This is a genomic window from Mesorhizobium sp. Root102 (assembly GCF_001425625.1).
Classification (GTDB): Bacteria; Pseudomonadota; Alphaproteobacteria; order Rhizobiales; family Rhizobiaceae; genus Mesorhizobium.
The window spans coordinates 1-112,408 of sequence record NZ_LMCP01000034.1; the positions used below are offsets into that span (position 1 = coordinate 1).

The 112,408-nt window shown below is 63.4% G+C and carries 114 protein-coding genes and 3 pseudogenes (1 of these 117 cut by a window edge); 73 read left to right on the forward strand and 44 right to left on the reverse strand.

All coding sequences use genetic code 11. The features are described from left to right. Positions 1-274 precede the first annotated feature (274 nt). Genes ASD12_RS22105 through ASD12_RS22115 form a run of 3 tightly spaced genes read left to right on the forward strand, consistent with a single transcriptional unit; the run spans position 275 to position 2,601 of the window. Positions 275-1,021: an OmpA family protein gene (locus ASD12_RS22105; RefSeq protein WP_056591045.1), complete on the forward strand. Its 747-nt coding sequence runs from the start codon at positions 275-277 to the stop codon at positions 1,019-1,021. Between the two features lie 11 nt (positions 1,022-1,032). Next, complete coding sequence (locus ASD12_RS22110) at positions 1,033-1,527, forward strand: Rab family GTPase (RefSeq protein WP_056591051.1); 495 nt, start codon at positions 1,033-1,035, stop codon at positions 1,525-1,527. Positions 1,528-1,530: 3 nt separating this feature from the next. Further along, complete coding sequence (locus tag ASD12_RS22115; protein ID WP_056591056.1) at positions 1,531-2,601, forward strand: adenylate/guanylate cyclase domain-containing protein; 1,071 nt, start codon at positions 1,531-1,533, stop codon at positions 2,599-2,601. Between the two features lie 609 nt (positions 2,602-3,210). Here the strand turns inward: ASD12_RS22115 and ASD12_RS22120 are convergent. From ASD12_RS22120 to ASD12_RS22130, 3 genes are read right to left on the reverse strand one after another with little or no spacing between them, the layout of a single operon-like run. After that, positions 3,211-4,041, reverse strand: coding sequence for an alpha/beta hydrolase (locus ASD12_RS22120; protein WP_348271731.1), 831 nt, complete (start codon positions 4,039-4,041; stop codon positions 3,211-3,213). A 43-nt stretch (positions 4,042-4,084) separates the two neighbouring features. Beyond that, complete coding sequence (locus ASD12_RS22125; RefSeq protein WP_056591063.1) at positions 4,085-5,572, reverse strand: NAD-dependent succinate-semialdehyde dehydrogenase; 1,488 nt, start codon at positions 5,570-5,572, stop codon at positions 4,085-4,087. A gap of 19 nt (positions 5,573-5,591) precedes the next feature. Beyond that, positions 5,592-6,821 carry an iron-containing alcohol dehydrogenase gene (locus ASD12_RS22130; protein ID WP_056591065.1) on the reverse strand — a complete coding sequence of 410 codons (1,230 nt, stop codon included), beginning with the start codon at positions 6,819-6,821 and terminating at the stop codon, positions 5,592-5,594. A 174-nt stretch (positions 6,822-6,995) separates the two neighbouring features. Here ASD12_RS22130 and ASD12_RS22135 point away from each other — a divergent pair, with 174 nt between their 5' ends. Both ASD12_RS22135 and ASD12_RS22140 read left to right on the forward strand, forming a co-directional pair. Then, positions 6,996-7,694, forward strand: coding sequence for a GntR family transcriptional regulator (locus ASD12_RS22135; RefSeq protein ID WP_056591068.1), 699 nt, complete (start codon positions 6,996-6,998; stop codon positions 7,692-7,694). Positions 7,695-7,859: 165 nt separating this feature from the next. Then, positions 7,860-8,453, forward strand: coding sequence for a DJ-1/PfpI family protein (locus ASD12_RS22140; RefSeq protein ID WP_056591072.1), 594 nt, complete (start codon positions 7,860-7,862; stop codon positions 8,451-8,453). Positions 8,454-8,590: 137 nt separating this feature from the next. Here ASD12_RS22140 and ASD12_RS22145 read toward each other — a convergent pair whose 3' ends face one another. Next, complete coding sequence (locus tag ASD12_RS22145; protein ID WP_056591078.1) at positions 8,591-9,505, reverse strand: GntR family transcriptional regulator; 915 nt, start codon at positions 9,503-9,505, stop codon at positions 8,591-8,593. A gap of 167 nt (positions 9,506-9,672) precedes the next feature. Here ASD12_RS22145 and ASD12_RS22150 point away from each other — a divergent pair, with 167 nt between their 5' ends. From ASD12_RS22150 to ASD12_RS22240, 19 genes and pseudogenes are all read left to right on the forward strand, one after another. Further along, entirely contained in the window at positions 9,673-10,725 is a 1,053-nt protein-coding gene (locus ASD12_RS22150) for an ABC transporter permease (protein ID WP_244482942.1), read from the forward strand. After that, positions 10,722-11,507 carry an ATP-binding cassette domain-containing protein gene (locus ASD12_RS22155; RefSeq protein ID WP_056591081.1) on the forward strand — a complete coding sequence of 262 codons (786 nt, stop codon included), beginning with the start codon at positions 10,722-10,724 and terminating at the stop codon, positions 11,505-11,507. Before ASD12_RS22150 ends, ASD12_RS22155 begins: the two co-directional genes overlap by 4 nt. Positions 11,508-11,601: 94 nt before the next feature. Next, the gene (locus ASD12_RS22160; RefSeq protein WP_056591084.1) at positions 11,602-12,516 is read left to right on the forward strand and encodes a sugar ABC transporter substrate-binding protein; all 915 of its coding nucleotides are present in this window, start codon (positions 11,602-11,604) and stop codon (positions 12,514-12,516) included. A 104-nt stretch (positions 12,517-12,620) separates the two neighbouring features. After that, positions 12,621-13,643, forward strand: coding sequence for a zinc-binding alcohol dehydrogenase family protein (locus ASD12_RS22165; protein WP_056592134.1), 1,023 nt, complete (start codon positions 12,621-12,623; stop codon positions 13,641-13,643). Further along, a pseudogene (locus ASD12_RS22170) lies at positions 13,644-13,967 on the forward strand (branched-chain amino acid ABC transporter permease); the annotation flags it as partial. Positions 13,968-14,160: 193 nt separating this feature from the next. Next, complete coding sequence (locus ASD12_RS35475) at positions 14,161-14,652, forward strand: hypothetical protein (protein WP_156398639.1); 492 nt, start codon at positions 14,161-14,163, stop codon at positions 14,650-14,652. A 493-nt stretch (positions 14,653-15,145) separates the two neighbouring features. Next, positions 15,146-15,826, forward strand: coding sequence for a transposase (locus ASD12_RS22180; protein ID WP_056591090.1), 681 nt, complete (start codon positions 15,146-15,148; stop codon positions 15,824-15,826). Positions 15,827-16,196: 370 nt separating this feature from the next. Further along, positions 16,197-17,942 (forward strand): type I secretion system permease/ATPase, encoded by a 1,746-nt coding sequence (locus ASD12_RS22185; RefSeq protein WP_056592140.1) that lies wholly within the window; start codon positions 16,197-16,199, stop codon positions 17,940-17,942. Next, the gene (locus ASD12_RS22190; RefSeq protein ID WP_056591093.1) at positions 17,942-19,246 is read left to right on the forward strand and encodes an HlyD family type I secretion periplasmic adaptor subunit; all 1,305 of its coding nucleotides are present in this window, start codon (positions 17,942-17,944) and stop codon (positions 19,244-19,246) included. Before ASD12_RS22185 ends, ASD12_RS22190 begins: the two co-directional genes overlap by 1 nt. 30 nt (positions 19,247-19,276) lie before the next feature. Further along, on the forward strand, positions 19,277-19,630 hold the full coding sequence (locus tag ASD12_RS22195; protein WP_056591095.1) for a hypothetical protein: 354 nt from the start codon (positions 19,277-19,279) through the stop codon (positions 19,628-19,630). A gap of 204 nt (positions 19,631-19,834) precedes the next feature. Next, positions 19,835-20,437, forward strand: coding sequence for an ANTAR domain-containing response regulator (locus ASD12_RS22200; protein ID WP_056591097.1), 603 nt, complete (start codon positions 19,835-19,837; stop codon positions 20,435-20,437). 2 nt (positions 20,438-20,439) lie between these two features. Further along, positions 20,440-21,684: a CmpA/NrtA family ABC transporter substrate-binding protein gene (locus tag ASD12_RS22205; RefSeq protein WP_056591102.1), complete on the forward strand. Its 1,245-nt coding sequence runs from the start codon at positions 20,440-20,442 to the stop codon at positions 21,682-21,684. Between the two features lie 209 nt (positions 21,685-21,893). Further along, a pseudogene (locus ASD12_RS22210) lies at positions 21,894-22,304 on the forward strand (ATP-binding cassette domain-containing protein); the annotation flags it as partial. Between the two features lie 398 nt (positions 22,305-22,702). Beyond that, positions 22,703-22,894, forward strand: a complete 192-nt coding sequence (locus tag ASD12_RS22215) for a hypothetical protein (protein ID WP_056591105.1) — start codon at positions 22,703-22,705, stop codon at positions 22,892-22,894. A 52-nt stretch (positions 22,895-22,946) separates the two neighbouring features. Then, entirely contained in the window at positions 22,947-24,248 is a 1,302-nt protein-coding gene (locus tag ASD12_RS22220; protein WP_056591108.1) for a nitrate/nitrite transporter, read from the forward strand. Positions 24,249-24,267: 19 nt separating this feature from the next. Further along, the gene (nirB, locus tag ASD12_RS22225) at positions 24,268-26,718 is read left to right on the forward strand and encodes a nitrite reductase large subunit NirB (protein WP_056592143.1); all 2,451 of its coding nucleotides are present in this window, start codon (positions 24,268-24,270) and stop codon (positions 26,716-26,718) included. 64 nt (positions 26,719-26,782) lie between these two features. After that, positions 26,783-27,112 (forward strand): nitrite reductase small subunit NirD, encoded by a 330-nt coding sequence (nirD, locus tag ASD12_RS22230; RefSeq protein WP_056591111.1) that lies wholly within the window; start codon positions 26,783-26,785, stop codon positions 27,110-27,112. A 3-nt stretch (positions 27,113-27,115) separates the two neighbouring features. Further along, positions 27,116-29,788 (forward strand): nitrate reductase, encoded by a 2,673-nt coding sequence (locus tag ASD12_RS22235; RefSeq protein WP_056591118.1) that lies wholly within the window; start codon positions 27,116-27,118, stop codon positions 29,786-29,788. Positions 29,789-29,884: 96 nt separating this feature from the next. Beyond that, a complete protein-coding gene (locus tag ASD12_RS22240) occupies positions 29,885-30,151 on the forward strand; it encodes a BrnA antitoxin family protein (RefSeq protein ID WP_056591121.1) in 267 nt (88 codons plus the stop codon). A gap of 17 nt (positions 30,152-30,168) precedes the next feature. On the opposite strand, the gene ASD12_RS22245 is transcribed toward ASD12_RS22240, so the two are convergent. The 9 genes from ASD12_RS22245 to ASD12_RS22285 all read right to left on the reverse strand — a co-directional run bounded on the left by ASD12_RS22245 (position 30,169) and on the right by ASD12_RS22285 (position 38,552). Beyond that, the gene (locus ASD12_RS22245; RefSeq protein ID WP_056591123.1) at positions 30,169-30,525 is read right to left on the reverse strand and encodes a cupin domain-containing protein; all 357 of its coding nucleotides are present in this window, start codon (positions 30,523-30,525) and stop codon (positions 30,169-30,171) included. A 57-nt stretch (positions 30,526-30,582) separates the two neighbouring features. Further along, positions 30,583-31,965, reverse strand: coding sequence for an FAD-binding oxidoreductase (locus tag ASD12_RS22250; protein WP_056591126.1), 1,383 nt, complete (start codon positions 31,963-31,965; stop codon positions 30,583-30,585). 28 nt (positions 31,966-31,993) lie between these two features. Beyond that, entirely contained in the window at positions 31,994-33,112 is a 1,119-nt protein-coding gene (locus ASD12_RS22255) for an ABC transporter ATP-binding protein (RefSeq protein ID WP_056591129.1), read from the reverse strand. 1 nt (position 33,113) lies between these two features. Continuing rightward, on the reverse strand, positions 33,114-33,902 hold the full coding sequence (locus tag ASD12_RS22260) for an ABC transporter permease (protein ID WP_056591135.1): 789 nt from the start codon (positions 33,900-33,902) through the stop codon (positions 33,114-33,116). Further along, positions 33,899-34,807 (reverse strand): ABC transporter permease, encoded by a 909-nt coding sequence (locus ASD12_RS22265; protein ID WP_082525613.1) that lies wholly within the window; start codon positions 34,805-34,807, stop codon positions 33,899-33,901. The genes ASD12_RS22260 and ASD12_RS22265 overlap by 4 nt, the downstream gene beginning before the upstream one ends. A 24-nt stretch (positions 34,808-34,831) precedes the next feature. Continuing rightward, a complete protein-coding gene (locus tag ASD12_RS22270; RefSeq protein WP_056591137.1) occupies positions 34,832-35,911 on the reverse strand; it encodes an extracellular solute-binding protein in 1,080 nt (359 codons plus the stop codon). A gap of 3 nt (positions 35,912-35,914) precedes the next feature. Continuing rightward, positions 35,915-36,607, reverse strand: coding sequence for an XRE family transcriptional regulator (locus ASD12_RS22275; RefSeq protein WP_056591143.1), 693 nt, complete (start codon positions 36,605-36,607; stop codon positions 35,915-35,917). 142 nt (positions 36,608-36,749) lie between these two features. Continuing rightward, positions 36,750-37,844, reverse strand: coding sequence for an ROK family transcriptional regulator (locus ASD12_RS22280; RefSeq protein ID WP_056591147.1), 1,095 nt, complete (start codon positions 37,842-37,844; stop codon positions 36,750-36,752). Positions 37,845-37,901: 57 nt separating this feature from the next. Further along, entirely contained in the window at positions 37,902-38,552 is a 651-nt protein-coding gene (locus ASD12_RS22285; RefSeq protein ID WP_056591150.1) for an SGNH/GDSL hydrolase family protein, read from the reverse strand. 322 nt (positions 38,553-38,874) lie between these two features. Between ASD12_RS22285 and ASD12_RS22290 the strand changes: the two genes are divergently transcribed. From ASD12_RS22290 to ASD12_RS22310, 5 genes are all read left to right on the forward strand, one after another. Continuing rightward, positions 38,875-39,954, forward strand: coding sequence for a substrate-binding domain-containing protein (locus ASD12_RS22290; RefSeq protein WP_056591153.1), 1,080 nt, complete (start codon positions 38,875-38,877; stop codon positions 39,952-39,954). Between the two features lie 81 nt (positions 39,955-40,035). Beyond that, positions 40,036-41,547: a sugar ABC transporter ATP-binding protein gene (locus tag ASD12_RS22295; protein ID WP_056591156.1), complete on the forward strand. Its 1,512-nt coding sequence runs from the start codon at positions 40,036-40,038 to the stop codon at positions 41,545-41,547. Positions 41,548-41,556: 9 nt separating this feature from the next. After that, on the forward strand, positions 41,557-42,519 hold the full coding sequence (locus ASD12_RS22300) for an ABC transporter permease (RefSeq protein WP_056591162.1): 963 nt from the start codon (positions 41,557-41,559) through the stop codon (positions 42,517-42,519). A gap of 3 nt (positions 42,520-42,522) precedes the next feature. Continuing rightward, positions 42,523-43,476, forward strand: coding sequence for an ABC transporter permease (locus tag ASD12_RS22305; protein ID WP_056591165.1), 954 nt, complete (start codon positions 42,523-42,525; stop codon positions 43,474-43,476). Between the two features lie 94 nt (positions 43,477-43,570). Continuing rightward, positions 43,571-44,254 carry an SGNH/GDSL hydrolase family protein gene (locus tag ASD12_RS22310; protein WP_056591168.1) on the forward strand — a complete coding sequence of 228 codons (684 nt, stop codon included), beginning with the start codon at positions 43,571-43,573 and terminating at the stop codon, positions 44,252-44,254. 139 nt (positions 44,255-44,393) lie between these two features. Here the strand turns inward: ASD12_RS22310 and ASD12_RS22315 are convergent, their stop codons facing one another. Continuing rightward, positions 44,394-44,651, reverse strand: a complete 258-nt coding sequence (locus ASD12_RS22315; RefSeq protein ID WP_056591170.1) for a hypothetical protein — start codon at positions 44,649-44,651, stop codon at positions 44,394-44,396. 234 nt (positions 44,652-44,885) lie between these two features. Between ASD12_RS22315 and ASD12_RS22320 the strand changes: the two genes are divergently transcribed. Further along, positions 44,886-45,857: an SDR family oxidoreductase gene (locus ASD12_RS22320; RefSeq protein ID WP_056591173.1), complete on the forward strand. Its 972-nt coding sequence runs from the start codon at positions 44,886-44,888 to the stop codon at positions 45,855-45,857. 49 nt (positions 45,858-45,906) lie between these two features. Here ASD12_RS22320 and ASD12_RS22325 read toward each other — a convergent pair whose 3' ends face one another. Beyond that, positions 45,907-47,010, reverse strand: a complete 1,104-nt coding sequence (locus tag ASD12_RS22325; protein ID WP_056591178.1) for a histidinol-phosphate transaminase — start codon at positions 47,008-47,010, stop codon at positions 45,907-45,909. A gap of 227 nt (positions 47,011-47,237) precedes the next feature. Between ASD12_RS22325 and ASD12_RS22330 the strand changes: the two genes are divergently transcribed. The 8 genes from ASD12_RS22330 to ASD12_RS22365 all read left to right on the forward strand — a co-directional run bounded on the left by ASD12_RS22330 (position 47,238) and on the right by ASD12_RS22365 (position 55,693). Further along, positions 47,238-48,011: a 3-oxoacyl-ACP reductase family protein gene (locus tag ASD12_RS22330; protein WP_056591181.1), complete on the forward strand. Its 774-nt coding sequence runs from the start codon at positions 47,238-47,240 to the stop codon at positions 48,009-48,011. A 206-nt stretch (positions 48,012-48,217) separates the two neighbouring features. After that, a complete protein-coding gene (hisD, locus tag ASD12_RS22335) occupies positions 48,218-49,540 on the forward strand; it encodes a histidinol dehydrogenase (protein ID WP_056591187.1) in 1,323 nt (440 codons plus the stop codon). A 15-nt stretch (positions 49,541-49,555) separates the two neighbouring features. Further along, on the forward strand, positions 49,556-50,581 hold the full coding sequence (locus ASD12_RS22340) for a zinc-binding dehydrogenase (RefSeq protein WP_056591189.1): 1,026 nt from the start codon (positions 49,556-49,558) through the stop codon (positions 50,579-50,581). A gap of 34 nt (positions 50,582-50,615) precedes the next feature. Beyond that, positions 50,616-51,347: a histidine utilization repressor gene (gene hutC, locus ASD12_RS22345; RefSeq protein ID WP_056591192.1), complete on the forward strand. Its 732-nt coding sequence runs from the start codon at positions 50,616-50,618 to the stop codon at positions 51,345-51,347. 109 nt (positions 51,348-51,456) lie between these two features. After that, positions 51,457-52,749 (forward strand): hypothetical protein, encoded by a 1,293-nt coding sequence (locus tag ASD12_RS22350; RefSeq protein WP_056591195.1) that lies wholly within the window; start codon positions 51,457-51,459, stop codon positions 52,747-52,749. Positions 52,750-53,000: 251 nt separating this feature from the next. Continuing rightward, the gene (locus ASD12_RS22355) at positions 53,001-54,008 is read left to right on the forward strand and encodes an ABC transporter substrate-binding protein (protein WP_082525640.1); all 1,008 of its coding nucleotides are present in this window, start codon (positions 53,001-53,003) and stop codon (positions 54,006-54,008) included. A gap of 124 nt (positions 54,009-54,132) precedes the next feature. Further along, the gene (locus tag ASD12_RS22360; protein WP_056591203.1) at positions 54,133-54,900 is read left to right on the forward strand and encodes an ABC transporter permease; all 768 of its coding nucleotides are present in this window, start codon (positions 54,133-54,135) and stop codon (positions 54,898-54,900) included. Between the two features lie 10 nt (positions 54,901-54,910). Next, positions 54,911-55,693: an ABC transporter ATP-binding protein gene (locus ASD12_RS22365; RefSeq protein ID WP_056591207.1), complete on the forward strand. Its 783-nt coding sequence runs from the start codon at positions 54,911-54,913 to the stop codon at positions 55,691-55,693. Between the two features lie 36 nt (positions 55,694-55,729). Here the strand turns inward: ASD12_RS22365 and ASD12_RS22370 are convergent. Continuing rightward, positions 55,730-57,620: pseudogene (locus tag ASD12_RS22370) on the reverse strand (ABC transporter ATP-binding protein). Between the two features lie 48 nt (positions 57,621-57,668). Next, positions 57,669-59,570, reverse strand: coding sequence for an ABC transporter ATP-binding protein (locus ASD12_RS22375; RefSeq protein WP_056591210.1), 1,902 nt, complete (start codon positions 59,568-59,570; stop codon positions 57,669-57,671). A gap of 188 nt (positions 59,571-59,758) precedes the next feature. Here ASD12_RS22375 and ASD12_RS22380 point away from each other — a divergent pair, with 188 nt between their 5' ends. From ASD12_RS22380 to ASD12_RS22390, 3 genes are all read left to right on the forward strand, one after another. Then, positions 59,759-60,781: an LLM class flavin-dependent oxidoreductase gene (locus ASD12_RS22380; protein ID WP_056591213.1), complete on the forward strand. Its 1,023-nt coding sequence runs from the start codon at positions 59,759-59,761 to the stop codon at positions 60,779-60,781. Positions 60,782-60,819: 38 nt separating this feature from the next. Beyond that, a complete protein-coding gene (locus tag ASD12_RS22385) occupies positions 60,820-61,464 on the forward strand; it encodes a ThuA domain-containing protein (protein WP_056591216.1) in 645 nt (214 codons plus the stop codon). Between the two features lie 85 nt (positions 61,465-61,549). Further along, entirely contained in the window at positions 61,550-62,983 is a 1,434-nt protein-coding gene (locus ASD12_RS22390) for an aldehyde dehydrogenase family protein (protein ID WP_280139597.1), read from the forward strand. A gap of 85 nt (positions 62,984-63,068) precedes the next feature. Here the strand turns inward: ASD12_RS22390 and ASD12_RS22395 are convergent, their stop codons facing one another. Then, positions 63,069-65,090, reverse strand: coding sequence for an amidase (locus tag ASD12_RS22395; protein WP_056591221.1), 2,022 nt, complete (start codon positions 65,088-65,090; stop codon positions 63,069-63,071). A gap of 145 nt (positions 65,091-65,235) precedes the next feature. Here ASD12_RS22395 and ASD12_RS22400 point away from each other — a divergent pair, with 145 nt between their 5' ends. Then, a complete protein-coding gene (locus ASD12_RS22400; protein WP_056592146.1) occupies positions 65,236-65,511 on the forward strand; it encodes a hypothetical protein in 276 nt (91 codons plus the stop codon). A gap of 8 nt (positions 65,512-65,519) precedes the next feature. Here the strand turns inward: ASD12_RS22400 and ASD12_RS22405 are convergent, their stop codons facing one another. The 4 genes from ASD12_RS22405 to ASD12_RS22420 form a co-directional block, all read right to left on the reverse strand. Continuing rightward, positions 65,520-66,611, reverse strand: coding sequence for a Gfo/Idh/MocA family oxidoreductase (locus ASD12_RS22405; RefSeq protein WP_056591223.1), 1,092 nt, complete (start codon positions 66,609-66,611; stop codon positions 65,520-65,522). 63 nt (positions 66,612-66,674) lie between these two features. Continuing rightward, complete coding sequence (locus ASD12_RS22410) at positions 66,675-67,439, reverse strand: ATP-binding cassette domain-containing protein (RefSeq protein WP_056591227.1); 765 nt, start codon at positions 67,437-67,439, stop codon at positions 66,675-66,677. Further along, positions 67,436-68,437: an ABC transporter permease gene (locus tag ASD12_RS22415; RefSeq protein ID WP_056591230.1), complete on the reverse strand. Its 1,002-nt coding sequence runs from the start codon at positions 68,435-68,437 to the stop codon at positions 67,436-67,438. The genes ASD12_RS22410 and ASD12_RS22415 overlap by 4 nt, the downstream gene beginning before the upstream one ends. Continuing rightward, positions 68,434-69,438 carry a substrate-binding domain-containing protein gene (locus ASD12_RS22420; protein ID WP_056591233.1) on the reverse strand — a complete coding sequence of 335 codons (1,005 nt, stop codon included), beginning with the start codon at positions 69,436-69,438 and terminating at the stop codon, positions 68,434-68,436. The genes ASD12_RS22415 and ASD12_RS22420 overlap by 4 nt, the downstream gene beginning before the upstream one ends. A gap of 260 nt (positions 69,439-69,698) precedes the next feature. On the opposite strand from ASD12_RS22420, the gene ASD12_RS34670 reads away from it, so the two are divergent. Together ASD12_RS34670 and ASD12_RS22430 are read left to right on the forward strand one after the other, a co-directional pair. Further along, the gene (locus tag ASD12_RS34670) at positions 69,699-70,055 is read left to right on the forward strand and encodes a hypothetical protein (RefSeq protein ID WP_162252276.1); all 357 of its coding nucleotides are present in this window, start codon (positions 69,699-69,701) and stop codon (positions 70,053-70,055) included. 120 nt (positions 70,056-70,175) lie between these two features. Beyond that, the gene (locus ASD12_RS22430) at positions 70,176-70,373 is read left to right on the forward strand and encodes a hypothetical protein (RefSeq protein ID WP_056591239.1); all 198 of its coding nucleotides are present in this window, start codon (positions 70,176-70,178) and stop codon (positions 70,371-70,373) included. A 118-nt stretch (positions 70,374-70,491) separates the two neighbouring features. On the opposite strand, the gene ASD12_RS35080 is transcribed toward ASD12_RS22430, so the two are convergent. From ASD12_RS35080 to ASD12_RS22470, 8 genes are all read right to left on the reverse strand, one after another. Then, positions 70,492-70,701: a hypothetical protein gene (locus ASD12_RS35080; RefSeq protein WP_056591242.1), complete on the reverse strand. Its 210-nt coding sequence runs from the start codon at positions 70,699-70,701 to the stop codon at positions 70,492-70,494. A gap of 208 nt (positions 70,702-70,909) precedes the next feature. Further along, the gene (locus tag ASD12_RS22440) at positions 70,910-71,545 is read right to left on the reverse strand and encodes an outer membrane lipoprotein carrier protein LolA (protein WP_056591245.1); all 636 of its coding nucleotides are present in this window, start codon (positions 71,543-71,545) and stop codon (positions 70,910-70,912) included. Positions 71,546-71,601: 56 nt separating this feature from the next. Continuing rightward, the gene (locus tag ASD12_RS22445; RefSeq protein ID WP_056591248.1) at positions 71,602-71,865 is read right to left on the reverse strand and encodes a YMGG-like glycine zipper-containing protein; all 264 of its coding nucleotides are present in this window, start codon (positions 71,863-71,865) and stop codon (positions 71,602-71,604) included. A gap of 83 nt (positions 71,866-71,948) precedes the next feature. Then, the gene (locus ASD12_RS22450; RefSeq protein ID WP_056591251.1) at positions 71,949-72,431 is read right to left on the reverse strand and encodes a VOC family protein; all 483 of its coding nucleotides are present in this window, start codon (positions 72,429-72,431) and stop codon (positions 71,949-71,951) included. A gap of 184 nt (positions 72,432-72,615) precedes the next feature. Further along, entirely contained in the window at positions 72,616-73,764 is a 1,149-nt protein-coding gene (locus tag ASD12_RS22455) for an amidohydrolase (RefSeq protein WP_056592149.1), read from the reverse strand. 274 nt (positions 73,765-74,038) lie between these two features. Further along, positions 74,039-74,482, reverse strand: a complete 444-nt coding sequence (locus ASD12_RS22460) for an SRPBCC family protein (RefSeq protein WP_056591254.1) — start codon at positions 74,480-74,482, stop codon at positions 74,039-74,041. A gap of 291 nt (positions 74,483-74,773) precedes the next feature. Continuing rightward, positions 74,774-75,169 carry a response regulator gene (locus ASD12_RS22465; RefSeq protein ID WP_056591257.1) on the reverse strand — a complete coding sequence of 132 codons (396 nt, stop codon included), beginning with the start codon at positions 75,167-75,169 and terminating at the stop codon, positions 74,774-74,776. A gap of 8 nt (positions 75,170-75,177) precedes the next feature. Next, complete coding sequence (locus tag ASD12_RS22470) at positions 75,178-77,448, reverse strand: PAS domain-containing protein (RefSeq protein ID WP_056591260.1); 2,271 nt, start codon at positions 77,446-77,448, stop codon at positions 75,178-75,180. 338 nt (positions 77,449-77,786) lie between these two features. Between ASD12_RS22470 and ASD12_RS34915 the strand changes: the two genes are divergently transcribed. Further along, positions 77,787-77,930 carry a hypothetical protein gene (locus ASD12_RS34915; protein WP_082525616.1) on the forward strand — a complete coding sequence of 48 codons (144 nt, stop codon included), beginning with the start codon at positions 77,787-77,789 and terminating at the stop codon, positions 77,928-77,930. 34 nt (positions 77,931-77,964) lie between these two features. Here the strand turns inward: ASD12_RS34915 and ASD12_RS22475 are convergent, their stop codons facing one another. The 3 genes from ASD12_RS22475 to ASD12_RS22485 all read right to left on the reverse strand — a co-directional run bounded on the left by ASD12_RS22475 (position 77,965) and on the right by ASD12_RS22485 (position 81,453). Beyond that, the gene (locus ASD12_RS22475; protein ID WP_056591263.1) at positions 77,965-79,251 is read right to left on the reverse strand and encodes a DUF763 domain-containing protein; all 1,287 of its coding nucleotides are present in this window, start codon (positions 79,249-79,251) and stop codon (positions 77,965-77,967) included. A 180-nt stretch (positions 79,252-79,431) separates the two neighbouring features. Continuing rightward, entirely contained in the window at positions 79,432-80,124 is a 693-nt protein-coding gene (locus tag ASD12_RS22480) for a DUF2270 domain-containing protein (RefSeq protein ID WP_056591266.1), read from the reverse strand. 111 nt (positions 80,125-80,235) lie between these two features. Next, on the reverse strand, positions 80,236-81,453 hold the full coding sequence (locus tag ASD12_RS22485; RefSeq protein WP_056592152.1) for an MFS transporter: 1,218 nt from the start codon (positions 81,451-81,453) through the stop codon (positions 80,236-80,238). 112 nt (positions 81,454-81,565) lie between these two features. Between ASD12_RS22485 and ASD12_RS22490 the strand changes: the two genes are divergently transcribed. Together ASD12_RS22490 and ASD12_RS22495 are read left to right on the forward strand one after the other, a co-directional pair. Beyond that, a complete protein-coding gene (locus tag ASD12_RS22490; RefSeq protein ID WP_056591268.1) occupies positions 81,566-82,474 on the forward strand; it encodes a LysR family transcriptional regulator in 909 nt (302 codons plus the stop codon). Between the two features lie 141 nt (positions 82,475-82,615). After that, positions 82,616-83,338 carry a gamma-glutamylcyclotransferase gene (locus ASD12_RS22495; RefSeq protein WP_056591271.1) on the forward strand — a complete coding sequence of 241 codons (723 nt, stop codon included), beginning with the start codon at positions 82,616-82,618 and terminating at the stop codon, positions 83,336-83,338. On the opposite strand, the gene ASD12_RS22500 is transcribed toward ASD12_RS22495, so the two are convergent. The 5 genes from ASD12_RS22500 to ASD12_RS22520 all read right to left on the reverse strand — a co-directional run bounded on the left by ASD12_RS22500 (position 83,325) and on the right by ASD12_RS22520 (position 89,602). Next, complete coding sequence (locus ASD12_RS22500) at positions 83,325-85,277, reverse strand: glycoside hydrolase family 127 protein (RefSeq protein ID WP_056591274.1); 1,953 nt, start codon at positions 85,275-85,277, stop codon at positions 83,325-83,327. The genes ASD12_RS22495 and ASD12_RS22500 overlap by 14 nt on opposite strands. 22 nt (positions 85,278-85,299) lie before the next feature. After that, positions 85,300-86,157: a carbohydrate ABC transporter permease gene (locus tag ASD12_RS22505; RefSeq protein WP_056591276.1), complete on the reverse strand. Its 858-nt coding sequence runs from the start codon at positions 86,155-86,157 to the stop codon at positions 85,300-85,302. Next, positions 86,157-87,077, reverse strand: coding sequence for a sugar ABC transporter permease (locus ASD12_RS22510; protein ID WP_056591279.1), 921 nt, complete (start codon positions 87,075-87,077; stop codon positions 86,157-86,159). The genes ASD12_RS22505 and ASD12_RS22510 overlap by 1 nt, the downstream gene beginning before the upstream one ends. Before the next feature lie 170 nt (positions 87,078-87,247). Beyond that, positions 87,248-88,495 (reverse strand): sugar ABC transporter substrate-binding protein, encoded by a 1,248-nt coding sequence (locus ASD12_RS22515; RefSeq protein ID WP_056591285.1) that lies wholly within the window; start codon positions 88,493-88,495, stop codon positions 87,248-87,250. Positions 88,496-88,558: 63 nt separating this feature from the next. Further along, a complete protein-coding gene (locus tag ASD12_RS22520) occupies positions 88,559-89,602 on the reverse strand; it encodes a LacI family DNA-binding transcriptional regulator (protein WP_056591289.1) in 1,044 nt (347 codons plus the stop codon). Positions 89,603-89,870: 268 nt separating this feature from the next. Between ASD12_RS22520 and ASD12_RS22525 the strand changes: the two genes are divergently transcribed. From ASD12_RS22525 to ASD12_RS22540, 4 genes are all read left to right on the forward strand, one after another. Next, positions 89,871-90,947 (forward strand): sensor domain-containing diguanylate cyclase, encoded by a 1,077-nt coding sequence (locus tag ASD12_RS22525; RefSeq protein ID WP_056591292.1) that lies wholly within the window; start codon positions 89,871-89,873, stop codon positions 90,945-90,947. A gap of 172 nt (positions 90,948-91,119) precedes the next feature. After that, positions 91,120-91,326 (forward strand): hypothetical protein, encoded by a 207-nt coding sequence (locus tag ASD12_RS22530; protein ID WP_056591295.1) that lies wholly within the window; start codon positions 91,120-91,122, stop codon positions 91,324-91,326. A gap of 5 nt (positions 91,327-91,331) precedes the next feature. Further along, positions 91,332-91,523 carry a hypothetical protein gene (locus tag ASD12_RS22535; RefSeq protein ID WP_056591298.1) on the forward strand — a complete coding sequence of 64 codons (192 nt, stop codon included), beginning with the start codon at positions 91,332-91,334 and terminating at the stop codon, positions 91,521-91,523. 52 nt (positions 91,524-91,575) lie between these two features. Continuing rightward, entirely contained in the window at positions 91,576-91,797 is a 222-nt protein-coding gene (locus ASD12_RS22540) for a DUF6500 family protein (protein WP_056591300.1), read from the forward strand. 50 nt (positions 91,798-91,847) lie between these two features. Here ASD12_RS22540 and ASD12_RS22545 read toward each other — a convergent pair whose 3' ends face one another. Further along, positions 91,848-92,114: a DUF1488 domain-containing protein gene (locus ASD12_RS22545; protein ID WP_056591303.1), complete on the reverse strand. Its 267-nt coding sequence runs from the start codon at positions 92,112-92,114 to the stop codon at positions 91,848-91,850. After that, positions 92,111-92,365, reverse strand: a complete 255-nt coding sequence (locus tag ASD12_RS22550; RefSeq protein ID WP_056591321.1) for a hypothetical protein — start codon at positions 92,363-92,365, stop codon at positions 92,111-92,113. Before ASD12_RS22550 ends, ASD12_RS22545 begins: the two co-directional genes overlap by 4 nt. 249 nt (positions 92,366-92,614) lie before the next feature. Here ASD12_RS22550 and ASD12_RS22555 point away from each other — a divergent pair, with 249 nt between their 5' ends. The 5 genes from ASD12_RS22555 to ASD12_RS22570 all read left to right on the forward strand — a co-directional run bounded on the left by ASD12_RS22555 (position 92,615) and on the right by ASD12_RS22570 (position 96,262). Continuing rightward, complete coding sequence (locus ASD12_RS22555) at positions 92,615-92,944, forward strand: co-chaperone GroES (RefSeq protein ID WP_056591324.1); 330 nt, start codon at positions 92,615-92,617, stop codon at positions 92,942-92,944. Positions 92,945-93,044: 100 nt separating this feature from the next. Further along, positions 93,045-94,676 carry a chaperonin GroEL gene (groL, locus tag ASD12_RS22560; RefSeq protein WP_056591328.1) on the forward strand — a complete coding sequence of 544 codons (1,632 nt, stop codon included), beginning with the start codon at positions 93,045-93,047 and terminating at the stop codon, positions 94,674-94,676. 141 nt (positions 94,677-94,817) lie between these two features. Further along, entirely contained in the window at positions 94,818-94,976 is a 159-nt protein-coding gene (locus tag ASD12_RS34920; protein WP_164482308.1) for a hypothetical protein, read from the forward strand. A gap of 291 nt (positions 94,977-95,267) precedes the next feature. Further along, on the forward strand, positions 95,268-95,582 hold the full coding sequence (locus tag ASD12_RS22565; RefSeq protein WP_056591331.1) for a GYD domain-containing protein: 315 nt from the start codon (positions 95,268-95,270) through the stop codon (positions 95,580-95,582). A 182-nt stretch (positions 95,583-95,764) separates the two neighbouring features. Continuing rightward, positions 95,765-96,262: a GAF domain-containing protein gene (locus ASD12_RS22570; RefSeq protein ID WP_056591334.1), complete on the forward strand. Its 498-nt coding sequence runs from the start codon at positions 95,765-95,767 to the stop codon at positions 96,260-96,262. Positions 96,263-96,327: 65 nt separating this feature from the next. Here the strand turns inward: ASD12_RS22570 and ASD12_RS22575 are convergent, their stop codons facing one another. The 4 genes from ASD12_RS22575 to ASD12_RS22590 all read right to left on the reverse strand — a co-directional run bounded on the left by ASD12_RS22575 (position 96,328) and on the right by ASD12_RS22590 (position 100,275). Continuing rightward, positions 96,328-97,383, reverse strand: a complete 1,056-nt coding sequence (locus tag ASD12_RS22575; RefSeq protein WP_056591337.1) for a YeiH family protein — start codon at positions 97,381-97,383, stop codon at positions 96,328-96,330. A gap of 236 nt (positions 97,384-97,619) precedes the next feature. Beyond that, positions 97,620-98,006 (reverse strand): ester cyclase, encoded by a 387-nt coding sequence (locus ASD12_RS22580; protein ID WP_056591340.1) that lies wholly within the window; start codon positions 98,004-98,006, stop codon positions 97,620-97,622. 158 nt (positions 98,007-98,164) lie between these two features. Beyond that, positions 98,165-99,154 carry a carbon-nitrogen hydrolase family protein gene (locus ASD12_RS22585; protein WP_056591344.1) on the reverse strand — a complete coding sequence of 330 codons (990 nt, stop codon included), beginning with the start codon at positions 99,152-99,154 and terminating at the stop codon, positions 98,165-98,167. 221 nt (positions 99,155-99,375) lie between these two features. Further along, positions 99,376-100,275, reverse strand: coding sequence for a LysR family transcriptional regulator (locus ASD12_RS22590; RefSeq protein ID WP_056591347.1), 900 nt, complete (start codon positions 100,273-100,275; stop codon positions 99,376-99,378). Between the two features lie 154 nt (positions 100,276-100,429). Between ASD12_RS22590 and ASD12_RS22595 the strand changes: the two genes are divergently transcribed. From ASD12_RS22595 to arsK, 17 genes are all read left to right on the forward strand, one after another. Next, on the forward strand, positions 100,430-100,825 hold the full coding sequence (locus tag ASD12_RS22595; protein WP_056591350.1) for a cupin domain-containing protein: 396 nt from the start codon (positions 100,430-100,432) through the stop codon (positions 100,823-100,825). Between the two features lie 16 nt (positions 100,826-100,841). After that, complete coding sequence (locus ASD12_RS22600) at positions 100,842-101,825, forward strand: aldo/keto reductase (protein WP_056592155.1); 984 nt, start codon at positions 100,842-100,844, stop codon at positions 101,823-101,825. A 54-nt stretch (positions 101,826-101,879) separates the two neighbouring features. Continuing rightward, a complete protein-coding gene (locus ASD12_RS35480) occupies positions 101,880-102,212 on the forward strand; it encodes a hypothetical protein (protein WP_244482944.1) in 333 nt (110 codons plus the stop codon). After that, positions 102,209-102,442 carry a flavodoxin gene (locus tag ASD12_RS35485; RefSeq protein WP_244482945.1) on the forward strand — a complete coding sequence of 78 codons (234 nt, stop codon included), beginning with the start codon at positions 102,209-102,211 and terminating at the stop codon, positions 102,440-102,442. Before ASD12_RS35480 ends, ASD12_RS35485 begins: the two co-directional genes overlap by 4 nt. Positions 102,443-102,505: 63 nt before the next feature. Further along, entirely contained in the window at positions 102,506-103,246 is a 741-nt protein-coding gene (locus ASD12_RS22610; protein ID WP_056592159.1) for an SDR family oxidoreductase, read from the forward strand. A gap of 211 nt (positions 103,247-103,457) precedes the next feature. Then, a complete protein-coding gene (locus tag ASD12_RS22615; RefSeq protein ID WP_056591353.1) occupies positions 103,458-103,922 on the forward strand; it encodes a GNAT family N-acetyltransferase in 465 nt (154 codons plus the stop codon). A gap of 15 nt (positions 103,923-103,937) precedes the next feature. Beyond that, positions 103,938-104,321, forward strand: a complete 384-nt coding sequence (locus ASD12_RS22620) for an ACT domain-containing protein (protein WP_056591356.1) — start codon at positions 103,938-103,940, stop codon at positions 104,319-104,321. 157 nt (positions 104,322-104,478) lie between these two features. Then, complete coding sequence (locus ASD12_RS22625; protein ID WP_056591360.1) at positions 104,479-105,912, forward strand: aldehyde dehydrogenase family protein; 1,434 nt, start codon at positions 104,479-104,481, stop codon at positions 105,910-105,912. Positions 105,913-106,085: 173 nt separating this feature from the next. Further along, positions 106,086-106,496 carry an MbcA/ParS/Xre antitoxin family protein gene (locus tag ASD12_RS22630; RefSeq protein ID WP_056591363.1) on the forward strand — a complete coding sequence of 137 codons (411 nt, stop codon included), beginning with the start codon at positions 106,086-106,088 and terminating at the stop codon, positions 106,494-106,496. Beyond that, positions 106,490-107,188 (forward strand): RES family NAD+ phosphorylase, encoded by a 699-nt coding sequence (locus ASD12_RS22635; protein WP_056591367.1) that lies wholly within the window; start codon positions 106,490-106,492, stop codon positions 107,186-107,188. The genes ASD12_RS22630 and ASD12_RS22635 overlap by 7 nt, the downstream gene beginning before the upstream one ends. A gap of 74 nt (positions 107,189-107,262) precedes the next feature. Next, the gene (locus ASD12_RS22640; protein ID WP_056591369.1) at positions 107,263-107,595 is read left to right on the forward strand and encodes a helix-turn-helix domain-containing protein; all 333 of its coding nucleotides are present in this window, start codon (positions 107,263-107,265) and stop codon (positions 107,593-107,595) included. A gap of 16 nt (positions 107,596-107,611) precedes the next feature. After that, the gene (locus ASD12_RS22645) at positions 107,612-108,118 is read left to right on the forward strand and encodes an arsenate reductase ArsC (protein ID WP_056591374.1); all 507 of its coding nucleotides are present in this window, start codon (positions 107,612-107,614) and stop codon (positions 108,116-108,118) included. 61 nt (positions 108,119-108,179) lie between these two features. After that, entirely contained in the window at positions 108,180-109,244 is a 1,065-nt protein-coding gene (gene arsB / locus ASD12_RS22650; RefSeq protein WP_162252279.1) for an ACR3 family arsenite efflux transporter, read from the forward strand. Next, entirely contained in the window at positions 109,241-109,663 is a 423-nt protein-coding gene (gene arsC / locus ASD12_RS22655; protein ID WP_056591379.1) for an arsenate reductase (glutaredoxin), read from the forward strand. The genes arsB and arsC overlap by 4 nt, the downstream gene beginning before the upstream one ends. 63 nt (positions 109,664-109,726) lie before the next feature. Continuing rightward, on the forward strand, positions 109,727-110,047 hold the full coding sequence (locus ASD12_RS22660; RefSeq protein ID WP_056591381.1) for a metalloregulator ArsR/SmtB family transcription factor: 321 nt from the start codon (positions 109,727-109,729) through the stop codon (positions 110,045-110,047). 44 nt (positions 110,048-110,091) lie between these two features. After that, entirely contained in the window at positions 110,092-111,522 is a 1,431-nt protein-coding gene (locus ASD12_RS22665; protein WP_082525617.1) for an NAD(P)-binding domain-containing protein, read from the forward strand. Continuing rightward, on the forward strand, positions 111,515-112,408 hold the 5' portion of the coding sequence (arsK, locus tag ASD12_RS22670) for an arsenite efflux MFS transporter ArsK (RefSeq protein WP_056591386.1). Its footprint extends 348 nt past the window's final position; only the first 894 of its 1,242 coding nucleotides appear in the window; its start codon is at positions 111,515-111,517; the stop codon falls past the right edge of the window. Before ASD12_RS22665 ends, arsK begins: the two co-directional genes overlap by 8 nt.

The following is a 112,408-nucleotide window of genomic DNA, read 5'->3' on the forward strand; positions in this document are numbered from 1 at the left end:
GCCGAGGGCGAGGCTCCCGACACCTGGATAGATCGGGCGCGCGCAGCGGCCCGACAGCTTTCGGCAGGCGGACCGGAATTCGACATCTCCAAGGTTCGTGATGTGAGCCCCGAAGCACGCGCGGCGGAGCACTGGCAGTATTATGTGTCGCGACTTGAGGCTCAACCGGGAATCGTCGTCGCCCAACAAACGGCGAGGGGCGGACATTTCTACATTTCCGGCCTGAGAGACCCGCTTGCCGCCGACCCGCAAGCTCTGCTGTCCGGAACGGAGGTTGATCCTGCCCGCGTTCATTCACAGTGGCAATTCTATCAGTGGCCAATTCTATATTGCCGGCCTGAGAGACCCGCTTGCCGCCGACCCGCAAGCTCTGCTGTCCGGAACGGAGGTTGATCCTGCCCGCGTTCATTCACAGTGGCAATTCTATCAGAGCCTTGATCCGAAGTTCGTGGTGAAGCGACTGACGGCGTCGCTGACCCCGCCGAAATCGGTCCGGCTTTCGATCGTCCAGGGTCGCATCATTGTCGTGGGTGAGGCTCCTGCCACCTGGATCAACCGGGCGCAGGCCGCCGCCGAACAACTTTCGGCGGACGGAGTGGTTCTGGATGTCTCGCAGTTGCGTGAGCTGGACCTTGCGGAACTCAATCATTTGAGAGAGGCCATCCAGACGACCGATATTTTCTTCTCTTCCGGCAAAGTTGTGCCAGGACCAGAGCAGATGCCGGTTCTCGACAGGTTGGCGGATCAAATAAAGGAATTCGCCCAAAATGCCCGCAAGTCAGGCGTAACAGCACGGTTCATGTTGACCGGACATTCGGACGCCACGGGCCGTGAGACGGCCAACGCGTCGATCAGTGCCGCCCGCGCCGAGACAGTTCGTGCGCTTCTCAACAAACGCGGCGTCGCTCTGGAACTGTTGCTGGTTCGGGGCGCGGGCACTTTTGAGCCGCTGGTGCCAGAAAATAGTCAAACTGGGAGTTCCACGAATCGTCGGGTTTCGACTACGGTAAACCTGGACTAGTGGAGCCCAAGATGTTGCAAAAAAAGATCTGCATGCTGGGCGGCTTCGCTGTCGGAAAGACGAGCCTGGTTCGCAGGTTTGTGCAAAGCATCTTTTCAGAAACCTACTTGACCACGGTGGGCGTGAAAATCGACAAGAAGAATGTCGCACTTCCGGACAAAACCGTGGATCTGATTTTGTGGGACTTGGCCGGCGAAGACGATATCGGCTCATTCCGCGTCAGCTATGTTCGAGGTGCAACCGGGCTTGTGCTTGTCGTCGATGGAACCCGCGCTGCTACTCTTGCCGTGGCGCTCACGCTGCGCGAACGGGCCGAGGCCGAATTCGGCGCTATGCCGTTCGTATTGCTGATCAACAAATCCGATCTGGCCGATCGGTGGGCAATATCGGATAGTGAGATTAACGAACTGAGGCAACGTGGATGGCAAATCTATCTAACAAGTGCGCTCTCGGGTGAGCATGTTGATGATGCGTTCCGTCAACTTGCTTTAATGGTGACCAAATAGACCATGCATGGATTGCCAAGAGAAGTCAGAAGTTGGATTTTCGATTTCTTCTACAATGGACACTCTGTCGCATATCTGAAAATCGACGCCCAGCTTTGCATAGCTGCTAAGGGTGGGAATGTTGAACATTACGGACTCTCATCGCTTCGCATTGGCAAAGCTGTTGCCGAGCAGCTTGAATTTATGGAAGGTTTGCTGCCTTGCCCGGAGCTTCCGTTTCACATTGCCATGGTCGAACTGCCCAGCGGGCGTGTCGCGGACCTTCATTTTTTTGCTGACAATGCCTGCGTGTGGCTGATTTTTCTTGACGCCACTGCCGAACGCGACAATAGGCAGCGGCTTCAACAGAAGGCTTATGAAATGACACTCTTGCAAGAGAGGGAGCGTCAACTCAACGAGAAATTACAATCGACGAACGAGGCGTTGAGGAAGAGCCAGGAGGGATTGGCGCGTGAATACCAGCGCGCCGAAACCCTGCTCCTCAACATTCTTCCGGCTTCGATCGCCGAGCGGTTAAAAGCGCAAAAAAAAATTGCTGACAACCACGCAGAGGTGAGTGTTCTTTTTGCCGACATCGTCGGTTTTACGGAACGAGCGCGGAGCGTCGGAGCCGTGACGACGCTCGCTATATTAAATTACTTCTTCAAGGCGGCGGATCGGCTCTCGGATCGATACGGCTGCGAAAAGATTAAGACAATCGGCGATTGTGTGATGGTGGTCGCTGGCCTGCCCACCGCGCGATCGGATCATGCAAAGGCCCTCGCGCGATATGCACTTGAGCTGCGCAAGGCGGTTAAGCGCGAACGCTTCGCAGGAGAACCGCTAAGACTCAGAATTGGAATTCACTCAGGACCAATCGTCGCGGGCGTCATAGGCAAGAGGCGGTTCGCCTATGACCTGTGGGGCGACACCGTTAATCTCGCCTCACGTATTCAAACGTCCGCGGAGCCCGATGAAATCCGTATTTCGGATGCGACGCGCCAACTGCTTGGACCAAATTTTGCTTGCGACCCACTCGAGGAAACGGAATTGCGTGGTACAGGTCGTGTCCGAATGTGGCGGCTCCCGGCCTGATTTGCCGCTTGGCAGTGCCGACCCTGGAGCGCACTGCATCTGAATCTCGTCAAACATCATCGTTTCGAATGTCCGCAGCGGTGCGCGAAACAGTCGACCACCGAGCGAGGGCCCAAAGGTCTGTCCTGGGTCAACTCCGGGAATCACCTCCTGAGATTTAATGTCGCTATCGTCCTTCCCTGCACCACAAGCGGACCTACTGCTTTCGTGAAGATCCTATCGGGATGGAAGGCGGCCAGCGCTCTGCGATGGCTGGGGCGTCGCCCGGAGGGACCGAGTTGGATGCGGGCAGGCCGCTTCGTGGCGCCTCCGCGCGATGTTGCCGGGACAGTGGGCGGCTGGGCGCGGTCCTGTCGACGTCAGCAATTATCATGGATACGCGCGGACCCATTGCCGAAGGCTGGGCGCCTGCGGCTGAACGCTGGTTTATGCCATGCCGGATCATGGGGTGTTCTCCCGGTTTGCTGCCGTTTGTCGATGCCGGCTCGCAAGCCCGGTCGATTTGCTTGATTCGGTGCCGGTGCCTGCCGAGTTCCACTGCCTCTTTGATCCGCAGTGGAATCCACATTCTCACCTCCCTGTTGTTGACCGCCCGAGCATCCCCCCACTCTATAGTACTGACTTTGTCTCCGGATTGAATGCAGCGGCTCCGATATCCTGGATAAGCCTCGCCAAGCGATCCGCAGCGTGGGATCCACTCTTTCCAAGGTCGCGAACGCTGCTCATGTGATCGGCACCGGCGATGACGGTTCGAGAGACACGCAGCCCCTGCGTTCTCAGATGGTCGGCGAATGCCTCGGCCTGGCTAAGAAAAGGCGACGTTTCCTCGCCTCCGACGGCGATCTCAACCTTCACTGACGGATCGAAGTTATGTGTCAGTGGAGAGAACAGGCGGGCTTCTTCATCTGTGATCGCGATCTCGGCCGCAAGGAATGAGGTCTGCAGTGGCTTCAATTCGTACAACCCACCAAGGAGCAGCGCGCCTCTGATGTGCGACGACCGGCTCGGATCATTGAACAGCATGGTGGCGAGTTGGGCACCAGCGGAGTGCCCGCTGACGGTCAGCCGGCCGGGATCGCCCCCATAGTCCGCGATGTGGTCGAGTGCCCACTGCTTGGCACGACGGACCTGGTCGATGATCGTGGCCATCCTCACGGCAGGCATCAGAGCATAGTCGACAATGACCGCGATCGCTCCGGCGCGCGTCACCGTGTCGGCGACGTAGGAATAATCGCGTTTGGAGAACATTCTCCAGTAGCCGCCGTGGATGAACATGTGAACCGGCAGGCGGTCGCGGTCGCGGTCGCCTTCCGGAAAGAACACGTCGACGGTTTCGGTGGGTTCGGAACCGTAGGCGACGTTCGCAAGCATGGGGATCTTCGCCCTGGTTTCCGCGCTGCGGCGGACAATCTCGGCGACGATCTCATCGAACTCGGCCACGTGATCGCGAATGCGGAATGGATCTTTTTGCATGGATGTCCGCTCAGATGGTCACGGCGATGTACTTCGCCTCCATGAACTCGGCAACGCCGTGCTTCTGACCACCTTCTCGGCCCAGCCCGCTCTGCTTGACCCCGCCGAACGGCGCTGCAGGATCCGACATCAGGCCGCGGTTCAGGGCGATCATGCCTGACTCGATCTTCGATGCCACTCGCATTCCCCTCGCCAGATCACGCGTATAAATGTAGGCGGCGAGACCGTACTCGGTGTCATTGGCATTGGCGATGGCTTCCGCCTCGTCGTCGAAGCGCATGATGGGAGCCACCGGACCGAAGATTTCCTCGTGTGCCATGATAGCGTCGGCCGGCACGTCGCGAAGCACCGTCGGCGGGTAAAAGTAACCCTTGCCTTCGGCAATCGCCCCGCCGCACTGAATCCTGGCCCCCCGGGCGACCGCGTCCTTGACGAGCCGGTCGATCTTGTCCACGGCCTTCCTGGTGATCATCGGACCGCACTCGGTCTGCGGATGGGTTCCGATGCCAACATTGAGAGCAGCCATGCGTTTGCTCAACCCCTCCGTGAAGGCATCATGGATGCCGGCCTGGACGTAAAGCCGATTGGCGGCCGTGCAGGCTTCGCCGGCGTTGCGCATCTTGGCAACCATCGCACCGTCGAGCGCTGCTTCCAGGTCGGCGTCGTCAAAGACGATGAACGGTGCGTTGCCGCCAAGCTCCATGGAGCAGGAGATGACATGTTTTGCGGCCTCGGCCAGGAGCATGCGGCCGACACCGGTCGAGCCGGTGAATGACAGCTTTCGCACGCGTGGATCGGCCAGCATGGCCGCCGTCACCGGCCCTGGGGTGGAGGTCGTCAGCACGTTGACGACGCCAGGCGGCACGCCGGCTTCCTCGTAGAGCGCCGCAAGCGCATAGGCCGTCAGCGGCGTCTCGCTGGCGGGCTTCAAGATCACGGTGCAGCCGGCCGCGAGCGCCGGCGCGATCTTGCGTGTCGCCATGGCGGCCGGGAAATTCCATGGTGTGATGAGCACGCAAACACCAATCGGCTGGTAGTCGACAATGATCCTGTTGGCGCCGGAAGGCGCCAGGCCGAACTCGCCGCTGATGCGGACGGCTTCCTCGGCATTCCAGCGGAAGAACTCGGCGGCATAGGCGATCTCGCCCCGCGCATCGCGCAGCGCCTTGCCGTTCTCCAGCGAGATCAGCGCGGCGAGGGCCTCTGCTCGCTCACCCATCAGTTCGAAGCAACGCCTGAGAATCTCCGAACGCTTGCGTGGTGGCGTCTCTCGCCAACCCGCCGCCGCCTTGGCGGCTGCATCGATCGCGGCAGCGGCGTCGGCGAGTGTGGCGTCGGGCACCGCCGCAATGACGGCTTCGGTCGAAGGATCGACCACTTCAATCACGCGGCCGTCGGACGAGGGTCGCCAGTGTCCGCCGATGTAGAGACCGTGAGAGACCGTGGCGTAGTCGAACATATCTTGATCCTCGTCGGATATGTCTGCGGCAATATTCATTGGATGAGCTCCTGGTCGATCACATCATGGTGGCGGACATGTCGCCGTCATAAGCAGCCCTGACCAGCCGTCGCATCGCGGCGAAGTCGAAGGGACGGGGATTGTTCTTGATCAACCGATCGATGCCGAGCGCCTGCTCGGCCGTCCAGTCGATCTTGTCCTCTGGGAGACCCAGTTCGGCCAATGTCGCTGTGATGCCGAGTGCGCCAAACAGCCGGCTCACCTCCCGGATGGTGGCGTGCGCCAATGCATCGGCATCGCCGCCGCCCTGATGGGAAAAGCCGAGAGCGGTGCCGACTTCGGCAATCTCCGCAGCTGCGGCAGGAAGGTTGTAGCTCATCACATATGGCAGCATAGTGGCGACGCCCAGACCATGCGGAGTGTGGGTAAGCGCGCCGACGGGATACTGCACCGCATGGGCGGCCGCCGTTCCCGCCGTGCCGAAGGCGCAACCGGCGGCCAGTGCTCCCATCATCACGTCGGCGCGCGCCGTCTCGTCCGATCCGTCGCGATAGGCCTTTTCCAGACTTCGGCCCAGCAGCTTGATAGCCAGAAGCGCGAAGTGGTCGGTCAGAGCACTCTTGCCGACGAAGACGTGCTGTTGCGGCAAATTGGGATCGGCGCCGCGTTTGGCCGCTGTGAAAGCCTCGATTGCGTGCGTCAGCGCGTCAGCGCCGGCGATCGCCGTCAGGGACGGTGGACAGGTCGCCGTCAGATCCGGATCGCAAAGCGCCACGGCGGCGATGAGATGAGGACTCGCGATGCCCACTTTCAGCGTCCGATCCGGGTCGGAGATCACGGCCACGGGGGTTACCTCGGAGCCTGTCCCGGCGGTTGTCGGCACTGCGATCACGGGAAGGGTGGGGCCCGGTACTTTGAACTCGCCATAGTAATTCTCGAGCTTGCCACCATGGCTGAGCAGAAGCGCGGCGCATTTTGCCATGTCGAGGCAACTGCCGCCGCCGATTCCGATCACCATGTCCGGCTTGAAATCCTTCGCCTCCGCTATGCAGGCGGCGACGCTGTCGCGGGGCACATCCGGCAGCGTTAGGTCGTAGACCAGCGTGACTATCGCCGCGTTGTGCAAGCCAGCAAGAATTTCTGCGAACTGCGATGTCGCCGCGAAACGCTCATCCGTACAGACGAATGCGCGGCGCCCATATCTGACGGCAACGGCAGGCAGCACATGGCGCTGGCCTTTGCCGAACAGGATCTCGCGCGGCAGGCGCGCTGCTGCAAACAAGCTCATGCACAGGATCCTTCGAAGACGGATTGGGAGCCAAGAGAATTGACTGCGTTCCAGAAACCGGCCTCGACGCTCCGGATCATTATCATTCGATATCCCCTATTAAATCGTATAGGATATACTATTGAATCGGGCGGAGCATCGTGTTAGTGGATGCTTCTGTCAAGGGGCAAAACAATGCAGAACACGGACCTGACGGTTGACAATGAAGCCCGCGCGACCGGCCGCATCCAGCGCGCCAACAGTCTTGCTGGCGACGTGTACGAGGCAATCTTCGCGCAACTGATGTCTTTGAGAATTGCTCCGGGATCGCGCATCACCGTCGACAATCTCGTCAAGGAATTCAACGTCTCGCATACCCCCATTCGGGAAGCGCTTGGCCGGCTGGAGGGTGAGGGCCTGGTGTTGAAGACCCACCTGATCGGCTATCGGGCCGCCCCGCAAATCACCCGTCGGCGCTTTGACGAGCTTTACGAGCTGCGCCTTCTGCTTGAGCCTGCTGCCGCGGCCAAGGCCACCGCCACACTGGACGACGAGCGCCTTGCCGTGCTGCAGGAGGCGGCTGGCGTCATGGCCCGGCGGGTGGGGAAAGACGAACGCCTGCGCTATTCGAACTTTGCCCGTCAGGATGCGATCTTCCACGACAAGATCGTCGAATTCGCCCAGAACGAGCTCATTCGCGAGACACTGAATCACCAGCATACCCACTTCCATATCTTCCGCTTGATGTATCACTCGCGGGTGACCGAAGAGGCGCTCGACGAGCACGAGGCTATTCTCGCAGCCTTCTCCGCGGGCGATTCCGACGCCGCCGAAAAGGCCATGCGTGCGCACATCGAGAATTCGCGCGACCGGCTCCTGCCTGCGTTCGAGTAGCATTGCGATGTCGCCTGTCCGCAGCACCGTCAAGCTCGACGCGCCGCTTATCGCCCAGGCCAACGCCAAGGAGATTTTCCCCACTCCCCGTTCTGACCCGATTTCGATCCCCAGGAGGCGAGGCGCGAAGTGCACCTCGCTTTGTCACAAGCCGAGAGGAAGACCATGCCAGGCAAAAAGATACTTATGTTGACCGGTGAATTCACCGAGGAATACGAAATCTTCGTCTACCAGCAGGCGATGGAGGCGGTCGGCCACACGGTTCATGTCGTGTGCCCAGACAAAAGCGCCGGAGACCTGATCAAGACTTCGCTGCACGACTTCGAGGGCGATCAGACCTACACCGAAAAGCCCGGCCACAACGCGCTGATCAACAAGACCTTTTCCGACGCCGAGAAGCAGCTGAGCCAATACGACGCTGTTTACTGCGCCGGCGGTCGTGGCCCTGAATACATCCGCACCGACAAGCGCGTGCAGGCGATGGTGCGTCATTTTCACGAGGCCAAAAAGCCGATCTTCACGATCTGCCACGGCGTCCAGATTCTAATTGCGGTCGACGGCGTCGTCCGTGGCAAGAAGGTGGCGGCGCTCGCGGCATGCGAGCCGGAGGTGACGCTTGCTGGCGGCACCTACATCGATCTGTCCCCCACCGACGCCTATGTGGATGGGACGATGGTTTCGGCCAAAGGTTGGACGGCGCTTGCGGCGTTCATCCGCGAATGCCTCAAGGTGCTGGGAACCGAAATCCGCCACGCGTAGCCCTTGGCGCCGACGCATCCCCAACGGATGCGTCGGTTTCGTCGTTCTCGAGCGGGGCTTGTCATCGCCAAATTGGCTTCAGAGTGAAACTGCCTGCTTTGCTCCTGATTGTGCGCCATAGTCAGGAGCAAGCCCTTTCACTGTGCAACAATGTTCGTTTCATCCAATCCAATAAGCGAACGCATCAGCGTTTCCCTTGCAGAGGCCAGATGCGTGCGGCAGGCCACCTCGATCCGAGCGGCGTTGCGGCTCTCGAGCGCATCGATATAGGCGATGTGTTCATGCAGCGCGGCAAGGTTGCGCTGCTTTTCGTCCTGCTTGTTCCACTGATAATGGTAGTGAAAAATGAAGGTGATGATGTCGTAGAAATCATCGATGAAGCGGTTTGGTGACGCCTCGTTTATGAGCCGGTGAAACCGGTTGTCCAGGCCGGAGAAGTCGTGAAAGCGGCTTTCAACTCGTTCCAGCAGGTCGGCATGCGCCATCTTGAGCGCGGCGAGCTTCGACCATAGGGGAGAACTGTCAGGTTGCTGTGAAAACAGTTGTGCTGAACGCAGTTCGAACATCATCCGGATCTCGAACAATTCAAGTGCGAAGTCTTCGGTGAAGCCTTTGAAAAGCCAGCCTGTATTCGGTCTTTTTTCAATCAGTCCGAACCGGCTGAAGCGGATCAGGAACTCGCGAATTCCGTTCGTCGCAACATTGAATTGCCGCGCTAGCTCAAGCTCGTTGATGCTGGTTCCGGGCCTGGTGTCACCCCGCAGCATCCACTCCATGAATTGTTGTTCGACATGCTTGGCGCGAGTCGTTGTCTCGACGTCCGGATAGTAGTCGTTGTCGTCGACTGCGCGGCCTGTCGCCTTGAAGCCATCTCGCTCAGTAACGAGGTCGCGGTGAACAAGTTCTCGTAGAACCTTTCTGACGGTCGTGCGGCTGACGCACATTCGCCGTCTGAGCTCATTTTCCGAGGGAAGTTCACCGACCAGTTGTCCATCGCGCAGCATACTAGCGGCGCGGTTGAACGCCTTCTTGTAGACGGTATCGGTTCGCATTGGACCTCTCCCAAACAATACCTTGTTCTTTCTAACATGAACTTTATCCATAAAAAACAACTTGACCCAACCGTGCCAGTTGTTTTTTATCGATAAGAAGAGGACCTGAACACGATCTGAGTTTTTGACGACGCGGCTTGCATCAAGCCTCGGCGGGGAGGGGAGCTTTGCCTGAAACGGGAGACACCGGCACCACTGTCGGCGAGGCCGCATTGCCATCACCCAGGAAGCAAGAAGCCGTTCCCGGTCTTGCGCTTGGCCTTGTCCTGCTGAGCGCTGGTCCGGTCGTCATCCTGGCGTTGCTGATCGTCGTTCTCAGCTTTCTGTCCCCCTATTTCCTGACAGGGCGCAACCTCAGCAACATCCTCGCCCAGACCGCCGTCATCTCCGTTGTGGCGATGGGGCAGCATCTGGTCATCCTGACACGCGGTATCGATCTCTCCGTCGGCTCCAACGTCGCGCTGGCTTCCGTCGTCGGCGCGCTGAGCTTTCATGCCGGCGCCCCCGCCTTCGCTGTGATCGCGGTGATGATCGCCTCCGGTGCGGCGGTCGGCGCCATCAACGGGCTTTTCTACGTTTTCGGCCGGTTGCCGCATCCTTTCATCATCACACTGGCCACGTTGAGCATCGCCAAGGGATTGGCGCTCCGGCTGGCCGATGGGCGCGCCATCCCTGGAATGCCAGATACCATCGATGCGCTTGGCCGCGAGGCGGTCTGGGGTTTGCCTGGATCGGTTTTCGTGGTCGCGGGCGTTGCCGCGGTCCTTTTCATCATGGCCAAAACGATGGTGTGGGGGCGCTGGATCTATGCCGTTGGCGGCCGACCGGATGCCGCCGTGCGCATGGGCATTCCCGTGTCCTGGGTCCTGGTTTCGGTCTATGTGATCTCTGGGCTGTGCGCCGGCATCGGCGCGGTCATCCTTGCCGGCCGTACCGACGCCGGTTCGCCCTTGTTCGGCAATCAGCTGGAACTGGATACGATCGCGGCGGTGATCATCGGCGGCGCCAGTTTTCTTGGCGGCCGCGGCCATCTTGGCCATGCCTTGATCGGCGCGCTCATGATTGGCGTTATCCGCAACGCGCTCAACCTGCTCAATGTCAACGTTTTTTTTCAACTGATCGTCATCGGCGTGGTCATCGTCATAGCGGTCGAGTCCGACGTGCTGCGCAACTATCTCGAAGGGCGTGTGCGTGTCATGCAAGCCGGGAGGCAGTCATGAGCGCCGTTGCAGTCAATGCCGATCACACTGTCACCGCCGACCATCCCGTGCTGGCGGTCCGCGGTGCCACCAAACGTTTCGGTTCGGTTCTGGCCCTGGATGATGTCAGCATCGAGGTGCGGCGAGGCGAGATCGTCGGCCTGCTCGGCGACAATGGCGCGGGCAAATCGACGCTGACCAAATGCATCAGCGGCGTGCACCAACTCGATGCCGGCGCGATTCTCCTGGACGGTGCGCCAACGCAGATACGCTCCCCTGCGGATGCGCGCTTCGCCGGCATCGAGACCGTCTATCAGGATCTCGCGTTGTTCGACAATCTGACGCCGGGACAGAATTTCTTTGCCGGTCGTGAGCTGGCTGGCCCGCAATGGCTTCCGCGCGGCCTGCGATTTCTTCAACAGCGCAAGATGGACGCCGAAACCCGCGTTCTGCTGGCAAATCTCAAGGTGACGCTGCCGCGGCTGGATGCCGTGGTCGCCATGATGTCGGGCGGACAAAGGCAGGCAATCGCCGTGGCGCGCTCGACTGTGTTTGCCCGCAAGGTCGTGATGCTCGATGAACCGACCGCCGCACTTGGCCTGCGTGAATCGCGGCAAGTGCTCAACCTGGTTGCCGCCCTGCGTGACCAGGGCAACGCCGTCATCCTGATAACCCACAACATGGAACATGTCGTCGAACTTGCCGATCGCGCCGTGGTGCTTCGCCAGGGCCGCAAGGTTGGTGAACTTGTGCCGACCAAGGACAATAAGCAGGAGCTGGTTTCCATGATCGTTGGAGCCTGATCCGTTCGAGATTTGGGGACCGTTCCGGTCCGCAAATGCCTGAAGCGACTTCCGCCGGAAGACGCCTCAATTCCAAGGGAGGAATGGAATGCCAATGAACCTAAAACTGTTCGCTGGGCTGGCGATCGCCGTTGCGTTTGCGATGCCGGCTTCGGCCGCCGACAAGATCAAGGTCGGTCTGATTACGAAATTCCCGGTGCCGTTCTACTCGACCATGGAGGATGCCGCCAAGAAATACGCGGCCGCTCATCCCGAGATCGAACTCGTCACCGGCCAGGGCCAGGCGGCTACCGACATCGAAGGCCAGATCGCCCTGATCGAGTCCATGATCACGCAAGGCGTCAAGGGTCTGGCGATCACTCCGGTCGATCCGACCGTTGCGCCGGCGCTCGACAAGGCGGTCGCTGCCGGCGTCAAGGTGGTTCTCGTCGACAACAGCATTCCTGACTGGAAAGGTCAGACAGCACTGGTTTCGACCAACAATCTCAACGGCGGCAAGATCGCCGGAGAGTACCTGAAGACCGTGCTCAAGAGCGGCGACAAGATCGGAATCCTGCAAGGCGTTCCCGGAGTGCCGGCTCTGGACGACCGCGTCACCGGCATGATGGAGGGCCTCGGCGAGGTCAAGGTCGAGGTCGTCGGCAAGGGTGCAACCAACTGCACGCTCGAACTTGGCACGTCAGTGACCGAAGACATCCTGACCGCCAATCCCGATCTCAAGGCGATCTACGCTGCCTGCGGCCCGCCAATCCCGGGCGCCGTCAAGTCGATCAGCAATGCCGGCATTGCCAACGACAAGATCATCCTGGTCGGCTTCGACGCCTGCTGCGGTGAGATCGAAGCGATCAAGTCGGGCGCGGAAGATGCCAGCGTTGCACAATTTCCGGCAAAAATGGGCGAGCTTGGCATCGACACCGTCGTCAAGGCGATCCGCGGGGAGACGGTCGAGGCCAATGTGGATACCGGCGCCGGCCTCGTGACGCTGCAGAACGTCAAGGACTTCGAGTGAGCCATCGATGGTCCGGCGGAGTACTCCGCCGGACCATTTTTCCATTGTCGGGCCAATACAACTTCCGTTAGCGAAGGGTTGAAATTACATCCATGGACCCCACCATCAAAGTCGTCCGATGCGCCGAGCCCGGCAAGCTGGTGTTAGAGGAGCAGCAGGCGCCAGGCAGTCCCCCGGAAGGCTGGGCCCTGGTCAATGTCGCCTATGTCGGAATATGCGGAACCGATTACCACATCTTCGAAGGCAGGCATCCTTATCTCGCCTATCCGCGCGTCATGGGCCATGAGTTTTCGGGAACGATCGCGGCAATCAACGCGCCTGCGGGCCTGTCGGTCGGACAGCAGGTCCTCATCAATCCTTATCTAGCCTGCGGAAATTGTTCGGCCTGTCGCCATGGCAAGCCGAACTGCTGCATCGCGATAGAAGTGCTTGGCGTGCACCGTGACGGTGCCATGAGTGAGCAGATTCTCGTGCCGGCGCAGAATCTCATATCGGCGGTCGGCCTGTCACCTGTCGAGGCGGCTACGGTCGAATTTCTGGCCATCGGTGCTCATGCGGTCCGCAGATCCATGGCCGGGCCGGGCAATCGAACCTTGGTCATCGGCGCCGGCCCGATCGGCCTTGGTGTCGCGCTTTTCGCCCGCATAGCGCGACAGAACGTGACCGTGATGGACGTCAATGCCGAGCGGCTGGCTTTTGCAGCAAAGCAAGGCTTCCTGGTGATCGACGGCTCAAAGGGATCGATCATTGAGACGATAGCGGAGCGAACCGCCAAAACAGGTTTCGATGTCGTCTTCGATGCAACCGGAAACAGCCGTTCGATGCAGTCTGCCTTTGCCTATGTTGCCCACGGCGGCGTCATGGTGATGGTCAGCGTCGTACAGGACGACATAACCTTCTCCGATCCAGAGTTTCACAAGCGGGAAATGATGCTGATCGGCAGTCGCAACGCGACGCAGGCCGACTTTCAGCACGTGATTGCCTCGATCCGTGATGGAAAAATACCAACCGACCAACTCGTCACCCACCGCACCACCCTGCGTGACAGCCCACGCGATATCGCGATCTGGGCGCTGCAGAAATCCGGTCTGATCAAGGCCGTCATCGACGTGGCCGCATCTGGCTGACTTTCCTTTGCCTCGGCGATCGTGACGATCATTGCGCTCAACGGCCATTTTTACCACACCGCCCTCGGCCGTGCCTTCCGCGCCACCTCGGACGCCGCCGTGACGGCGGGGCTGATGGGGATAGAGCCGAAGCGGATTTTCGCCATCGCCACCGGGATCGCCATGGTCGTGGTGACGCTGGCGGCGCTCTATCTCGGCATGCGGGCGAACTTCGACCCCTCGATCGGGCCGGCGCGGCTGATCTATGCCTTCGAGGCGGTGATCATCGGCGGCCTCGGCAGCCTATGGGGGACGCTTGCCGGCGGGATCATCATCGGCGTGGCGTTCTGTTACGAACGCATAGAGCGCAATGAGCCGTTCCTGGAAGAAGCCGTGATTTGAGATCGGCGAGCCGCCGACAAGCTCGGTGCGCGGATGTAAAGTGCTATACGCAATGCATAGGGCGGTGGTGTAGAATGATGTGGAACTCGGCGGGTCTGCTGCCCACCGACAGCTTGTGAACGAGGTGGAGAATTTGATGCGGAACACGATGCTGGGCTTCGCGGCACTTGCCCTGGCCGCGTGCCAATCGGTCCCCGAAGCGCCGCAATCAGCCGTTCTCGAACCTGCGTCGGATCCTGCTACTGTTCCTCCTCAACCGGTCCCTCCTGGCTCCGCAATCATGGATCAATCCGTGACGATCACGCCCCCTGCGAAGGGCGTTCCAACAAAGTACGCCGCATTTTCGGGCATGTGGGTTGGGCGATTGGAGGGGACGGATGAAGCCAAGGTCGCTATGCAGACGATCTCTCCGAACGGCAAAGTGACGGTCACCTTTGCGTGGGGAATGCTGGGCGACAACAATCCGGGAGAGGCCGCCGGAGCAGGAAAAATTGCAGGGACTACGTTGAAGCTTGGGCGCCTCCCGAATGGTGCGGACGTCAGTTTTATGATGCTGCCCGACGGAACCCTGGCCGGAACCGTTATGCTTGCCGGCCAGACCTACACGGGCGTATTCATCAGGCAATGACCAAAAGCATCCAACCGGTCACATTGTGGAATTACGGTGACAGTGCACGTTTTGCCATGTTCGCCGGCTGCCGTTTTGTGCACCGTACTTGCTGTCCAAATCGCACGCGTTCTTCGCTTGCCAGCAGCTCATCGCCAAGGTCTTCAAGGTGAGATTACTACAAATGCCGATGTGATGCGGATATTGGCGAAGGCGCGCGGGGCCGATTAATCACAGCTTTTGTTGTCTTGAGGGCCTGCAACCGTTCGCCAGGTTCCGGTCGCCACAGCCAGTCAGGTGGAGTTGCCCTACAGCCGTGGAGATGAATATCCGGCAAACCGTCGCCTTTGGGGTTGCCAATGGCCGTGCTGACACGAAGCCGCATAAATACTTGGCTCCGTTGGGAGTTGCCTGGCTCCATCGTGTCAAAATGACTCCTATCCATACATCAATTACGGTGACAGTGCACTTTTTGCCATATTCGTCCGACCGCCATTATGCGTAGATTGCCCCCATGGCTCGCCTCGCTCGCATTGTCGTTCCCGGTCTGCCGCATCACGTAACCCAGCGGGGTAACGGGCGCGCCAAACTGTTTTTCACGCCGCAAGACTATGCGCTCTACAAAAACCTCCTGGTCGAGCATTGCCGCGTCGCCGATGTCGGCATCTGGGCGTGGTGCCTGATGCCGAACCACGTACACCTCATCCTGACGCCGGCCGATCCGGATGGGCTGCGGCGCGCGCTCGCCAAGGTGCACCGCGCCTATGCGGGGACCATTCACGCGCGGCAAAAGAAAACCGGGCATTTCTGGCAGGGTCGCTTCGGCACTGTTGCCATGGACGAGGATCATCTCTTGTCGGCAGTGCGTTATGTGGGGCTGAACCCTGTACGCGCGAGGTTGGTCAAGCAGGCCGCAGACTGGCCCTGGTCAAGCGCTCGGGCGCATCTGACGGATGAACCCGACGGCGTTACGGATCTGGGGCCGATGAAGGACCGGTTGCCGTCGTCGACTGGGCTGTTCGATCTGCTCGAGACGGATGTCGCGGCTTTCGACGCATTGCGTAAGGCCGAGAGCATCGGTCGCCCGGTGGGCAGTGAGGCATTTCTGGATCGGATTGCCGGGCAACTTGGAAAAGCCGTAAGGCCGGGAAAGCGAGGCAGGCGGCGAAAAGAAAATAGTGCACTGTCACCGTAATTCGCGCTGACGCTAAGCCGCATGAATACTTGGTTCTGTTGAGAGTTTTCTGGCTCCATCGTGCCGAAATAAATCCTATCCATACATGTACAATATATAAAATTGTAAATTAGATTCTTCTTATGAATAGGCGAGGATTAGCTTGTCCGTTTCTTCGCGGGCTCTTAACAGGCCGTCACGGGTGTGTTACCAATTTTTGCTTCCGGGGGTAGCGCGGGCGATCATCGCCCTCAAACCCAGAAAAGCGGCGGAGAGTTTCATGTCGGGCGCCACGCTTGGCATTGCCGATCCTAGGCGTGCCGACGTTGGGCAGGTTGCGACTTCCAGTTCATCGCCGCCTGATGCCTGAACTGGAATGCAATTGAACGCGATGCCGCAGTCCCGTCCATCAGAGCCGCCGGGAACGACCCTCGCGGCGGTTCTGGCTTCGTTTCGCCGCGCCTTTTCCGGCATCGCGCTGATGAGCGGCGTGGTCAACATCCTGGCGTTGACCGGCTCGTTCTTCATGCTGCAGGTCTATGATCGCGTCATTCCCGGCCGCAGCGTGCCGACGCTCGTCGGGCTTGTGGTGTTTGCCGGCACGCTGTTCGTTTTTCAGGGCGTGCTCGAACTCATCCGGTCGCGTCTGCTCGTGCGCATCGGCATGGCACTCGACGCGCGCATGAGCGGCCAGGTCTATGCCGCCCTTATGCGCCTGCCTTTGCGCACCAAACTGGCGGGCGATGGCTTGCAGTCCCTGCGCGATCTCGATCAGGTCCGTTCCTTTCTGTCGAGCGTCGGCCCAACGGCCCTTTTCGACCTGCCGTGGATGCCGCTTTACCTCGGCATATGTTTCCTCTTCCATTTCTGGATCGGCATGACGGCTCTGGCCGGCGCGGTCATCCTGTTCGGCCTGACCTTGTTTGCCGAGGCCCGCACACGCGAGCCCGCCAAAAGAGCCAACAGCCAGGCGGCTGCCCGCAACACGCTGGCGGAAGCGACGCGCCGCAACGTCGAGGTGCTGCAGGCGATGGGCTTTGGTTCGCGCATCGCCGAGCGCTGGTCTGATATCAACGCCGACTATCTCAGCACCAATGCGAAAGCCAGCGATCTGGCCGGCACGCTGGGAACGGTCTCGAAGATCCTGCGCATGATGCTGCAGTCGGGCATACTGGCGATCGGCGCCTGGCTCGTCATCCACCAGGAGGCGACAGGCGGCATCATGATCGCCAGCTCGATCATGATGGGCCGGGCGCTGGCGCCGATAGAATTGGCGATCGCGCACTGGAAAGGTTTCGTCAATGCCCGCCAGGCCTGGGCCCGGCTGACTCAGTTGTTGGCCCTGCTTCCCGAAACCGCAACCAGTGTCGACCTGCCGGCGCCGACATCTGCTCTTGCGGTCGAAGCCATCAGCGTCACGCCGCCGGGGGAACGCCGCGTTGTCGTCCAGGATGCCAGTTTTGCGCTTGAGAAGGGCGCCGGGCTCGGCATCGTCGGTCCGAGCGCCTCGGGCAAGTCGTCGCTGGTCCGCGCGATTGCCGGGATATGGCTTCCCATGCGTGGCACCGTGAGGCTGGACGGAGCAACGCTCGACCAGTGGTCGCTGGAAGAACTCGGCAGTCATGTCGGCTATCTGCCGCAGGATGTACAGCTGTTCGACGGCACCATCGCCGAAAACATCGCGCGTTTCGAACCTCAGGCGGCTTCGGACAAGATACTGGCAGCGGCCCGGGCGGCGGGCGTTCACGACCTCGTCGTGCATTTGGCGGAGGGCTACGAAACGCGGATCGGCGAGGCCGGGTCGGCGCTATCGGCAGGCCAGCGGCAAAGGGTGGCGCTGGCGCGGGCTCTTTATGGCGATCCTTTCCTGGTCATTCTCGACGAGCCGAATTCCAACCTCGATGCCGAAGGCGAGGCCGCGTTGACGGAAGCGATCCAGGGGGTTCGCGCGCGCGGCGGCATCGCCGTGGTCGTGGCGCACCGCCCGAGCGCGCTCGCAAGCCTCGACCAGGTTCTGGTGATGGCCAACGGCCGCGTCCAGGCGTTTGGCCCGAAGAATGAAGTCTTGAACAAGGTCACACGGCCGGCCGGCGTTCCCTTGAAGGTCGTGCCCGCACCTGAAGAGAATGTATCCTGATGACCGTGACCCCCACCATCGATCGGACCATTCGGCGCTATCTGCTTGGCGGCGTGGCCGCCTGCATCCTTCTCGTCGGCGGCGCCGGCAGTCTGGCGGCGGTCACGGAGCTTTCCGGCGCCGTGATCGCGTCGGGAAAGATGGTCGTCGATTCCAGCGTCAAGAAGGTTCAGCATCCCACCGGTGGCGTGGTCGGCGATATTCTGGCGCGCGAAGGCGATGCCGTGAAATCCGGTCAGGTCCTGATCCGTCTCGACGAAACCGTCACCCGCGCCAACCTCGCCATCGTCACCAAGGGACTTGACGAATTCGAGGCTCGGCTGGCCCGTCTCGAAGCCGAACGGGATGACCACAATGACATCGCCTTCCCAACCGCGCTGACCTCGCGGCGGGATGACACCGCCGTTGCGCGCGCCATGGCTGGCGAACAGTCGCTGTTCGAGTTTCGCCGGCAGGCTCGCACCGGGCAGAAGGCTCAGTTGGAGGAACGCATCGCGCAGCTTGCCGAAGAGGCCTCGGGGCTCACCGAACAACGGGAGGCCAAGAGCCAGGAAATAAAACTGATCGGCACCGAACTCGACAGCATCCGCAGACTCTGGCTCAAGAAGCTTGTCTCGATCGACCGCATGACGGCGCTGGAGCGTGACGCGGTTCGACTCGATGGCGAACACGGGCAACTGACCGCATCGATTGCGCAAGCGAAAGGCCGGATCGCCGAGACCCGGTTGCAGATCATCCAGGTCGACCAGGATCTGCGCAGCGAGGTTGCAGCCGAGCTTCGCGATGTCCAGGGGAAAATATCCGAGTTCGTCGAACGCAAGGTGTCAGCCGAAGACCAGCTCAAACGCATCGATATTCGCAGTCCGCAGGATGGCGTGGTTCACCAGCTTGCCGTTCATACGGTCGGCGGCGTCATTTCGCCGGGTGAGGTGATCATGCTCGTGGTGCCGGTTGCCGACGATCTGACCGTCGAGGCCCGCATCGCGCCGCAGGACATCGATCAGCTCTCGCTCGGTCAGGACGTGACACTGAAGCTCTCGGCGTTCAATCAGCGCGTGACACCGGAACTGAATGGCAGCGTCAGCGAAATCTCCGCCGATCTCAGCGTCGACGAGCGAAGCGGCGCGGCCTTTTACACGGTTCGCGTCAGCCTGCCGCGCACGGAGCTGAAAAAACTGAAAAGTCTGACCCTGGCGCCGGGCATGCCCGTCGAAGCGTTCTTCTCGACCGGCAGCCGCACCATGCTGTCCTACCTTGTAAAGCCGCTGGCCGATCAGATACAGCGGGCTTTCAGGGAAGAGTGAGCCCGGCGGCTGGAAGGCTGCTGCGCTCTGATGGCGCGCCAGGGCGCGAAGGTGACGCTGGTGACGCCGTCGGCCTATGTGTCCGACTGGACCCCCAACACGCTGGAGCAGGGCGCCATTCACCGCCGGCTGGCCGAACTCCGCGTCGAGATCGTGCTGAACCGGACCGTGACGCGCATCGCGGCGGGCGGTGTTGCCACGGCCTGCGCCTATACGGGCAGCCAACGTGACATCGCCGCGGATGCCGTGGTGCTGGTGACGTCGCGCCAACAGGACGACGGCGTCTGGCACGAGCTGAAGGCGCGGCGGGACGAATGGGCCGACAGCGGCATCCGCTCGATCAAGGTCATCGGCGACGCCGTGGCGCCGGACCCGATCGCCTAAAGCGCGTCGCGTCGAAACGGATTCATGCGACGCGCTTTAAGTCATTGTTTCTATGCATGAAGCCGATATCGGCGACGCACTGCCCTTTCGCCGGCAAGTCACGGCGCTGGCTGTGGAGTAGGCGCCTGCGCCGCGATCAGCGAATGTCGGGATTGTTCAATCATACCGCATTGCACAATTCCTTGGCTTGGTCACAATGCAGGCATGGTCCGAACTTCTCTCGCCGTCCTGGTGATCGACGAAAACCGCATCCGCGCCGCAATCATCGAGGCGGGGTTGCGCGAGGCCGGCCATGAGCGGGTCACCGTCATCCATGACGTGGCTGGCATTGCGCGGCGGATCGCCGAGATCGAGCCCGATGTCATCGTCATCGATCTCGAAAATCCGAACCGCGACATGCTGGAAAACATGTTCCAGCTTTCGCGCGCGGTGAAACGGCCGATCGCCATGTTCGTCGACCGCTCCGACCAGGCTTCCATCGAGGCGGCGGTCGATGCCGGCGTGTCCGCCTATGTCGTCGACGGTCTGCGGCAGGAGCGCGTCAAGCCGATCCTCGACATGGCGGTCAGCCGCTTCAACGCTTTTTCGCGCATGGCGCGCGAGCTGGAAGAGGCGCGCAGCGAGCTCGAGAGCCGCAAGGTCATCGATCGCGCCAAGGGCATCCTGATGAAGTCGCGTGGCCTCTCCGAAGAGGCCGCCTACACGCTGCTGCGCAAGACGGCGATGAACCAGAACCGCAAGATCAGCGACATCGCCCAGAGCCTGGTGACCGCCGCCGGGCTGCTGAGACCGGCGGAGGACGAATGAGCATGGGCGCCGCGCACCAGATCACCGCCGGCTTCATGCCGCTTTTCGACAGCGCCGTGCTGGTCGCGGCCGGCGAGCTTGGCTTCGCCGCGCGCGAAGGCATCGAGCTTACGCTGCACCGCGAGACGTCCTGGGCCAACGTCCGCGACCGCATCGCCATCGGCCACTTCCATCTCGCGCACATGCTGGGACCGATGCCGCTCGCCTGCAATCTTGGGCTGACGCCGCTCGCCTCGGAAACCATCGTGCCGTTCTCGCTCGGGCTCGGCGGCAATTGCGTCACCATCTCCAACGCCGCGTGGGAAGGGATGGCGGCGCATGGCGCCGTGGCCGACCTCGATCCGGCGCGCGCCGGTGCCGCCCTTGGCGCGCTCATCCGCGAGCGGGCGGCGGCCGGCCGCGACGCGCTGCGCTTTGCCGTCGTGCATCCCCATTCCGGGCACAATTACGAACTGCGCTACTGGCTCGCCGCCTGCGGCATCGATCCAGAGCGGCAGATCGAGATCGTCATCGTGCCTCCGCCCTTCATGGCCGACGCGCTGGCCGCCGGCCGGATCGACGGGTACTGCGTCGGCGAACCCTGGAACAGCGCTTCGGTCGCCGCCGGCACCGGCCATATCGTCACCGTCAAGGCGCAGATATGGCGCAACAGCCCGGAGAAGGTGATCGGCGTGCGCAAGGCGTGGGCTGACGAAAACCCGGAGGCACTGGCCGCGCTCCTGCGCTCGCTGCATCACTCGGCGCGCTGGTGCCAGGATCCGGCCAACCATGGCGAATTGGCCGCTGTGATGGCGCAGCCCGGCATCCTTGGCCTGCCGCCGGCCGTCCAGATGCCGATCCTGACCGGACATCTCCAATTGGGCGGCGGGGCGGAGCTGGATATCGACGACTTCTTCGTGCCCTTCGACAAGGCGGCGAACTTTCCGTGGAAGAGCCATGCGCTGTGGTACTACACGCAGATGGTGCGCTGGGGGCACGTGGCGCACACGCCTGACAATCTCGCCATTGCTCGCGACTGCTACCGGCCCGACCTCTACCGCTCGGCGCTGAAGCCGCTTGGTGTCGCACTTCCCGGCGCCAATTCGAAAGTCGAGGGCGCGCTGCGCCTGGCCACCGCGGTCGGCGCGACAGGGGCCGGCCTGGTGCTCGGCCCAGATGGTTTCTTCGACGGCCAGATCTTCGACCCTGACGAGATCGACGCCTACATTGCCGGCCAGAAATCGGCCCTGGCACGGTTCCTGCTTTGAAATAGACAGGCCCTTCGCGGGTCACGGAACAGGCGTCCAATGGCGGGCGCCACAGGCAAAGCTGCCGCTCAGGTTAATGCGCTCCCGGTCACCCGGACGCGTAGACCTGGCCGGCGGCTTTTTTGTTTTGATCAACACGCAATCGACGACGCGGATCCCGAACCGCGCCCAACCGGAGACGACGATGACGAAACGGATCAGGACTGGCGCATGCGAAGGACAAGCGCCCGACCGAGATATCGGGCGGCATGAAGCAGCGCGTCGGCATTGCCCGGGCGCTGGCCATGGAGCCGAAGATACTGCTGCTCGACGAACCGTTCGGCGCGCTCGACGCGCTGACTCGCGCCCATCTGCAGGATGCGGTGATGGACATCCATTCCAGGCTCGGCTCGACGACGCTCATGATCACCCATGATGTCGACGAGGCGGTGCTGCTCTCCGACCGCATCGTCATGATGACCAACGGTCCGGCGGCGACCATCGGCGAGGTGCTTGCCGTGCCGCTCGCCCGGCCGCGCCGCCGCGTCGAACTCTCTTCCGACCGCACCTTCCTGCGCTGCCGCGAGGCGGTGCTGAAGTTCCTCTACGAACGCCACCGCTTCGTCGAAGCCGCTGAGTAAGGCCATGACGGAAAAACGCGTCATCATCGGCAATGGCAATCTGCATCGGCAATGGGCAATCTGCCGCATTGCACAAATATTATGCTGCCGTGCAAGGCATTCTGACTAATCTTTGATCCCCTGCAGGACGTGGTCAAAAGTCGCGCGGCTGCGGTTCACATTGATTTCATTCGATAATCCAGAGCGCTGTCGAATTGGCACGCTTCCTGCTTTTCAAAATGTAGGTCCGCAAGGGCCAAGTGACACGGCGTCCAATGGTGGGCGCCACAGGCAAAGCTGCTGCTCAGGTCAATACGCGATCCCGGATGAACGGGCGCGCGAAGACCTGGCTGGCGGCTTTTTTGTTTTGACGCAATCGACGGCGCTGGTCCCACGCGGCGCCCAACCGGAGACGACGAATGACGAAACGGATCGGAACTGGCGCGTCCCACTCGGACTTCATGCGTCGCGATTTTCTGGCCAGCAGCGCGCTGACGGCGGCGCTGTTCGCCGCGGCACTCCTGCTGTTTCCCGTCGGCGCCGAGACCGAAAGCAGGGACCTAACCGTAGCGGCACCGGTCTCGGTGCACGCAGCGATGCCGCGTCGCTGATTCACCACAAAACATCCGCGGTGCCTCCCACGCCGCAAACCGGAGCCAGACATTGACCGCAAATCTCCCAGCCGCGCCCAGCCAGGACAGTGCGCCCCGGCAAGCGCTTGTGATGTCCACCATCGCTTTCACCGTCTGTTTCGCGGTGTGGACGATCTTTTCAATCATCGGCGTCCGCATAAAGCAGGAACTCGGGCTGAACGAGACGGAATTCGGCCTGCTCGTCGGCACGCCAATCCTCACCGGTTCGCTCGTGCGCATGATGCTGGGTGTCTGGACCGACCGTTTTGGCGGACGGCTGGTCTACACCGCGACCATGCTTGCGGCCGCGGCCGCGACCTTCCTGCTGGCTTTTGCGCACACCTACGGGCAGATGCTGATCGCCGCGCTCGGTGTCGGGCTCGCCGGCGGTTCCTTCGCCGTCGGTGTCGCCTATGTTTCGCGCTTCTTCCCCGCCGGCAAACAGGGGACTGCTCTGGGCATTTTCGGCGTCGGCAATGTCGGGGCCGCGGTCACCAAGTTCCTGGCGCCGTTCGTGCTTCTCTCCTGGGGCTGGCAGTCGGTCGCGCTGATCTGGGCGGCAGCACTCATCGTCATGGCTGCCGTCTTCTGGTTCACGACCGGCGACGATCCGGTCATCCGCGAGCGCCGCGCCGGCAAGGCTGCGCCCGCGAGAAGCTTCTGGCAGGAATTCGCGCCGCTCAAGAACCTGCAGGTCTGGCGCTTCGCGTTCTACTATTTCTTCGCCTTTGGTGCGTTCGTCGCACTGTCGCTGTGGCTGCCCCGCTACCTGATCGGCGTCTACGGCTTCGGGCTTGCGACCGCCGGCATGATCGGCGCGGCCTATTCGATCCCGGCAAGTATTTTCCGCGCCTATGGCGGCGTGCTTTCCGACCGGATCGGCGCCCGCACCGTGCTCTACTGGACCTTCGCTGTCAGTGCCGTCGCGACTCTCGTTCTGTCTCTCCCCTCGGCAGACTACGTCGTGCGCGGTATCAGCGGGCCGATCGCCTTCCATTTCGAGATCGGCCCGCTCGCCTTCATAGCCGTTGCCTGCGTGCTCGGCTTCTTCATGAGCCTTGGCAAGGCCGCCGTCTACAAGCACATCCCGGCTTACTATCCGCAGAGCGTCGGCGCGGTCGGCGGCGTTGTCGGCATGATTGGCGGGCTCGGCGGCTTTATCCTGCCAATCGCCTTCGGCGCGCTCAACGACCTCACCGGCGTCTGGTCGAGCTGCTTCATGCTGCTCTTCGTCATCGTCGCCACCTGCTTTGCCTGGATGCATTTTTCCATCCGGCGGATGGAGCGCACGGCGTCTGCCGAAGCTTCAGCCCTTTCCTACGCGGCTGAGTGAGACCGGAGTGGATCAGAACATGACAGAGAAACTCGTCATCATCGGCAACGGCATGGCCCCCGGGCGCATGCTGGAGCATCTCCTGGAAAAGGCGCCTGGGCGCTACCAGGTCATCATCTTCAACGCCGAGCCGCGCGTGAACTACGACCGCATCATGCTGTCGCCAGTTCTGTCGGGCGAAAAGGCCTATGAGGAGATCATCATCCATGGCGACGGCTGGTACATCAAGCACGGCATCACCCTCTACAAGGGCCACAAGATCGTTGCCATCGACCGGCAGGCAAAGACCGTCACCTCCGATCATGGCGTGACCGAGCCTTACGACAAGCTGGTCATCGCCACTGGCTCGGTGCCGTTCATCATCCCGGTGCCGGGCCACAATTTGCCGGGCGTGCTCACCTATCGCGATCTGGACGACGTCCGGGCCATGATGCTTGCCGCCCAGTCGCGGGCCAAGGCTGTGGTCATTGGCGGCGGCCTGCTCGGGCTCGAGGCCGCGGCCGGCCTCAACGCGCAAGGCATGGACGTCACCGTGCTGCATGTCATGCCGACGCTGATGGAGCGCCAGCTCGATCCCGCCGCCGGCTACCTCCTGAAGCGCGCGGTTGAAGAACGCGGCATCAAGGTCATCACCAAGGCCAACACCCAGGCGATCACTGGCAACGGCAAGGTCGAGCAGGTGGAGCTTGCCGACGGAACTATCATTCCGGCGACGCTGGTGGTCATGGCGGTCGGCATCCGGCCGAACGCCGCGATCGCCAAGGAAGCCGGCATTGCCGTCAATCGCGGCATCGTCGTCGATGCCGGCATGCGCAGCAACGATCCCGACATCTATGCGCTCGGTGAGTGCGCCGAGGTCAGTGGCCAGGTCTATGGCCTGGTCGCACCGCTCTATGAGATGGCGCGCGTCACTGCCAGCCAACTGGCCGGCGACGAGGCTGCTGCCTTCGTCCATTCGGACACGCCGACCAAGCTCAAGGTCACAGGGATCGAGCTGTTCTCGCTCGGCGATTTCGCTGATGGCGACGACCGCCAGGAAATCGTGCTGCGCGATGCGTCGGCCGGTGTCTACAAGCGGCTGGTGCTGAAGGACGACCGCATCATCGGCACCGTACTCTATGGCGAGACGGCCGACGGCGCCTGGTTCAACGACCTCAAGAAGAAGCAGACCGACATATCGGTGATGCGCGACACGCTTATCTTCGGCCAGTCATACCAGGGGGGTGCCCCCCTGGACCCTATGGCGGCCGTTGCAGCCTTGCCGGATGATGCGGAAATCTGCGGCTGCAACGGCGTTTGCAAGGGAAAGATCACTGGCGCGATTACGGGGAAGGGGCTGACGTCGCTGGACGATGTGCGCGCTCATACCAAGGCGTCCGCCTCCTGCGGCTCCTGCACGGACCTGGTCGAGAAGCTGATGGTGCTGACCCTCGGCGACACGTACAACCCCGCCGCCGTGCAGCCGATGTGCTCCTGCACCACCCTCGGCCATGACGAGGTGCGCCGGCTGATCAAGGCCAAGGGCCTGAAGACCATTCCCGCCGTCATGCAGGAACTGGAATGGACGACCTCTTGCGGCTGCGCCAAATGCCGGCCGGCGCTCAACTACTATCTCGTCTGCGATTGGCCGGACGACTATGCCGACGACTACCAGTCGCGCTTCATCAACGAGCGCGTCCACGCCAACATCCAGAAGGACGGCACCTATTCGGTGGTGCCGCGCATGTGGGGCGGCGTCACCAATGCCGCCGAACTGCGCGCCATCGCCGACGTCGTCGACAAGTTCGAGATCCCGATGGTCAAGGTCACCGGCGGCCAACGCATCGACATGCTCGGTATCCGCAAGGAGGACCTGCCGGCGGTGTGGGCCGATCTCGGCCAGGCCGGCTTCGTCTCCGGCCATGCCTATGCCAAGGGCCTGCGCACCGTGAAGACCTGCGTCGGCTCCGACTGGTGCCGCTTCGGCACGCAGGATTCGACGGGGTTTGGCGTCCGCATCGAAAAATTCATGTGGGGCTCGTGGACGCCGGCCAAGGTCAAGATGGCGGTGTCGGGCTGCCCGAGGAACTGCGCCGAGGCGACCTGCAAGGATGTCGGCGTCATCTGCGTGGACAGCGGCTACGAGATCCATTTCGCCGGGGCGGCCGGCCTCGACATCAAGGGCACCGAGGTGCTGGGCCTGGTCAGGACCGAGGACGAGGCGTTGGAGCATATCGTGGCGCTGACGCAGATGTATCGCGAGCAGGGCCGCTATCTCGAGCGCATCTACAAATGGGCCAAGCGCATCGGCATCCCCGAGATCAAGCGCCAGATCATGGACGATGGCGACAAGCGCAGGGCCTATTACGAGCGCTTCGTCTTCAGCCAGAAATTCGCCCAGGTCGATCCGTGGTCGGAACGCGTTTCAGGCAAGGACAAGCACGAATTCCGGCCGATGGCCTCGGTCGGGTTTGCGCAGGCGGCGGAGTGAGCGTGTGTTCCCGAAAAGTGGAAACCGGTTTTCGGTCATGAACACGCGCAAAAAGGAAATCTAGATGAACTGGGTATCAATCGGCTCCATCTCTGACATCCCCTGCCGCGGCGCGCGCTGCGTCGCCACGCCCGAGGGGAAAATCGCCGTCTTCCGCACCGCCGACGATCAGGTCTACGCCATCGACGATCATTGCCCGCACAAGGGCGGACCGCTCAGCCAGGGCATCGTGCACGGCACTGCGGTGACCTGTCCCTTGCACAATTGGGTGATTTCGCTGGAGACGGGCAAAGCGCTCGGCGCCGACGAGGGCGCGGTGCGCACCATTCCGGTGCGGGTCGAAGGCGAGCGTCTGTTCATTGCGCTGGAAGCGCTGGCCAGCCGCGCGGCCTGAACCATGGAGATCGGCGAAGCGCGCGAGGTGAGGACCACCTGCCCCTATTGCGGGGTGGGTTGCGGCGTGCTGGCGAAGGTCGCCGCGGACGGGCAAGTGTCCGTCCGCGGCGATCCCGACCATCCGGCCAATTTCGGCCGGCTGTGTTCCAAGGGCTCGGCACTGGCCGAGACCATCGATCTCGACGGCAGGCTGCTTCATCCGGAGATCCACGGCCGCCGCTCCGGCTGGGACGAGGCGCTCGACCTCGTCGCAACGACCTTCTCGCAAACCATCGCCGAGAACGGCCCGGATGCGGTCGCCTTCTATGTCTCCGGCCAGTTGCTGACCGAGGACTATTACGTCGCCAACAAGCTGATGAAGGGCTTTGTCGGCTCGGCCAACATCGACACCAATTCGCGCCTCTGCATGGCCTCCACGGTTGCCGGCCACCGCCGCGCCTTCGGCTCCGACACCGTGCCGGGAACCTATGACGACCTGGAGCTTGCCGATCTCATCGTGCTGGTCGGCTCCAACCTCGCCTGGTGCCATCCCGTGCTCTACCAGCGCATCGCGGCGGCCCGGGAAAAGCGGCCGGAGATGAAGATCGTGCTGGTCGACCCGCGCCGCACCATGACCGCTGACATCGCCGATATGCATCTGGCGATCGCGCCGGATGGCGACGTCGCCCTGTTCACCGGCCTGCTCGCCTATCTCGGCCAGCACAATGCGCTCGACCGCGCCTACATCACGACGCACACGACCGGCTTCGGGCAAGCGCTTTTCGCTGCATCCGCGCTCGACCTGGCCGGCGTCGCCGCCGCCACGGGCCTGAGCGAGGACGAACTTGGCCGCTTCTACAGCCTGTTCGCGGCGACGGCGAAGACGGTGACCGTCTACAGCCAGGGGGTGAACCAGTCGTCTTCGGGCACCGACAAGGTCAACGCCATCATCAACTGCCATCTGGCCACCGGCCGCATCGGCAAGCCAGGGGCAGGGCCGTTCTCCGTGACCGGCCAGCCCAACGCCATGGGCGGGCGCGAGGTCGGCGGCATGGCCAACATGCTGGCCGCTCACATGGAGATCGAAAACCCCGACCATCGCGACCGTGTGCAGCGCTTCTGGGACGCGCCGACTGTGGCCGAAAAAACCGGCCTGAAGGCGGTCGAGATGTTCCAGGCGGTGGCCGACGGCCGCATCAAGGCGCTGTGGATCATGGCCACCAACCCGGCCGATTCGATGCCGGACGCCGGCGCCGTCGAGGCGGCGATCAAGGCGTGCCCGTTCGTCGTGGCGTCGGACGTGCTGGCCCAGACCGACACCGTCCGCCACGCCCATGTCCGGCTGCCCGCCGCCGCCTGGGGCGAGAAGGACGGCACCGTCACCAATTCCGAACGCCGCCTCTCACGCCAGCGCGCTTTTTTGCCCGTGCCCGGCGAGGCGCTGCCCGACTGGCGGATTGTCGCCGAGGTGGGCAAGCGGATGGGGTTTGGCGAGGCGTTTTCCTATGAGGCGCCGGCCGAGGTTTTCGCCGAACACGCGGCGCTGTCGGGGTTCGAGAATGACGGCGCGCGGGATTTCAATATTGGTGCTTATGCCGGAGTTGATGCGGAGGGGTATGAGGCGCTTGAGTCGTTCCAGTGGCCGGCGCCGAGCAGCACGACTGGGCTCCAACCCACCCGCTTCTTCGCCAACGGCGGCTATTTCACACCCGACCGCAAGGCGCGCTTCGTCGCCATCCGGCCCACCACGGAAGTCCGCACCAGTCCCGACTATCCGCTGATCCTCAACACCGGTCGTATCCGCGACCAATGGCACACCATGACTCGGACGGGGAAAAGCCCGCGGCTTTCCCAGCATATCGCCGAGCCATTCGTTGAAATCCATCCGGCGGATGCGCTGCGCTTCGGCATCGGCGACGCCGACATCGTGCGCGTTTCCAGCCCGCGCGGCGACGTGCTGGTGCGCGCGCTGGTGACGGCGCGCCAGCGCCAGGGCAGCCTGTTTGCACCGATGCACTGGACCGATCAGTTTTCGGCAAAGGGCCGGCTCGACACGCTGACCGCGCCGCTGACCGATCCCATTTCCGGTCAGCCGGCGCTGAAACATGTCGCCGCCCGCATCGAGAAATTCGCCGCAAAGGCCTTCGGCTTCGCGGTGACGCGGCAGCGGCCGGAGCCGGTTGGCGCGACTTACTGGGCCGTTGCCAAATGCAAGGGCGGCTGGCGGGTCGAGCTTGCCTTTGCTGATGACGACATCGACTGGGCCGGCTTTGCCGGCTCACTGTTCGGCGCGTCGCCGGGCGCCGAAATCCTCGCCTATCATGACCGCGACGCCGGCCAGCATCGCATCGCCACCTTCGACGGCGATCAACTGTCTGGGGCCTTGTTCGTGGCCCCCGGCCCGGTCGCCGTGTCGCGCGGCTGGGCGGCGGAACAGTTGAGTGCCGAACATGTCGATCGCCGCGCCAGGTTGGCTATCGTGGCCGGACGGCCGGGCGGGATCGACCTCGATCGCGGCGCCATCGTCTGCTCCTGCTTCGGCGTCGGCGCCAACCAGATCGCGGAAGCGGTGCGCCGCGGCTGCGGCAGCGTCGGGGCCATCGGCGCGGCCCTGCATGCCGGCACGAATTGCGGCTCCTGCCGCGCCGAGATCAGGGTCATCATCGACGCACAGAGTCTTCAAGCAGCCGAGTGATTGTCTGACCAGGGGCCTGCGCGACGGCGCTGGTTGGGCTATGGTGGCGCAAGCGTGCCGCGTCGCGCACGAATCGTCTCCAGTCAGGGTCATCCAATGGCAATTCCTCCGCGCCGACCGACAAATCCGATGACGGCCGCCGAAGCGGCTTTCAAGCCGGTGAAGAAGCCGGCCGCCCCGGTTCGTGAACCATCGGCCGCTCCAGGCGTCAGGGAGCTTGTTTCGATCCGGATCGACCGCGCCGTGCTGGACCATTTCCAGGAGGACGGTCCCGGCTGGCAGGACCGCATCAACGATGCCTTGCGGCAGGCGATAGAAGGCAAGCCTGCTGGCACCGAGGGCAATCGTTCAGACGACGAGTAGCGCCTGTTCCAGCCGGCTCACGCCTCGAAGTGCAGGATATAGAGCTTCCGCGTCTTCTCGTGGATCGTCCATTCGCCCCTCCAGCCTTTCGGCAGCACCAGCATTTCGCCTGGGCCGACGTCCTCGCTGCGGCCATCGGGACCGTGCAGCGAGACGCGGCCCGAAACGATGTGGCAGGTTTCGGAATTGCTGTCGCGCGAGGCGGTGAAGCGGCCTGCTGTGCACTCCCAGACGCCGACTTCCAGCGTGCCGTCCGGCGAGGTCCACAGCGTCTTCGACGCTTCGGACTGATCGCCGCTGATCGAGGTCGGCTTGGGCTCGGGCTCGCCGAGGTCGATCGAGGCGAGATGGGCGAAGGTCTGGAAGTCGGTCATGGCGGTCTCCGGGCAGGCACTGAAAATGCAGAAGGTTTTTGGAATCGCTCCGAAGGCTCAATGTCCTGTGATGCGGTCGGCGATCGCGGCCAGTTTCGACGTGTGCTGGAGGCCGGCTTCCTCGCGTTCGTCGGCGACGCGGTAGAGCTGATACATCGAGTGGACGCCGAGCCAGCGCATCGGCTCGGGCTCCCATTTGCTGACCTTGCGGTTGACCCAGGGCAGGCGGGTCAGTTCGGTGTCGCGGCGCAGGATGAGGTCGCGCAGCGTGCGGCCCGACAGGTTGGAGCTCGACACGCCGAGCCCGACATAGCCGCCGGCCCAGCCGATGCCGGTTTCAAGGTCGAGACCTGATGTCGTGCACCAGTCGCGCGGCACGCCAAGCACGCCGCACCAGGCGTGGTCGATGCGAAGCTTGGCTGTCTGCGGTAGCAGGCGGGTGAGGATCGCGTGCAGGCTCTCGATGGTCGCCTGCTGCGTCTGACCGCGCACATCCGTTTGCGATCCGTAGCGATAGGGCACGCCGCGTCCGCCCATGGTGATGCGGCCTTCCCTGGTGCGCTGCGCGTAGCAATAGGCGTGCGCGGCGTCGCCCAGAAGCTCGTGGCCCTCCCAGCCGATCTCGTCCCACAGCGATTGCGGCAGCGGCTCGGTGATGATCTGCGCGCTGTTGAGCGGCAGCCAGAGCCGCTCATTGCCTGGTAAGCCGGCCGTGAAACCTTCCGTGGCGCGGATGATGATCGGCGCGCGCAGGGTGCCGCGGTTCGTCGTGACCTTGCCCTTCTCGATGCCGGTTACTGTCGTCTGCTCGTAGATCGGCACGCCGAGCCGCTCGACGGCTTCGGAGAGCCCGCGCACCAGCTTGGCCGGCTGCACGCGCGCGGTGCCGTGATGGATATAGCCGCCAAGCACATTCTTGATGTTGATGCGGGCCTTGGCCTCTGCCTGGCCAATCAGGCTGACGCGGTCCTGCGGTACGCTCCAGCCGATCGCATCGGCATAGGCGGCTTTGATCCGTTCGAGCTGCGGCGGGTTGGTGGCAACGGTCAGATTGTCGACGCGGCGGATGTCGGCATCGATGCCTTCGGCCTCGGTCACCTTGATCACTTCATCGACCGTGCCATGCATCGCGGTTTCCATGTCGATGACGGCGCCGCGCGTCGAGGTCTGCAGATATTTCTCGCGCGACCAGCTGAAGCCGCCGGACAGCCAGCCGCCATTGCGGCCCGACGCGCCGAAGCCGGCGAACTCCCGCTCGACGATGGCGATGCGGATCGCTGGATCGGCCTGCCTCAGATAGTAGGCCGTCCACAGGCCGGTGTAGCCGGCGCCGACGATGCAGACATCGGCTTCGAGGTCGCCCGGGAGCGGCGCGCGATAGGCCGGCAGGCCGATGTCGGCATACCAGAACGAGACGTTGCCGTTGACTTTGGCGTCCATGTCTAAAAATCCTGCGGGGAAAAAGCGGTCAGGTCATCGTCATGTCGGCGCGGTCATCGTCGGCAAGAAGTTTTGCATCGACGACAGACCAGCGCAGATCGACCGTGTCACCAATCGAGAACGGGGTGGCTTCCAGCGACGAGCGTACGATGGCGACCGAGCCGTCGCGAAGCGTCACCTGGTATTTCGAACCCGACCCCAGATAGATCGCTTCGCTGACCTCGCCGGTGAGGCTGTTCTGCCCGGAGGCGGGAGGCGTGTTGGTGCCAGCGAGCGAGAGCTTTTCCGGCCGCAGCAGGACCACTGGTTTGCGGCCGCCGGCGAGCTTGCCGCCGGCAACGATCTTCTGGCCGGCGATCGTCAGGCTGGTCTCGTTTCCGGACGTCTGGGCAGCGCCACGCAAACTGGTCGATTCGCCGATGAACTTCGCCACGAACAACGTCGTCGGCTCGTCATAGAGTTGGCGGCCGGTTCCCACCTGTTCGATGCGCCCCTGGTTGAACACGGCGATCCGGTCGGACAGAACCAGCGCCTCTTCCTGGTCATGCGTCACATAGACGAAGGTGGTGCCGAGTTCGCGGTGGATGCGCTTGATCTCCAGCTGCAGCCATTCGCGCAGTTTCTTGTCGAGCGCGCCGAGCGGCTCGTCCATCAGGAGCAGAGGCGGATCGAAGACGATGGCACGCGCCAGCGCCACGCGCTGTTGCTGGCCGCCGGAGAGCTCCGAGGGATAGCGATGCGCGAAGTCGGCCATCTTGACCATGTCCAGCGCGCGCACGACGAGACGGTCGCGTGCCTGCTTGTCCATGCCGCGCAAGGTGAGGGGATAGGCGACGTTCTTGCCGACGGTCATGTGCGGAAACAGCGCGTAGTGCTGGAAGACGACGCCGATGTTGCGCTTGTGCGCAGGCAGGGCGACAATGCTTTTGCCGCCAACCGCAAGATCGCCGGAGGTGAGGTCGGTGAAGCCCGCCACGACGTTGAGCGTGGTGGTCTTGCCCGAGCCGCTGGGTCCGAGCAGCGTCATGAACTCGCCCGGCTCGATATGCAAGCTCACATCGTCGAGCGCGGTGAAATTGCCGTAACGCTTGGTGGCGCCCATGATGTCGATGGCCGCGCCACGTTCCCTGGTGTTGGACGCAGACATCTCAACTCCTCGTCGATTTCGAGCTGATGATCAGCCCGGCGCTGATGATCAGCGTCGTGGCAATGAAGATGATGGTTCCGACGGCGGTCACTGTCGGATCGGCGTCACGGGTGATGCTGGTGAAGATCTGCACCGGCAAGGTCTTCAGATAAGGACTGGTGATGAACAGCGCGACGATGATTTCATCGAAGGAGGTGACGAAGGCAAACAAAAGTCCCGACAGGATACCGGGCGCGATCAGCGGCAAAGTAACGGTGCGGAACGTGGTGAAGCGGCTGGCGCCGAGGCTGGCCGCCGCCGTCTCCAGCCGCACGTCGAAGACTTCGAGGCTGGCCGACACGGCGATGATGACGAAGGGGATTGCCAGCATCGTGTGCGCGATGACGAAGCCGGTGGTGGTGCCGACGAGCTGGTAGTCGAGGTAAACGGCATAGATGCCGATCGCCAGCACCACGCCGGGCACGATCATCGGCGTGATCAGGATGGCGCGCAGCAGGCCGGCGCCGGAGTGTTTCATGCGGCTGAGGCCGAGCGACGCCAGCGTGCCGATCAGCGTGGCGGCGACGGCGACGATGCCCGCGACCCTGAGCGAATTGAAGAAGCTCGACAGCCAATCGGGATTGGTGAAGAAATTCGCGTACCACTGCCAGGAGAAACCGGAGGGCGGGAAGGCAAGCGACTTCTTCTCGTTGAACGACATCGGGATGATGACCAGCGTCGGCATCACCAGCCAGACAGCGACCAGCAGGCAGAACAGGCCAAGCAGAATGCGGAACGGCGCCAGTCTCATGATCTGGACGCCTGCTTGTGGCGCTGGCGCATCAGCGGTGCGGCGAGCGCCAGCAGGACGAAGGTCGCGACCAGCAGCACGACGCCCATGGCGCCGCCGCGGCCCCAGTTGAGCAGGCTGAGCACCTGGCTCTGCACCAGCGTCGACAGCATGGTGCTGCGCGGTCCGCCTAGCAGTGCCGGCGTGATGTAGAAGCCGAGCGACAGGATGAAGACGATGATGGCGCCGGCGAAGACGCCGGGCAGCGACAGCGGCAGATAGATCTGCAGGAAGGCACGTGCCTGCCTCGCGCCTAGGCTGCGCGCCGCCTGGACGAGGCGCAGGTCGATGCCGCGCATGACCGAATAGAGCGGCAGGATCATGAACGGCAGCAGTACCTGCGCCATGCCGATGACCACGCCGGTCTGTGTGCGGATCAGCTTGACGCCGTCAAAGCCGAGCAGCCTGATCACGGAATTGATGATGCCGGAATCCTGCAGCAGGATGACCCAGGCCAGGGTGCGCACCACGCCGCTGACCCAGAACGGCACCAGCACGCACAGGATGAGGACGAGGCGCAGGCGCGGCCCGACCGCCGTCATGAGATAGGCGTAGGGGTAGGCGGCGATGACGCAGACGATGGTGACCCAGGCTGCGATGGAGAAGGTGCGCCACAGGACGGTGACGTTCACCGGCGTGGAAAAGAACCAGACATAGTTCTGCAGGCCCCAGGCCGGGTCCGAGAAGCTGCGCAGCGTGACGGTCAGCAAGGGATAGCCCATCGCCGCGATGAGCAGGAGCAGGGCCGGCATCGCCAGCAGCGAAGGATAGGCGGCGAGGCGCAGGCGCCGTTGCGGCCCCTGCACGGTACCCGCCGGCCGGGCATTTTCACCCCCGGCCGAAAGCGTATGCGATGTCCGGCTCACGCCGTCACCTTGGCGGTAGCCGGCTCAGTTACCGGCCATCAGCGCCGTCCACTTGTCGGACGCCGTGGCGAAGTTGGCGACCCAGAACTTGATGTTCTGCTGGTAGCCGAGCTTCGCATGATCCGGCGTGTTGGTCAGGAAGGCGGCAACGGACGCATCCACCTTGGGCTGTGCCTCGTTGTTGATCGGCGAGTAGGACGTCTGCTCGGTCAGGATCTCCTGCGACTTCTTGCCGAGATAGGCGTTGATCAGCGCATAGGAGGCGTCGGTGTCCTTGGCGCCGACCGGGATGGTCAGCTGATCCATGACGACCAGCCAGTCCTTCCACACCGGCGTGTAGGCGGCGCCGTTCTTGACCGCCGTCATGGCGCGGCCGGTCCACATGATGATCATGTCGGCTTCGCCGGATTCTGCGAGCTGCTGGGATTCGGCGCCGGTCTTCCAGAAGATCGTGTCAGGACCGATCGCCTTGATCTTGGCGATGCCCTTGTCGATGTCGGCCGGCGTCATGGCGTCGACCTTGCCGCCGTCGGCCAGGATGGCCTGTTCGATCAGGCCGCCAATCGGGCTTCCGCTGCCGTCGATGGCGCGCGTGCCCGGGAATTTCGCGGTGTCGAAGAAGTCCTTCCAGTCCTTCGGCGGATTGTCCTTGTACTTGTCGTTCTTGTACATCAGGACCATGCCGTAGTTCATCGCCGGCACGCTGCACTCGCCGACCTGCCCGGCCGGTATGTGCGAAATGTCGAGCTTGGTCAGGTCGAGTTTCTGGAACAGTTTTCCGCAATGCACGAAGGGCGGAAAATCGTCCGTATCGACGACATCCCAGGTCACATTGCCTGATTCCACCTGCGCCTGAAGCTTGGCGATTTCCGTCGGTCCGTCGTTCAAGAGCTTGACGCCGCTCTTGTCGACGAATTCCTTGAGCGCGGCGACCTGACCGTCCTGGTAGATGCCGCCATAGGAGACGAAGGTCAGCGTCTTTCCCTTCAGCGACCCGTCGACGACGGTCCCGGCCGGCGGTGCGTTCTGCGCGTGAGCGGCGGCCGCGAGCAAGGCCAGTGCGGCGGCGCCGACAAATCCGGCCAATCTTGATCTGCTTCCCATTTTCTAATCCTCCGATGGCTCGCTGTTTGATTTTGGCAGACCGAGCGCGAGCGTTTTCCGGGCTACATATTGGTCGAGGTCGACGGCGCCGCTTGTCGGCGGCGCAATGATCCACAGCACTTCGGCCACCGTGTCGCCGACATTGATCGTTCGGTGCGGCGTCGAGGTCGAATATTCGATGCTGTCGCCCTCTTCGAGAATGAAGCTCTCGTCACCGAGCGTCAGCTGCAGCCGGCCACGCAGCACAAGGAACATTTCATGCGCGTTGCCATGCGTGTAGGGCACGTCGCCGGTCGAGCCGCCAACGGCGAATTCGCCGCAATAGACTTCCATCTCATGGATCGGCCGGCGCGACAGCAGCGTCTTGCGGTAGCCTTCGCTGGTCGGAAGCGCCGGCCGCTCGGCGCGTGTCAGCACCGCGTGCGGCGACACTTGGCATTCGTCGAAAAGGTCGGCCAGACCGATGCCGAGCGCATTGGCGATCAGCATCAGCGTGCTGGTGTTGGCGCCGGAAAGGCCGCGCTCGAGCTGGCTCAGGAAACTGGCGGTGGTGCCGATCATGTCGCCGAGCTGGCGCAGCGTCAGGCGTCGCGTGGTGCGATAGGCCTTGATGCGATCGCCCAACACCGTCGAACGACGCGCTTCCGCGCTGGACGCGGCGCTGTCGTCTGGGATGTGATCCTCGGCAATCTTCATGGCGATCTCAGGATTCACTTAACATGCTATTAAGTGAGGCCTCCTGGCAAGCGGATTCGCCTGGTCATCTGAAAATCATCGATGGATGTGTAGAGGGTGCATCATCGACCGACCGGCGGGAGCACGCGCCGGTTTGGCCCGGTCACTGGATCATGAAGCGCGAACTGAACGGCAGGCTTGCCGCCCCGACGGCCTTCGGGCTGATGGTGACGCGCGCCGGTAGCGCCTGGATGTCGGGGAATTCCCGGCTGATATCGGCGCACAGCGCCTTGGCGATCTTGCGCGGCGCATAGCTGGACAGGACGACCGTCCTGAACTCGACAAACTGGGTCAGTGCGGAGATCGATGATTTCAGGCGATTGGAGCATTCCTCCAGCCATTCGCTGTAGGCCTCGCCGAGGTCAGGCCACTCAGGGCTGCTGCTCCAGATAATTTCGGACGGGCGCCCGCGCTTGGTCAGTTCGCTCTCCAGGCGCACAAGGCCATGATCGAAGCTGGTGCTGGAGTTTCCCTTGTAGATCTGGTGGTTGAGGATGAGCCTGCTCTGCAGCCTTGCTCCGAGATAGAAAAACAAATAGTCGTTCAGCGGCTTGGCGACGCCGAACATGCTTTCGCCTCCGGCTGCCGCGGTGATGTCGTTCTGCACGAAAACCGGCAGCTTGCTCTGCTCTTCAATCTCGCCTTGCAGAGCCTTCAGGGAGGTGCTCGATCCGTTGCGGGTTGCAGCCATGGCGTCGACCTCGTCGGGGACACCCAGCCCGATGCCGGCGACCCGGCTGCGCGCCTCGACCGGTAGGCTCGTCATGGCTTGGCTGATCGCCCCTAGCAGATCATTGCTTTGCGGAAAGGGATTGGCTTCATCCGCCGGCAACTGCTTGTGGAAGCGCACGGTGCCGATGAAGTCGATGAGCGCGATGTCGATTCGGCGCCGGCTGAAGCCGACGCCGACCGCATAGGCGCCCTCCGGATTGAGCGAAAGCGGGATGGTGGGCGGTCCGACGCGGCCGCGCTGCGCCTCGCCCTGCGAGACCAGGCCTTCCTGCTCAAGAGAGCGGACGATGACCGAGGCCGTCTGCGCCGACAGGCCGGTCTTCTCGCCGATTTCCATCCGCGAAATACCTTCGTTCTGAAGCAGCAGCGACAGCACCAGCCGCTCATTGTAGCTGCGCACGCTCAACGCATTCAGCCCACTCGCACGATCGGCGATGCGCAAGGGATTGGGTGGTGCGAATCTCATGTCAGGCAAGGGTCGCTCCGTCGGTAAGAGCGCGATGCCTGGCGATGCCGGGATTGCTCATGTCGAGCGGCTCCAGCCGATGGCATCGACCGCGCGGGCTAGTGCGGTGCCCAGCAATCTGTGCGCCTCGGCATCGATGTGAAAGCCGTCCGCTTCGCTGCAGGACACCACCGAGCCGGCATCGAAAAAGTGAAGTTCGAGCGAGTCCGCCAGAACCTCGAATTCGAGCGCGAGCAGGCGCGATTTCTCCGGCGCGCCGGCGAAGATGGACTTCCATTCCTTGACGTCGTCCTGCATCGGCGGCGGCGCCACGATCATGATCTCGGGCGTCGAGCCGCCCGGGCCGGGCGCCAGCTCCTTGATGTCGTAGACGAGGCAGCCGACGCCCATCGCCACTTCCGACGGCGGCTTGTTGAAACGGATCTTCAGATCGTTGGTGCCGAGCATGATGATGACGAGGTCGAGCGTCGCATGGCTCTGCAGGCAGGGGCGAAGATAGGTTCGGCCGTTCTTGTGGGCGCCCTCGATCGGGTCGTCGTGGACGGTGGTTCGGCCGCTCAATCCCTCCTCGATGACATACCAATCGGGGCCTAGCTGAGAACGCAATATCCCCGGCCAGCGTTCACCCGGACCATAGCGCTCGAGCGGCCCCCTGCCGGGGATCTGGCCGTGCGTGTTGGAGTCGCCGTAGCACAAGACTGATCGCATGTTTTTCCCGCCGGAACTGACAGCGCGCCGAAGCCGGCGAGCGCCATTCATGATGGATAGCGGAGCCGTGAAAGGCAAGCAAGGGAATAGTCATTCAACATGACTAACTATTGACAGGCCGAATCCGCTGTGCTTCTAAAGTGCCCGGAGGAGTTCTCGACCGTCATCATCGTCCAGCAGAAGTTGGGCTTCGGCACGCATGTGTTCGGGGGCGGGAGAATTGCGTGCATCGGTCGGTTTGCGACGACGAGCATGCATTGGGAGAGCGTCTCGAGGCCGTACGCATTCGTACGGCCGGGGCAACCACAAGGAGGAGAGTTCAATGTTAGGATTGCTGAAAACCGTCGGTCTGGGAGTGCTCGTCGCATCGGCGCTTGCCGTGACCTCGCTGGCGCATGCGGAAGACGTCAAGCTGATGGACGGCGTCGCGCCGCGCCCCGACGACACGCGCATGACCGCGGCCGGTGCGTTTAAGAAGGACCCGCCCTGGGTCATCGGAATGAGCGACTTCGGCGTCAACGCAAACACCTGGACGGTCCAGGTGGCGCATGAGGCGGAGAACGCCGCGGCAAAGGACAAGCGCATCTCGAAATTCATCCTGCTCGATGCCGGCTTCGACCAGAAGAAGCAGGTGGCCGACATCGAGGACCTGATCGCGCAGCATGTCGACGCGATCATCGTTCAGCCGGTGACCAGCACGTCGGCCAACGCCAGCATCGCCAAGGCGGTTGCCGCCGGCATCCCCGTCATCCTCCACACCGGCCGCATCGATTCCGACGCCTACACCACCGAGATCCAGGGTGGCGCCGAGCACTTCGGCAAGGTGATGGGCGACTGGCTGGTGAAGACCGTCGGCGACAACGGCAAGATCTGGGTCCTGCGTGGCCTGGCCGGCCATCCGGAAGACACCAACCGCTACAACGGCCTCCTGGAATCGCTCAAGGGCACGCATGTGCAGATCATCGCCGAGGAGCATGGCGACTGGCAGTACGACAAGGCCAAGAAGCTGTGCGAGACGCTTTATCTGAACAACCCGCAGGTCGACGGCATCTGGTCGTCCGGCGCCGACATGACGCGCGCCTGCGTCGATGTCTTCAAGCAGTTCGGCACGCCCATTCCGCCGATTTCGGGCGAGGGCAACAATGGCTATTTCGGCCAGTGGATCACGGACGGATTCAAGTCGATCTCACCGGAATACAGCCCCGCCCAGGGTGCGGCCGGCGTGCGCGCCGCTGTCGCTCTGCTCGAGGGTCAACAGCTCTACAAGCGCTATGTCTACAACCCCGACGGCTGGGACAAGGACAAGGCCTCCAAATACTATCGTGACGACCTGACGGCCAATGTCTGGTGGCCGAGCGAACTGCCTGAGGACAAGCTCAAGGAATATTACGGCAAGAAGTGACGACGCCGTGGCTGGCGGGGAGCGGGCAAGCATTCCCCGCACGCCGTTCCATCTGCTGAATCCGGTTCGTTCGAGGGTTTCGTGACCAATCTTATCGAGATGTCCCACATTTCGAAGGCGTTCGGAGGGAGCAGGGCGCTCCACTCCGTTTCCCTCGATCTCAAGGCGGGCGGCGTACACGCCCTGATGGGGGAGAACGGCGCTGGCAAATCGACGTTGATGAAGATCCTGGCGGGCGTGCACCAGCCCGATTCCGGCGAGATCTTCATGAACGGGGAAAAGCTCGATCTGAAGTCGCCGCGCGCCGCGCTGGACGCCGGCATTTCGACCGTCTTCCAGGAGCATTCGCTGCTGCCCAATCTGTCGATCGCCGAGAACATGTTTCTGGGTCGGGAGCCGACGACCCGGTTCGGCTCGATCGACTATGCCGCGATGAGCAGCCAGACCGCCAAGGCGCTTGGCGAACTCGGCCTGACGCTCGACCCGTCGCAACTCGTTTCCAACCTGACGATCGCCGAGCGGCAATTCGTCGAGATCGCGCATTGCATCCAGGCCGATGCCAGCGTGCTCATTCTCGACGAGCCGACGGCGGCGCTCAACGCGGCCGATGTCGACGTGCTCAACCGCAACATCCGCCGGCTGCGCGATAAGGGAAAGGCCATCGTCTACATCTCGCATCGCATGAAGGAGATCTTCGAGCTCTGCGACACGGTGACGGTGCTGAAGGACGGCGCATTGATCGGCACAAGAATGGTGTCCGAGATCACCACCGACGAACTCATCGCCATGATGGTCGGACGCGAACTCCAGGACCTTTTTCCCGATCGCACGGATGACAAGGGCGACGAGATCCTGCGCGTCGAGAACCTCAGGATCACCGAGACATCGCGGCCGCTGTCGCTGACATTGCACAAGGGCGAGATCGTCGCCCTGGCCGGACTGGAAGGGCAGGGCCAGCAGCGCTTCCTGCGCTCCCTGATCGGCCGCTACCATCCCTTCGCCGGGACGATTTCCATCAACGGCAAAGCGCTGAAGATGCCGCTCCCGGCATCATCAGGCGTTCGCCATTTGCAGCAGCTGAAGGTCGGCTTCGTTCCCGAGGACCGCAAGGATGAGGGGCTCTTTCTCGCTTTGCCGATCGCCCTCAACATCGCCATAGGGCTGCATTCGAGGCGATCCGAACTCGCGCCGGCGCGACCGTATCGGAACGTCATCGCCCGCATGATGGAGGTCATGAACATTAAGGCGTCAGGGCCGTCCGCTCCGGTCGGCTCCCTGTCGGGTGGCAACCAGCAAAAGGTGCTGCTCGGCCGCTACCTCGCCGCCGATCTAGATCTTCTCTTGGTCGAGGAGCCGACCCGCGGCGTCGACATCGGCGCCAAGTCCGAGATCTACCATCTGCTGCGCGATTTCACCCGCAAGGGTGGCGCCGTGCTGGTGCTGTCGCGCGAGACGATCGAGTTGATCGGGCTCTGCGACCGCATCTACGTCGTCCATCACGACACCATCGTTGCCGAAATGCCGGCAGCACAGGCGACGGAACACAAGATCCTCGACGCGGCCCTGACGGGCGGCTCCACGCGCCAGCATTAGGGGCCTGCCATGTATCGTTCGCTTTTCAACATCCTGAGTGGCCGGAACACACGGCAGGGCCTGTGGGGCCTGCCGCTACTGGTCGCCTTGCTCATTTCGCTGTGGCTGACCGTCGAGACGACACAGTTCGCGACGGCCGAAAACCTCTTCAACCTGGTTGCCCAGGCGATGCCGCTGATCATCGCAGCGATCGGGCAGCTCGTCGTCGTGCTCATCGGCGGGCTCGACCTGTCGGTCGGCTCGGTCATGAGCTTCACCACGGCGGTGCTGGCACTCGACCAGCCGGCGATCGTGCTGATCCCGGCGGTCTTTGTGCTGGCCGCATTCATCGGCCTGATCAACGGCCTGGCGATCACCCGCTTCAACGTCCATCCGATCATCGCGACGCTGTCGACGCAGTACATCGTGCTCGGCGTCACGCGCATCTTGCGTCCTGTCTCCGGCGGCACCGTGCCGGAGATCGTCATCGATGCGGTTTCAGGCAGTTTTCTCGGCGTTCCCTATCCGGTTTTCTGGGGCATCGTCGTGATCCTGGTTGCGTGGAAGCTGCTCTACGGATCGCGATACGGGCTGCATCTGTTTGCGATCGGCGGCGGCATCGCGTCCGGTGCCGAGAGTGCTGCCCGCAATTTCGGCGTCTCCGACCGCCGCAACATCATCCTCGCCTATGTCGTCTGCTCCTGTTTCGCGGCCGTTGCCGGTGTCTTTCTGGCCGGGCGCATCGTGTCGGGCGATCCGAATGTCGGGCTGCTTTTCGAACTCGACACCGTCACCGCCGTAGCCCTTGGAGGCACCCAGCTCTCCGGCGGCATCGGCAGCCTGCACGGCACGGTGATCGGCGCGCTGGTCATGGCGCTGCTGGCCAATGGCATGAACCTCGCCAACGTCTCGCCCTTTGTCCAGACCGCGATCAAGGGCGGCATCCTGCTGGCGGTGGTCGGGCTGCAATCCCGCAAGAAGATGGGGCTCTGAACGATGGCTGCCGTTCTCGCAAATCCGATCGCCCGGCGCCTGCTGCGCATCCCGCCGTCCTATTTTGTTTTCCTCGTGCTGCTGGCCACGCTGTGGATCGCGCGGCCGAACATGCTCAACCTCAACATCATGGGCATCTTCATCCGGCAGATCGTTCCGCTCGGCATCCTCGTGCTGGGGCAGCTCGTCGTCATGCGGGTGAAGTCGATCGACCTCTCCGGCGGCGGCATCATCCTGCTCATCAACTATTTCATTTCGTCCGGCAGCTTCCCAGGCGCGTCGCTGCCGTTTTTCGTCGTGCTGGCGCTCGCCTCCGGCCTCGTCATCGGCCTGTTCAATGGCTTCATGATCGGCAACCGGCGCGTGTCGGCCGTCATCGTCACGCTTGCGGTCAGCATCATCCTGGTCGGGCTGGTGCAGTTCCTGTCGAGCGGCAATCCGCCTGGGGACGTACCGAAGCTGTTCAACGACCTCTACAACACGAAATTCCTGTCGGTTCCGACGCCGGTCCTGTTCTGGATCCTGCTGACCGCCGCGGTGTGGCTGCTTCTGTCGCGGACCGTGTTTGGCCGCTACGTCGCCTCGGTCGGGGAGAATGCCGAAGCCGCCCATTTTTCGGGGGTGCCGGTCCAGCGGACCGTCATCCTGGCGCATACGCTGGCCGGCCTGATCGCGGCGATCGCGGCCCTGGTGCAGACCGGTTCAATCGCCGTCGGCAGTGTCCGCGTCGGCCTCGACCTGCCGATCCTGGCTGTCGCCGCAACCATCCTTGGCGGCGTCGTCTTCGGCCGCGGCGACGGCGGCGTCTGGGGTCCATTCTTCGGTGCGCTGTGTTTTGCGCTGCTGTTCGTGGTGATGACGGTGCTCGGCATCGACGAGCCCGGCAAGCTCATCGCCCAAGGCGTCATCATCCTCGGCGCGGCGATCTTCTACGGAGTGCGCGTGCGAACTCCCTGACTTGAAACAGCGAAAGGCAAGCGGGCACCGGCGTTTGCCGGGACCGATAGAACCGCGCGTTCAGACGAATTGGCAAACAGATGGAGAAACATGGATGTCATCGCCAAAAAACATCATGTGCTACGGCGACTCGCTGACCTGGGGCTGGGTTCCGGTCAAGGAGGGATCACCGACCCACCGCTACCCCTATGACCAGCGCTGGACGGGCGTGATGGCCGCGGCGCTGGGAGCGGGCTATCACATCATCGAAGAAGGCTTGAGTGCGCGCACGACCTGTCTCGACGACCCCAACGATCCGCGCCTGAACGGCGCCAATTACCTGCCCTCGGCCCTCGCCAGCCATCTGCCGCTGGACCTGGTCATCGTGATGCTCGGCACCAACGACACCAAGTCCTATTTCCACCGGACGCCTTACGAGATCGCCAATGGAATGGCGAAGCTGGTCGGGCAGATCCTGACCAGCGCCGGCGGCATTGGCACCCCTTATCCGGCTCCGAAGGCGCTGGTCATCGCGCCGCCGCCGCTGACGCCCATGCCCGATCCGTGGTTCGAGGGCATGTTTGGCGGCGGCCACGAAAAGTCCAGGGATCTGGCCAGGCAATACAAGGCGATGGCGGATTTCATGAAGATCGACTTCCTCAATGCCGGCGATTTCGTCACTACGGACGGTGTCGACGGCATCCATTTCACCGCCGGGAACAACGCCGACCTGGGGCGCGCCATCGCCGACAAGGTCAAGTCGATCCTCGATCCGGGCAAGGTCAGCACCGCCGCCTGAACCCGCCACGCCCGTCGGCTTGCGGCACACAGGCCCAGGGCGCAGGTGTATCGCTCGTTTCCTCCGGCGATACACATCGATACGGGGCCGCTTGGCCCCGTATCGATGTGGTGCTCGACGCCGGCGGATCTGCGTTGATCTAGGGCTTTGTTCCCGGAACATCATCGGCGGACGCTTTGGTTTGGCGGTCGAAAACGACCGCCAGCCCGTTCTTGACGGCAAGCGAGGCGACCCTGTTGTCGAGTTCGCGATCGGGAATGGCGGGTTTGAGGACGTGCCGGATGGCCTGATAGGCCTGCTCGGTCGACACATAGTCGTAGCGCTTTTTGCGCGCTTCCACATATTGCTCGATAAGAATGTCCAATCGGCGAGCGGCGATGTCATCTGGTTGCTGCAATGGAGCCTCCTCAAGCGTCGATCGTTTGCAGGCCCCTTAGATGTAAAAACCCACGCTGCGAAAGTAAGGCCTACAGCCGGCCCGAAGCCAAATAAACATGCTGTCGTCATCGACGAACCGGGCGGCAGCCGGCGAGCCTCGCTCAAGGCCTTGTCGAAATCGGATGACAGACGATCGGGTCCGAGTGGGGAACGATCCGCCCGCTGCGACATTTTCCGCAGAAGGAGGCACGCCATGCTTACGAAGAACGACACCACGAAGACCGCCCAAAAACAGCGGCGCATACAGCGCAAGGTGGACCTTGACGACCGCGGCAAGGATCGGTCGAAGCCGGATCGCGCCATGCAGGCCGGTGCACGCAACTACCCCGTCCCGCCTTTTCCCAAACAGCATCATCCCAAGCCTGGCGAGGAAGGGCGGGTCGTGCCCGCGCCGCTGTACGATGCGCCCTACTGGATCGGCTCGCGCAAGCTGGACGGCAAGATAGCGCTCATCACCGGCGGCGATTCCGGCATCGGCCGCGCGGTCGCGGTTCTGTTTGCACGTGAGGGAGCCGACGTGGCGATCGTCTATCTGTCCGAAGACAAGGATGCGGACGCGACCAGGCAGGCCATCGAGGCGGAAGGCCGGCGCTGTCTGCTGCTGCGCGGCGACGTCTCCCGACGCGCCTTCTGTCGCCGGGCGGTTGCCGCCACTGTGAAGCAGCTAGGTGGCCTCGACGTGCTGGTGAACAATGCCGCCTTCCAGGTGCACTCGGCCGATTTCGCCGACCTGACCGAGGAACATTTCGACACCACGCTGAAGACCAACCTCTACGGCTATTTCCACATGGCGCAGGAGGCGGTGCCGCATATGAAGCCAGGCTCGGCCATCGTCAACACCGGCTCCGTGACCGGCATAGACGGCTCCAAAGCGCTGGTCGACTATTCGATGACCAAGGGCGGCATCCATGCCTTTACCAGGGCGTTGTCGGGTAACCTCATCGGCAAGGGGATCAGGGTGAACGCGGTGGCGCCGGGGCCTGTCTGGACGCCCTTGAACCCCTCCGACAAGAAGGCGGACGACGTTTCCAAATTTGGCGCCGACACGCCCATGAAGCGTCCGGCCCAGCCTGAAGAATTGGCCCCGGCCTATGTGTTTCTCGCTTCAGCGCAATGCTCCAGCTACATCACGGGAGAGATCCTGCCGGTGGTCGGCGGCTACTGATCTTGGCATCACTGGCTGGCGGCCAAGCGCAGTGCCGACAGACGTGCGGTCACAGCAGTTCCGATAGAACGGCCATGAATTGGTCGTTCTCCGAAACCGAGCCGATGCTGACGCGCACATAGGTGTCGAAGCTCTGCTGCTTCCACGGTTTGACGATGACGCCTTGGCGCAGCAGGCCCTCGACGAAGATGGAAGCATCTTGCCGGCAGTCGAAGAACAGGAAGTTGCCCCTGGAGGCAGCGACGTCGAGGCCCTTGCTCCTGAGGAAAGTCTCGACACGTGCTCTCTCCGCCTTGGCCTGCGCGACGACCCTGGCGAGGTGTTCCTCATCGGCCAGCGCCAGAAGCGCGGCGGCCTGGGCCATGGCGTTGGCGTTGAAAGGGGTGCGGACGCGGTCGAGCAGCGCGCGCAGCTCCGGGTCACCGACGATGCCGAAGCCGATCCGCAATCCGGCCAGGCCGAATGCCTTGGAAAAGGTCCGAAGCACGATCCAGGGTCGGTCGAACTTCCAGAGATAGGGCAGCGACGGCGTATAGTCGTCGCCCTCGGCGTATTCGGCATAGGCTTCATCGACGACGATCAGCGTCTCGTCGCTCACCGCATCGAGAACCCTCGCCAGATCGCCGCCGGAGAGCCAGCTGCCGACCGGGTTCATCGGGTTCGAGAACAGCAGCATGCGGGGCCGTTCACGCACCGCCTCGATCAGCGCATCGACGTCGATGGTGAGATCGTCGTTGACGACAACGCGTTTGACGGCCGCGCCCATCAGCGTCGCGTAGTCCTCATGCAGCGGGAACGATGGATAGAGGGTGACGACGGCATCGCCGGGCCGCAACACGGCACGGCTGATGACGGAGAGAAGATCTTCGGAACCGTTGCCCAGGATGATTTGATCCTCGGTGACAGCATACCTGGCGGCAATCGCCTGGCGCAGCTTGCGCCCGGCAGGGTCCGGATAGAGGCGGAACATCTCGGAATCGGCATGCATCGTCGTGGCAAGGGTTGGGCTGGGTCCGAGCGGGTTTTCGTTCGAACCCAGTTTGGCGATCCTGGCCGGCGCGTATCGCTCCATGACCTCGTCGATGGTCAGCCCGGAATTGTAGGGCGACAGACGCGTGACTTCGGTTCGCACAAAATCCGAGGCTTTCGACACAAGCAGGCTCCTTTGCGGCTGGCCGACAGATCGCCATCGGCCGGGGTTCTCAAACACCGGTTTCGCTGCATCTTCCCCAGGGCAGGCAGGTCACCGGCAGGGTACTCGTGCAGCGGATTTCGTCATCAGTACCGCAGCTGAAATAGTTTGTATATGCTTGTATATATAACCTACGATCTGGTAGCATCGAAACCGGCGCCGAAGCCGACACCGACCAGGAGGATCACATGCGCAATGCTTCTCTCTTCGATCTCTCCGGCCGGAAGGCGCTAGTCACCGGCGCCAGCCGCGGCATCGGGCGCAGCATCGCCGAAGCGCTGAGCGCGGCCGGCGCCGACGTCGCGGTCACGGCGCGCAGCCTGGCCTCATTGGAGGACACAACGGCAGCCATCCGCGCTGCCGGCGGGGTGGCGCACGCCATCGCTCTCGACGTCACCGACGTCGGCCGCTGCCGGGCGGCCACCGACGAGGCCGCCGGCCTGCTTGGCGGTCTCGACATTCTCGTCAACAATGCCGGGATGGAGGAGGTGCGGCCCTCGCTCGATGTCGACGAGGCGCTCTGGGACAGGATCGTCGATACCAATCTGAAGGGCGCGTTCTTCTGCGCCCAGGCCGCCGCGCGGCAGATGCGGGACGCCGGCCGTCGCGGCGCCATCATCAACCTGTGCTCGCTGACATCGGAGGTCGGCATTCCCACCGCGGTGCCGTATGGCTCGTCGAAGTCGGGCCTGCTCGGCATGACTCGGGCGCTTGCGGCGGAGTGGGCGGAGCTTGGCATAAGGGTCAACGCCATCGCGCCGGGCTATTTCAGGACGGCGATGACTGACGTCTTCTACAGCAACGAGGCATGGCAGCACTCCATGCTGGCCAAGATCCCGCAGCGTCGTTTCGGCGATCTCTCCGATCTGCACGGCATCGCGGTGTTCCTTGCTTCGGATGCGGCGGCCTACATAACCGGCCAGTCCATCCCGGTCGATGGCGGCTTTCTCGCCTCGATCTGATGAGCGGTTTGTCTGCGCAGTTTCGATGGGAAGGATGATGGAAAAATTGCTGGCGACCATCATACATACATGTATATACTTTTGCCCGAGTGAAGCCGCTCGACGGCTTTGATCCTTGTCCCGGGTCGACCTGTCGGCCCGCAAAACCATGGCCATCCAGGGCCAGCCGTCATTGCGTTCCAAGAGTTCCAGGAGAACGAACAGCCATGTCCGACATTAGCTTCCACGATCTGTCATCCATCGATGCCGACCAGCGCGCCAGTCTGCTGAAGCGCGCCGAGGCCGATCTGACGGTCTTCGTCGAGAACGTCCGTCCGATCATCCAGGCCGTCAAGGACGAGGGTGACGCCGCCTTGATCCGCTTTGCCAGGGAACTCGACAAGGCCGATGTCGCCGAGGGCGAACTGCAGGTGTCGGAAGCCGAGTTCGACGCGGCGTTCGACAAGGTCGAAAAGGACGTCGTCGAGAGCATCAAGTTCGGCATCGACAACATCAGGCATTTCCATGAGGAGCAGAAGCCGGAAACGATGTGGCTCAAGGAAGTCCGGCCGGGCGCCTATGCCGGCGACAGGTATACCCCGATCGCTTCCGTCGCGCTCTACGTTCCGCGCGGCAAGGGCGCTTTCCCGTCGGTGACGATGATGACGTCGGTGCCGGCGGTGATTGCCGGCGTGCCGCAGATCGCCATCGTGACGCCGCCGACATCGGATGGTTCGGTGGATGCGGCAACGCTCGTCGCTGCGCGTCTCGCAGGCGTTGGCACCGTCTACAAATGCGGCGGTGCGCAAGCGGTCGCCGCCGTCGCCTACGGCACGGAGACGGTGAAGCCCGCGCTCAAGATCGTCGGTCCCGGCAGCCCATGGGTGGTGGCGGCCAAGAGCGTGCTGTCGTCGGTCATCAACACAGGCCTTCCGGCCGGTCCATCCGAAGCGATCATCTTTGCCGATGACAGCGTCGACGGCGGCCTTGCCGCGCTCGACCTGTTGATCGAAGCCGAGCACGGGCCGGATTCCTCGGCCTATCTGGTCACGCACAGCCGCAAGGTCGCCGAAGCCGCATTGGCTGCAATCCCGGAGCACTGGTCTAGGATGACCGAACAGCGTGTGGAGTTTTCCCGCGCGGTGCTGACCGGCAAGCGCGGCGGCATCGTGCTGACGGCGTCGCTGGAGGACAGCTACCGTTTCATCAACGACTATGCGCCCGAACATCTCGAAATCCTTTCGAAGGAGCCGTTCGCGCATCTCGGGCGCATCACCGAGGCGGCTGAAATTCTCATGGGCCCGCACACGCCGGTGACGCTGGCCAACTTCGTGCTGGGCCCCAATGCGGTGTTGCCGACCAGCCGCTGGGCGCGGACCTACGGGCCGCTTTCGGTGACGGATTTCGTCAAGCGCTCGTCGGTCGGCTATGTCACCTCGGCCGCCTATCCGGAACTGGCGCTGCATGCCCGAAGGCTCGCCCGCTACGAGGGCTTCAGCTCGCACGAGAACGCGGTCTCGGAAATCCGCGATCGCTATCTCGCCGGCTGAGCGGAAACGATCGCGATGAAGGCGGCACGACTCTACGGACCTGGCGATCTGCGCGTCGAGGACGTCGCCACGCCGGGCGCGCTGGATGCAGGCTGGGTGAAGCTCAGGGTTGACGCCGCCGGCATCTGTGGTTCGGACCTGCACAATTTCCGCACCGGACAGTGGATAAGCCGGTCGCCTTCGACGGCCGGCCATGAGCTGACCGGCACGGTGACCGCCATCGGCGCGGGTGTTGATAGCGTCGCCATCGGCGACAGGGTGGTTGCCGATTCCCGCTTCTGGTGCGGAGACTGCGCGCAATGTCATGCCGGCAGGCGGCATCTCTGTGCGTCGCTGGGTTTCGTGGGGGAGATCTGCGACGGCGGCTTTGCCGAACAGGCGGTGCTGCCCGCACGGCTTTTGCATATCATCGATGCCGCGCTCGACGAGCGGGTTGCGGCGATGGCCGAGCCGCTCGCGGTGGCGCTGCACGCAGTGCGGCGGCTGCCGAAGACGGCGGGCTCGGTGCTTGTCGTTGGCTGCGGACCGATCGGCGGTCTTGCCGCGCTGCTGCTGTCGAAAACCTTTGCCGGCACCGTGCTCGTCGCTGACCGCAACCAGAACCGCTGTGCCCGCGTGGCGCGAGTGACGGGTGCTATGATTGTCGATCTGAATCGGGATGCCATCGCCGCCGCAACCGCCAATGCCTCACTGCTCGCGGCCATTGAGGCGACCGGCAGCGTCACGGCCCTCAACCAGTTGCTCGGCGTTCTCGATCCCGGCGGCACTGTCGCCATGGTCGGCATCTTCCATGGCCGTCTCGACATGGATCCCAATAGTCTGGTCGAACGCGAGATCGGGTTGCTGGGATGCCACGCCTTTGCCGACGAACTGCCCGAAGCCGTGCGGATGCTGGGTGAGTTGAGCGAGCCGCTGCTGGCGCTGATCGACCAGGAGATCAGCCTCGATGCGATTCCCGCCGCCTATCAGCGGCTGTTGGCGGGGCGCAGCGACGGCTTGAAAACAATCATCCGCATGCGGCAACCTGTCGAGCAGTCGTGATTTTTCCGATAAATCGCCGGAAAGGACTTTTGAAATGATCACTTTGCCCGATACGGCCAGCCCTCTCTACGAGAAGGTGAAGGACTACATCCTGGCGAACATCGGAACGGGCCGGTGGGGCAAGGACCGCAAGCTGCCGTCCGAGAATGAGTTGGTGGCGTCGCTCGGCGTGTCGCGGATGACGGTTCACCGGGCCCTCAGGGAGTTGACCTCGGCGGGGTTCCTGATCCGGCTGCAAGGTGTCGGAACCTTCATCGCGCCACCGCGGCCGCAATCGACGCTGATCGAGATCAACAACATCGCGGCCGAGATCATCGAGCGCGGTAACAGGCATCGCTCCGAAGTCCTCGTCCTCGAAACCATCATGCCGACAAAGGAGCTGGCGCTGTCGTTCGAGTTTCCAAAACGTGTCTCGATCTATCATTCCGTCGTCGTCAATTTCGAGAATGATCTGCCGGTGCAGCTGGAAGAGCGTTTCGTCAATCCGAGCCTCATCCCCGACTATGACAAGCAGGATTTTTCGAAGACGGCGACCTATGATTACCTCATGCAGAAAACCCCGGTGACCGAGGTCGAGCATATCATTTCCGCCGTCCCGGCTGACGCCGAGACAGCACGGCATCTGGGCATCGATGTCGGCGCCTGCTGCCTTTTCCTGCACCGCCGGACATGGACGGGCGCGGTGGTGGCGACGATCAGCAAGTTGACTTATGCCGGCAGCCGCTACTCGCTCGGCAGCCGCTATTCCCCCTCCAAAAACAGCTGACGGCAATGGAGCAAATGCAAACCGGGGCGGTTTCATTACAAATGTATATACATGTACTGATGAGAATGGCTTCGTCCTCGACGGACGAACTGGCTGGAAGGAGTGACAGATGACGCCGACACCCAGCCGCACGGCGCGGATCCGGGCTCTTGCACAACATGATGTTGCCGAAGCACAAAGCGCGCTGGCGGCGCTGCTGGGTGATCTGTTCGAGATGCGCCCCCACAACGTGCGCATCAACTTCGACAAATACAGCCTCAATTCCCTGAACGGCTTCTTCGAAGACGACGGCAAGGCCTACTTCTTCAAATTCCATCAGGAGGAACGGGAAGAGGCGATGACAGGCGAATATTACCGCGCCGAGATTCTGTCGCGCGCCGGCCTGCCGGTCGACCAACCCGTGCATATGTCGGCCCAGCCGGGCGAGCAGATCCTTGTCTATCGCCGCCGCACGGATCCGAGATTTTCGGACGTGCTGTTCGCGCTGGATGCCGAAGATGATGCCGGCAAGCGCCGGGAGGCGGTTCTTGCCGAGCGCGACCTGTCCGCCAGGCTGCTCAAGGTCTATCTCGAGACGCTGCATCCGGTAACAGTCGAGGAGGTGGCGGCGGAGCCGATCCACAGGCTGTTTCATGAGCGGCTGATCGATGCCCATACGCGCTTGTCGCCAGGCGGCCGGTTGGCCGATTTCTATGTCGGCAAGCCGTTTGTCTTTCCCGGCGTGGAACTGGATTGGGATCGGTTTTCCCGGCTGAAGTTCGTCATCAATGGCCAGCACTATATCGACAGCGTGGGTACGCTTTTCGATGCCGCGGCTGTGCGCTTGCGGCCGGGCCGGCTTGCCGATGCGGGCGGCGTGGTGGCGCATGGCGACGCCCACAACGCCAATGTCTGGTACACGGAGAAGGCGGGGAGGGCGGAGTTGTCCTTCTTCGATCCCGCTTTTGCCGGCTCGCATATCCCGACGCTGCTGGCGGAGGTGAAGGCGACGTTCCACAACATCTTCGCCCACCCGTTCTGGCTCTATGATCCGGCGGCCGCGACAGAGGTTTTTCGCGCCACGGCGCGGCTGGACGGAAACCTGCTCCATGTCGACATGGACTGGGACCTGAGCCCTGTCCGTCGCGATCTGCTGGAGGTCAAGGCGACAGCGCTGTGGGGGCCATTGCTGCTGGAGCTCAAACGGCGCGGCATGCTTCCTGCCGATTGGCGGGCGGTGTTGCGGGCAGGGCTCTTTCTGTCGCCGACGCTGGTCATGAACCTGCGGGCCGGCGCGCGCAGCCACACACCGGTCTCCTCCCTCATTGCCTTTTCAGTCGCGGTCATGGTCGGCAGCGAACCCGTTGCCGGGGCCGATCGGGTGACCGATTTCCTCGACCTGATCGATCCGGAAAAGGCGTGAGTGATCGTCGTGGCGCGGCAGGCGGATGCACCCGGTCAAGGTGGAAATTGAGTCTTTCCAACTTGTATATGCATGTATGTATTTTAGCCTTGACATCCGCTCCCGCTGACGCTGAAATATCCTCGCACTTCACCATGAAGTGGCAGGTAAGACGCCGAGGCACAGTGCCGCAAGAGCAGAAACCCGCAGTCTCACCAGACCGGTTACCTGGGTTAGAAAAAGCGGTCTGACCATCAAGGGGAACAAAGATGATGCGTAACCTAACAGGACAATTCCGCGCGCTCGTGATGGCGGCCGCCATCGGGCTCGCCGCCGCCCCGGCAGCCCACGCGGCCGATGCGGCCATTCCCACCACGCCCGAGGCAGGATCGTTCAAGATCGGCATCGAGCCGTGGCTTGGCTATGGGCAGTGGCATGTCGCAGAGGCCAAGGGCCTGTTCAAGACAAACGGGTTGACGGACGTCCAGATCGTCAATTTCGCCGAGGACAAGGACATCAACGCAGCACTTGCAAGCGGCCAGCTCGACGCCGCCAACATCGCCACCCACACGGCGATGGGCATGGTTGCGGCCGGCCTGCCGGTGAAGATCGTGCTGCTGCTCGACGTCTCCATGACCGCCGACGCCATGATCGCCGGCAAGGACATCACCTCGATCAAGGACCTCCAGGGCAAGCAGGTCGCCTTCGAGGAAGGCACGACGAGCGACATCCTGCTCAAATACGCACTCGCCAGGAACGGCATGTCGATCGACGACGTGAAGCCGGTTCCGATGCCGGCGTCCGATGCTGGCAGCGCCTTGATCGCCGGCCAGGTGCCGGTCGCGGTGACCTATGAACCGTACCTCACCGTCGCCATGGCGCAGAACAAGGATCTCAAGCTGCTGTTCACCGCCGGCGAGGATCCCGGCCTGATCAGCGACGTGCTGGTGGTGCGCGACGAGGTGATCAAGTCGCGGCCCGGCCAGGTGCTGGCGATGATCAAGAGCTGGGACGCGGCGCTCAAGGATTACAATGCCGACACGCCCGGCGGCCGCACCATCATCGCCAAGGCAGTCGGCTCGGACGTCAAGGACCTCAACACCGCCTTTGACGGCGTGCGCTACTACTCGCTCGCCGAAAACAAGACGGCGCTGACCGGCGACTTCACCACCAAGACCTTCGCCGATGTCGAAGCAGCCGCCAAGAACGCCAAGCTGCTGCAGGCCGACGTGACGCCGGAGCAGATGATCGACCCGTCCTTCGTCAAGGCGGCGGAATGACCAAGGCCGGATCGCGGTGGTGACGCAGATGTCCGGGGAGCCCCCCGCGAAAACGGCTCCGGCGCCCTCCGCGCCAGGCCCCACCGCGAAACAGGCGAGGCGCCGCCGATCCTCCGGGATCGGCGTGCCCATCGCCAGGTCGCGCTTCCTGACCATCGCGGTGGCCGTGTTCGTCGGGCTCGGCCTTGCATGGTGGGCTGCGACCGGACTGGGATTGGTAAAGGCGATCTTCCTGCCGTCGCCGGGCAGTGTCGCTATGCAGATCGCCAAGCTCGCGACCGACGGCACGTTGTGGCTGGATCTCAAAGCCTCGATGTACCGCATTTCCATCGGCTTCCTCATCGCCTCGGCACTGTCGATACCGATCGGCGTGCTGATCGGCAGTTTCCGCTCCTGGGAAGCGGCCATCGAGCCTCTGGTGGATTTCATCCGCTACATGCCGGTCGTCGCTTTCGTGCCGCTCTCCATCCTGTGGGCGGGCACCGGCGATTCGCAGAAGTTCCTGATCATCTTCATCGGCACCTTCTTCCAGCAGGTGCTGATGATCATGGACAATGTGAAACGGGTTCCAGCCGATTTCATCGGCCTTGGGCGCACGCTCGGCCTGCCGGATCGCAAGATCCTGACGCGCATCGTCGTGCCCAGCGCCTTGCCGGGCATCTGGGATACGCTGCGCATCAGCCTGGGCTGGGCATGGACCTGGCTGGTGCTGGCCGAACTCGTCGCCGCGACATCGGGGCTCGGCTATCGCATCACCGTGTCGCAGCGCTATTTCCAGACCAACACCATCATCGGCTACATCCTGCTGCTTGGCCTGCTCGGCCTCATCACCGATCAGGTGATGAAGGCGCTGGAAAAGGTGCTGTTCAAGCAAGAGGGCCGCTCGCAATGATGTCCAGCCGATGAGCGCCCCCAAATTGCGGATCGCCGGTCTGCACAAGAGCTTCGGCACCGGCGAGCGGCACACGCAAGTGCTGCGCGATATCAACCTCGATCTTGCCGACAACGAGTTTGTCTCCCTCGTCGGCACGTCGGGCTGCGGCAAGAGCACGCTGCTGTCGATTGTGGCCGGACTGCAGGATTTCGACGCCGGCGAGCTCAGCATCGACGGCGCGCCGATCCTGCAGCCGGGTCTCGATCGTGGCGTCGTCTTCCAGTCCTACACGCTGCTTCCCTGGCTGACGGCGCGGCAGAACATCGAATTTGCCCTCAAGGCCGCCGGTTACGATCGCCCGACCTGCCGCAGGATCGCGCTGGAGCATCTCGAACTCGTCAAGCTGTCCGACAGCGCCGACCGCTATCCGGCCGAACTCTCGGGCGGCATGAAACAGCGCGTCGCCATTGCGCGTGCGCTTTCCTACCGCCCCAAGATGCTGTTGATGGACGAGCCCTTCGGCGCGCTCGATGCCTTGACCCGGCATCAGATGCAGGAACTGCTGACCCAGATCTGGGAGGAACACAGGTTGACCGTCCTGTTTGTCACCCATGACGTGGAAGAGGCTGTCTATCTGTCGGACCGCATCGTCGTCATGGGGATCGGCCCGGGACGCATCACGCAGACCTTCAACGTCGATATCGAGCGCCCGCGCCGCGAAGAGGTGATGGAAAGCCCTGCATTCATGGATCTGCAACGCGGCGTGCACAAGGCCATTCGCGAGGGTTCAAAACGCCTCGAAATGGCGTAGGTGCCCGCGGTCACTTGCCGGCTCTCGGGGCACCATTCACGTCGCCTTGCCGACGGCCGCATCCAGTTCCAGCTCGCCTTCGGAAATGTCGTCGAAGGAGGCGTAGTTCATGTTGTAGAGGCGGGCGTAGAGGCCTTTTCTGGCCATCAGTTGTTCGTGGTTGCCGCATTCGACGATCTCGCCGTTCTGCAAGACGATGATGCGGTCGGCGCCGCGGATGGTGGCCAGACGGTGGGCGATGACCAGCCCGGTACGGCCTTCCAGCAGCGTGATCAACGCCTTCTGGATCAGCATCTCGGTGTAGGAATCGATGCTGGCCGTGGCTTCGTCGAGCACCAGGATCTTTGCATCCGCCACCAGTGCGCGCGCAAAACTGATCAGCTGGCGCTGGCCGAGCGAGAGGTTGCCGCCGCGCTGTTCGAGTTCGGTGTCGTAGCCATCGGGCAAGTTCTCGATGAAGTCGTGCGCGCCAACCGCCTGTGCGGCGCGCACCACCTTCTCGCGGCTGGCCGATGTCTTGTGGTAGCGGATGTTTTCCAACACCGAGCCGGAGAACAGGAACGGCTCCTGCAGCACCATCGCGACCTGATCGCCAAGCGAATCCTGCGTCAGGTCACGCACGTCGTGGCCGCCGACCAGAACCTCACCCGACCAGACATCGTAGAAGCGGTGCACCAGCGCCATCGAGCTCGACTTACCCGATCCAGGGGCCGACTAGGGCCACGGTCTCGCCCGGATTGACGCGAAAGGAGATGTTCTTCAGCACCGGCTGGTTCGGCCGGTAGCCGAAGGTGACGTTCCTGAACTCGACCGAGCCGTCCATGTCGCGCGACAGCGCTACCGCGCCTTGCCTGTCGCTGACGTCGACCGGCACGTCGAGCACTTCGGAGATGCGCTGGCCTGAAGCCATGGCGCGTTGCATGACGCTGTACTGCATGGTCAGCGAGCGGATCGGGTCGAAGAAGCGCTGGATGTAGAACAGGAACGCCACCATGACGCCGATGTCGAGGCTGTGCGACAGCACCATCGATCCGCCGACGACGATGACGGTGGCCATGGCGATGCCGGTCAGCGTGTCGACGATCGGCACCATCACCTGTGCGTATTTCGCCGAGGTCAAATGGGCATTGAGGTTGGCCAGCACCTTCTCGTCATAAAGGTCGAAATTGACGTGCTGGCGCTCCAGGCTCTGCACCGTGCGCACGCCATGGATGCCTTCGGCCAGCGCGCCGTTGGCGATGGAATTGGTTTCGTGCGCGGCCATGAAGGCGACCTTGGCGCGCGGCAGCCAGAACAGGCGCACGATGAACAGCACCGGCATGGTCGACAGCGTCAGCAGCCCGAGCCGGAAATCCAGCCACAAAAGCACGCTGACGATGCCAAACAACAGCACGATGTCGCCCACCGACATCACCGATGTCTCCAGGAATTCCTGCATCGAATTGACGTCGCCCTGCAGGCGCGACATCAGCCGGCCGACCTCGGTCTTGTCCATGAAGCTCAGCGAGACCCGCTGCAGATGGCTGAACATGGCGCGGCGCAGGTCGGACAGGACATTCTCGGCCACCTTGCCGACGACGCTTTCCTGCACATAGCTGGCGGCATAGTTGATGAGGATGATTGCTGAGAAAGCGCCGATCGCTGCGATCATCACCGACTGGTCGAGCCTGCCTTTAGTCATGCCGTGGTCGATGGCGTAGCGGATGACCAGCGGGATCGCCAGTTGCGTCAGCGTGAACACCAGCACCGCTGCGACCGAGATGAAGATCCGGCTCTGATACGGCTTCACGAAGCTCCAGATGCGCCTGATGATGCGCGGGTCGTAGGCCTTGCCGAAGACCTCTTCCTCGTCGCGGTGCGAGCCGACGACAGCCTTTGTCGGCCGGCCGCTGGTATCTTCCTTGTCGTCGTCGCTCTGTGTCGACATCACGCGGCTCTATCTCTTTAGTTTTCGCGCAATTCCCAAGGGAAAGCGCTACGCGCTTTTCCCGGGAAAACCGGTTTCCACTTTTCCTGAAATTGCTCCCGCCGCGACAGGCCGGTCATCGTCCGGCCGCAGCTGTAAATCGTAGAGCGCGCGATAGCGCCCACTGAGCGCCAGCAATTCCTCATGCGTGCCGCGCTCGACGATCCGGCCGTTCTCGACGAACAGTATCTGGTCGGCATGCATCAGCGAGCTCAGCCTGTGCGAAATGATCAGCGTGACGCGGTCCTTGGCGAAGCGCTTCATCGCCGCCCGGATGCGCTGCTCGGTGCCGGCGTCTATTGCCGCGGTCGAATCGTCGAAGACCAGCACCGATGGCCGCAACATCAGGCTGCGGGCGATGGTCAGGCGCTGCCGCTGGCCGCCGGAAAGCGATGCGCCGCGTTCGCCGACGACCGTGGTGTAGCCCGCCGGGAGCCCGATGATGTAGTTGTGCAGCTGGGCGTACTCGGCCGCCTGCCCAATGCGGGTCTCGCGCGCCCAGGGATTGCCGTAGGCGATGTTGTTCTCGATCGAGGTGGTGAACAGGAACGCATCCTGCTGCACGACGCCGACCGCCTTGCGCAGCGATTTCAGCGTCACCTCACGGATGTCCTGGCCGTCGATGGTGATCGCACCTGACGTGACGTCGTAGAAGCGCGGGATCAGATGCGCGATGGTCGACTTGCCGCTACCCGGAGGGCCGACAATCCCGACGGTTTCGCCGGACCTCGCCTCGAAGGAGATGCCGGACAGCGTCGGGCGATCGCCCGCCCCCTCATAGCGGAAGCCGACATTGTCGAAGCGCAGCACGCCGTCGGTGACGACGAGGTCCCTGGCGCCGGGCGCGTCCTCGATGTCGAGTTCGGCGTCGAGCAGTTCGAACAGCCGCGTGCCGCAGGTCGAGGCGCGCGCGAAGGAGTTGACCATCAGGCCGAGCTGGCGCACCGGCATCTGCAGGATGGTCATGAAGGTGAGGAACTGGGCCAGCGTGCCGACGCTGATCTGGTCTGCGATCACCTTCTGGCCGCCGAACCAGAGCACCAGCCCCATGGCGGCCAGGAACGAGAAGTTCATGGCGCTGGTGTTCGAGACGCGGATGTCGACGCGCTGATTGGCAAGTTCCAGCGCCGACAGCTTGGCGCGGTCGAATTTTTCGAGCTCATGCCGCTGTGCCGCGAAGGCCCGCACGACGCGGATGCCGCCGAGGTTCTCGTCCATCACCCGGCTCAGCACCGACAGGCGCTCCTGCAAAGTCAGCCAGGTGCTGCGCAACTTGAGCTGGGTGACTGAGGACCGCCAGGCAACGAACGGCACAAAACTCAGGCTGAGCAGCCCGAGTACGAGATCGGTGCTGATCAGCAGGTAGGCGCCGACGCCGATCAGTACGCCGAGCAGGACGACGCGCAGGATGCCGGTGGAAAAGAACATGCGCACGCCGTCGAGATCGAGCAGGCCAAGCGTGATCAGATCGCCGGTGTGGACCCTGTCGTGGTAGGCGAAGCTCAGGCGCTGGATCTTCTCGTAGAAGGCCAGGCGCAGTTCGTAGCCGGTGCGGTGGCCGACGGCCTCGCCATAGTAGTTCTGCGCCATAGTGAAGAGACCGCGCAGGATGCTGACGACGAGCAGCGTCAGCGCCGTGTTCCACAGCGCCTGCTCCGCCGCGGTTCCGGCACCCGCGGCCATCACGCCCTGTGCCTGGTCGATGGCACGTCCCAGCAGGCGCGGAATGAAAAGCTGCAGCGTCGCGGCGATGAAGGTCGAGACGATGGTGATGCCGACCTGCCAGGGATGGCGCAGCGTCATGCGCACGATGCGGAGCAAGGTGCTGAGACCCTTGCCCCAGGAGGCTTCCGCTACATGAGCAAACGATTTCCCGCGCTCCGGCGCGCCGCCGATTGCTTGCGTGTTCAAGGGAAATATCCAAACCAATCCGGAGGTTAGCCCGGACTAATAAAGCGACTCATTCAGATGGCGCGATGTTACGCGTGTCCGAGTTGACCGTTCAAGAGCCAATTCTGACATCGCACTGTGCCTGATCCAGACGTGCCGGAAATCTCTTTTGCATTGAAGCCTGACGCGCATCCTTATATCGCATGGCTATGAAGAAAATCGGTTTCCTGTCGTTCGGTCACTGGACGCCCTCGTCGCAATCGCAAGTGCGCTCGGCTTCGGATGCGCTTTTGCAATCCATCGAGCTGGCCGTCGCCGCCGAGCAGCTTGGCGCGGACGGGGCGTATTTCCGCGTGCATCATTTCGCCCGCCAGCTCGCTTCGCCGTTCCCGCTGCTGGCGGCCGTTGGCGCCAGAACCAACCGCATCGAAATCGGCACCGCGGTCATCGATATGCGCTACGAGAATCCGCTCTACATGGCCGAGGATGCGGGTGCCGCCGACATCATCGCCGTCGGCCGCCTGCAACTTGGCATCAGCCGTGGCTCGCCCGAGCAGGTCATCGATGGCTGGCGCCATTTCGGCTACGCGCCGCCGGAAGGCAAAAGCGACGCCGACATGGCGCGGCATCACGCCGAGGTCTTCCTCGAGACGCTGCGCGGCGAGGGCTTCGCCCAGCCCAATCCGCGGCCGATGTTCCCCAACCCGCCCGGCCTGCTGCGCCTCGAGCCGTATTCGGAGGGCCTGCGCGAGCGGATCTGGTGGGGTGCGGCCACCAACGCCACTTCGGAGTGGGCGGCGAAGCTCGGCATGAACCTGCAAAGCTCGACGCTCAAATTCGACGAGAGCGGCAAGCCGTTTCACATCCAGCAGGCCGAGCAGATCCGCATCTACCGCGAGGCCTGGAAGGCTGCCGGCCACACGCGTGAGCCGCGCGTCTCGGTCAGCCGCAGCATCTTCGCGCTGGTCGACGATCGCGACCGCGCCTATTTCGGGCGCGGCAACGAGAGCCGCGACCAGATCGGCTTCATCGAGGAGAACACCAAGGCGATCTTCGGGCGCAGCTACGCGGCCGAGCCGGATGTGCTGATCAAGGAATTGGCGCAGGACGAGGCGATCGCCGAGGCTGACACGCTGCTGCTCACCGTTCCGAACCAGCTCGGCGTCGATTACAATGCGCATGTCATCGAGGCGATCCTGACCCATGTCGCGCCGGCGCTGGGCTGGCGCTGACGTTCGGATCAAGGCGGATAGTTCCAGGGAGGTACACCATGCCGAAGAAAGCCCTGATTGCCTGGGGCGGCTGGGAAGGTCACACACCGGAGCGCAGCGCCAACGTCGTGCGTGCGCTGCTGGAGCGGAACGGGTTCGACGTCACGCTCGGCCAGGGCACGGCGATGTTCGCCGATCCGGCGCTTGCTTCCTTCGATCTCATCGTGCCTGTCATCACGATGTCGACGATCGAAAAGGCCGAGCTGCAGAACCTGACGCTTGCGGTTCGCCAGGGCAGCGGGCTTGGCGGCTTCCACGGCACGATGGGCGACAGTTTCCGCAATGAAACCGATTATCAGTTCATGACCGGCGGCCAGTGGGTCGCGCATCCCGGCGACATCATCGACTACACGGTGGCCGTCACCCGGCCGGACGACCCGATCACAAAGGGCGTCAGTGATTTCGCCTACCGGTCGGAACAGTATTACATGCATGTCGACCCGAGCAACGAGGTGCTGGCCACGACAACCTTCACCGACGCGCATTTCCCGGGGATAGGCGGCGTTGTGATGCCGGTCGTCTGGAAGCGCCGCTATGGCGCTGGGAAGGTTTTCTACAGCGCTCTCGGCCACAATGCCGACGAGTTCGCAGTGCCGGAAATGGCCTTGATTTTAGAGCGGGGTCTCATCTGGGCCGCCCGCTAGGTCGGTGCGAACTGAGGACAGGACCATGACGGCACCGGTGAGAGATTTCCCGCTGCACACGCCCATCGATGGCCGGCACCGCAAGATGCTGATCGATGGCGCCTGGTGCGACGCGCTCAGCGGCCGGACCTTCGAGACGCGCAACCCCGCAACCGGCGCTGTGATCGGCACCGTGCCGCTCTCCGACTCCCGTGACATCGACCTCGCCGTGGCGGCGGCCAGGCGCGCCTTCGATGGACCGTGGAGCCGGTTCAAGCCCTATGAGCGCCAGGTGCTGCTGCTCAAGATCGCCGACCTGATGGAGCGTCATTGGGAGGAGATTGCGCTTTCGGACACGACGGATATGGGCATGCCCATCGTGCGCACGCTGGCCAACAAGAACCGTGTGCTCGGCATGCTGCGCTTCTATGCCGGCATGGCGACGTCGATCCACGGCCACACGATCGGCAATTCGCTGCCGGGCGAGATCATCTCCTACACGCGCAAGGAACCGGTTGGCGTCGTCGGTGCGATCATTCCCTGGAACGCGCCGACCGCCGCCTCGATCTGGAAGATCGGTCCGGCGCTGGCGACCGGCTGCACCATCGTGCTGAAACCTTCCGAGGAAGCGCCGCTGACGCCGCTGCTGATCGGTGCGCTGATGATGGAGGCCGGCGTGCCGCCCGGCGTCGTCAACGTCGTCACCGGCACGGGTGGGGAGGCCGGCGCGCCGCTTGCCGCCCATATGGACGTCGACAAGATCGTCTTCACCGGCTCGACAGCGACCGGCCAGAACATCCTGCGCGCCTCGGCCGGCAACATGAAGCGGGTCTCGCTGGAACTCGGCGGCAAGTCGCCGGTCATCGTCTGCGCTGATGCCGATCTCGAACGCGCCGTGCCGATCGCGGCCATGTCGGTGTTCGCGAATTCCGGCCAGATCTGCATCGCTGGCTCGCGGCTGTTCGTCGAACGGCCGATCCATGACGAATTCGTCGAGCGGGTCTCGGCCTATGCGGCTAAGCTCAGGATCGGCGACGGCGCCGATCCCGAGACCGAGATCGGACCGCTGATTTCGCTCAGGCAGCTCGAACGCGTCACCGGTTTCATCGCGGATGGCACCAGGCAGGGCGCAAGGCTGGTCACTGGCGGCAACCGCATCACCGAAGGCGCGCTTGGCGCCGGCAACTTCATCACGCCGAGCGTCTTTTCCGGCGTCACCGACGACATGCGCATTGCCCGGGAGGAAATCTTCGGCCCGGTCATCTCGGCACTGCCTTTCGACACGCTGGACGAAGTTGTGCGGCGCGGCAACGACACGCTTTATGGGTTGGGTGCCGGCGTGTTCACCCGCGACCTCGGCAAGGCGCATCAACTGGCCAACCGCCTGCGCGCCGGCTCCGTCTGGGTCAACACCTATCACGCCATCGACCCGGCGGTGCCCTTCGGCGGCTACAAGATGAGCGGCTACGGACGTGAGGGCGGTGCGGAGCACCTCGACGAATATCTGAGCACGAAAGGCGTCTGGATCAGGACGGATTGAGAGGGATGGAGAGCCGGAATTTTGCCGGTGGCAATCTATGGCGCGAAGGAACGCGACGTGGATGCTGGGTCCTCCACCTCACAGCTCACCCGATGCCGCCGGTGACCACATAAGCGCCGGCGCTGCGCCCGTCGTCCAGCCGCACCACGGCCGTCACGATCGAGCCATACGGACCGCGCCAGACGCTCTGCAGCCGCTGATGCTCGACGGCCGGGACGAGCGTGCGCCCGCTGAAGCGCGCGCGGCTTCGCTGCACCGCGACGGCTTCTCCGTTGACATGCACCTTGACGCTGGCCGTTTCGGCGGCCTCCCTGGGCAGGTCGAGCGTGATGATGATCTCGTCCTCATCGCCGGAAGACCGCGTTTCGGCGGAAAGCACTATTGCAAGCGGAAGCCCCTTGCCGTCGCCGTCTCGGGCTGGCCGGGCTGAAAAGACCTCATCGGCCAGCTCGGGCGTGCGCGGCGGGCGGGTGCGGCGGTGACTGGACTGTTCGTAGTCGCCGGCCATGCGCAGCAGCCTCTCGTCGTCATAGGCCTTGCCGGCGAGGGTGAGGCCGACCGGCATGCCGATGTCGGCCATGGTGCCCATCGGCACGGTGACGGTCGGGATGCCGAAATGGCGCCAGACCAGATTGCCGTTGGCGACCCAGGTGCCGTTGCGCCAGGCAAGCGTGGCGGAAGCCTCGTTGACATCGGCATCGGCCGGCCCGACATCGGCGGCGGCGGGCAGCACCACGGCGTCGATGCCTTGCGCGTCGAGCCAGTCCTCGAAATCGATCCGCCTCGTCGCCTCCAGCCCTTTCAGGCCTTCTTTGAGCGTCGGAATATCCAGGACGGGGGTGACGCCGGCCCGCGCCCGCTCGACATACTCCCTCAGATCGAAGCCACCGTCATAGCGGTCAGGCAGCGTGCCCGGTGGCTGCGGGAAGATCTTGGGGCCATCGACCGAGGCGAGGTCGGGGAGCGCCGGATCGGCGTTGGCGCGTAAAAAGTCATCCCAGCCCCAGATGCAGAGATCCCAGAGTTCGTGCTCGGCGAAGTCTTCTGGCACCAGCCCGCGCTCGACCATGCTGCGCGCGCCGGGGCGGTCGTTCTCATAATTGGAGACGACGGGAAAATCGACTTCGACCACCTCGGCGCCAAGTCGTGTGAGATCGGCCGCTGCCTGCTCCCACAGCGCAAGCACCGAGGCGCGGGTTTCGATCGGTCTGCCTGCCTCGCTGTCGCGGCCGATATACATTCTGGGCACCCCAAGCCGCATGCCTTTCAACGATCCGGCCAGTGTGAGACCGGTATAGCGCGTCGGCCGCACGTCGGCGCTTTTCGGCAGCTTGACCCAGGGCTGCGCGCGCCAGAAATCGCCTCGCGTCTGCGGATCGTCGGCGACGATCACGTCGAGCAGTTCGAGCATGTCGGGCACGCTGCGCGTGTGCGGCACCACGACATCCATGGTCGGCACCAGCGGCCAGTTGCCGCGCACCGAAATGACGCCGCGTGACGGCGTGTAGGCGACCAGCGCGTTGTTGGTGGCCGGCGCGCGGCCGGACGACCAGGTTTCCTCGCCGAGTCCGAAGGCGCAGAAGCTGGCCGCGGTCGCCGTACCGGAGCCGTTGGACGAGCCCGACGCGAAGGCGGCGGTCAGGTATTCGGTATTGTAGGGGCTTTCGGCGCGGCCATAGACGCCGCGCTGCATGCCGCCATTGGCCATTGGCGGCATGTTGGTGAGGCCGATCAGCACGGCGCCGCCGGCACGCAGCCGGGCGATGGTGAAGGCGTCTTCATTGGCGACGAGATGCTCGAAGGCCGGCGAACCGGCGGCCACCGTCAGTCCCGACACTTTGTAGCTGTCCTTGGCGGTGTAGGGGATGCCGTCGAGCGGCCCGAGCACGGCGCCGTTACGGCGCCGCCGGTCGGAAGCGGCGGCCTCCTCGAACATATCGGGGTTGAGCACCGGAACGGCGTTGAGGGCGATGCCGTGGCGGTCGAAATGCGCGATGCGCCTGAGATAGGCCCCGACCAGTTCGACGCTGGTGACGGTGCCGTCATCGAGCGCGCGGCGCAGTTGATCGATCGTCGCTTCGACGAGATGAAGGCCGGTATCGGTCATCACGGGTCCCACATTTCCACGCGCCATGGATGAGCGAGGCCGTTGGCTTCGGCAAGAGCCTATCGCGGTCTTCTCTGGAACTTTTGTCCGGCTGGCGATTTTGGATGTATGATGCGATTCCGGAATGGCCAGGAGGGTGTTGCCGATGACCACGAAATGCGTTGCGATCCTAGCTCTCGCTCTGGCAATGGGCTCAAGCCTTTGCACTCCGGCGTTCGCTGGCGATCGGCATCACGACCGCCGGGTGCAATCCCAACGCTACGTTCCCGCCGAAGGCGACCTTATCGACATCCTGTTCGGCGGCCCGCGCTACTATGATCAGCAGCTGTTTACGACGGCGGCTGGAGCCTGCTCATACAATCGCGTCGGACCGGACGCGAATGCGTTGAACAAGATTAACGATCATCACTGTGGGAAGTAGGCAGTAGGCTAGCCCCAGCGCCGGCTGCTCTCCTTCATCCGCTCGATGATCTCGGCCATCAGCGCCAGGTCGCGGCGGGAATCGGCGAGGTCGGTCAGCGGCTTCGTGCCTTCGGTGATGTGGCGGTGGAAAATCTCGAGTTCATTCGAGAAGGCATCGCCATAGAGCGGGCCGAAGCTTTTCGTCACAGGGCCGAGCGGGCCGGCATCTGTGACCTCCAGCCGGGTCGGCAGGCTGCGGATATAGGGCGTGTCATAGATGATGCGCACGCGCCTAGTGTTGGAGCGCACCTCGATCATGGCGTCGAACAGGCCGAGATCGTCGACGACGGCATCATACAGACAAGCGAAATGCCCATAGTCGAAAGTGACCGATGTGTTGGCGCCGCCATTGGTGCGGTGGGCGGTGAGCACGCCCGCCGGCTCGCCGATCAGCCCGCGCATCGCCGAAATGTGGTGCGAGGACAGCGCTGTCAGGCCGCGATAGGCGCGCACCAGATCGGCTGGTGCGCCGGCGCCAACCACCTCGCGGATCAGTGCGTCGCGTTCGCTTGCGCCACGCGCCAGCAGGGCAGGGTCAATGTCTCTGGGATAAAGGACGTTCTGGGTCTTCTTGAGGAAATGCCGGCCTTCCGAAATCAGGTCGAAGATGCGGACATGGGTGATGTCGGCGAAGGCCGGCAGCTCGTCCCTGGCCGCTAGATAGGCCGGCGCGTAGCGGCGCATGTAGCCGACGAAAAGCGTCTTGTCGTAGCCCGGCATCAGCGCCAGCAGATCGTCGATCTCGCGCACCGTGAGACAAGCGGGCTTTTCCAGCAGGATGTGCTTGTTGGCAGCAATCGCCGCGCGCACGAAGCGGCTATGGGTGTCATCGGACGACAGCACGAACACCGCGTCGATGTCGGGCGAGTTGATCAGCGCCTCGGCCGTCTCGAAGGCCTTTACCGTCGGATGTTGCGAGGTGCACAGCGCCACCAGGCTCGGCGACACGTCATACACGCCCGCGATCACCCAGCGGTCGCGCTGATCGCTCAGCACCGGCAGATGGATCGACTGCGCGACCTCTCCAAGACCGACAAGCCCGACACGAATTGGTGCCATTCGCAAACTCCCTTTGATTTCAAGTCTCGGGCTGGCCAGGACGGCCAGCTGTTGATTGACCGATCAAGCCGCGCCGGTGACCAGCGCGACGAGCTCGTTGCCCGATGTTTCCGAGGCGCGCACGGTCGCCGCCATCTTTCCCGCCCGCATTACCCAGATCTGGTCGGACAGGCGGCGGACCTGATCGAAATTGTGGCTGACCAGGATGACGCTGACGGACTGTTCGCGCAGGCGCCGGATCAGCGCCTCGACATTGGCCGTCTCCTGCACGCCGAGCGCCGCCGTCGGCTCGTCCATCACCACCAACTTGGCGCCGGAGCCGACGGCGCGGCAGATCGAGATCGCCTGCCGCTGGCCGCCCGACAGGCGCCGCACCCGCTGGTTGATCGACGGCACGTTGATCGACAGCCGCGACAGCATGGAGCGGGCATCGCGCTTCATCGCCTTGCGGTCGAGGAACGCGAAGGGGCCGATGCGGCGCACGATCTCGCGGTTGAGGAACAGGTTCTGCGCCACCGTCAGTTCGTCGATCAGCGCCAGGTTCTGGTGCACGGTCTCGATGCCGGCTTTGCGCGCCTCGTCGGGGTTGGCGAAGGGCCGCGCCCTTCCGTCGAAGAACAAATTGCCAGCGTCGGGCTGATGCACGCCGACCAGGCTGCGGATGAGCGTCGACTTGCCGGCGCCATTGTCGCCGATGACGGCGGTGACCTCGCCGCGGCGGGCCTGGAAGGCGACGTCGGTGAAGGCGCGGATGCCGCCGAAATGCTTGCTCAGCCCTTCGCAGGCTATGATCGCCTCTGTGGCGGGGATGTGATGAGGCGCGCTCATTTCTGATACCGCATGATCAGCGCCGCCAGCACCACGATGGCACCCACGGCAAGCGGTTGATAGAAGGCCGACACGTTGAGCAAGGTCAGGCCGTTGACGAGCGCGGTCAGCATCAGCGCGCCGATGGCGGGTCCCAGAATGCTGGCGCGGCCGCCGAACAGGCTGACGCCGCCTAGCACCACCGCCGCCACCGAATTGAGCAGCAGGCTGGTGTTGATCTGCGGTTCGGCCGAGCCGATGCGGGCGACCAGGAGAATGGCCGCGATGCCGGCGCAGAGACCGGAGATCGTATAGGCGGCGATCTTGACCCGGTCGGTGCGTATGCCGAGCGCGCCGGCACTTTCGGTCTGGCCGCCGGTCGCCAGCAGGTGCACGCCGAAGCGCGTGTGGTAGAGCGCGATATGCGCGACGATGACGGCCGCGATCGCCACCCAGACCGGATAACCGAACGGTCCGAACGAGCCGGAGGCGAGCCTGAGCAGGAAGGTCGAGCCGACCATGGTCGGTTCACCGCCCGACAGGATGAGCCCCAGCCCGGTGATGCCCGACAGCGTGCCGAGCGTCACCACGAAGTCGGGTATCTTGCCGGCCGTGATGATCAGGCCGTTGAGGAAGCCGACGGCGCTGGTGGCGAGCACCGCGAGCACGCAGGCGATGAAGATGCCGTAGCCGGCTGCATTGACGAGGCCGAGGATGATGGCGCCGAGCATGACGGCTGCTGCCAGCGACAGGTCGATGCCCGAGGTGGCGATGACGAAGGTCTGGCCGATCGACAGCACGACCAGGATCGCCGCCGCCAACAGCAGCGCCTGCAGGTTGGCGACGCTGAGAAAGACCGGCTGGGCGATGCCGAAGACGATGACGAGGCCGACCAGGCCGACGACGGATGCCCAGTCGGCCCAGAAGGAGGGATCGAGGAGGAGAGCCGCCAGGGAGGGACGGCTCTCCTCCGCACCCGCCGAATGGGCGGCGGGCGCGTTGTCTGCGGGTGTGCTCACTTCAGCATCTCGCGGAAGGGATCGGGATAGTCGCCGCCGGGACGCGGAAAGTTCTTCAGCGAGGCCTCGGCATTGTCCTTGTTGATCAACAGCACCGGTGCGGGCACGTTGGCGGGCAGTTCCTTGCCCTTGGCCGCGACCGCACAGGCTTCAACGCCCATGGCGCCAACGACATATGGGTATTGCGCGACGGTGGCCGAGAGTTCGCCTGCGGCGATCGATTTCAGCGCGTCGACGATGCCGTCGAGGCCGATCACCTTGACGTCCTTGCCAGAGGTCTGCACGGCGCGCTCGACGCCGAGCGCCATGATGTCGTTGGCGGCGAAGAAGCCGGCGAGATCCGGATGGGCGGCGAGGATATCGGTGGCGGCGGTCAACGCCTTTTCGCGATCCCAGTCGGCGCTGACCATCACCACGACTTCGAGCTTGCCTTCGACGGCCTGCTTGAAGCCCTTGATGCGGGCGTTGGAACCGACATCGCCGACGATGCCGGCGATCAGCGCGACCTTGGAGCCCTTCGGCACCAGCTTCAGCATCTCTTCACCAGCCAGCGCGCCGGCGGCGACATTGTCGGTGCCGATATAGGTCGAGACGGCAAAGCCGGCGGCCTTGGCCTGTTCGGGGTCGATGGTCGAGTCGATGTTGACGATCGGCCTCTTCTTCTGGGCGACCGGTACCAGCGCTTGGACGAGGTTGGAGACGCTGATCGGGTTGACCAGATAGCAATCGAAATCCTGCATGGCCATGGCGGTCAGGCGATCGGCCTGGCCTGTGGCATCACCCATATTGGCGGCGGCCTGGACGCTGACATTGACGCCGTTGGCCTTGGCCTGCTCCTCGATGCCCTTCTGCATGGTCTGGAAGAACGGGTTGTCGAGACCTTTGACGATGGCCGCGACTTTCGCCGCATCCGCGGCTTGGGCGGGCGCTGAGACGACGGTTGCAAGCATGCCTGCGCCAAGCAGGCTGGTGCCGAGTTTCAGGCAATTGTACACGCGCATGGTTTTTCCTCCTCCTGATTGTTTTATGTGCTGCATCAATGTCGCTGTCCGGCGACTGCAATGTCCGACGGTGCGCAAGCGACCCCGGCGCCTGGCGCGACGATCCGCCAGCAGGCTGGTGCCCGCCCTGTGGTGTGCGGGTCGCAGCCCCGGTTCGGGCGCTTTTTGATGTCAGGCATTGCTCCTCCCAGAGCGCCGGCCGATGCCATGCCAGCGTTTGCGCATGTTTTATAAAAAATTGACACGCGTCAAGATTTAAAATGGTGCGCAGCGATTTTGACCGTGCGGTCCCTTACAGCATGACTGGCCAGCCGATATGTGCTACAACCAAGACGCGAAAAATGCCGTTCGGAGGGAACCTCTTGGGGCATCCGCGTTGGTCGCTGCTTTTTGTGCAAAAGGGAGGTTTTGGGATGGAGCGTTTCACGGAATTGCCGGCAGCGGTCGAAGGCGGTGCGTGCATCGGGCTTTTCCGCCACGAAGTGCCGCTGGCACTGCTTGCAGCGATTGAAACGGTTCAGCCCGTCAATTTTTCGCTGCTGCCATCCTTGGCGGCGTTGAACGGCTGGCGGGTCAATGAAGGCGACCGGTCGCTTTCAGATGACCTGCTGGCATGAGCAAAGCCCGCCGCCATCGCATCAAAAAATCATACCTTAAGAGAAATCACGCCCTGTCGTCGAAAGCGGCGATCAGGCATGGGGGGGCAAGGGGAGGTTGTAGAGCGTTGGAGATGAACAATGTCTGATCAGGACGACCTGATCCGTTCGGCCATCGGACGGCTGCTCGCCGAGAAGACAGGTACCGCCGTCATCTCGATGAAGGAGAGCATTACGGAGCTTCTGGCGCTGACTGGTGCCGCGCTGGATGAAAGCCTGCAGGACCTTCTGCTCGAGATGGCCGAAGTCCGCGGCATGACGGTCGCTCTTGATATTTAGGACCGCCATCGATATGGCAGGCAGAGCCGATACGATCCGCCGAGTAGAACGCGTCGCTCGCTTCAGAAGGCCTCATAGACCTCGCCGTTTCTAGGCCGAAGATCACGATCGTCGCGGGTCAATTCGTCCTGGTGGGATCGATCGTCATCAGGCGTGCTCTGGCCTCGATGAGGCGCCTTTGCGCGGCCCTTATCCGCCCGCACAATGCTAGATTGAGGGCGACGCCACCTTCCTCATCCAGCAAGTCATTCGCGCGCTTGAGAGAGTTCTCAGCTCGTCTTACGCGCAGTCTGGCGTTGGCCGTTTCGATGCTATGAATTTCAATCATTTGTCCAGAGTCCTTTTGGAGTTCCGGTCCCTTCACTGAGTAAACCGCCGCTGATCGGATTGGTTCCGGCGATGGCGGGCACCGCCGTGGCAGGCGGCGCGATCCAGTCGTGCCTGCAACGGTGTCGCGCGGCTATGGTGACGATGCTGCCAGGCTTTGACCGGATGACCTCCGGCTCGCGGCCTACCCAATGGTGGCGATCCGCCAGCTATTTCGTTGTGGTGTTGAATTCACGGTTTGCCGCATAATCGATGGTGAAGGTACCCGCGGGAGGGCGAACGCCCTGCTTCACATTGAAGATCGTGACCGTCGTAGTGAGGCCCCTTTCGTCGGTAAGGCTCCATTTGCGTAAATCGAGCGATTTCCTGTCAAACACCATGGTGATGCTCGAATTGCCGAAGGCCGACTTGTCAGCCAGCTTAATGATAATTTGAGCGCCATCGTCTCTGATGCTTTTGAGGCGACGGCCAGAGAAGTCGACCTTGTTGTCGAGCAGCAGCTTGAGCGGCGTCTTCGAGAGAGCATAAAGCCGCGATGTCTTCAGCTTCTTGTTATAAACCACCAAGGATTTGCCATCTGCAATGACGCTGACCCCTGATTGGCCAGCATAGTTGAAGCGAATCTTGCCCGGGCGTTGGAGAAAAAACCTGCCACCGGTCTTTTCCGCTTTTGGGCCCGACTGGACGAAGTCCCCGGACATGGACTTTACCGATGAGAAGTGATCGGCAATCGTCTTCGCTTCCACAGGAGCGGCCGAGATCGCGGTCGTAAGTCCAACATTTATCGCGGCAGCGCTGGCGACGGCAAACCAGAGAGCCAGCAGTTTCTTGATGTCATATGCCATTCACTTATCCTACCCCGAGCAGGCGCGTGATCGAAAGAGATCACGCGCCTTTGAGATCAGTAGCCGTCCGGACAGCGTGCAACGTAAACTCGGCCATGCCGATCGCGATATCTGCACTGGCCGGCTTCGCTGGCGTGCCCGATGACCGCCCCGGCGATCGCTCCGACCGCACCGCCAACAACCGCCCCTTGCACCGGATCGCCGGCCACCGCGGCGCCTATGGCTGCGCCACCCAAGCCGCCGACGGCAGCGCCTTGCTCGGTGCGGGAGCATGCCGCGAGCGGAATGAGTAGGCTCAAAATGAGCAGCGTCTTCTTCATTGGTTCTCTCCTGAGGCCATTATTAGCCGAAGCTTAAATGCGCCACGGAGTTTTTCGATCCATCGACCCTTGCCTGTCGAGCGTCAGCCGCGCCGGGCCGCGTCGATCGCCGCGACGTCGATCTTCCTCATCTCCATCATCGCATCAAACGCGCGCTTGGCTTCGTCGCCGCCTGCCGCCATCGCCTCGGTCAGCGTGCGTGGCGTGATTTGCCAGGACACGCCCCATTTGTCCTTGCACCAGCCGCACGCGCTTTCCTGGCCGCCATTGCCGACAATGGCATTCCAGTAGCGGTCGGTTTCCGGTTGATCGTCAGTGGCGATCTGGAACGAGAAGGCTTCGCTTTGCTTGAACGCGGAGCCGCCGTTCAATCCGATGCAGGGAATGCCTGCAACCGTGAATTCGACCGTCAACACGTCGCCCTTCTTGCCGGACGGAAAATCGCTTGGCGCACGGTGAACGGCGCCCATCTCGGTGTCGGGAAAGGTCTCCGCGTAGAAGCGAGCCGCAGCCTCGGCGTCCTTGTCGAACCAGAGGCAAATCGTGTTCTTTCGCGTCTTTGGCATTGCGTGTTCCTTTCTATCTGAAGCCTGATTTCCGTCCTTGTGTCCCACCCAAGCTCTTCCAGAATAGGTCGCCAACCGCTTTTCTCCACCCTAGCGCAAGCAAGCCGACAAGCGCGGCTGACCGCTTCGCGTCAGAGCGCTCGGCGGAATGCTGTTTTCTGCGCCAGAGGTGATCTGGCAGACGTCAGCCCAGAAGATTACGCGCCGTGCGCATGAAGATCTTTGAGCCGATCGGGATCAGGTCGTCGGGAAAGTCGTAGTCCGGATTGTGCAACGCAGGATGCCGCTCGCCTGCACCGAGGAAGAACATCGCCGACGAAGCGCTGTGGCCGAACAGGCCGAAGTCCTCCGAGGCGCGCATCGGCAGGGCTTCTTCGCCGTGCACGACGCCCTCTTCGTGGAGCGCCCTTTGCAGATGCTCCACCGCATCCGATGCGTTGACGCTGGCGACGAAGATCTCGTGATAGTCCCAACGGGTGGAAAGACCATGCTGGCCGGCGATCTTGGTGACCAGCGCTTCAGCAGCAGTGCAGAGGTTTGCCATGCGCTCGTCGCGGCGGGTGCGCAGCGTCGCCCAAACCTCGGCGTGAGCCGGTGCGATGCCGAACACGGCTTCGCCCATCGCGGCATGGGTGACGGTCACCATGGAGAAGTCGTCGTCGGCGAACGTTCCGCTGCCGAGTGCCGGCAGGGCCGGCATCAGCTCACTGATCGCCAGCATCGGCGAGGTGCCGGTCTCGGGCATGGACGAATGCGCTGTCTTGCCCTCCAGCACGATGCGCATGCCGCGTGAAGCGCAGTTGACCACGCCGGCTTTGAGCCGCACTTCGCCCAATGGCACGCCGGGCAGATTGTGCAATGAGAAAGCGAAATCCGGCGCGATCTCGCCGAAGCGGGGATCGGCGACGACGCCGGCCGCGCCATTGCCGGTTTCTTCCGCCGGCTGGAACATCAGCACGACACGGCCGCTCGCGGGCCTCTCTCGCCCCAGCTGACGGCCGAGGGATGCCAGAATCGCGGTGTGTCCGTCATGTCCGCACATATGCGACTTGCCCGGTACGCGTGAGGAATGCGGCACGCCCGAAAGCTCTTCGATCGGCAAGGCATCGAGCTCCGAGCGGAACAGCACGGTCGGCCCCGCTCTACCGCTGTCGTATATTGCCGCGACGCCGTGCCCGCCCAATCCGGTCAGCACCTTGTCCGGTCCCGTATCGGCGAGGAAATCGACGACCGCTTTTGCCGTCTTCTCCTCTTCATTCGAGATTTCCGGGTTCTGATGCAGCCGGCGCCGCCACGCGGTCAACTCGACAATGTCTCGATTGGTCAGGGTCATCCCTTTGGCCTCCGCTGCATTCTTCATGACACGCGCCGGGCGTGTCCAAACGCGATGAGGAATTGCTAGCGATAAATGGCAGCCCCCGCCACAGTCCAAGTTTCAGGCGTCAGGGGGCCAGAAACGTGGCAACCTCCTACTGCCCAACGGCTGGGAAGGGGGCTCGGGATGCGCGCCGACCTGCGCTGAAGGGACAAGAATGAGCAGCGAGCCTGCCTTGGCGTCGACGCCAAATCGACGGCCGGTCCTCCCAGCCCCCGTGTCACCGCTCTAGCTATTGATTGATTTCGGGCTCGACGAGCCTTGCCAGGTTTCTGAGTGACTCCTGCCAGCCGAGATAGCAGGCCTCGACCGGAATGACGTCCGGAATGCCGGCCTGGGTGATGTCAATTTCGGTGCCGACCGACACCTTTCTCAAGATCACGGTGACCCGGATCTCGCCGGGCAGATTGGGATCGTCGAACCTGTCGGTGTAGAGCAGGCGTTCGGCCGGAACGAGTTCGAGATACTCGCCGCCGAAGGAATGACCGTCGCCGGTGGTGAAATTGCGGAAGGACATCTTGAACGTGCCGCCGACCTTTGCCTCGAGGTGATGGACCGTGCAGGTGAAGCCGTTCGGCGGAAGCCACTTGGCCAGTGCGTCCGCTTCAACGAAAGCGCGATAGACCTTCTCCGGGCTGGTCGTCAGAACGCGATGTAAACGTACGGTGCCGGGCATTTCGTGGATCCTTTCATGATTGCGGTTCGGTACCTCAAGGACGAACGACGCGTGGTCAATCCTACATAGGCTCCTGGATTTTCTTAAAGCGCGTGGCCGCAGCCTGACGGGCTGGCGGCCGAATTGAAGCGGGAACGTACAGTTCATTGGGAAGTCCGAGGGCCCATGCCTTCGCACGGCCCGAGCGCAGAAGTTGCGCAACTTATATGGACGAACTGCCTCGCGCTATTCCGGCGGATAGGTGCCGGCGTTCATTCGTTGAAGCAAGACCCGACTCTATCACCCTGCTCATCAACGATCTTTTACCGCAGGCGTTCGCCATGCGAGCAGCCCGTGAATGGTCGCGGCGACCGTCACCGGGGCATAGGGCTTGGGCAGGAAGACGCCGCCGCTCGGCATCGCATCCTGCGCCGGCTGGCGCTTGCCGGAGGTGATGATGATCTTGATCGGCGGCCAGCGGTCGCGCACGGCGGCCGACAGGCGCAGGCCGTCCATTGAACCCGGCATGTCGATGTCGGTGAACAGGATGGCGATGTCCTGGCGTGCCTCCAAAAATCGGATCGCCTGGTCGGCGTTGGTGGCTTCCAGCACGTCGAACCCGGCCTCGCGCAATTCATCGGCGATGGCAAACAGCAGGAATGCTTCGTCTTCGACGACGAGAACGGTGGCGGGGGGGTGCATCGTCATGACATGCTCTATCTGGGTCGGTAGGGCGCGGTCGGCAACTGGGGTGCCGGTGCGTTCAACACACATTCGACTCCGGCGGGATGGTAATCGATCTGCACGGAGCCGCCGAAGTCGGTGCCAAAGACGCGCTCGATCAGGAAACGGCCGAAGCCGCGCCGGCTGGGCGGCGTCACCGGCGGACCGCCGCTTTCGCGCCAGCGCCATATCAGCCGCGTTTCGCCTGAAGTGTCGGCTGCGGGCTGCAGCGACCATTCGATCGACACCTTGCCGTCCGACGTCGACAGCGCGCCATACTTCAGCGCGTTGGTGGCGAGCTCGTTGACGGCGAGAGCGAGCGTCAGCGCCATCTTCGGATTGATCGGCAGCGCCGGTCCCGAAACCGAGATCTGGCTGGCCGGGAAGGCGGCAATGGTGTTGTCTACCACCTCGTGGATGGAGGCACTGGTCCAACGCGTCTTGTTCAGAATGTCATGAGCGTTGGCCAATGCCCGCAGCCTTTCGTTGAAGGTGGCGCTGGCGGTAGCGATGTCGGTGTTGCGCAATGTCTGCGAAGCAATGGCCGCGACCATGGCCAGGATATTCTTGATGCGGTGCTCCAGTTCGTGAGTCAGAAGCTCCTGTCTCGCCTGCGCTTCGCGCCGGTCGGTAACGTCCTGCATGACGCCGAACATCTTGACCGGCTTGCCGGTCTCGTCGTGGACAAAGTCGATATGGCGCGACAGCCAGCGCAATTCGCCATTGTCGGGCCGCCGAATGCGGTATTCGACGGCAGGCGCCGCAGTGCCCTGCCTGCGCGTCTCCGGGTTGGAACGGACGCCCTTGTCTTCGGGAATGACGATGTTTTCCAGGACGCTGATAGGCACGCTCTCGCGCGCGGAGAGACCCCAGAGATCCCAGAAGCCCTCGGAGCCGACCACGGTCCCGCTGGCGATGTCGAGCTCCAGCGCCGCGATGCCTGCCGCATTTTGCGACAGCTGCAAGCGTCGCTCGCTCTGCAGCAAAGCCTGCGTCGCCCGCTTCTGGTCGTCGATATCGGTGTTGGTGCCGATCCAGCGCACGACGGTACCGTCGGTGTCGCGGATCGGAACGGCGCGCGCTATGAACCAGCGATAGGCGCCGTCATGCCGCCGCAGCCGAAACTCGGTCTCGTAGAACACGCTGGCCGCCAGCGCCTGCTGCCATTTCTCCGCGGCTGGGCCGACATCATCGGGATGCACGATGGAAGCCCAGGCCTCGCCGTCGAGTTCGCCCGGCATGGCGCCCGAATAGTCGTAAACGCGCGGGTTGAACCAGTCGAGCAGGCCGTCGGGGGAGGCGGTCCAGACATGATTGGGCATCGCCTCGGCGAAGGTGCGGAACTGCATCTCGCTCTGGCGCAGCGCTTGTTCCGCAAACAGCCGGTCGGTGACGTCGACGCCTTGCACGAAGATGCCAAAGACCTCGCCCGATGGGTTGCGCACCGGCTGATAGACGAGATCGATGAAACGCTCTTCCGTCGCAGCCCCAGGTGTGCGCTGCAATTTGGTCTTCAGCGCGTAGCCGATGAAGGCTTCGCCGGAGGTGAAAACCTGGTCGAGCAGCTCGAAAAATCCTTGCCCCTCGACCTCGGGCAGGGCCTGGCGGATCGGCATGCCTATGATGTCGCGATGGCCGACAAGTTGCATGTAGGCGGCGTTTGTCAGGTCGACGACATGCTGTGGGCCGGACAGCATGGCCATGAAACCGGGTGCCTGTTCGAACATCTGGCGTTGGCGGTCGCGTTCGCTCGACTGCCAGCGCTCGGCCGCGACCTTCGCGGTCGTTTCGATTACGATGGCGATGACGCCTGCCGGTTCACCGCTTTCGTCGAGCACCGGTGAATAATCAAGATCGAGCCATACCTGCTCGGGTTTTCCCGTACGATTGAGCGTCAACATCTGATCGCGATAGGCAAGCGTGCCGCCGGCCAGGCAGACCTTCATGATGTTGTCGTTGAAGTCGGCCACTTCGGGCCAACCTTCGCGCACCTTGGAGCCGAGAAGCCGGGGGTGACGGCCGCCGGCAAATTCCGAATAGGCGTCATTGTAGATCATGACGCCGTCCTCGCCCCACAGCATGACGATCGGCACGTTCGAGCGCAGGATGAGCGACACCGCCGTCTTCAGGCTTTGCGGCCAATCCTCTATCGGCCCGATCGAGGTAGATGCCCAGTCGAAGGCTGCGATCAGGCAGCCGAGCTGGCCGCCGCCGGCGAGGAAGGCGTGCCTACGATCGGCTACGAATGTGCTGGAGTCTGGCATGGCGTCTCATGGATCGGTCGGCGTTGTTTCGAAGTGGGATTAGCTAACGTGTCAGATTCTCCGGACGACCAGTCGCATGGCCCCTTCAGCCACAGGCGAGCTGAGCTGTTGCCGGCGTTTGACGAGATCTCGAACAGCATTGATACCCCCGAACGCCACAACACGGAACGAGCCATTCGGTTCCCGCCGAGCGCCGATTTTCCTTTGGCTGCCGGGCATTAGGTCGGGGACAGGCAGGCAATAGCCGGCTATTCGATCTAATTTCTTTGCAAGCCGTTAATGCGGCCATGCTGTTAATCAGTATTCGCTAATGAAGACGATCGACTGCGGGGTACGCCATGACCAAGAATCTCGGCAACGCACGCTACATGCCGCCAAAGGACGTCAAAGCCTCTCTGTTCAGCAAGGCCGCACCAACTCTGTTCCCGCTTGTCGCGGCGGCGCTGGGCTACCTGATAGGCAAGCAGTTCTTCGGCATCTAAGGCCTGCAAACCTTCCATCAATGTCGCTTGCCGCCTATGCCTTGGCTGCCGGCAAAATCTTTGCGGGCAAATCTTGGGACGGCGCCGGGACGGTGGGAGGCGGTTCCCAACCGAAGACGCTGCGGCCGCCGAGCTGGTGCGACTGGTCGAACTCGCCGGCGACGATCTCCTTCAAGCTCGGCCCGGTGACGTAGCGCTCCAGCCGTCGCGCCTGGCCGTCCAGCCGTTGCAAGGCGCCAAGCTCCTCCTCATTGCCGAGCTTTGCCTTGCGGACCGCCGATTTCATCACCGCGATGGTCTCGTCATAGACTTTCAGCGGCACCGGAAAGGGATGCCGGTCCTTGCCGCCATGCGCCAGCGAGAACCGCGCCGGATCGGAGAAGCGGCACGGCGCGCCATGCACGACCTCGGCCACCATCGCCAGCGCCCGCACGGTGCGGGCGCCGACGCCCGGCACAAGCAGCAGTTCGGGAAAATCCGCCGGGCCGCTTTCGATGGCCGCGCAAATGTTGCCGTGCAGGCGGCGCATGACGATATCGCTTTCGCGCACATCATGGTGGGCGGGCATGATCAGATTGGGCAGCATCGGCTGTGCGGATTGCTGCCTTGCCGAAGGTTCTATGGCCGCGAATTCGCGTACGATCCTGTCGGGACCGAGCTTGCGCAACAGGTCCAATTGGCCACTGCGCGAGGCCTCGGCGCGGTGGTCGGTGAGGTTGACGATCTCGCCCTGCCGCTCGCCCTCGATTGCCGCATGCGGCTCGTCGATGAAACTTTTCAGGCCTTCCGAGAGCCAGTGGTAGCGGCGCGCCAGCTTGCTGTCGCCGTTCATGCCTTGCTGGACGACCACCCAATGGCTGTCATCGGTGACGATGAAGCCGTGCAGATAGAGATCGAAGCCGTCCTGCACGGCGGCGCTGTCGACCTTGGCGACCAGCCGGCTGGCCGTGGCCAGAGCCTTGCCGTCGAAACCGACACGCTCGCCGATCGCCTCGAGTTCATGGGGCGTCTTGCGCGAATGGGTGCCGCGCCCGCCGCAGACATGGATGCCGAGTTCGCCCGACAGCGGTGTCAGCCCGCGCTTCAGCGCGCCGATGACGCTGGTGGTGATGCCGGAGGAATGCCAGTCCATGCCCATCACGGCACCGAAGGACTGGAACCAGAACGGATGCGCCAGCCGGCGCAGCAACTCCTCGCGGCCATAATGATGGATGATGGCTTCGCACAGCACCGCGCCGAGGCGCGTCATGCGATCGCCCAGCCATTTCGGAACCCGCCCGCCATGCAGCGGCAGGTCGGCGCTGCCGCTTCGCTGCGTCACTACTAATACCTCCGGCCGGCGAGTCGGTCACCGGCAGCCTCGGATAGAAATGGCATCGGGGCGGCGATTTGCAAGCGAATGCGCGAGCGCCCGTTCAGAACCTGAATCAGGTCGGGGCTTTATTCTCACTGTTTGACGATGATTTTCTTCAGTCGGCTCTATCTAAAGATGGACCTCGCCCTAAACATGGACGTCGCCGAAGGAGAGTTCCCCGTCGTCGCCAGGCGTCAGGAACGCAGCCGCCAGGAGGCCGGCGTAGAGGAGCGCAACCACGGCAACAATGACTGAGCCCGGAATAGGACCGAGCGCAGCGGCGCTGACGGCCTCGCGCAGTGTGCCGACGAAGCCGGACGGCACACCTTGATCGATCAGGCTCGGCGTCGACAGTTTGAGGATCCAGGCGAGGAGCAGGATCAGCATCATATGCATGTAGTTGCGGCGCAAACGCCGCGCCAATGCCACCCTTTGCGAGACCAGGAACTTCGGCGCGCGCAGGCTTTCGCCGACGATCAGCAGCCAGTCAGAAGCGAAGTCCGGCTGCGGCGAGAAGATCTGAGCGAAATAGTGGCGCTCGAGCTGGCGCACGCGGGCGCGATAGACATCGAAGAATCGGTAGCGACGCGCCTCGATCCACAACAGAAGGAGCACCAGCAGCATGGCGAAAAGCAGCACGCCGTGATGGGCACTGGCCGTTGACAGCGACACAGACAGCATGGCGGCGACAACGGTGATCGCCCAATTGCTCGTACGGTCGAGGCGGTCGCGCCAACCGGCCATGCGGGCAATCTCGGCGCGGTGGAAATGCGACATCACGGTGACCAGTTCGCCTGACGAAAGCGGCCTGCCGATAGGCGTTGCCGGAGCATCGTTCATGGCTCCCTCCAACGAGATAAAACGCATCAGATTTGATCTCGTTCCGCAGCGTCCAGAATGGCCAAGGGAATCTCGACACGCTGGCAGGGCTCGCAGGCCTGGTCCGGTCGGTCACTCCGGTCCGCCGATCCAGTCGACCAGCAAGGCGGCGAGGCCGAAGCCGGCGCCGATCGCGCAGACCTCGGACCAGCCGCCCCAGGCCCAGGCGATGCCGGCGAGCATCGAGCCGATGGCGCCGCCGATAAAGAAGATGCCGACGAAGAGGCCGTTGAGGCGGCCGCGCGCCTTCGGCTGCAGCAGGTTGATGGCGCGGCGGCCGAGCGTCTGGTCGCCGGTGACGCCGATGTCAAGCAGCACGGCGCTGAGGCCCATCAGCGCCATCGGTCCCCATGAGGCCCCCGCCTGGACGAACCCGGTCCAGGCGGSGAGCCCCATCGCGCAGATCAGCACGAGATGGGAGACGATGGTTGCGGACCGCGTCCAGCCGCGGTCGCCGGCGCGGCCGAACAGCGGTGTGACTACCGCACCGCCTGCGCCGACCAATGCGAACAGCGCGATGCCGCGCTGGCCGAGGTCGAAAGGCGGCTGCGCGAGGCGCAGCGCCACCGCTGTCCAGAACAGGCTGAAGGCCGCCATCACCAGCGCCGCCGTCAGCGCGCGGCGCCGCAGCACCGGCTCGTCGCGCAGCAGGTCGAACAGCGAAGCGATCAGCGCGCCATAGGACGATCGCGCTGCCGGGCGTCGCCGGGGCAAGGTGAAGGCAAGCACCCAAGCCAGTATGACCAGGGCCGCGGCGCTGAGTCCGTAAAAGGCTCGCCAGCCCCAGGCATCGGCAATCAGGCTGGCCAGCGGGCGCGCCAAAAGGATGCCGACCATCAGCCCGCTCATCACGTCGCCGATGACGCGGCCGGCCTCGCCGGGCGGCGCCATCGAGGCGGCTATCGGCACCAGGATCTGGATGGCAGAGCAGGCGGCACCGAGGATGAACAGGACGATCAGCAGCGAGCCGGCAGTGGGCGCCATTGTGGCGACGCCAGCCGCCAATGCCGCCGCGGCAAGCATGCGCAGGATCAGGGTGCGGTTTTCGGCGAGATCGGCGAGCGGCACCAGGAAGAACAGGCCGGCGGCATAACCGAGCAAGGTGGCCATGGCGACGAAGCCGACGCTCGCGGCACTGGCGCCGAGCGATGGCCCGATCAGGCCGACCAGTGTCTGCGGGGCGAACAGGTTGGTGACGATGATGCCGACCGCCGTGGCAAACAGCAGCGTCTGCGGGCCTGTGATGGTCTCGGCCGGCCCGGCCATCCGGCCGTCATTGGTATCGAGCATTGGGGTATCGAGCATTGAGTCCTCAAGGATTTGCATATCGTTCGAGGACTTTATGCCAAAGCATTATCATGCTACAATTCAATCAATTCGATAATGATTATGCGAGATGCGCATGAATATTCACGACCTCGAGGCCTTCATTGCCGTGGTGGAAACCGGTTCGATCGTCGGTGCCTCGGCAAGGCTCAACCTAACCCAGCCAGGCGTGACGCGGCGCATCCAGAACCTCGAGGACGGGTTGGCGACAGCGCTGCTCGACCGCCAGTCGAAACCGCTGAAGCCGACCGCTTCCGGCCGCGAGGCCTATGAACATGGCCGCCGCGTGCTGCGCTCGCTCGAAGATCTGAGGGCCGGCGTGTCGCCGCAAGGCGAGGTCAAGGGCGAGTTCCGCCTGGGCATCATGCCCTATCTCTCCGACGCCGCGCTGGCGCTGCCGCTCGACAGTCTACGTGCTGCCTTTCCGCGACTGACGCTGCGCATCTCTTCCGGCTGGTCGCCGAGGCTGGTGGAGCAGGTGGCGCGCAGCGAACTCGACGCGGTGGCGGTATGTCTCGCCGAGGGTTTGGCACCGCCCGACGAACTGGTCTGCGACGATCTCGGCGTGCAGTCGGTGCTGCTGGTGGCGTCACCCGGCCTCGGTGTGCCGAAGCCCGCCGATCTAGCCTCGTTGTCGCGCTTTCCCTGGGTGATGAACGAAAATGGCTGTGGTTTTCGCGCTTTCATCCGCCAGAGTTTCGACGCCCTAAGGCTGCCGTTCCAGGTCGGGGTGGAGGCGCTTAGCGTCGATCTCAGAATGTCGCTGGTGGCGCGCGGCCACGGCATCGGCATCGTCACGCCAGGCGCCTTCGCCGACAGCCGCTGGCACGATAGGGTGGAAGTCATTGATTGCCCGGATTTCAAGCCGCAAGTGCGCGCATGGCTGCTGCACCGCCCGCCGGCCGGCCGGCTGAGCCGCCCGATCATGCTGTTTCGCGACGCGCTGATCGAAGGGCTCGAGGTGCCAATGCCGCTGGTGTCGTAGCGTGGTGGCAGGACAGTCGATACTTACGAATCCTTTCAGGCGGTTGGCCGAAACTGTTCGAGCTTTGGGTCCGCGCGACCCGTCGGCCCTTGAGAATCTCCTTGCCTTGGGCAAGATGGCGACGATGCCCGAGGCGCCAGAATGAACAAGACGATTTCTGCCATATCGCCGCGCAAGGCGCCGATGGCTCTGACCGAGGACCTCGTCGCCCGCACCATGCGCGCGGTCGAGGATGCCGGGCCGACGCCGGGCATGGTCTACATGACCGATGCGGACTATGCGCGCATCCGCGACGAGGTGCTGGCCACGGCCCCGCCCGGGCCGCTGAAACTGTTTGCCTATGGCTCGCTGCTGTGGAAACCGGCCGGCGAGGTGAGGGGCGGCGAACGGGCGGCGGCGACAGGCTGGCACCGCTCGTTCTGCTTCACAGTGCAGCGTTTTCGCGGCACCGTCGAGCAGCCCGGCCTGATGATGGCGCTCGATCGTGGAGGCCAGTGCCAGGGCATGGTGTTCGAGATCGCCGAGCCGATTGCCGCCAACCTCGAAGCGCTGCTGCGCCGCGAGATGACTATCCTGCCGGCCGTCAACGTGCCGCGCTGGCTGCAGGTCAGGACCGAAGGCGACCTCTGCCGCGCGCTCGGCTTCGTCGTCGATCCCGCCAATCCGCGCTATGCCGGCAAGCTCGACAAGCGGGCGATCGCGGCGACGCTGGCCACAGCCGTCGGCCATTGGGGATCGGGCGCGGAATATCTGTTCGAGACGATCCGCCATCTCGACGCTTGCGGCATCCGCGACCGCAATCTGTGGAAGTTGCAAGCGTTGGTGGCCGAGGAGATCGGACGCTCGTCGTTCATCCGTCCCTGAGCCATACCAGCATTTCGCCGGGCTCGCGGTTGTCCCAGGCGAAATAGGGAATGGCGGTCAGGCGCGTCTGCGCGGTGGCCGGCGGCTCGGACCGGTAGAGCCCGCTTTGCCAGCCGTCGGCGGCATCGGCACGTGCCGTAGCCGACAGCGTCACCACACCGCCGAGAAGCTCTGGCCGGTGCTGGGCTTGGACGCTGGCCGTCCTCGGCAGGGACACGCGATGCAGATGGCTGTCATTGTCGGTCGCCTCGACGCAGTAGATCAGCGGGCCGCGCGACAGCGCGACGCGGCCGGCATCCTGGCGAACCTGCGGGTTGGCGTAGAGCCGCTCGATCGGCATTTCGAGATCGAGCCGCACCTGGTCGCCCTTATTCCACCTGCGCCGGATCGCGGCGTAGCCGTCGCTGGTGACATCAGCCAGCCTGACTGCCTCGCCATTGATCTTGAGCACAGCGCCGGTGCTCCAGGCGGGGATGCGCAAGTGCAGCGTGAATTCCACCGGCGCCCGCGGTTCAACCGTGATCTCGACGGCACCGTCCCAGGGATAGCGGCTTGCCTGCGTCAAGCTCACCGGTGTGCGTGATATGTCGAAGCGGGCGGTCGAGTCACCGTAGAGATGAACGGCCAGCGCATCGTCGGCCAGGCTGTAGAAATAGCTGCCGATCGAGGCGACCATGCGCCCGATATTGGGCGGGCAGCAGGGGCAGCGGTGCCATTTCCAGCGGTTGTGGGCGCCCCGGCTTTCCAGCGGGTTCTCATAGAAGAACAGCGAGCCGTCGAGCGACAGGCCCGAGATCGAGCCATTGTAGAGGGCGCGTTCCATCATATCGGCGTAACGCGCGTTCGGCCCCATGCCGAGCATGCGGCTGGCCCAGAACACCAGGCCTACCGCGGCGCAGGTCTCGGCATAGGCGCTCTCGTTGGGCAGGTCGTAGTCGCTGGTGAAACCCTCATTGTCCGCCGATGGTCCCAGTCCGCCGGTGATATAGAGGCTCTTGGTGGTGAGATCGTCCCACAGAAGATCGAGTGCTGTCCGCAATGTGTCGTCGCCATATTCGGTGGCGATGTCGGCCATGCCCGAATAGAGGTACATCGCCCTGACCGCATGGCCGACAACCTTGTCCTGCTCGCGCACCGGCTTGTGCGACTGGTTGTACTCATAGGTTTTGAAGTGGAAATCCTTCGGGTCGGCGCCGCGGGCGCGCGCCTCCTCGTCGAAATAATGCGGCTGCCGGCCGCGCTGGTCGATGAAGTATTTCGCCAGCTCCATGTATTTCTGCTCGCCCGTCACCCGTGCCAGCTTGACCAGCGCCAGCTCGATCTCCTCATGGCCGCAATAGCCATGTTTCTGGCCGGGCTGCGGCCCCAGCACCGTGGCGATATGGTCGACGAAGCGGCACATCACATCGAGCAGCTTGCGTTTTCCGGTGGCCTGGTAGTAGGCGACCGCGCCTTCGATCAGATGGCCGGCGCAATACAGCTCGTGGCAGTCGCGCAGATTGGTCCAGCGCAGGCCGGGCTGGATGCGCTGGTACCAGCTGGAGAGATAGCCGTCCTCCTGCTGCAGCTTCTCATACATGTCGATGACGGCATCGATCTTCTTCTCCAGTTCGGGGTTCTTGCGCCGGTAGAGCGAATAGGCGGCGGTTTCGATGGTCTTGCCCCAGTCGGAATCCCAGAACATCTGCGTCGTCACGGTGCGGGCGGTGAAGCCGTCATTGACGTGGAAGGGGATGACGACGCCGGGCGAGGGCAGGTCCGGATCGATCTGCTCCAGCATGCGGGCCTCGACGCAGCGTTCGTAGAGGATGTCGGCGGTGCGCGTGGCGACCGCGTCGGCGCGGTCGCCCCAGAAGCCGTGCACGTCGACCTGCGGCACCGGCAGCGGGCGGAAGGCGAGCTTGGGTTTTCCGGTTTTTGCGGATGGCGATGCGGTCATGAACTTACTCCATTCGGTCTGTCTATTTGACGGCCCCGGCCATCAGGCCGCGGATGTAGAAGCGCTGCAGCGCCAGGAACAGGATGAGGCACGGCACCATCATCACGGTGACGCCCGCCTGCACCGCGCCCCAGTCGATGGCGCCGAAGCGGCCCGACTGCAGTGCGGTCATCATCACCGGCAGCGTGAATTTGGACTGGTCGGTCATCAGCACGAGGGCGGCGAGGAATTCGTTCCAGGCGCCGAGGAAGGCAAACAGCGCGATGGTGACGACGCCCGGCCAGACCAGCGGCAGCATCACCTTCAAAAGCATGGTGAGATTGCTGGCGCCGTCCATGCGGGCGGCTTCCTCGATCTCGCGCGGCACCGCGTCAAAGGCGTTGCGCATCATGAAGATCGAGAACGGCAGTTGCAGCGTCACATAGACGCCGACCAGGCCGGTCAGCGTGTTGTGCAGGCCAAGCTTGGTCAGCACCAGGAAGATCGGCGTCAGGATCGACTGGAACGGGATCATGATCGTCGACAGGATGAGGATGAAGAACAGGTCCTTGAACGGAAACCGGAACCGCGAAAAGCCGTAGCCGGCCAGCACGCTGACGGCGACCGACAGCACCACGGTCATCACCGAGACATAGATGCTGTTCTGCGCCGAGACCCAGAGCCCGTCGCCGAAGCTGTTGAGCGTGGCGTAGTTCTCCAGCGAGAAGCCTGACGTCGGCCAGGGCGGCAGCGGCGGCAGGCGTGCTTCCTGCGCCGGCTTGAACGCCGACAGCACCGCCCAAACGATCGGCGCCGCAAACAGCACCGAGGCGATGATGCCGGTCGAATGCTCGCCGATGCGGGCCAACAGCTTGCGGTTGCGGGATGCGGCCTGCGCCATCAGTCGAGCCCCTCGGGCTTGCGCAGCAGCCACAGCTGGACGAGGCTGAGCGCCACCAGGACCACGAGCAGCACCATCGACAGGGCCGCGCCATAGCCGAGCTTGAACGACACGAAGGACTGGTTGAAGATCCAGTAGACCGCCGTCAGCGTCTGGTTGCGCGGGCCGCCGCGCAGGATGATGTAGAACTGGTCGAAAGCGAGGATCGAGCCGGCGACCGACAGGATCAGGGCCAGCGCCAGCGTGCGGCGCATCAGCGGCAGGGTGATCGCCCTGAACCTGGCGAACGGCCCGGCGCCGTCGATGACGGCGGCCTCCTGCAGATCTTGCGGGATCGATTGCAGGCCGGCCATCAGGATGATCATGGTGAAGCCGGCGACCTTCCAGACGACCATGGCGATGATCGACCAGAAGGCCGGCTGGAAGGTGGCCAACAGGTTGAACTTCCTGTCGATCAGACCGAGGTCGTAGGCGGCCGGGCTGAACAGGCCGGAATCGACATTCAAGAGCCACGACCAAAGCAGGCTGGCCGAGGCGAAGCCGACAACCGCCGGCATGAAGAACATGGTCCGGTAGAGATTGGTCAGCGGCCGCGGCCGTTCGACGAACAGCGCCAGCGGAAACGCAACCACGAAGATCGCGATGGTGACGATCACGGTGTAGTAGGCGGTGAAGCGCAGCGCGTTCCAGAATCTGGTGTCGCGCAGGATGGCGACATAGTTACCGAGGCCGATATAGAAGTGCTCGCCCATCAAGGGCCAGTTGTGCAGCGACATCCACGCCGTCATGCCAAGCGGTATCAGGAAGAAGACGACGACCAGCGCGACCGCGGGCGCGACATAAAGCAAGCCGATCCACTGCCGGCGGCCGGCGAGTTTGCGGGCGCGGAGCGGGGCGGTGGCTGCTGCGATGGTGGTCATGGCTGTTCCCTTGGCGCTGCGTTCCCCTCCGCCTCGAGGGGAGGGTCCGGCTGAAGGCCGGGTGGGGTCCTCTCTGCAGCGCGCCGACATCAAGAAACGTCGAGCACGTCCGAGACGACCCCACCCGGACCTGCGGTCCGATCTCCCCTCGAGGGGGAGGTGGGTTGGCGCTACTTCTGCGGCGCCTGGTCGATGATCGACTGCATCGTCTCCTGGGCATTGGCGATCGCGCCGTCGACATCGTCGCCGAAGAAGACCTCGTTGATCATCTGCGTCCACGGCCCGTTGGCGGAGTTGATCAGGTCGTTGAACACCACCGAATAGGGCGTGCGGCCCTTGGCCATGGCCTCGGCGGCGATCTGGTAGCGAGGATCGAGATCCTTCAGCGCGTCCTTGGCGATGTCGCCGCGCACTGGCAGGCTGCCGTATTTGGCGAGGATCGTCTGGCCCTCGAGCGAATAGGCGAAATCGAGGAACTCCTTCACCACGGCCAGTTTCGTGGTGCCCTTGGTGACGACGAAATTGTCGCCGCCGGCAAAGGACGACCAGCCGCTATCCTTGCCCGGCAGGAAGGTGACGCCGTAGTCGATATCGGGATACTGGGTGTTGAGCGCGCCAATGGCGAAGGCGCCGGACGGCGAGATGCCGATATTGCCGGCGGCAAACGCCGCAAAGAAGTTGGCGCCGGTGTCGGTCTGCGCGCCTGCCGGGACCAGATCCTTCTTGACCATCGAGCGGTAGAGATCGATGGCGCCGCGCAATTGCGGGCTGTCCAGCGTCGCCTTGGAGCCGTCCTCCGAGAGGATGTCGCCACCCGACGCCCAGATCAGCGGCGTGAAGGTGAAGATGTTGCAGCCGCCGCAATTGCCGGAGAAGTAGAAGCCCTTGATGTTGCCGCCGAGCGCGTTGACCTTCTCGGCGTCGGCCGCGATCTCGGCCCAGTTGGCCGGGCCTTTTTCAGGGTCGAGGCCGGCCTGCTTGAACAGTTTCTTGTTCCAGATCAGCACCGAGGCGTCGGCGGAGAAGGGCAGGCCGTAAATGTGGTCCTTGTAGGTGCCGGTCTTCACATGCGCCGGCGACAGGCTGGAGAAATAGGGCAGTGACTTGGCCCAGTCGGTGATGTCCTCCAGCTGGCCGGCAGCGGCGAAGGAGGGCGTGTAGATCAGGTCGAGCGACAGCGCGTCGGGCGCGGTGCCGCCAGCGGCCGCGGCACCATATTTCGGGATGATCTCGGCATTGGGGATGATGTCCAGCTTGACCTGGTTGGTGTGCGCCTTGTTGTAGGCGTCGACGATCCTCGGCATGAAATTCGAGCCGTCGGCGCGCACCCAGATGTTGGCCGTCTCGGCGGCGGCAATGCCGAGACTGCTACCCAGAACGACAGCGGCCAGGGCCAGTTTGGCAATCAGGTTCCTCATGTTCTCCTCCTCCAGGGTTGGCCGCGCTCCGCGGCTTGGCGCCGATCGCGCGGCGCTTCGTCTTCAGCCATCCAGCGGATGACCGCATGACTGCCGCACCACCAGCCGGCACGGCAGTTTTCGAATGCCCGGCGCGGCGGGCTTGCCGCCGACCAGCGAAAGCAGGGTCAACCCGGCCTCGCGCCCGAGTGCGACCAGGTTCATGTCGACAGAGGTCAGCGGCGGGCGCGTCGCCTCGGCCACGATCTCCCAATTGTCGAAGCCGATGACGCCGACATCGCCGGGAACGCTCAAGCCGCGCTCGCGCAAGGCATCGATGACGCCGCGCGCGATCTGGTCGTTGCCGCAGAAGACGGCATCCGGCCTCTCGCTCTTGCCTTCGAACAGCTGCGCCACCGCCTCATGACCCCAAGCTTCCGACCAGGAGCCGAGCAGCGGCTCGGTGACCGGCAGACCGTTTTCGATCAGCACGTCGCGGTAAGCCTGGGCGCGGGCGTGCACCACGGCAAAGCTTGCTGGCCCGGTGACGTGCGCAATGCGCTTCCAGCCCAGCCGGCACAGATGCTCGACGGCCAGCCGGGCGCCGTCGGCGTCGTCCGAGACGAAGGCGATGGCGTCGGGATCGGGCTGCGTGAAGGCATAGATCACCGGGACGCGCAGATTGGAGAGGTCGACGGGCAGGTGGCGGTCGATGCGCTTTCCGGTGGCGATGATGCCGTCGACGCGCTTGTCGAGCATGGCGTCGACATGCATCTGGCCCAGCCGCGGATCCTCCTCGACATTGCACAGGAACACCGAGACGCCATTGTCGACCAGCGCATCCGAAATGCCCGACATCAGCGGCAGCGAGAAGCGGCCATAGGTATCGTTGGTGAGCAGGCCGACAGTGAAGCTGCGTCTTCTGAGCAGGCTCTGCGCCAGGCTGTTGGGCCGGAAGCCGAGACGCCGGGCCGTCTCGCGGATGCGCTCGCGCGTCTCGGCGGTCATCCGCCCCTGATCGTTGAGTGCTTTCGAGGCCGTGGCAACGCTGACGCCGGCCTGCGCGGCCACGTCACGCAAGGTGACTGGCTTGGAAAAGACAGGAACGGGCAGATCGTCCGATGGCATGGCGCCGAGAACCCTTAGCTGGGAAAAGGTTTTCTCTTAGTGGTCTGAACAAGGCCGGCACGTGGCCAAGCCCAATCGGAGATGTTTGGAAAAACCTTTTCTCAAATCAAGGCTAGGCCAGATCAGATGGTCGTTCAAGGGGAAAAGTGATTTGGAGCTCCATCGGTAGGAAGACGAAGGCCTGAGGTAGCAAGGCTTGGGTTTGTGAGCGAAGTGTTAATCGCTTGCGCGCCATGGTGGTCTCCCGCCAAGACAGCAGAGCCTCGCCATGTCCGATACGCCCTACAGTCCGAAAGGCCCGGCGCGGCCGGGCGCCGCGCCCCGCGCCGGCGTGACGGCGGCCATGCAAGGCGCCGACGAACGACGCCGCGCCGCCGCCACCATCGCCCGGCTCAAGGCAGAACTCGCGGCGCAGGCCGCGCTGATCGCCAGCCAGGAGCTTTCGCTGGCGCACAGCCGCAAGATCTTCGACCGCGCCTCGGTCGCCGCGCGCCTCGGCGTTTGGGAATGCAGCCTGCCCGGCGAGCAGCTGGCCTGGACCGATGTGGTCTATGATTTGTTCGACCTGCCGCGTGGCTCGGCGCTCGATCGCTCGGAGATCATCAAGTGCTACCCGGCGGAGTCGCGCAAGGCGCTGGACACAATGCGCGGCCGGGCGATCGCCGAGCGTAGCGGCTTCAATCTCGACGCCGAGATCACCACCTTCGCCGGCCGCAGCCGCTGGATCCGCATCACCGCGACCGTTGAGTGCGAGGCGGGCGTGCCGGTCCGCATCTTCGGCATGAAGCAGGACATCACCGAGGAGAAGATCCTGTCGGACCGGATGCGCTATCTCGCCGAATATGACGTCATGACGGGGCTGGCCAATCGCGGCCGGTTCCAGGCGCGGCTTGCGCATGCCGACGAAGGCCGCCCGCTCGGCGCGCTGCTCCTGGTCGACCTCGACGGCTTCAAGGCCGTCAACGATACGTTCGGCCATGTCGTCGGCGACGAATGCCTGAAGGAAGCGGCCAAGCGGCTTGCCGCCGGCTGCGGCGAAGCCGACCTAGTGGCGCGCGTCGGAGGCGACGAGTTCGCGGTGCTGGTCGGGCCGCATCTCGACCGTGGCGCGGTCTCCGGCCTGGCGCGCCGCATCATCGAGGCAATGGGCAAGCCAGTCCCCGCCTGCGGCCAGTCGCTCGGGCTCGGCGCCTCGGTCGGCATCGCCTTCGCTGAAGCGGGCGCGTCCTGCGATCTGTTCACGCAGGCCGACACCGCGCTCTATGCCGCCAAGGCGGCAGGGCGCAACACGTTCCGGATCTTCAAGGCCGAGGCCGGCGTGAGAGGCCGCAGCGCCGCGGCGTAAGGGTTGGCGGCTGTTTGTCGTACAGCCTCGCCGACCGGACTCGCGCATCCTCCATCAATGCAGCCGGTGGCGCCCTATTTGCATTTGGCATGCAGGGCGCTCGCGAAAAGAGTGCTATGGAAGGGACAAGAGCATCCTTGCTCCGCTCTTCCCGACATTCGAGGTTATTTTCGTGCGTGAACCGTCGCTGCTGCCTGTCTTTGGAAAACTTGGCCTCAAGGCGCCTGTCGCCTTGGTGGCGACGCCGGTCTCGTCGGCAGGTGTCGTGTCGCGCCTGCGGGAGCTTCTGGCCGCGCATGGCGGCATGGTGCTGAAACTGTCGGTCATCGCCTGGACGGTGCTGATCCTGGGCGCCGTGTTCTTCATGATGCAGGGCTGACCGACATGGCCAGCCGCTACACGCTGCGCATGGAGCTTCCCCAGAGCTGGAGCATCATCGATGTCTTCACCGGCCAGCCTGCCGTGGTCCGGCAAAAGGTGATGGTCGGGATGGGCCCGCGTGAGGCCGAGGACATGGTCGTGCAGATGAATGTCCGTGACGTCAAACGCCGCGAGCGGGCAGAGCGCAAGGCATGATCCGTATCGGCCGCCGGCGGAAGCCTGCCGCACCGCAAATCAAGGGATTCCCGTGAGAGCCAGTCTGAAGCAGAAGATACTGGAGGTCTGCGACCGCAAGATTTCCGAAAAAGGGTCCGGCGTCGGCGTGTCGTTCTATGCGTTTTTCGCCAACAGGAACGATGACCCCGAACTCCTGATGGAAGCCGCCGAATGGTGGATCAGAACGCACCGCCTCGACCATTTTGAAAAGGCTGCGAAGATACGCGCGATGGTCGAGGAGATGGATCTTTAATCTTCGTTTCCATGCATGTCATTGTCTTTGAGCGACATGCATCGGGCTGATCAGCCAAAATCGGCTGCCGTCAGCACATACATGCTCTTGTGGGTGCGGTCGTAGGCCTTTGCCGCCACCTCGCGGATGGCGCTGCTCTCGGTGTCGAATGTCTGGAGGTAACCGGCTTCATCGGCAGCAGTTCCCGGCCGCATCTTGGCCATGGCGTCGGCAGCGACGGAGAAGGAGATCTGGAACATGCCGTCATGGCCTACGAAACGGATGCGCTTGCCGGCTTCGTCATAGCTGCGGCTGCGGTTGGGGAAGGTGAGGCTCATGTCTTGACCTCCGTCGTGGCGGCCTTCTTGGTCACCCGCTTCTTCTTCGGCGTCGGGTTCAGGGCTTCGGCAACGCGGTCGGCCTCTTCCTTGGCCAGCCGCAGCTCCCTCAGCCTTGCGGTCTTGATCTCCCGTGCCCTTGCCTCGGACATGTATTCGGCGGTTGCCTTGTTTTTCTCCGCTGTCTTCTTCTGCTTGTCGAAAAAACGGGCTTCAGCTTTTTCCATGATCGTCTGATTGCCTTCGGCCATCGAAGAAATCTCCCTTGTATCTGAAATCGTGAAAGTGAACTTGTCCGATAAATAGGCACTCGATCGGCAAAATTCAATCTTTTGAATTATTTGACAATCTGCGGATAGCACGAAACGGCTGGCCGAAATAATACTTTTGAATATTTAATCTGGCCCGCGAATAATTTTTGGCACTCCTATCTATCGAGTGCCAACGCGTCTATATAGGAGGGGCGTGGCCGCCTGTGCCGGCCCCAGAAAGAAGTTCCCATGAAATTTCGGCCACTCCACGACCGCGTCGTCATTCGTCGCGCTGAAGGCGATATCAAATCAAAGGGCGGCATCATCATTCCCGACAATGCCAAGGAAAAACCGCAGGAAGGCGAAGTCATCGCCGTCGGACCGGGTGCACGCGACGAAAACGGCGCGCTTGTCCCACTCGACGTCAAGGCCGGCGACTTCATCCTGTTCGGCAAATGGTCGGGCACCGAGGTCAAGATCGACGGCGAGGACCTTCTGATCATGAAGGAAGCCGACATCATGGGCATTATCGACAAGACGGGCGTCGAGAAGACCGTGCCTGCCAAGAAGGCCGCCTGATTGGAGCGCCGCGCGTCCTTCCGGATGCGCAAGGGACACTCCGGGCTTTGATCATGGAGGGCAGGGCTCTGCCTTCCTCAACCGAACTGGATAAAAAATCATGTCTGCCAAGGAAATCAAATTCTCCACCGATGCGCGCGACCGCATGCTGCGCGGCGTCGAGATCCTCACCAATGCGGTGAAGGTCACGCTCGGTCCCAAGGGCCGCAACGTCATCATCGACAAGGCGTACGGCGCGCCGCGCATCACCAAGGACGGCGTCACCGTCGCCAAGGAAATCGAGCTTGCCGACAAGTTCGAGAACATGGGCGCGCAGATGGTGCGCGAAGTGGCCTCCAAGACCAATGACCTCGCCGGTGACGGCACCACCACCGCAACCGTGCTGGCCGCCTCGATCCTGCGCGAAGGCGCCAAGCTGGTTGCCGCCGGCATGAACCCGATGGACCTCAAGCGCGGTATCGACCAGGCGGTTTCCGCCGTGGTCAAGGAGATCCAGGCGCGCGCCAAGAAGGTCAAGTCGTCGGCCGAGATCGCACAGGTCGGCACCATCGCCGCCAATGGCGATGCCAGCGTCGGCGAGATGATCGCCAAGGCGATGGACAAGGTCGGCAATGACGGCGTCATCACCGTCGAGGAAGCCAAGACCGCCGAGACCGAGCTCGACGTCGTCGAAGGCATGCAGTTCGACCGCGGCTATCTCTCACCTTATTTCGTAACCAATGCCGACAAGATGCGCGTCGAGCTGGAAGAGCCCTACATCCTCATCCACGAGAAGAAGCTCGGCAACCTGCAGGCGATGCTGCCGATCCTCGAAGCGGTGGTGCAGAGCGGCAGGCCGCTGCTGATCATCTCCGAGGACGTCGAAGGCGAGGCCCTGGCGACGCTGGTCGTCAACAAGCTGCGCGGCGGCCTCAAGGTCGCGGCCGTCAAGGCGCCGGGCTTCGGCGATCGCCGCAAGGCGATGCTGGAAGACATCGCCGTGCTGACATCAGGCCAGATGATCTCCGAGGACCTCGGCATCAAGCTTGAAAACGTCACCATCGAGATGCTCGGCCGCGCCAAGCGCGTGCTGATCGAGAAGGATACCACCACCATCATCGACGGCGCCGGCACCAAGGCGACGATCCAGGCGCGCGTCGCCCAGATCAAGGGCCAGATCGAGGAGACGACGTCCGACTACGACAAGGAAAAGCTGCAGGAGCGGCTGGCCAAGCTCTCCGGCGGCGTTGCCGTCATCCGCGTCGGCGGCGTCACCGAGTCGGAAGTCAAGGAAAAGAAGGACCGCATCGACGACGCGCTGAACGCAACCCGCGCCGCGGTTGAAGAAGGCATCGTGCCCGGCGGCGGCGTAGCTCTGCTGCGTGCAAGGACCGTGCTTGGCGGCCTGACCGGCGCCAATGCCGATGTCACGGCCGGCATTACGATCGTGCTGCGGGCACTCGAAGCGCCGATCCGCCAGATCGCCGAGAATTCCGGCGTCGAAGGCTCGATCGTCGTCGGCAAGCTCACCGACAGCAAGGACCACAATCAGGGCTTCGACGCCCAGAACGAGACCTATGTCGACATGATCAAGGCGGGCATCGTCGACCCGGCGAAAGTGGTGCGCACCGCACTGCAGGATGCCGGCTCGATCGCAGCGCTTCTGATCACCGCCGAAGCGATGATCACCGACATCCCGGCCAAGGATGCCGCGCCTTCGGGTGGCGGCGGTGGCGGCATGGGCGGCTACTAAGATTCAGCCGGCCTGCGAAGGTGGCTTTCATGGAAGCCACCTTTCAGGCCTGACCTGAATCTTCGACGCCGGTTCTAAGAGCCGGGACTACCGCCGGGGGATTTTCTCCCGGCGCAGGCCTCTAGCCCAGGAGACGGATCCATGATCACGTTCGTGCGGAAGCCAGAGACTGTCGTCACGACCGAAAAAACCGAGGAAAGCCGCTTCGACCGCATCCGCAGGATTGCCGCCGACAAGCACAAGAAATCCGACTCCGACACGGCGACGCCAGCAAAGAGCGAACCCAAACGCCCGATGTGAGGCTGCGGCTCGTTCGCCGCTACTTTCCGCTCAACCTCAGCACCACATCACGCGTCAGCGGCGCGAGCTCGATCGCGCGGGCCGAGCATGGTCCAGCCAGACACCTTCCTGTCGGCGGTATCGGCATGTCGGTATTGTCATTATATTAGCTTCAGCGCATATTCATCCGGCAGTGGGCCCTTGGTCGCCAACGCGTCCAAGGGCGCCTGCAATTGTTCCGAAAAACAAATCGCTCCGTGCCGCTCGAATTATGGAGCAGCCATGAGTCAATGACATTTGGAGGAAATACCCATGAAAGTGACTATCTTGGCAAACTATGCGCCTCATGCCGCCAAAGGATTGCTGCAAGGCTCGGACAGGCAAGCCGCGGTCAAGGCGCTTTTTGAAAGCGTTGGCGGCAAGGTGACCAGCGTGATGTTCACGCGCGGCATCTATGACGTCGTCGTCAATGGCGAGGTGCCAGACCAGTCAGCGGGGATTGGCATGTCCCTTGCGGTGCGAGCGAGCGGCTCGTTGACCGACTTGGTTGTCCTGGAAGAACTCGACATGAAGGCAGTGCTCGCCGCTGCCAACAAGGCTGCTGGCGCATACAAACCCGCCGGCTGATGGACTTGCTTTCTCGGTCAAGGCAGCACGGTTCGATGGATGTGCAGTGCTGCCGAGTGTAGGACAGCGCATCTTCTTCCGACTTTCCCGGCGACCGGAATTCACGCTAGTATCGTCCGGTGGTCGTTTGGTGCAGAGAGCTTGCGAAAGGCAACCGCGATTCTGAGTACGGAGACAAGTTCATGTTTGCAGCCAAGGCCATCGACACGTCAGACAAGGCCGCGTTCTACCGCGACCTCGCCACCCAGCTGAAGGCGCTGCTGGAGGGCGAGCGCGATTCGATCGCCAACGCCGCCAACACCGCGGCACTCATCTTCCAGATGGTGCCGGACCTCAACTGGGCCGGCTTCTATTTCCTGCAATCGGACGAGGAAATGGTGCTCGGACCGTTCCAGGGCAAGCCGGCCTGCGTGCGCATCGCCGTCGGCAAGGGCGTGTGCGGAACCGCGGTCGAGCTCGGCACCTCGATGCTGATCAAGGACGTGCATGATTTTCCCGGCCACATCGCCTGCGATGCCGATTCGCGTTCGGAGCTGGTGGTGCTGCTTGAGGACGATGACGGTGTCTTCGGCGTGCTCGATCTCGACAGCCCGCTGCCAGGCCGCTTCGACACGGCCGACCAGGCGGGCATCGAGGCGCTGGCGGCGATCTATGCCGCGGCGAGTTCGTTCGAGGATTAGGGCATAGTGATATTCAGGTAAGGCCGGCCTGACCTGAATCTCAACATGCCCTGGCCCGGGCTAGATTAGGCGAATTTCACCAGCATCAGGCTGAAGCAGCCGATGAACAGGAAGGCCGAGAAAGCGAGCGCCAGCGGGCGCAGGCCGCGTGAACGCAGCTGCGAAATGTCTGCCTGCAGGCCCATCGCGGCCAGCCCCATGGTCAGCATGATGGTGGTGGCGAGAGTCATTGCCGATTTCACCTCGGCCGGAATCGTGACCAGGCTGTTCAGCGCCACGACAGCGACGAAGGCGGCGACGAACCACGGCATGGGCGGCCGCGCCGCCGAATGATCGCCGCTCTTGCGGCGCACCATCAGGCCGAGCGCGACGACCATCGGCGCCAGCATGGCGACGCGGGTCAGCTTGGCGACGGTGGCGATCTCGCCGGACTGGGTGCCGTTCTGGAAGCCGGCGCCGATGACTTGCGCCACCTCATGGATCGAGGCGCCGGCCCACAGGCCGAAAGCGTGCTGGTCGAGGCCGAGCATCGGCGCCATGAGCGGGAAGCCGAGCATGGCAATCGTGCCGAACAAGGTGATCGAGGCGACGGCGTAGGTGACGTCCTCGTCGCGCGCATCGGTGACGATGTTGGTGGCGACGATGGCCGAGGCGCCGCAGATTGAGGTGCCGGCGGCGATCAACTGCGCCAGCTTGGCGTCGACGCCGATCAGCCGGCCGAGCGTGATGGTGAAGAGGAAGGTGGCGCCGAGCGTGGCCGCGACGATGCAGACACCGCCGGCGCCGATGGAGACGACCTGGCCGATTGTCAGCTGCAAGCCGAGCAGCACGATGGCGAAGCGCAAGAGCCGGCGCTGCGAAAACGTGATGCCGGCCTTGGCATGGGCTGGCGTGCCGAGCACGTTGGAGTAGATCATGCCGGCGACGACCGCTGTTATCATCGGGCTGAACAAAGCGAAGCCGGAGACGTTGCGGGCCGAGAAGGCGACGGCAGTGATCATCGCGACAAGGACGATGCCGGGCACGATGCCATTCAAATTGAGGGATTTTCGCCCTTGTACCAGATCGGCAGGAAACGCGCTTTTCGGAATATCGTTCGCGAAGTGGGAAACAGAAGACAATGCAATACTCCAGCCGTGTACGCTGGGAGAATGTCATTCCTATACCGATCTTTCCAACGAATTATTCTCGTTAGAACGATCGATTTTTACGAACGATTGCCACCTTCCCATCGGACGACATCGCCGCCGCGATGGTGAAATCGTTGATGACGGCGTCCTTCTCCCCGTTCTACGGGGAGAAGATGGCGGCAGCCAGATGAGGGGCAGCGCAGACGTTGCCTTCTGGCCGACCTGCATCAAAGCTGCGCTTCGATGGCCGCCTTGTCGATCACCGACCAGACATGCCTGATCCTGCCGTCGAGAAATTCATAGAAGACGTTCTCGCTGAAGGCGACTCTCCTGCCGTTGACCGGCAGGCCAAGGAAGGTTCCGATCGGCGTGCAGTTGAATTGGAGCCGGCTGGCTATGAAGGGCGTATCTGACATCAGCAGCCGGATGTCGAAATAGAGGTCCGGTATCTCGGAAAAATCCCGCTCCAGCATCTTGCGATACCCGGCGAGTCCGATCCGGTCGCCATTGTAATGCACCTCGTCGTGGACGAACCGGTGGAGGTTCTGCCAATCCTGGGCGTTGAGGCAAGCGATGTAGCCGCGATAGGTGTCGGCGAGGTCGGTGTCGGTCACGGCTATTGCTCCGGTGCTGGTGCCAGGTCTCGAACCTGCGGTTCGCGCAAACAGGAAGATAGAATGATCAAGGATTCAATCCAGATGGATTGCGCTCTGTCGGCAGCAAAGCACCGGGGCGGCCGGCAGTCGCCAGCCGCCTCCGGGTCACGCTTGTCCTAGAACATGCCGCGGTCGTTGCTGCGCTGGTCGTCCTCCACCATATGCGGTTGGTAGATTCCCGTCCGCGCCGTTCGCCGCCAGGGCCGGGCCTGGTCTCCCGGATTGTTGTCGATATCGGCGACGGCAATCGCGGGGGTTCCATCGGCTGGGCATTGCGCCGCCCAGCGGCCACCGGGGGCAACAATTCCCGAAGGCGCGGTCAGGCTGTGTTGCGCGGGGACGGAGAAACTGGCCCAGTAATTGTTGCTGGCCGCGTGTCCCTGCATCTCGACGGCGAAAACCGGGCCGTCGACGTGAGAGTCTGTCGAGAACAAGACACAGTCGACATCGCGCCTCTCATAGTCGATGAAAATCTCGGGAAAGTGCGCTTCCATGCCGAGCGTACAGCCGAAGCGGAGCCCGTCGACCTCGAACGTCACCGGGATCGAACCCGGCGTGTACATGAAGGAGATCTTGGTGTTCGACAGCATGCGCTCGTCATAGCGCGTCACCAGTTCGCCACGATCGGAGACATGGAGGCTGCTGTGCGGCCGGCGCGGCTGGCTGAGTTGATGCACCGAGCCGAAGACCGTCCATAGTCCAAGCTCGCGCGCAAGCGCCGTCGTCGCCTCCAGTTCCTCGCGCAGGACCGCCCATTCGAACCAGTCCCAATCGGCCGGCCCAATATTTTCGCGACCGCCGGCCGACATGATGCGCTTGTTGGGAGAGCAGGTCGCGCCTTCGGGAAAGTGCAACTGTCTGGCGCCCGCCTGCCGCGCCTCTCGCATCAGGCGTCGCATCTCCAGCCCGCTGTCGCGCAGTTTGCCGATGTCGCGAGGGTCGTCATGGACGGTGCTTTGCGCTACGGCCAATCGCACCGATCTCGTTTCGGGCGCCAGATCGTCCGGCGCGCTGCAGTGAAAATGCCTGAGAGCAGCCGTATAGGATTCGCCCGTCCTGGCAGCGCGAGCCCGCACACGACGTTTGAAATTTGTATTTTGCGTCATTGTCATGGCCTTTCACGTCCCGGATGGCGTTCCCCAGCAACCACATCCGAAACGGTCGGACCAAGACAGTGGCCTGAGACTGGAAAGCCCCTTTGCCTCCGTTAGAAGACCGTGCTGGGACGGTCCCTGGAGGTTCGGCGCAGGCCACGCCGTCGAGAATGATGCCGATGCTGTCCTGCTTCGTCAACCAGGCAGGCAACGATCCTGACCGGTCGAAGGGTTCACATCTTATCCCGGTAGCGCAAGGCGTCGACCAGCAGCGAGAAGGCTGGCGTCGCCTGCCGGCGGCTGGGGTAATAGAGGTGGTAGCCGGGGAAGGGCGGGCACCAGTCGGCAAGCACCCGCACCAGTTCGCCACCGGCAAGCCGCGTGCGTGCCTGGTCCTCGGGCAGATAGGCGAGTCCCAATCCGGCGACCACGGCATTCATGCGCAACGCGGCTGTGTTGAACACCAACTGGCCCTCGACCCGCACCTTCAGATCGCGCCCGGCCTTTTCGAACTCCCAGGCATAGAGCCCGCCATAGGTCGGCAGCCGCAGATTGATGCAATTGTGGTCGGTCAGGTCCTGCGGCACGCGCGGCTTCGGCCGCGTGGCGAAATAGGCCGGCGACCCGACCACCGCCATGCGCATATCGGGGCCGATGCGCACCGCGATCATGTCGCGCGCCACCTGTTCTCCCAGCCGCACGCCGGCGTCGAAGCGCTCGGCGACGATGTCGGTCAGGCTGTAGTCGATGATGATCTCGACCTTGATGTCGGGATAGTCAGGCAGGAATCTCGCTAGGGCAGGCCACAGGATCGCGTCGGCGGCGTGCTCGCCGGCGGTGATGCGGATGGTGCCAGCGGGCTTTTCCCGCAACGCGCTGAGCGCGGCGAGCTCAGTCTCGATCTCGTCGAGCCTCGGCCCGACGGTGCGCAGCAACCGTTCGCCCGCTTCGGTCGGCGAGACACTGCGCGTGGTGCGCGTCAGAAGCCTCACGCCCAGCCGTTCCTCGAGCGCCCGCACCGTGTGGCTGAGCGCCGATTGGGAAACGCCGAGCTTCGCCGCCGCCCTGGTGAAGCTTTCCTCGCGCGCGACGGCGAGAAAGGCGGTCAGCTCGTTCAGATTGTCTCGCGGCATTCATGAGCCCTTCTCATAAGTACATGCCAGATATAGCAGCTAATCATGGGCAATCGCAGGCCCTAAATTGGCGTCATCACAATTGGGCCCCAAACTTGGCGGCCCTGAGGTCCGGTCGCAGTGTGCTGCCCGGCGCAGACGAAGGGAAAAGACCATGGATATCAAGCGAAGCGGCTCTCAAGCCTCGGCCAAGGGACCGGGCGCCTGGTTCACCGGCACGGTGCGCATCGACCCGCTGTTTGCGGCCATTGCACCAGCCCGTGCGGCCGGCAACGCCGTCACCTTCGAGCCCGGCGCGCGCACCGCCTGGCACACCCATCCGCTCGGCCAGTTGCTGATCGTCACCGCCGGCTGCGGTCGCGTGCAGCGCGAGGGCGGCCCGGTCGAGGAGATCCGGCCCGGCGACGTGGTTCATTTCGAGCCGGGCGAAAAACACTGGCACGGCGCGGCACCCACCACCGCCATGACCCACATCGCCATCCAGGAAGCGCTCGACGGCAAGGCGGTCGACTGGATGGAGCATGTCAGCGATGCGCAGTACCAAGCCTGAACAAAGGAATATGACGATGCAAAAGCGCACACTTGGAAACAATGGTCTCGAAGTCTCGGCCATCGGGCTGGGCTGCATGGGCCTGAGCTATGGCTACGGCCCGGCGACCGATAAAAAGCAGGCCGTCGAGCTCATTCGCGCCGCAGTCGATAGCGGCGTCACCTTTTTCGACACGGCGGAAGCCTATGGCCCGTTCGTCAATGAAGAGCTGCTGGGCGAGGCGCTGGCGCCGGTCCGCGACCGGGTCGTCATCGCGACCAAATTCGGCTTTGCCGGCGGCGAGGTGTCGCGCGGCATGGACAGCCGGCCCGAGCACATCAGGGAGGTCGCCGAGGCGGCGCTGAAACGGATGAGGACCGACCGCATCGATCTGCTCTATCAGCACCGCGTTGATCCCAGCGTGCCGATCGAGGATGCGGCGGGTGCGGTGAAGGAACTGATCGCCGAGGGCAAGGTCGGCCATTTCGGCCTGTCGGAAGCTGGCGCGCAGACCATCCGCCGCGCACATGCCGTGCAGCCGGTCGCTGCCTTGCAGAGCGAGTACTCGCTGTGGTGGCGCGAACCGGAGAAGGAGGTCATTCCGACACTGGAAGAACTCGGCATCGGCTTCGTGCCGTTCAGCCCGCTGGGCAAAGGTTTTCTGACCGGCGCCATCAGCGAGACCACCACTTTCGCCAGCGACGATTTCCGCAACATCGTGCCGCGCTTCTCGCCCGAGGCGCGCAAGGCCAACCAAACGCTGGTCGACGTGCTAGGCGCCATTGCAACGGCCAAGCAGGTGACGCCGGCGCAGATCGCACTGGCCTGGCTGCTGGCGCAGAAGCCGTGGATCGTGCCGATCCCCGGCACCACCAAGATCAGCCGCCTGAGGGAAAACATCGGCGCGGCCAGCGTCGTGCTGAGCGCCGACGAATTGCGCGACATCGAGAGCGCCGTGTCCACGATCACCGTGCAAGGCGACCGCTATCCGGCGCATCTGCAGGCGCGGGTCGGGCGCTAGAGCCAAGCGCAGGAGCGCGAGATGAGCCAGCCGGTCTCAAGACGGAGTGCACTGATGACTGCGCTTGCATTTCCACTGGGTGTCGGTGCCGGATCGAGCCTGCCCGCCGTCGCGACGAACGCGCGGCAGGCGGGTGGCGCCAAGGTACTGGTGGCGTACTACACCCGCACCGGCAACAGGCGTGTCATCGCGCGCCAGATCTGCCGGGCCCCCGGCGCGGATCTTTTCCAGATCCGGACCGTCGATCCTTACCCGGAAGACTACGAGCAGCAGGTCGCGGTGGCGGAGCAGCAGCGTGTGTCCGGGTTCGAACCGCCGCTCGCCGCCACGGTGCCCGACATCAAATCCTGCGAGACGGTGTTCCTCGGATTCCGATCTGGGGGATGACCGCGCGTTCGGTGATCCGCTCCTTCCTGGCGAAAAACGATCTGTCGGGCAAGCCATTGGTGCCGTTCATCACCCATGGCGGCTACGGTCTGGGGCAGAGCCTGAAAGTCCTCGCCGACCATGCTCCAGGGGCGCGGCTCATCGAAGGTTTTTCCAAACAGCGCAACCAGGAGCGCGAGACGCTTGAAGAGGTCACGGGCTGGCTGGGCAAGATCAAAATGCCCGGCTGAGCCGTCAACGAGAATGCGTGGGTTGCCGTGGGCAGCGAAGCCGAAATCGGAAAGGACATCATCATGGCCGAGAACATCAAGGGCAAAGTCGTCGTCATCACCGGCGCCAGCAGCGGGCTGGGCGAAGCCGCTGCTAGGCTTCTGGCGAAAGAGGGCGCCAGGCTGGTGTTGGGCGCGCGGCGCCTCGACCGGTTGCAGGCGCTCGCCGACGAGCTCTCGCTTGGCAAGGACGCCATCCTGGCCACCGACGTCACCGATGTCGGCCAAGTCCGGCGTCTGGTCGATCATGCGGTCAAGATGCATGGCCGCGTCGACGAGATCATCAACAATGCCGGCCTGATGCCGCACTCGCCGCTGGAGCGCGGCAAGGTCGAGGATTGGGACCGGATGATCGACGTCAACATCAAGGGCGTGCTCTACGGCATTGCCGCGGCACTGCCGCACATGAAGACGCAGAAAAGCGGCCACATCATCAACGTGTCGTCGGTCGCGGGCCACAAGGTCGGGCCGGGCGGCGCGGTCTATGCTGCCACCAAGCACGCGGTGCGTGTCATCTCGGAGGGCCTGCGGCAGGAAGTAAAACCTTACAACATCCGCACCACCATCATCTCGCCCGGTGCTGTGGCGACGGAGCTGCCCGACAGCGTCACCGAGCCCGATGTCGCCGAGGGCGTGCGCGCGCTCTATGACCGGGTGGCCATCCCGGCCGATTCCTTCGCCAGAGCGGTGGTGTTCGCGATGAGCCAGCCCGACGAGGTCGACATCAACGAGATCCTGTTTCGGCCGACGGCGCAGGAGTATTGAAAACCGCTGGCTTGACGCGCCGCGCTTCCTGCGCCAGCTTGGCGCCATGTTCGTTTCCGAGCCCAACAACACCAACCGACGCCGTTCCCGAACAGTGCGGAGCGACAAGCTGATTGCGCGACGACAAAGGCCGGCAGGATAGATCCGGTTCGTTCGTTTCCAGCCCCGCCCGCGACAACGCTGGCGGGTTTTCCATGTTTGGAGCCTTGTCATGACTAACAATTCCATCCGGTTTCGGTTGGCCGAGCCCCCCGACGCTGCGGCCATCAGGGACATCGTGCGTGCGGCCTATGCCAAATGGGTGCCGGTGATCGGCCGCGAGCCGCTGCCGATGCGCGCCAACTACGAGAAGGCGGTTGCCGAGCATCCGCTCGATCTCGCCGTTGCGGACGGCCATATCGTCGGCATGATCGAAACCATTCCGGCCGAGGATCACCTCTGGATCGAGAATGTCTGCGTCGCACCGCACGCCCAGGGCAGGGGCATCGGCCGGCTCTTGCTGGAGCGGGCTGAGCGCAAGGCACTCGAAGCGGGCCATTCCGAGATTCGCCTGCTGACCAATGGCGCTTTCGAGGCCAATGTGTCGCTCTACAAGAAGCACGGCTTCGTCATCGACCGGGAGGAGCCGTTCATGGGCGGCATGACGATCTATATGAGCAAGAAGTTGCCGCGATAGCGGCGAATTGGAAGAATGGCTGCCAAGGTCAAACTCAAGCAACTCTCCGGGCTTTACGCGATTTCGCGGCTTGAAGCGCGCGATAGCATTCCCGGTTGGGCGGACGAACCGGGCTTCGTCAGCATCACCAGGACCGAAGACGAGCTTTCGATCACATGCCTGCAGGATCGGGTTCCAGGCACGGTCAGGCAGGATGGCGACTGGATCGCCTTCAAATTGCAGGGCCCCTTTGCTTTCGACGAAACCGGCATCGTGTTGTCGGTGATCAGGCCGCTGTCGGAAAACGGGCTGGGCATCTTCGTGGTGTCCACCTTCGACGGCGATCATCTGCTGGTGAAAGCGGCAGATGAGGAAGCGGTGAAACGGTTTCTGCTCGAAGCCGGGCACACGCTGCTCTAGCCTGTCCTGACCCAGCCGGCCAACCCGTCTGGCTCAACGACTGGCGGGCTGGCTTAACCACTTCGGGGGTTGCGTTTGACAGCGGCGCTTGTGCATCGTTATCTCCAGCCACATATGACGGCCGGCACGGCCATGCGGTGCATCCCAGGGAGAAACCATGTCACACAATCTGCAGTTCTACATCGACGGCGCGTGGGTGGATCCTGTTGTGCCCAACACATTCGACGTCATCGATCCCTCGAACGAGGATGCCTTCGCGCAGATCTCGCTCGGCTCCAAGGCCGATGTCGACAAGGCGGTGGCCGCGGCCAAGCGCGCCTTCAACAGCTTTGGTTTCACCGAGGTCGGCGAGCGGCTCGAACTCCTGAACCGCATCATCGCTGTCTACAAGAAGCGCAGTGGCGATCTTGCTGTCGCTGTGTCGCGCGAAATGGGCGCGCCGCGCCAGATGGCGTTGGACAGCCAGGTCGGCATCGGCCTTGCGCATCTGCAGAAGATGGCCGACGTGCTCGGGAGTTTCGAGTTCCGCCACGTCAAGGGCAATCATCTGGTGGTCAAGGAGCCTATCGGCGTCGTAGGTCTGATCACGCCGTGGAACTGGCCGCTCAACCAGATCACCTGCAAGGTCGGCCCGGCGCTTGCCGCCGGCTGCACCATGGTGCTGAAGCCGTCCGAGATCGCGCCGCTCGACGCCATCATCTTCGCCGAGATTCTGGACGAGGCCGGCGTGCCGAAGGGCGTCTTCAACCTCGTCAATGGCGACGGTCCCGGCGTCGGCCAGGCGCTGTCCAGCCATCCCGACATCGACATGATGTCGTTCACCGGTTCGACCCGCGCCGGCATCCTGGTGGCCAAGGCCGCCGCCGACACGGTCAAGCGCGTGCATCAGGAGCTTGGCGGCAAGTCGGCCAACATCCTGTTCCCCGATGTCGATCTCGCAAGCGCCGTCACCAAGGGCGTCGCCGGCTGCTTCAGCAACAGCGGCCAGTCCTGCAACGCGCCGACGCGCATGTTCGTGCCGCGCGACCGCCATGACGAGGCGGCCGGCTACGCCAAGGCGGCTGCGGAAAAGTTCACCGTCGGCCCCGCCGACGCTGCCGGCACGAAGCTCGGCCCGGTCGTCAGCCAGGTCCAGTTCGACAAGATCCAGGACCTGATCCAGGCCGGCATCGACGAAGGTGCGACGCTGGTCGCCGGCGGCCCCGGCCGTCCGGCTGAACTCAACCGCGGCTACTACGTCAGGCCGACGGTGTTTGCCGACGTCACCCACGACATGCGCATCGCACGCGAGGAGATTTTTGGGCCGGTGCTGGCGATCATGCCCTACGACAGCGTCGACGAGGTGATCGAGACCGCCAACGACACCGTCTATGGCCTTGCCTCCTACATCCAGGCCAAGGACATGAAGAAGGCGCGCGAAGTCGCGGCACGCATGCGCACCGGCAATGTCTACATCAACTATCCCCAGTGGGACGCCGGCCTGCCTTTCGGCGGCTACAAGCAATCGGGCAACGGCCGCGAATATGCCGAATACGGGCTCGAGGATTTCCTCGAGATCAAAGGCATCGCGGGCTATGAGGCGGCGGAGTAGACCGGGTACTGGCGGCGATCTTCCAGGACTTGGGTTCCTCGCCCCGGCTTCCGTGGGGGCGATGAACCCAAGCCTTGCTATGTCCTGCCATCCTCTTCCCTAGGTGCGGTTGGACCTATCTTGCCAATTGGCAAATAAATGCTATATATCTGCCAAATAGCGAGGCACCAAGAATGCAGCTTCAGTCCATCGTCACGACACCGGCCACGGTTGGAAGCACCATCACTGATGACGAGGCGGGCGCCTTGGCGCGCACCACGGTCAACCTGTTCAAGGCCTGGAACCTCACCGACCTCGAGGCCTGCATCCTGCTCGGCGGCATATCGGCGCGGACCTGGGCACGCTGGAAGGAAGGCGCCATCGGCAGGATCGACCGCGACCTGCGAACCCGCATGGCGCACCTGATGGGCATCCACAAGGGCCTGCGCTATCTGTTCACGGAGCCGGCGCGCGGCTACGCCTGGATCCGCAAGCCCAATGCCACCTTCGGTGGCCAGTCGGCCCTCGACCTGATGTTGCGCGGCGAAATCTCCGATCTTGCCGCGATGCGCGAATGGCTCGATGCGGAGCGTGGTGCATGGTGAGTGGGCTTGCGGTCCGTCGCCGCGTCGACTGGCACCAGACCTTCCGCATCATCCGCTCCATCCATCCGCCGATCGACCTCTTCGAGGACATTGCCGAGCCGCGCGACTGGGAGGCGCTGGCGGGCGTCGAGCAGAAGACCAACCCGCGCATACGGTTCGAGATCGGCGACCTTGGCAAGGTGTCGGCCGCTAGGCGGGTTTCGGGTCCCGGCGCGAGCTTCGTGATGGCGCCCTTCGTGCATTGTTCGACGCTGCGGCCCGGTCGCTTCTCGGATGGCAGTTACGGGATCTACTATGCCGGCGACAGCGAGGAGGTGGCGCTGGCAGAGACCATCCACCACCATCAGAACTTCATGGGCGCCACCAACGAGGGGCCGGGCTGGACGGCGGATTTCCGCGTGCTGATCGGCGGCGTCGACCGCGATCTCGATGACGTGAACGCCGTGCCCGGTGTGCTCGATCCGGACGACTACACCGCCTCGCAGGCGGAAGGCCGGGCGTTGCGGGCTGCCGGCAGCGATGGGCTGGTGTGGAACAGCGTGCGCATGCCGGGCGGCGGCTGCATCGGCATCTTCTGGCCCGACGTGATCACCATTCCCGTCCAAGGCCGGCACTACAGCTACCATTGGGACGGCGTCCGCGTGGACTTCGTGCGCCAGCACGATACGGGAAAGGTGCTTGCTGTCACATGATGGCGGGCGGACAGGCTTTACAGATCGAGGGGAAGCCGGTATCCAGGAGTCCATAAATCCAAGGATTCGGATATATGGATAAGAAAGACACTTTGAATGCGCTGGCCGCACTTGGCCAGGAGACGCGGCTGGATGTCTTCCGGCTGCTCGTGCACGCCGGGCCGGAAGGCATTCCGGCGGGCGAGATCGCCACAAGGTTGGACACGGTCCAGAACACCATGTCGGCGCATCTGAAGGTGCTCGCCCACGCCGGGCTGATCCGCCCCGAACGCGACGGCCGGATCGTGCGCTACGTCGCCGACATGACCGGCTTGCGCGACCTGCTGGCCTATCTGATGGAGGATTGCTGCAATGGCGCGCCGGAGCTGTGCCGGCCCGTCATCAATGCCGTGACCTGTAAATGCTAGAAAGGAGGCACACGCCATGAGCGAGCCATACAACGTTCTTTTCCTTTGCACCGGCAATTCGGCACGGTCGATCATCGCCGAAGCGATTCTCAATCGTGTCGGAGCCGGCAAATTCAAGGCCTATTCGGCCGGGTCGCATCCCAAAGGGGCGGTGCATCCCTACACGCTCCAGCTTCTGAAGAACCTGAACTACAACACGTCCTTTGCCCGCTCGAAGGACTGGGAAGAATTCGCGGTTCCCGGTGCGCCGGAGATGAATTTCGTTTTCACAGTCTGCGACAACGCTGCCAACGAATCGTGCCCGGTCTGGCCGGGACAGCCGATGACCGCACATTGGGGCGTGCCTGATCCGGCTGACGTGGAGGGCACCGATGCCGAAAAACATCTGGCCTTCGCCGAAGCCTATCGCATGCTCAACAACCGGATTTCGATCTTCATCAGCCTGCCGATGAACATGGTCGACAAGCTTGCCCTGCAAAAGCGGCTGGATGAAATCGGCCGCAATCTGCCGAAGGCCGGCTGAGCCAAGGAGCCCCATCATGACCGATCACGTTCTGAACGCGGACAATGCGGCGCGGCCTGGCATCGGCTTCGTCGAGAAATATCTGACGGTGTGGGTGGCGCTGTGCATCGTCGCGGGCATCGCGCTTGGCCATCTGCTGCCGGGTGTGTTCGGCGCCATCGCGTCGGCCGAGATCGCCAGGGTCAACATTCCCATCGCCGTGCTGATCTGGCTGATGATCGTGCCGATGCTCTTGCGCGTCGATTTTGCCTCGCTGGCCAGGGTCGGCACCTATTGGCGCGGCATCGGCGTGACGCTGTTCATCAACTGGGCGGTGAAGCCGTTTTCGATGGCGCTGCTGGGCTGGCTCTTCGTCGGCTGGCTGTTCCGGCCCTGGCTGCCCGCCGCGCAGATCGATTCCTACATTGCCGGGCTGATCATCCTTGCTGCGGCGCCGTGCACGGCGATGGTGTTCGTCTGGTCGAACCTGACGCGCGGCGAGCCGAATTTCACGCTGTCGCAGGTGGCGCTCAACGACGCGATCATGATCGTCGCCTTCGCGCCTATTGTCGGGCTGTTGCTCGGCCTGTCGGCGATCACCGTGCCATGGGGCACGCTGATGCTGTCGGTCGCGCTCTACATTGTCGCGCCGGTGATCGTCGCGCAGCTGGTTCGGGGCCGGCTGCTGGCGGCAAGCGGGCAAAGCGGGCTCGATGCGCTGCTCGCCGCGCTGCAGCCCTTGTCTCTGGTTGCCCTTCTGGCGACGCTGGTGTTGCTGTTCGGCTTCCAGGGCGAGCAGATCATCGCGCAGCCGCTGGTGATCGTGCTGCTGGCGGTGCCGATCCTGATCCAGGTCTATTTCAACTCCGGCCTTGCCTATCTGCTCAACCGCGTCAGCGGCGAGCGGCACTGCGTGGCCGGACCGTCGGCGCTGATCGGCGCGTCGAACTTCTTCGAACTGGCGGTGGCCGCCGCGATCGCGCTGTTCGGGCTGAATTCGGGCGCCGCCCTTGCCACCGTGGTCGGCGTGCTCATCGAGGTTCCGGTCATGCTGTCGGTGGTGTGGATCGTGAACCGCACCAAGGGCTGGTACGAAGAGGGCGGCGCCGTCAGGAATACCATCTCTGCTGAGAGGACCGCGAAATGACCATCACCATCTACCACAACCCCGATTGCGGCACCTCGCGCAACACGCTGGCGATCATCCGGCAGTCCGGCGAGGAGCCGCAGGTGATCGAATATCTGAAGACGCCGCCGTCACGGCAAAAGCTGGTCGAGTTGATCGCGGCCATGGGCATGACGCCGCGCGACCTGCTGCGCGAGAAGGGCACGCCCTATGCCGAGCTCGGCCTCGCCGACCCGAAATGGTCCGACGAGCAGATCCTCGATTTCATGCAGGCGCATCCGGTCCTGATCAACCGGCCGATCGTGGTCAGCCCGCTTGGCGTCGTGCTGGCGCGTCCGTCGGAAAAGGTGCTGGACATTCTGCCCAACCCGGATCTCGGCGCGTTCACCAAGGAGGATGGCGAGGTGGTCACCAACGCCTCGAGCAAGCGGGTCGGCTGACGCTATTTCCATATTTTTCGAAATTGAGTTGACGACGCGAAAAGTGTCGCGTAGCTTATTTCCATGAAACTCGAAAAAGCAGCCGCCCAACTCGAAGCGCTCGGCAATCCGACGCGGCTTCAGCTCTATCGCATTCTGGTGCGCGCCGGTGACGACGGGCTTGCCGTCGGCAGCGTCCAGGGCAAGCTCGACATTCCGTCCTCGACGCTGTCGCATCACCTCAAGCGGCTGGTCGACACCGGCCTGGTGACGCAGGAGCGGCAAGCGACGACGCTGATCTGCCGCGCCAACTATCCCGGCATGAATGCGCTGATCGGCTATCTCGCCGACGAGTGCTGCGCTGACGCCACTTGCGCGCCGGCCGTCGGCAAAGCACTGGCTTGATTTTTTTGCGCTTATAATTCGAAGATACCGGAAGGATCGAACCTATGGACATGATGGCAAATCTTCCCGTCGCGGTGATCGGCGCAGGCCCGGTTGGGCTGGCCGCCTCGGCGCACCTGGTCGAGCGCGGCATCCGTCCGCTCATCCTGGAGCGCGGCGAAAGCGTGGGTGCCGCGCTGCTCGAATGGGGCCATGTGCGGGTGTTCTCGCCGTGGGAATACAACATCGATGCGGCAGCGCGGGCGCTGCTCGATCGCTCCGGCTGGACGGTGCCTGATATGCGCGGCCTGCCGACGGGCGGCGAAATCGTGCGCGATTATCTGGCGCCGCTTGGCCGGCTTCCTGAGATCGCCGCCAATTTGAAGCTCGGCGCCGAGGTCACCGCGATCACCCGTCAGGGACACGACAAGGTCGCCAATGACGGCCGCAAGGACGCGCCCTTCGTGATCCGCTATCGCGATGCCGGCGGCGAGCACCGCGTGCTCGCGCGTGCCGTCATCGACGCGTCTGGAACATGGTGGCGGCCAAACCCGATTGGCGTCGACGGCCTATCGGTTCCAGGCGAAGGCGCGGCTAGCGGGCGCATCGCCTATGGCATTCCCGACGTGGCCGGCAAGGCGAGAGAAGACTATGCAGGCAAGCGCATCCTGGTCATTGGCGGCGGGCACTCGGCGATCAACGTCGCCCTGGCGCTGATGGAGCTGCAGGACGCGGCACCAGGCACCGAGATCTTCTGGGCGCTGCGCCATGCCAGCGTCGACAGATTGCTCGGCGGTGGGCTGAACGACCAGTTGCCGGAACGCGGCGCGCTTGGGCTGGCCGCCAGGCAGGCGATGACGGACGGCAGGCTGAACATGCTGGCGCCCTTCGCCGTCAACCGCATCGAGACGCAAGGCGAGGAGCTCGTCGTCGACGCCCACCTCACCGGCAAGCCGTTCAGCCTGGCCGTCGACCGCATCGTCGTCACCACCGGCTTCCGGCCCGATCTGTCGTTCCTCGGCGAAATCCGCATCGCGCTCGATCCGGTCGTCGAAGCGCCGCCGGCGCTGGCGCCGCTGATCGATCCGAACTTCCACTCATGCGGCACCGTTCCCGCGCATGGCATCGGGGAACTCGCCCATCCCGAACCCGGCTTCACCATCGTCGGCTCGAAATCCTACGGCCGCGCCCCGACCTTTCTGATGGCGACCGGCTACGAGCAGGTCCGCTCGGTGGTCGCCGACATTGCCGGAGACCATATTGCTGCCCGCGAGGTGCGGCTGGTGCTGCCGGAGACCGGCGTGTGCAGCGCCGTCGGTGTCGTGACGGCACCGGAAAAAGCTGGCTGCTGCGGCGGACCTGCACCCGCGAACGTCGAAGCCTGCTGCGTCGAGGATGCGCACGCCAAGGCAAAGGGCGCGTCGGGCTGTGGTTGCGCATCTGCGCCGGCCAGCACCGAGGCGCGACAGAATATGGCGGCCAGCGTCGATGCCTGACCGGTCCGTCCTGCGCAAGGCGATCTGGGCGCTGGGGCTGACCCAGATCGTCGGCTACGGAACGCTCTATTACAGCTTCTCGATCCTGGCGCCGGCAATGGCCAGGGAGTTCGGCCTCACGGAAGGCTGGGTGTTCGGCGCCCTGTCGGCCTCGCTGTTTGCCAGTAGCCTGTTCGCGCCGACGGCCGGGCGGTGGGCCGACCGCTTCGGCGCTGGCCGCATCATGACCATCGGCTCGGTGGCGGCGGCGATGGCGCTGGCGCTGTGCGCCGTCGCGCCCGGCCGCGTGAGCTTCGTCCTGGCCTTGCTGGCGATGGAGCTGGCCTCCAGCTTCGTCCTCTACAGCGCCGCCTTCGTGGCAATCGTTCAGATCGGGGTTCCCAGGCCGCAACGCAGCATCACCCATCTCACGCTCATCGCCGGATTTGCCTCGACCCTGTTCTGGCCACTGACTTCGGCGCTGCATGCGCATCTGACATGGCGCGAGGTCTACCTCTTGTTCGCCGCACTCAATCTCGGGCTCTGCCTGCCGATCCACGCCTCGCTGATGCGCCTGTCGCGCCGCCACGCCACGGCCGCGAGCCATGAGCGCGGGCCAGCCTTGGAGGCGGCCGCGCCGCTCGATTCGCGGCGCGGCCGGGCCGCGTTCCTGCTGATGCTGGCGGGGTTCGCGACCGAGGGCTTCGCGCTGTCGGCGATCCTCATCCACATGGTGCCACTGACGGCGGCCCTTGGGCTCGGCACGGCCGGTCTCTTCGTTTCGACCCTGTTCGGACCGGCGCAGGTCGCCAGCCGGCTGATCAACATGCTGTTTGGCGGGAGGCTTCAGCAAACGCATCTCGCCGTCATTGCAGCTTTGCTGCTCACAGCCGGGCTGTGTGCGCTG

Coding starts and splice junctions, on each gene's coding strand:
- ASD12_RS22110 (WP_056591051.1), top strand. CDS start 1,033: ATGTTGCAAAAAAAGATCTGCATGCTGGGCGGCTTCGCTGTCGGAAAG.
- ASD12_RS22115 (WP_056591056.1), top strand. CDS start 1,531: ATGCATGGATTGCCAAGAGAAGTCAGAAGTTGGATTTTCGATTTCTTC.
- ASD12_RS22125 (WP_056591063.1), bottom strand. CDS start 5,572: ATGAATATTGCCGCAGACATATCCGACGAGGATCAAGATATGTTCGAC.
- ASD12_RS22130 (WP_056591065.1), bottom strand. CDS start 6,821: ATGAGCTTGTTTGCAGCAGCGCGCCTGCCGCGCGAGATCCTGTTCGGC.
- ASD12_RS22135 (WP_056591068.1), top strand. CDS start 6,996: ATGCAGAACACGGACCTGACGGTTGACAATGAAGCCCGCGCGACCGGC.
- ASD12_RS22140 (WP_056591072.1), top strand. CDS start 7,860: ATGCCAGGCAAAAAGATACTTATGTTGACCGGTGAATTCACCGAGGAA.
- ASD12_RS22145 (WP_056591078.1), bottom strand. CDS start 9,505: ATGCGAACCGATACCGTCTACAAGAAGGCGTTCAACCGCGCCGCTAGT.
- ASD12_RS22155 (WP_056591081.1), top strand. CDS start 10,722: ATGAGCGCCGTTGCAGTCAATGCCGATCACACTGTCACCGCCGACCAT.
- ASD12_RS22160 (WP_056591084.1), top strand. CDS start 11,602: ATGAACCTAAAACTGTTCGCTGGGCTGGCGATCGCCGTTGCGTTTGCG.
- ASD12_RS35475 (WP_156398639.1), top strand. CDS start 14,161: ATGCGGAACACGATGCTGGGCTTCGCGGCACTTGCCCTGGCCGCGTGC.
- ASD12_RS22180 (WP_056591090.1), top strand. CDS start 15,146: ATGGCTCGCCTCGCTCGCATTGTCGTTCCCGGTCTGCCGCATCACGTA.
- ASD12_RS22185 (WP_056592140.1), top strand. CDS start 16,197: ATGCCGCAGTCCCGTCCATCAGAGCCGCCGGGAACGACCCTCGCGGCG.
- ASD12_RS22190 (WP_056591093.1), top strand. CDS start 17,942: ATGACCGTGACCCCCACCATCGATCGGACCATTCGGCGCTATCTGCTT.
- ASD12_RS22195 (WP_056591095.1), top strand. CDS start 19,277: ATGGCGCGCCAGGGCGCGAAGGTGACGCTGGTGACGCCGTCGGCCTAT.
- ASD12_RS22200 (WP_056591097.1), top strand. CDS start 19,835: ATGGTCCGAACTTCTCTCGCCGTCCTGGTGATCGACGAAAACCGCATC.
- ASD12_RS22205 (WP_056591102.1), top strand. CDS start 20,440: ATGGGCGCCGCGCACCAGATCACCGCCGGCTTCATGCCGCTTTTCGAC.
- ASD12_RS22215 (WP_056591105.1), top strand. CDS start 22,703: ATGACGAAACGGATCGGAACTGGCGCGTCCCACTCGGACTTCATGCGT.
- nirB (WP_056592143.1), top strand. CDS start 24,268: ATGACAGAGAAACTCGTCATCATCGGCAACGGCATGGCCCCCGGGCGC.
- nirD (WP_056591111.1), top strand. CDS start 26,783: ATGAACTGGGTATCAATCGGCTCCATCTCTGACATCCCCTGCCGCGGC.
- ASD12_RS22235 (WP_056591118.1), top strand. CDS start 27,116: ATGGAGATCGGCGAAGCGCGCGAGGTGAGGACCACCTGCCCCTATTGC.
- ASD12_RS22240 (WP_056591121.1), top strand. CDS start 29,885: ATGGCAATTCCTCCGCGCCGACCGACAAATCCGATGACGGCCGCCGAA.
- ASD12_RS22245 (WP_056591123.1), bottom strand. CDS start 30,525: ATGACCGACTTCCAGACCTTCGCCCATCTCGCCTCGATCGACCTCGGC.
- ASD12_RS22250 (WP_056591126.1), bottom strand. CDS start 31,965: ATGGACGCCAAAGTCAACGGCAACGTCTCGTTCTGGTATGCCGACATC.
- ASD12_RS22255 (WP_056591129.1), bottom strand. CDS start 33,112: ATGTCTGCGTCCAACACCAGGGAACGTGGCGCGGCCATCGACATCATG.
- ASD12_RS22260 (WP_056591135.1), bottom strand. CDS start 33,902: ATGAGACTGGCGCCGTTCCGCATTCTGCTTGGCCTGTTCTGCCTGCTG.
- ASD12_RS22270 (WP_056591137.1), bottom strand. CDS start 35,911: ATGGGAAGCAGATCAAGATTGGCCGGATTTGTCGGCGCCGCCGCACTG.
- ASD12_RS22275 (WP_056591143.1), bottom strand. CDS start 36,607: ATGAAGATTGCCGAGGATCACATCCCAGACGACAGCGCCGCGTCCAGC.
- ASD12_RS22280 (WP_056591147.1), bottom strand. CDS start 37,844: ATGAGATTCGCACCACCCAATCCCTTGCGCATCGCCGATCGTGCGAGT.
- ASD12_RS22285 (WP_056591150.1), bottom strand. CDS start 38,552: ATGCGATCAGTCTTGTGCTACGGCGACTCCAACACGCACGGCCAGATC.
- ASD12_RS22290 (WP_056591153.1), top strand. CDS start 38,875: ATGTTAGGATTGCTGAAAACCGTCGGTCTGGGAGTGCTCGTCGCATCG.
- ASD12_RS22300 (WP_056591162.1), top strand. CDS start 41,557: ATGTATCGTTCGCTTTTCAACATCCTGAGTGGCCGGAACACACGGCAG.
- ASD12_RS22305 (WP_056591165.1), top strand. CDS start 42,523: ATGGCTGCCGTTCTCGCAAATCCGATCGCCCGGCGCCTGCTGCGCATC.
- ASD12_RS22310 (WP_056591168.1), top strand. CDS start 43,571: ATGTCATCGCCAAAAAACATCATGTGCTACGGCGACTCGCTGACCTGG.
- ASD12_RS22320 (WP_056591173.1), top strand. CDS start 44,886: ATGCTTACGAAGAACGACACCACGAAGACCGCCCAAAAACAGCGGCGC.
- ASD12_RS22330 (WP_056591181.1), top strand. CDS start 47,238: ATGCGCAATGCTTCTCTCTTCGATCTCTCCGGCCGGAAGGCGCTAGTC.
- hisD (WP_056591187.1), top strand. CDS start 48,218: ATGTCCGACATTAGCTTCCACGATCTGTCATCCATCGATGCCGACCAG.
- ASD12_RS22340 (WP_056591189.1), top strand. CDS start 49,556: ATGAAGGCGGCACGACTCTACGGACCTGGCGATCTGCGCGTCGAGGAC.
- hutC (WP_056591192.1), top strand. CDS start 50,616: ATGATCACTTTGCCCGATACGGCCAGCCCTCTCTACGAGAAGGTGAAG.
- ASD12_RS22350 (WP_056591195.1), top strand. CDS start 51,457: ATGACGCCGACACCCAGCCGCACGGCGCGGATCCGGGCTCTTGCACAA.
- ASD12_RS22355 (WP_082525640.1), top strand. CDS start 53,001: ATGCGTAACCTAACAGGACAATTCCGCGCGCTCGTGATGGCGGCCGCC.
- ASD12_RS22365 (WP_056591207.1), top strand. CDS start 54,911: ATGAGCGCCCCCAAATTGCGGATCGCCGGTCTGCACAAGAGCTTCGGC.
- ASD12_RS22380 (WP_056591213.1), top strand. CDS start 59,759: ATGAAGAAAATCGGTTTCCTGTCGTTCGGTCACTGGACGCCCTCGTCG.
- ASD12_RS22385 (WP_056591216.1), top strand. CDS start 60,820: ATGCCGAAGAAAGCCCTGATTGCCTGGGGCGGCTGGGAAGGTCACACA.
- ASD12_RS22390 (WP_280139597.1), top strand. CDS start 61,550: ATGCTGATCGATGGCGCCTGGTGCGACGCGCTCAGCGGCCGGACCTTC.
- ASD12_RS22395 (WP_056591221.1), bottom strand. CDS start 65,090: ATGACCGATACCGGCCTTCATCTCGTCGAAGCGACGATCGATCAACTG.
- ASD12_RS22400 (WP_056592146.1), top strand. CDS start 65,236: ATGACCACGAAATGCGTTGCGATCCTAGCTCTCGCTCTGGCAATGGGC.
- ASD12_RS22405 (WP_056591223.1), bottom strand. CDS start 66,611: ATGGCACCAATTCGTGTCGGGCTTGTCGGTCTTGGAGAGGTCGCGCAG.
- ASD12_RS22410 (WP_056591227.1), bottom strand. CDS start 67,439: ATGAGCGCGCCTCATCACATCCCCGCCACAGAGGCGATCATAGCCTGC.
- ASD12_RS22420 (WP_056591233.1), bottom strand. CDS start 69,438: ATGCGCGTGTACAATTGCCTGAAACTCGGCACCAGCCTGCTTGGCGCA.
- ASD12_RS34670 (WP_162252276.1), top strand. CDS start 69,699: ATGGTGCGCAGCGATTTTGACCGTGCGGTCCCTTACAGCATGACTGGC.
- ASD12_RS22430 (WP_056591239.1), top strand. CDS start 70,176: ATGTCTGATCAGGACGACCTGATCCGTTCGGCCATCGGACGGCTGCTC.
- ASD12_RS35080 (WP_056591242.1), bottom strand. CDS start 70,701: ATGATTGAAATTCATAGCATCGAAACGGCCAACGCCAGACTGCGCGTA.
- ASD12_RS22440 (WP_056591245.1), bottom strand. CDS start 71,545: ATGGCATATGACATCAAGAAACTGCTGGCTCTCTGGTTTGCCGTCGCC.
- ASD12_RS22445 (WP_056591248.1), bottom strand. CDS start 71,865: ATGAAGAAGACGCTGCTCATTTTGAGCCTACTCATTCCGCTCGCGGCA.
- ASD12_RS22450 (WP_056591251.1), bottom strand. CDS start 72,431: ATGCCAAAGACGCGAAAGAACACGATTTGCCTCTGGTTCGACAAGGAC.
- ASD12_RS22455 (WP_056592149.1), bottom strand. CDS start 73,764: ATGACCCTGACCAATCGAGACATTGTCGAGTTGACCGCGTGGCGGCGC.
- ASD12_RS22460 (WP_056591254.1), bottom strand. CDS start 74,482: ATGCCCGGCACCGTACGTTTACATCGCGTTCTGACGACCAGCCCGGAG.
- ASD12_RS22465 (WP_056591257.1), bottom strand. CDS start 75,169: ATGACGATGCACCCCCCCGCCACCGTTCTCGTCGTCGAAGACGAAGCA.
- ASD12_RS22470 (WP_056591260.1), bottom strand. CDS start 77,448: ATGCCAGACTCCAGCACATTCGTAGCCGATCGTAGGCACGCCTTCCTC.
- ASD12_RS34915 (WP_082525616.1), top strand. CDS start 77,787: ATGACCAAGAATCTCGGCAACGCACGCTACATGCCGCCAAAGGACGTC.
- ASD12_RS22480 (WP_056591266.1), bottom strand. CDS start 80,124: ATGAACGATGCTCCGGCAACGCCTATCGGCAGGCCGCTTTCGTCAGGC.
- ASD12_RS22490 (WP_056591268.1), top strand. CDS start 81,566: ATGAATATTCACGACCTCGAGGCCTTCATTGCCGTGGTGGAAACCGGT.
- ASD12_RS22495 (WP_056591271.1), top strand. CDS start 82,616: ATGAACAAGACGATTTCTGCCATATCGCCGCGCAAGGCGCCGATGGCT.
- ASD12_RS22500 (WP_056591274.1), bottom strand. CDS start 85,277: ATGACCGCATCGCCATCCGCAAAAACCGGAAAACCCAAGCTCGCCTTC.
- ASD12_RS22505 (WP_056591276.1), bottom strand. CDS start 86,157: ATGGCGCAGGCCGCATCCCGCAACCGCAAGCTGTTGGCCCGCATCGGC.
- ASD12_RS22510 (WP_056591279.1), bottom strand. CDS start 87,077: ATGACCACCATCGCAGCAGCCACCGCCCCGCTCCGCGCCCGCAAACTC.
- ASD12_RS22515 (WP_056591285.1), bottom strand. CDS start 88,495: ATGAGGAACCTGATTGCCAAACTGGCCCTGGCCGCTGTCGTTCTGGGT.
- ASD12_RS22520 (WP_056591289.1), bottom strand. CDS start 89,602: ATGCCATCGGACGATCTGCCCGTTCCTGTCTTTTCCAAGCCAGTCACC.
- ASD12_RS22525 (WP_056591292.1), top strand. CDS start 89,871: ATGTCCGATACGCCCTACAGTCCGAAAGGCCCGGCGCGGCCGGGCGCC.
- ASD12_RS22535 (WP_056591298.1), top strand. CDS start 91,332: ATGGCCAGCCGCTACACGCTGCGCATGGAGCTTCCCCAGAGCTGGAGC.
- ASD12_RS22545 (WP_056591303.1), bottom strand. CDS start 92,114: ATGAGCCTCACCTTCCCCAACCGCAGCCGCAGCTATGACGAAGCCGGC.
- ASD12_RS22550 (WP_056591321.1), bottom strand. CDS start 92,365: ATGGCCGAAGGCAATCAGACGATCATGGAAAAAGCTGAAGCCCGTTTT.
- ASD12_RS22555 (WP_056591324.1), top strand. CDS start 92,615: ATGAAATTTCGGCCACTCCACGACCGCGTCGTCATTCGTCGCGCTGAA.
- groL (WP_056591328.1), top strand. CDS start 93,045: ATGTCTGCCAAGGAAATCAAATTCTCCACCGATGCGCGCGACCGCATG.
- ASD12_RS34920 (WP_164482308.1), top strand. CDS start 94,818: ATGATCACGTTCGTGCGGAAGCCAGAGACTGTCGTCACGACCGAAAAA.
- ASD12_RS22565 (WP_056591331.1), top strand. CDS start 95,268: ATGAAAGTGACTATCTTGGCAAACTATGCGCCTCATGCCGCCAAAGGA.
- ASD12_RS22570 (WP_056591334.1), top strand. CDS start 95,765: ATGTTTGCAGCCAAGGCCATCGACACGTCAGACAAGGCCGCGTTCTAC.
- ASD12_RS22585 (WP_056591344.1), bottom strand. CDS start 99,154: ATGACGCAAAATACAAATTTCAAACGTCGTGTGCGGGCTCGCGCTGCC.
- ASD12_RS22590 (WP_056591347.1), bottom strand. CDS start 100,275: ATGCCGCGAGACAATCTGAACGAGCTGACCGCCTTTCTCGCCGTCGCG.
- ASD12_RS22595 (WP_056591350.1), top strand. CDS start 100,430: ATGGATATCAAGCGAAGCGGCTCTCAAGCCTCGGCCAAGGGACCGGGC.
- ASD12_RS22600 (WP_056592155.1), top strand. CDS start 100,842: ATGCAAAAGCGCACACTTGGAAACAATGGTCTCGAAGTCTCGGCCATC.
- ASD12_RS35480 (WP_244482944.1), top strand. CDS start 101,880: ATGACTGCGCTTGCATTTCCACTGGGTGTCGGTGCCGGATCGAGCCTG.
- ASD12_RS35485 (WP_244482945.1), top strand. CDS start 102,209: ATGACCGCGCGTTCGGTGATCCGCTCCTTCCTGGCGAAAAACGATCTG.
- ASD12_RS22610 (WP_056592159.1), top strand. CDS start 102,506: ATGGCCGAGAACATCAAGGGCAAAGTCGTCGTCATCACCGGCGCCAGC.
- ASD12_RS22615 (WP_056591353.1), top strand. CDS start 103,458: ATGACTAACAATTCCATCCGGTTTCGGTTGGCCGAGCCCCCCGACGCT.
- ASD12_RS22620 (WP_056591356.1), top strand. CDS start 103,938: ATGGCTGCCAAGGTCAAACTCAAGCAACTCTCCGGGCTTTACGCGATT.
- ASD12_RS22625 (WP_056591360.1), top strand. CDS start 104,479: ATGTCACACAATCTGCAGTTCTACATCGACGGCGCGTGGGTGGATCCT.
- ASD12_RS22630 (WP_056591363.1), top strand. CDS start 106,086: ATGCAGCTTCAGTCCATCGTCACGACACCGGCCACGGTTGGAAGCACC.
- ASD12_RS22635 (WP_056591367.1), top strand. CDS start 106,490: ATGGTGAGTGGGCTTGCGGTCCGTCGCCGCGTCGACTGGCACCAGACC.
- ASD12_RS22640 (WP_056591369.1), top strand. CDS start 107,263: ATGGATAAGAAAGACACTTTGAATGCGCTGGCCGCACTTGGCCAGGAG.
- ASD12_RS22645 (WP_056591374.1), top strand. CDS start 107,612: ATGAGCGAGCCATACAACGTTCTTTTCCTTTGCACCGGCAATTCGGCA.
- arsC (WP_056591379.1), top strand. CDS start 109,241: ATGACCATCACCATCTACCACAACCCCGATTGCGGCACCTCGCGCAAC.
- ASD12_RS22660 (WP_056591381.1), top strand. CDS start 109,727: ATGAAACTCGAAAAAGCAGCCGCCCAACTCGAAGCGCTCGGCAATCCG.
- ASD12_RS22665 (WP_082525617.1), top strand. CDS start 110,092: ATGGACATGATGGCAAATCTTCCCGTCGCGGTGATCGGCGCAGGCCCG.